Raw genomic sequence first — 115,343 nt, 5'->3', positions numbered from 1 at the left:
AAAACAGCGGGTCATATCCGACGGCCATTCTTTGCTACAATGACGAAATTGCGCTGAAGACGATTAATCTTCTCAGGGAATTAGGGTTAAAGGTGCCTGATGACATATCGGTCATGGGCTATGACGATTCACATTTCGCCCAGATTTCCGAGGTGAAGCTCACCTCTGTCAAGCATCCGAAATCCATTATGGGGAAAGCGGCGGCAAAATACGTCATCGACTGCTTAGAACATAAAAAACCGAAGAAGGATGACGTCGTGTATGAACCGGAACTCATCATCCGGAATTCAGTCAGGCGGATCGGCGAATAAAAAAGCAATGTGCGCGGCACATTGCTTTTTTTGCTCAGCTGTTTTTTAATTCGGCGATGATTTCAAATGATCTCATTCTGTCGGCATGCTCAAAGCTTTCTGAATTCACCATGATTTCATCCGCCTGTGTTGTCCGGATGAAGCTTTCCAGCTTCTCCTTCACACGCTCCGGTCCGCCGACGATCGTTGAACTGAGCTGTTCATTGACCATCGCTTTTTCATACGGCGACCAGATTTGATCCATGTCTTCAACAGGAGGCTTCAGCTGGTTCGGCGTGCCGCGGACGAGGTCTAAAAATCTTTGATAATGCGATGTTGCCAGATGCTCCGCCTTTTCATCCGTATCGGCGGCAATGACGGTGACGCCGACCATCGCGTACGGTTTATCCAGTACATCTGACGGACGGAAGGAGCTGCGGTACAGCTCAAGGGCGGGCACGGTGTTTTTCGGTGAAAAGTGAGCCGCAAAGGCGAACGGAAGCCCGAGCTCTCCCGCAAGACGCGCGCTGAAGCCGCTTGAGCCCAGAAGCCAGATCGGCACGTCCAGCCCTTCGCCCGGAATGGCGCGGACTAGATTGCGCACATTGCCTGACGGTTTGAAGTAATTTCTCAATTCTTCAAGCTGCTCCGGGAAATCCTCCCCGCTGTTTATGTTTCTTCTTAAGGCCCTCGCCGTTAATTGGTCGGTACCCGGCGCACGCCCGAGTCCGAGGTCAATCCGCCCTGGATATAACGTTTCAAGGGTTCCGAATTGCTCCGCGATTATAAGTGACGAATGATTCGGCAGCATAATACCCCCAGAACCGACGCGGATTTTTTTCGTGCCGCCGGCGATGTGGCCGATCAGCACCGCCGTTGCCGAGCTGGCAACGCCTTCTATATTATGATGCTCCGCAAGCCAATAGCGGTTATAGCCCCACTCCTCGGCGCGGCGCGCTAAATCCATGCTGTTGCGGAACGATTCAGCAACCGTTCCTCCCTGTACGACCGGCGATAAATTCAATACGGAAAACGCAGTATCTTTCAATGTATGTTCAGCCATCGTTTTCTCCTTTGCGGTTTAGTGTAAGCAGATCTTAAACAAGGTCTCTCCACACACCTTACCACAGCTTTTCCCGTGAGTTAAACAATTTGATTCGATGATCTTCGAACAATCAGTCAGCGGCGGTTTTCTTACGGATGAACAGCTCCTCGGCGACATCAATAAAAAGCTTGGCGGCAAGTGATGCGTCTTTCATGGAAGGAACCGCCAGCTGCACCTCCCTGAATACATCCGGCGTAAACTCTTTAATCACCACTTCTTCCGGGAGGGGATTGCCGGCCATGGACATATCGGATAAGATTGCCATGCCCAACCCCTCCCGCACCATATTGATGGACGTGCTGACATTAAACACGGTAAAGGCCGCGCAAAGTTCGGCACCGGCTTGTTTAAACAGGCCTGCAAAAGGTGACGTGTAACCGCCTTCGCAAACCACCATCGGTTCACCGTCCAGATCTTTTATCGTTACGGTTGAGCGTGCGGCGAGAGGATGATCTTTATGCATAACCGCTGCCATTTTGTCTTTTTTCAGCAGAAAGGAATCCATATCCTCTGTCGGGAACAGCAGAATGCCCGCGTCAATCATCCGGGATTGCAGCCATTCTTTTACTTCGTCCGCCGTTCCTTCATGAAGCACCAGTTCAAGCTTCGGATACCGTTTTTTAAACACGCTGATCAGCTTTGGAATGAAATAAGCGGAAGCGGCCGGAAATGTGCCGATGTGAATCGTTCCCTGTTCAAGACCTCTTTCCGCGGCCGCCAGCTGCTCGGCTTTTTCTATGCCTTTGAGCACCTCTCTGATATGGACGAGAATTTTTCCGCCCGTGTCCGTGAGCCTTACGCCGTTGCGGCGCTCGCGGATGATCAGCTTGATGCCGAGCTCTGACTCAAGCGCAGAGATGGCATGGCTGACGGCGGGCTGCGTCATATTCAGCGCCTGCCCCGCTTTTGTAAAGCTTCCCGTTTCAGCGATTTGAACAAAAACCCGCAGTTGTGTAATCGTCATAACGTTTTACTTATGCTCCTTATAAAAAAGATTCATTTTATTTATCTTACTGATTACCGTATCATATGATGGAATTGTTCTACAAGGAGTGAACGACGTGAAACAGCTTTCGAAAATACAGACGGCTCTTATGCTGGCGTTTCTAGTCACGGTATGGGGAATTAACTGGCCGCTGACAAAGGCCGCGCTTGCCTATTCGCCGCCTCTTCTGTTTGCCGGAATCCGCACGCTGATCGGCGGACTTCTATTATTAATGGTGGCGCTGCCCCGTTTTAAAAAGCTGCGTTTTAAAGAAACGTGGCCGATCTATCTTATTTCTGCCATTTTAAATATTACTTTATTTTACGGCCTGCAAACGGTCGGCTTGAATTACCTGCCTGCCGGCCTATTTTCAGCCATCGTGTTTTTCCAGCCGGTGTTAATGGGCGTTTTTTCTTGGCTGTGGCTCGGGGAATCGATGTATCCTTTAAAAATAGCCGGTCTTATTCTGGGCTTTGCCGGTGTCGCCGTCATCAGCGCAGCCGGTTTCGGAGGCCATATTTCCATCGCCGGCATTCTTTTGGCCTTAGGCTCTGCGGTCAGCTGGGCGCTCGGCACGGTATATGTGAAAAGAACGGGCGGACGCGCGGATTCTATCTGGATGGTCGCTCTTCAGCTTCTGATCGGCGGCGTGCTGCTTGTCAGCTCCGGCCATTTTTCAGAAAGCTTTTCAGCGATTCAATGGAAAGCTCCGTTCATTCTGAGCCTTCTGTTCATTTCAGTTTTTGTTATCGCGCTCGGCTGGCTCGCCTTTTTTACGCTTGTCGGTTCAGGGGAAGCAAGCAAGGTTGCCTCTTACACCTTCCTGATCCCGCTCATATCCATTGTCGTCAGCTCGATATTCCTGCATGAGCCGCTTACCGTCAGCCTTTTAGCCGGACTGCTTCTGATCGTCACAAGCATTTGTTTTGTGAATATAACACCGAAAAAACTGAAAACACCTGCTCTGGCCGCAGAAAAAAAGGCCGTTCATTAAAAAAACTCTTGCCGCGGGGCAAGAGTTTTTTTATTTATTGACGTCTCCCTTTCACAAGATACGCAGCCGTAATGAGGAGATAGATGGCCGCAGTGATGCATGTGATGACGATGGATGTCGTCGCAATTACGCCGATCAGGATGGCCAAAAGCGCAAGCACCGCGAACCATGTCGTGTACGGGAACCATTTGACGTAATAAGCCGGCTGTTCTGTTGAATGTTTTCTTGATTTCAAATGGGCGAATCCGATAATCAGCCAGATGAACAGCACGGTATAGCCGAGTGAACCCATCAAATAATTAAACGTCCGGCTTCCTGCGAATAAAGAAATCAGGACGCCTACATATAAAAATGACGTACAAGTCAGAATCGCATAGACGGGAACCTTTTTCTTCGATAGTTTTGAAAAAATTTTCGGCAACCGGCCGTCAGAAGCCTGCGTAAACAAGACGCGGGATGATCCGTACAGTCCCGAATTCATAGACGAGATAATCGCAAGAAGAATGACGGCATTCATAATATGGTCGGCACCCGGAATTCCGATCATCTTAAATACTATGACAAACGGGCTTTCCGGAACGCTGTTGACTTGATTCCAAGGAATCAGGCTGACGATGATGAAGAACGGCAGCAAGTAAAAAGCGACAATCCGCGTTAACGTGCTTCGGACAGCTTTCGGGATCACCTTTTCGGGATTTTTTGTCTCCGCCAGCGTGACGCCGATGATTTCCGTTCCGCCGTATGAGTAGATCACGACGAGCATCGCCGTAATGACACCCCCCGCTCCATGCGGGAAAAACCCTCCGTGATCCGTTAAATGAGACAGCCCCGGCGCCGTGTGATTGCCGAATGAGAAAAATAAAAGCAGAATACCGCATAAAATAAAGATGACAATCACTGTAATTTTAATAAGCGCGAGCCAGTACTCCGTCTCGGCAAACAGTTTCACAGAAAGCATGTTTACGACCGTCACCACGATGGAAATGATCAGAGCCAGTATCCATATCGGACATTCCGGCAGCCAATATTGAATGAAAATGGCGGCTACGACCGCCTCCGCGGCAATATTGAGCACCCACATTTTCCAATAGATCCAATCTAAAAAGTATGCAGCGTACGATCCGAGCGACTGCTGAACCAAATCACGGAACGTCCTTGCATGTTTGTTTCTGACTGCCATTTCGGCCAGCCCTTGCATAATAAACAGCAGAATGATTCCGCCGAGGAGGTAGGCCAACAGCACGGACGGCCCCGCTTCATCAATCGCCGTGCTGCTGCCTTTAAAGAGCCCGGCCCCGATTGCGCCTCCAAGCGCCATCATCATAATGTGTCTGGACGACATCGTCCGTTTTAACGTTTGCTTGTCCTTTTCCATCTATCACACGCCCTCTCGCAAAAAGTGTTCATCACATAAAAAAGCACGCCGCCTCTTTAGGAAAAGAGACGGCGTGCCTCAGGCAGCCGCGGTACCACTCTTGTTGATCCCGAAATATCCGGAATCCAGCTTAAAAACCTTTTAACGAAGGTCAGCCGTTAGGACATAGGGAATATTCCGACAATTCCGTTCCGCCCTGCCACTTCCGGGCGAGTTCAAAGAACAATCAGTCCGCGTTGCACCAACCCGCGGCTCTCTTTTTCTGATTGGATTCTTTTACTGCTCCCGTTCACAGTGTTTTATGTTAAATGAATCTCTTGAGTTTTTATTTTCTGAATATAGTATCATAATATACAGTCTTCTATTTTCAAAGTCAATACTAATTTTTGCCGCCTATTGTCCTACCCGGTGATTCGGAAATTTCAGCTGAAATCCGGACACAAGGCTTTGCTTTCCGGGCGCCGCGCTTTCCGCTTTCACCTTTGTGTTTGCGTATAAAAACAGCGCAAGCGCAATGCCGAATGATATGACGAGAATCCATACTTTTTTCATTCAGGTGCCTCCTCACTTTCTATCATCGGCGGCTTTTTCTCTTTTTTTATATACAAAATTGAAAAAACAATTTTAAAATTCTGTTTTCCTTATATTGAAACTTGCTTTATCATAAAAGTATGCGTTTACATTCAAGTAGGGAGGTTATAGCATGACCCCTGTGAATTCAAGCAGCATCGGGAAGATTCAGGCGGCCAGCAAAGGTTTGTCGCCAAAATTGAGAGCGATTGCAGACCATATCGTGAAGGAACCGAAAGACGTGGTTCACCTTTCCATCATTCAGCTGGCGGAAAAAACGAAAAGCTCTGAAGCGACGATTTTCAGGCTGTGCAAACGGCTCGGTTTTTCCGGCTATCAGGATTTAAAAATCGCGCTTGCTCAGGAGATCGTTCAGGAGCCGGTGCAGCACATTCATGAAGAAATGAGCCCCGACGACGATATCGAAGTCATCATCCAGAAAGTTTTCCGCACAAACATTTCCGGTCTGACCGATACCTTTCAATTATTAGATCCGGCCGACGTTGAAAAAGCGGTAGAAATGATCCACCGCGCAGACAGAATTGAATTTTACGGAAACGGCGGTTCCGGACTGATCGCCACAGACGCGTATCATAAATTTATGCGTACGGGTATAAATTGCATCGCGCACACAGATTCTCACTTTCAGGCGATGTCAGCGGGTCTTCTCGGTCCCGAAAGCGCAGTCATCGGCATTTCTCATTCGGGAAGCAATAAGGACGTGCTTGACGCGGTGAAAATGGCCAAATCGCTCGGCGCCGGTACGATCGGCATTACAAGCTACCAAAAGTCGCCGCTCACCCAGATTTCCGACGTGGTGCTGTATACGTCAACAAGGGAGACGGCTTTCAGAACGGAAGCAATGTCCGCAAGGCTTGCCCAGCTGTCGGTCATTGATACACTGTATTTCGCCACGGCCCGGCTGCGGCAGGAGAAAACGCTCGCCAACTTGCAGCAAATCAGAAAAATGATCGCGCACAAACGTTTGTAATCGCTTTCTGAATATTTATTTTTCAAAAGAGAGAATGCCGATACAGCGGGAATTGAGGCAATTTTATGAAAAAAATTTTCTTCTTCATCGTTGATTTATAAAAAAATTATTCCTATAATTGACTTTGTAAGGGCATACATTATCAATCTATCTTATTATTCAATCAGATTAGGCGGGATATATTATGAAAGAAACCCAAGCTGTTATCGGTCTGGATATCGGCACGACCAGTACGAAAGCCGTTCTGTTCGGACCAAGAGGCAAAGTGTTAGCCAAGCATTCGGTTCACTATGATTTAATACAGCCAAAACCGGCATGGGCCGAGCAGGATCCTGAGCACATTTTGGAAGCGGTTATCGGAAGCATCAGGGGCGCCGTCACAAAGGCCGGACTGAGTCCTGACAATCTGCTTGCAATCGGCATCAGCACCGCCATGCACTCATTGATAGCTGTCGATCAAAACGGCGGCCTGCTGACCAAAAGCATCATTTGGGCGGACAACCGCAGCGCCGAGCAATCAAAACGGATTTTAAAAGAGATGAACGGTTTTGATATTTATAAAAGAACGGGTACGCCGATTCACCCGATGTCTCCGCTTTCCAAAATTGTGTGGATGAAAGAACAGGACAAGGAGACATTCGCGAAAACCGCCAAATTCATCAGTATTAAAGAATATATTCTGCACGAGTTTTTCGGAACTTATGTCGTCGATTATTCGATCGCTTCGGCAACGGGGCTGTTCCGTTTAGATACGCTTTCCTGGGATGAAGAAGCGCTCCGGATTGCCGGAATCCGGGAAGATCAGCTGTCGGACATCGTGCCGACCACTCATCAGCTGCGCGGCCTTGCGCCGGAAATCGCTGCACGGATGGGCATTCATGCGGATACACCGTTTATTATCGGCGCAAATGACGGCGTGCTCGCCAACCTTGGAGTCGGCGCGATCGGCAAAGGCGAAGTGGCCGTTACGATCGGAACGAGCGGAGCCGTGCGTTCGGTGACGGATGCGCCGATTACGGATGAAAAAGCGCGGACATTCTGTTACGCGCTGACTGACAAGCATTGGGTCATCGGAGGCCCGACGAATAACGGAGGCATTATGCTGCGCTGGCTTCGAGACGAATTCGCTTCTCCGGAAGTCGAAACGGCGAAGCGGCTCGGCATTGATCCGTACGATTTAATGATTGATATCGCTGATAAAGTGCCCGCAGGCTCTGAGGGATTGCTGTTTCTGCCGTTTTTATCAGGGGAGCGCGCGCCGTTTTGGAATCCGAATGCCCGCGGAACGTTTTTCGGCATCAGCCTCCGCCATAAACGGGAGCATTTTATCAGAGCGGTGCTGGAAGGCGTCATCATGAGCGTCTTTTCAATCGGTGTCGCACTGAGAGATTTGGCGGGCCCCGCAAAAGACGTGCGGGCTTCGGGAGGATTTGCGAGATCACCGCTTTGGAGGCAGATTTTGTCCGATACGATGGGACGGGAAGTCCTCGTTCCGGAAAGTTACGAAGCCTCGGCGCTCGGAGCGGCCGTTCTCGCTTTGCACAGCCTTGGCGAAATGGAACGGATCGAGGATGTTCAGGACTGGATCAGAATTTCTCACCGCCATGAACCGAACGTCAAAAACAGCGAAACATATATTGAGCTGTTTTACTTATACGAGCGGCTGTATGACAAGCTCAAAGATGAATTTGACGTCATCAGTGAATTTCAGCTCAAACAAAGCCGTTAATTCTTCTTTGAAAGGGTGAAAAGGTCATGTTACTGTTTATTGTCATTGCCGCTATTATCGTTTTACTCTTATTGATTACGGTCGCTAAATTAAATCCGTTTATCAGTCTTTTGATTACATCCATCCTTGTCGGTTTCGCAACGGGCATGAATCTGCCGGACATTATCGCTTCGATGAAAACCGGGCTCGGCAATACGCTGTCGCTGCTTGCGATCGTGCTGGCCCTCGGTACGATGCTCGGAAAAATGATGGCTGAATCAGGCGGTGCGGAGCGTATCGCCCACACCCTGATCGGCCGCTTCGGCAAAAAGAAAGTGCATTGGGCGATGATGGCCGTCGCTTTTATCGTCGGCATCCCGGTCTTTTTCCAGGTCGGCTTCGTCCTGCTCGTGCCGCTTTTGTTTACGATTGCGATTGAAACCGGCGTTTCATTAGTGACGATCGGGATTCCGCTCCTTGCGGGACTTTCCGTCGTGCACGGATTGGTTCCGCCCCACCCGGCGGCGATGGCGGCTGTCGGCATTTATCACGCCAATGTCGGAAAAACGATTTTGTTTTCTTTAATCGTCGGCATTCCGACTGCCATCATCGCAGGGCCGCTTTACGGAAAATGGATTGGTAAGCGCATTCATAAACCCGTTCCCGAACTGTTGAAAAAACAATTTATTGAACGGAATGAAAAACGCAAGCTTCCGGGATTCGCAAATACATTGTTTACGATATTGGTACCGGTGATCCTGATGCTTATGGCAACGCTTGCCGAAATTGCGCTTCCGGAAAAAAGCGCGCTCTATGAAACTTTTAAATTTATCGGCGACCCTGTCACGGCGCTTTTGATCGCCACGGTTTACTCCTTTTTCAGCCTTGGTTTTTATCAGGGCTTTGACAGAGAAAGCATTTTAAAATTCAGCAATGACTGTCTCGGACCGATCGCTTCCATTCTGCTTGTGATCGGAGCCGGCGGCGCTTTTAACAACGTCCTGATTGATTCAGGCGTCGGCACGTATATTGCTGACATTGCGAAGCATTCAAGCTTCTCTCCCGTTCTTTTAAGCTGGACGATCGCAGCGGTCATCCGTGTCGCCACAGGTTCAGCGACTGTCGCCATGATGACGGCGGCCGGCATTGTTGCACCGATTGCATCTGTCATGCCGGGCGTCAGCAGTGAGCTTCTCGTTTTGGCAACGGGAGCGGGCTCTTTGATTCTGTCACATGTCAATGACTCCGGTTTCTGGCTCATTAAAGAGTATTTCGGAATGACAGTAAAAGAAACATTCCTGACATGGACGGCGATGGAAACGATTATTTCTGTCAGTGCGATCTGTTTTATCATGATCATTAACGCGTTTATATAAAAACAAACCCCGGCCGAATGAAGTGACCCCTGTCAAGTAGACAGTGTTAAAAAGACACGAAGCAGCCTGAGTCCTGTATTGATATGGGCTCAGGTTGTTTCACTTCTTTTGGAACCGTTGATGGTTGTAAAAATGAATATATTTACATACTGCTTCTTGAACTGCTTCAGCTGTTTTGACCCTTTCATCCCCTCTGTCTGAAAGTGGTTAACCCATCTCCTTACTTGGTTTTTATCAATGTTCATTTCTCTGGTCATTTAGGTGAAGATCAACAACTTTTTTCTTAAAGTGAATATTCATAAGTTTTACGTGTTTTCCCCATAAAAAATCCCCTCCATTGCAGACAGATCAGTATGCTTTCTTTTTTCTGTCTGCTATGAGGGGATCATATCAATATGAGCTGGGCTCCTCTTTCTTTAACGAAACAAAAGAACAGCTAATATCCCTAGATTAATTATTCGTAAAAGGAAGGAAACGACCGCTATCCCTTTGTTTTTCTGCATAAAATAAAGACCGTTTATAACCAAGATACAGCTGATCAAAGCATCAAATAATCGGAGAGCCATACCGTTAAAATCAACTTCCGACTCAAAAAAGCTAAATATCGATACTGCTATTAAAAAGATTACTGATACTGTAATATAAATCAACCAGTCCCTAGATGCATTGCTCTTTTCAGTTTCTTTTTGAATACTGTTCATGAGTTATTCAAAACCACCTTAAAACAATATTTCCTAAATCTTATAATATGCGCCTAATCATTTTCAATGGCGATTGTCTGATAACCCATCCCATCATTTAGGTGAAGATCAACAACCTTTTTCTTAAAGTGAATATCATAAGCTTTACGTGTTTTCCCCATGAAAAATCCCCTCCATTGCAGACAGATCAGTATGCTTTCTTTTTTCTGTCTGCTTTGAGGGGATCATATCAGAAAACCGGGGTTTGTTTTTTTATCGGTCATTCACAAGGATATAAGCGGCTTTAACGGGTCCGTGGACGCCGACAACCAAATCCATTTCGATATCGGCCGAGTTGCTCGGTCCAGTAATATAGTTGATGCAGGAAGGAACGGTGACGCCGTCTCTGATCTGCTGTTTCAGTATATCGCTGGCCTGTGTCATTCTCGGCACAATGGAAGATTTCGGGATGATTGCGATATAGGTGGTCGGAAGCAGGCTGACAGAACGGCCGGCATGCTCTGACGCATACAAAACGACGGTGGCTGATTCTGCAAGCGTAATCTCGCTGAATGTGATGCCCACATTCGCTTGTTCCGCTTTTTCAATATTTTTCGCTCCTTGTTCCGCGTCCCATTCCCAAACTGGAATCCCTTCATCCGGCCACTCTTCTGTCATAAGGGTCTGCAAGCCGTACGTTTCAAACCGGCTGTCCTTCGGAATGATGACAGGCCCTCCTTCAAAGCGGTTCACCTGCGTGCGCAAAGCGTCGTAAAGCCCGGCTGCATCCGTTTCGATCAGTTCGGTATGAATGTTGACGCAGTGGTCTTTCAGCATCGTGACAAGATCGTCTTCCGTACAGTCCGCATGCGTTTGATATTGAGGCTGATACTTCCATTCAGGCAGGGACACGCCTGATTTCCTGCGCTCTCTGCCCAGACTTTCGGCGATCCGGTTTAAAAAGGATTCCTGATGTGTAACCGTCCCTTTCATCATCATTCTTCCCCCTTTTGTTTTTCCCGGTCTTTAAACCAATCTCTGAATCTCGATTTATGCGGCGCCGGGAAATCCCGTATTGCCGTCCATTCTTTTAACGGCCCCGGCCCTTTTGATATTTTGTCATCTTCCGTAAACGGCGTCATGGCGGCAGGCGCCCATTTCGATCCCATTTTATAAAGGGACGGGGATGACGAGCCGAGCCCGAAGGCTTTCATCGCCAGTTTTTCGCTGATCGGCGCTTTGCCCTCTTTTTCCACGATGTTCTGCCGATGCTTGAGCAGCAGCTCGTGCAGCGGAATTTTAACGGGACATGCTTCCGTACAGGCCGCGCATAAGGAAGATGCGTACGGGAGCTCCTTGTATTCGTCATATCCGCCGAGAAGAGGCGATAAGACGGCGCCGATCGGACCCGAATAGATGGACCCGTACGAGTGTCCGCCGACATGCCGGTACACGGGACAGACGTTGATGCAGGCGGCGCAGCGGATACATTGCAGCACCGATTGGAATTCCGTGCCGAGTATGCGGGAACGCCCGTTGTCCACAACCACAAGGTGGAATTCCTCAGGCCCGTCAGCTTCTCCTTGCTGACGAGGTCCCGTCAGCGCCGTAATGTAACTTGTAAGCCGCTGGCCGACCGCGCTTCTCGTCAGCATGCTGACAAGCACTTCAAACTCAGAAAATGACGGAACGATCCGCTCCATTCCCATCACGGTGATCTGCGTCTTCGGCAGCGCGGATACAAGGCGGCCGTTTCCTTCGTTCGTCACGAGACTGACCGATCCGGTATCCGCGATCGCAAAGTTGCAGCCTGTAATGCCGACATCCGCTTCGAGAAATTTTTTCCGGAGAACGCTGCGCGCGTGCATGACGAGCTCTTCCGGTTTTTCCGTCTGTTTGTATTCGAGTCTCTCTTTAAACACGTCACGGATCTGCTCTTTGTTTTTGTGAAGAGCGGGAGCAACGATATGTGACGGCGGATCGTGGTCGTCAATCTGGAGAATGTATTCGCCGAGATCCGTTTCTGTGACTTCACAGCCCTCTTCCTCAAGCACTTCGTTCATATTGATTTCTTCTGTCACCATGGATTTGGATTTTACGATTTTTTTGGCGTTTTTCTGCCGGATGACATCGCGGATATAGGAGGACGCTTCTTCCGCCGTTTCGGCGAAAAAGACGTGTCCGCCTCTGTTGGCGACGTTTTCGGCGAGCTGTTCCAAATAGAAATCAAGATTGTCCAGCACATGCTGTCTGATTTCTTCGGCATGGGAACGCCAATCCTCCCAGTTTCCCAATTCCTCGGCCGCCTGAAGCCTTCTTGTCCTGAGCCGTTCCTGCGCTCCGGAGACGGCTCCTCTCATAAACTCATTATCTATTCCTTCTGATACCCGCTCTTTAAAAGCGGCGGTACCGATTTTCATCGCCATAATTTTCCCCCCTTGTTGTTTCCCGTGTTATCTGCTGTTCAGCACTTCGGCGATGTGCATGACTCTGACGTTTTTATCCTTACGGTCAAGACGCCCGCCGATATTCATCAGACAGCCGCAATCCGCCCCGATCAGCACTTCGGCCTCCGTGTCTTCCACGCAGGCGACCTTCTCATCCACCATTTGTTCAGAGATTTGCGCCATTTTCACAGAAAACGTTCCTCCGAATCCGCAGCATTGGTGCTTTCCGGGAAGCGCGGTCAGCTCGAGCCCCTTGACATGGCGCAAAAGCTTCATCGGCTCCTCCGACACGCCGAGCAGCCTCGTCATGTGGCACGATGTATGGACTGTCGCTTTTTTTTGCAGCACCGCCCCGACATCCTCCACCCCGAGAACGTTGACGATAAAATCTGTTAACTCATATGTTTTGTCCGCAAGCTGCTGCGCTTTTGCCGCCCACTTCGGATCATCCTGAAACAGATGCGGATATTCACGGAACATCGTCGTACAGGAACCTGACGGACTGACGACGTACTCCGCTTCTTCAAACGCGGCAATCATCCGCTTCATCGCTTTTTTCGCATCCGTCACATACCCGCTGTTGTATGCGGGCTGCCCGCAGCAAATCTGCCCCTCGGGAAAATCCACCTCACACCCGAGCCGTTCCAGCACCTCAACCGTCGCCTTTCCGACATTGGTCTGGAACATATCCACAAGGCACGTGACAAATAATGAGACTTTCATGATGAACCCCTCTTTCATCCTCAATATGTGATCCGGTCATCTGATGACCTGTTTTTAGGAAAGCTCTATGAATATCCTACACTATTCTGAATATGGATTGGAAGTTTTTTCTGAAAAATCCTTTCGTCCGATGCGCTGAAGGGGGACAAAAAAAGAGAAGCCCGAAAGCTTCTCATGCTGCTCTACATCCCGTTTTCCAGCAGACGTCCCAGTTTTTGCACACCCTCTTTTATCGCGGCTTTACCGGCATAACTGAACGACAGGCGAAGATATTCGGCACCGTCTTCCTGATGCAGAAAAAAATATTTACCGGGTACATAGGAAACGCCGTGAGAAAGAGCCCTCGCCAGCATTGCGGATGTATCCGCCCCAGGCGCTTTCACCCATACAAAGTAACCGCCTTTAGGCACGTGCCAAGATGCGGATTCCGGAAGATATCGCGCTAATGCGGCGAGCAAAACGTCACGTTTGCTTCGATATGCTTCCCGCAAGGCAGCGAGCCGTTTTTCCACATTCGTTTGTTCCAGATAGACGGCGGTCACCGCTTGGGAAAACGGGTGGCCTAAGTCTTTTTTTAACCATGACAATGCCGTGATGAATGCGGCGTCCCCTGCAATCCAGCCGATCCTCATACCCGGGGCGATGACTTTTGATAATGAACCGGCGTACAGCACCCGGCCGTTTTGATCCATGGCTTTCAAGGGCGGCGGAATATCGGTGAATCCGAGCTCGCCGTATGCATCATCCTCCAAGATGAGAAAATCATACGCTTCGGCAAGCTGAAGCAGGCGGGTTCTCCGCTTCGCTGACATTACGGTTCCCGCAGGATTCTGAAAAGCGGGTATCGTGTAGAGAAGACGGGGAATCAGAAGCCCTTTTCGTTTTCTTTCCTCAAGCATGAACGCTAATGTTTCTGTTTGCAGGCCCTCTTGATCTGTCGGAATGCTCATGATATGCGGTGTGTAATTTTTAAAAATCTCGAGCGCTTCCATATAGACCGGAGCTTCAACGGCAGCGGCGGTTTTTTCATCGAGGAAAACCCGGGCTGCCAGATCTATCGCCTGACAGGCGCCTGACGTCACGAGCAGCTCATCGTCCCGACAGTGAATGCCGCGGGTGGCTAACCGTTCTTGAATCTGCTTTTTTAAAACGGCCGTCCTCGGGCTTCCCATATAATGCAGCGGCAGATCGCGCTCCTCATCCAGAAGGCGGGCGGCGGCTTCTTTCAGCTCCTTATCAGGAACGAGTGCGGGATCGGGATAGCCGGAATGCAGGGGGATGCACGCTTTCGGAACTGCCGGCATCCATTCCCCGGGAGGATCGTTTGTCAGAGCTTTCTTTACATGGTCAGAAAAAAAAGATTCGGCCTGCATGTGATGTTATCCCCTTTCACAAGTCAGCTTCTATACATTTTCTTCAAAATAAGCCCCCAGCACTTCTTCCACATTCGTCAGATGCGCCGTCATCGCGGCTTCCGCTTCATCCGCGTCTTTGGCGGCGACGGCGCTGTAAATGCGTTCATGCTCTTCATACAATCGCTGCACGCTCGTTCGTTTAGAAAACAGCCAAATTTTTCTCGTTTCTCTCATTGTTTCCAAAAGGAGCGCGGAGACATGATTCATGAGATGCTTGAGCAGCCCGTTTTGTGATGCTTCTGCCAGCGCCATGTGAAAGGAGAAATCCGCTTTTTCGCCCAATTCTTCGTCTCCGTCAATGCCTTTCATCTCCAGGAGAGCTTGGCGGATTTTTTGTAAATCGTCTTCAGTGCGTTTTTCAGCGGCCATGGCTGCGACGCCGAGTTCAAGCAGCTTTCTGACTTCGAGCAGCTGTTTGACGTCCTCTTTTTTCATCAAGAGGGCGGAAGAAAGCGGCTGGGAAACATGAGACGGCTCAAATTCTCTTATGTATGTGCCTTCTCCCTGCTTCATGTCGACGAGCCCCATCGCTTTCAAAGCCGACAGCGCTTCTCTGACCGCCGAGCGGCTGACCTGAAAACTCTCAGAAAGCGCCTGAACGGAATCAAGCTTTTCACCCGGCTTAAGCTCGCCCGCTTTTATCTTCTCCAGCAATGCGTCAGCGACTTCCTCGTAGATTTTTTTCGTTTTAATTTGTTTATATTTCAACGCGATCACCCCGTCACTTGTGAATCTTGATGTTTATCGTCTATTATACTTCTTTTTTCGCACCGCCGACAGGTTCAGACAATTTGTTCAAGAAAAGTATTGTACTTTCAAAACTTTCAAAATATAATGCTAATTAACCCGGTCATCAGATGACCTTATCATAAAAAGTAATCGCTTACATGACATAAGGAGGGGTTTTTTAGGGATGCAATGGACACAGGGGTACGCTCCTTTAGGGGGAAATTTGCTTTTATCGGCAGCTTGCGCGCTCGTGCCGATTATCTTCTTTTTTTGGGCGCTTGCGGTGAAACGGATGAAGGGGTACATCGCGGGGCTTTTAACGTTAGCCGTTTCACTTTTAATCGCTGTATTTGTTTACGGCATGCCGGCGGAAAAAGCGGTGATGTCCGCTTCTCAGGGAGCGGTGTACGGGCTGCTTCCGATCGGCTGGATTATCGTCACATCGGTCTTTCTGTATAAAATCACCGTGAAAACGGGACAGTTTGAGATTATCCGGAGTTCGGTGCTCTCAATTACAGATGATCGGCGTTTGCAGGCGCTGCTCATCGCCTTTTCATTCGGGGCGTTTTTAGAAGGCGCCGCCGGTTTCGGCGCTCCCGTCGCGATCTCGGCTGCTTTGCTCGTCGGACTTGGTTTTCAGCCGCTGTATGCGGCGGGGATTTGCCTGATTGCCAATACGGCGCCCGTTGCCTTCGGTGCGATCGGCATTCCGATTACCGCTGTCGAAGGTCCGACCGGGATACCGGCAATGGAAATTTCTCAAATGGTCGGCCGGCAGCTTCCGTTTTTATCCGTCTTTATTCCGCTTTACTTAATCATTTTGATGAGCGGGTTTAAAAAGGCTTTTGAGATATGGCCGGCCATTCTTGTTTCCGGCGTCTCCTTTGCGGCCGTGCAGTACGCAAGCTCGAATTTTTTAGGGCCTGAGCTGCCGGATGTGCTGTCGGCGCTTGTTTCCATGGCCGCGCTCGCTGTGTTTTTGAAATTTTGGAAACCGAAAACGGCCTTTCGTTTCGCGGCAGAACGGGAATCAGCAGCGGCCGCTGACCGGGCGCCGATCAAGTACGGGGGCGCCGCGGTGTTTAAAGCGTGGTCTCCTTTCCTTCTTCTGACGGCCATGATATCCGTCTGGGGGATTCCCGGCGTGAAGGCTGCCTTAACCGGTCATTACGAAGGAACGTCAATGTGGCTTTCCTGGCTGAATGCAGCCGGGCGTGCATTGACCTTCACGCCTCCCGTACCATTTGTAAATCAGCAGATTCTTCAGGCGGACGGCACGCCGATTGAAGCCGTGTACAAACTTGAGCTTTTCGGTTCAGCGGGAACGGCGATTCTGATTGCCGCCGTCATCTCCAAGTTCGCCCTCGGCATGTCGTGGAAGACATGGGGCGAAGCGTTTATAGAGACGGTGAAAGAGTTAACGCTTCCGGTCGTCACCATTGTTTCTGTTGTCGGCTTTGCTTATGTGACGAATGCTTCCGGCATGAGCACGACACTCGGTCTTGCGCTTGCCATGACGGGCGCGATGTTTACCTTTTTTTCGCCGGTGCTCGGCTGGCTCGGCGTATTTATTACCGGCTCTGATACGTCGGCCAACCTATTGTTCGGCGGATTACAAAAGGTGACGGCGCTCTCTGTCGGAATGGACCCGGTTCTCTCCGTCGCTGCCAATTCATCGGGCGGTGTCACCGGAAAAATGATTTCTCCGCAATCCATTGCGGTTGCCTGTGCCGCTGTCGGTCTGGCGGGCAAGGAAGCCGACCTTTTCCGTTTTACGATTAAGCACAGTCTGTTTTTGCTTCTGCTCGTCTGTCTTATTACATTTTTACAGCATCATCTGTTTTCATGGATGATCCCGTAACACGGAGAACCTCCCCGGGGTTTGGCTCGGGGAGGTTTCAGCTGTACCGTTTTCTCGCCGATGACGGCGGAATATTTAATTGGTCACGGTATTTGGCGACGGTGCGCCTTGAGATTCGGATGTCATATTGTTCATGCAGCAGATCGGCAAGCTTTTGGTCTGAAAAAGGTTTCTTTTTATCTTCTTTATGGACCAATGCCTCCAGATGCGCTTTTACGGCATAATTGGAGGCGCCGCCGTCCCCCGATGATTCAGCTTTCGCCGAGAAAAATGTTTTCATTTCATACAGTCCGTACGGCGTCTGAACGTACTTCCCTTTGATGGCCCGGCTGATCGTTGATTCGTGGAGCTCCAGCGTTTCCGCCACCTCTCTTAAGGTCAGCGGCTGCATTCCGCTTTTTCCTGTGAGAAAAAAGGATTCCTGCCGTTCAGTCAGGACGCCGATAATTCTCGTGATCGTTTGTTTTCTTTGCGACAAAGCCCGGTTCAGCCAGCGCCATTCCTGATATTTTGCCGACAGATAATTTTTCGTGTCACGGCACCCGGCAGCTGACAAGAGCGGCTGATAATGGGCATGAAGCTGGATGTCAGGAAACGAACGGCTGTTGAGCCGCGCTTGAATGATGCCGTTTTTCACCGTGATGAAAATATCCGGTTCCACGTAAAAACCCGGCTCCTCATGCGCATAACGGAGCCCCGGCCTCGGATCAAGCGCGCTGATCATGTCAGCGATGTCCTGAATGTCTTTAAGCGGAATGCCCGTTTTCGTTGTAAGCGCTTTCCAGTTCTTTCTTGCAAATAGCTCAAAATAGGCGTCGGCAATCCATTCCGCCTGTTCGTTCCGCTCGGGAAGACGGCGGAGCTGAAGAAGGATGCATTCCTGCAAAGACCGGGCGCCGATTCCCGCGGGCTCAAGGGATTGAAGCTTTTTCAGAACCGCTTCCGTCTCCTCTTGTGAAGCGGATACATGGTCGGCGGCAGCTGGTATGTCCTCTTTTAAATATCCGTTTGAATCCAATGAATGTATCAGATAATTGAAAATCTTTTTCTCATCATCGGACAGCTTCATGTCTAAGGCTTGCTGTTTGAGCGAATCCTGCAGCGTTTTGCGGGTATGTCTGATCTGCTGGCTTCCGTCCCGTTCTTTCATCCTGTTTTTATTTGTTTTATGGTAAGATAGTGGCGGCGTGTCTGTTTCCTTTCGTTCAATCAGAGGGTTTTCCAGTGAGAGCTCATCAATATATCCGGCCAGTTCCGCGGAATTGTATCCGAGTAATGTGATAGCCTGTTTAAGCTCTTGCGTTAATTGAGGCTTTAACATTTGTGTTTGCTGAAGTTTGATATCCATCATGCTCACTCCCCTTTTTTCATTGTACATGATTGGTTTCATACCGTATATACTTATTAAAAGGAGTTGCTTTATAGATGTCAGAACTTTTTTCTGTTCCTTATTTTATTGAAAACTTTACACAGCACATTGAAATGAATCCGAATGAAGACCGAAATCATGCGATGAACAGCTATTACCGCTCCGTCGTCTCAACCCTTGTTCAGGATCAGCTGACGAAAAACTCGGTTGTGCTCAAAAGAATTCAGCATTTGGATGAGGCGTACAACAAAGTAAAACGCGGAGAAACAAAATAAACCTTCCGCTTATTCAAAGCGGAAGGTTTTCCTTCGTGCCGGCGGTTTCCCCGATCAGACGGACGTCCGGCGCTTCGTGCATCCAGGTGTAATAATAGTTGGCGTTTTTCCCGTATGAATTATCAATGACGGTATTCGGTTTCCCGAGAAGCGAGGACAGGATGTGGCCGTGAAGCCTTGACGTTTCCACCGATTCGTACCTGCTGAAAAACAGAACCGCTTTTTTCGTCAAGAAATCGGAATAGCGTTTCCAAAACCGCGCAATCGGCAGCGGGTTTCCCGCTTTTTTATTCAAAACATTCAGTGTTTGGAAAAAAGCGATTCCCCTGCGGTCGCTTGCTGACAGCACATCCTGCCAGTCGCAGCTTTTAACGGAAGGATTGTTTTGCAGCTTCGGATTGATTTCCCCATCCGTGCGGCTAAAATGAAGCCTGCCGCGTGACGGAGCCGCTGACGCCGCGATCGGATACAGCTGATGGGCCATATCAGGCATAAGCCCGATATGATTCGCCGAAAAAAAGCGTTTCGCGGTCTCGTATGACACACGATCTCTCGTAAACAGGTGGAGATCCTTGTGCTCCGCAAAAAGCGCCGCTGTCTTCCCAAGCCGTGTCTCATCCTGATAATAAATGGATTGCGGCAGGATGACGATCCTGTTTTCCGGAAAGGATTGGACGATTTTTTCCCTGAACGTCTGATAGTACGGATAGAGATCCCCGAAATTTCCGCCACCCTGACAGACGATGATCGTCTTTTTGTCCGCCCGGCGCCCGAATGGAAAATTGTCGGGATTCCAGCGCTGTTTCACGCAGATGCCGTGTGCTTTAAAAAACGCCTCCGTCCCTTTCATTATCAATAAATCCCCTACATTTCCGTAGAGGGGATAGTCGGCATATATGATGTCAGATTGCGGCGGTATAACGCTGAGCAGACCCGTCAGCGTTTCTTTTAATCGGCTCATAACATGGCGGCTGTCCATGTTTTCTCCCCTTTCGTTTCAAACAGTTGCGCAAGTGCGTCAATGACACGCTGCTGATCCTCAGAACACAAGTCAGACCCGGACGGCAGACAGATGCCCCGGCTGAAAAGGTTCTCAGAGACACGCTCATGTTCGCTGTGAGGATAAAAGACGGAAGATGAGAAAAGCGGCTGCGTATGCAGCGGTTTCCACAGCGGCCGGGCCTCAATATTCTGTTCCGCAAGACAGGCGACGGCTTCTTCCGGCGTCACGCCGTTATCAAGCGTCAGAGCCGTCAGCCAGCGGTTTGAAACCGTTCCTTCAAGCTCCGGCATCATGCGGATGCCCGGATACGTTTCCAGCGCTTCCCGATACCTGTGAAAAATTTCTCTCCTCGCCCGGACGCGATCTTCAAGCACTTCCAGCTGCGATATCCCCACGCCCGCGAGAATGTTGCTGAGCCTGTAGTTATAACCGAGCTCGCTGTGCTGGTAATGAACGGCGGCATCTCTCGCCTGAGACGCAAGAAACCTCGCTTTTTCAATCGCGGCTTCATCGTCAGACACGAGCATGCCGCCTCCCGATGTTGTAATGATTTTGTTGCCGTTAAAGGAATAAATACCGAAACGGCCGAACGTGCCGCTCTGCCTGCCTTTATATGTTGATCCTAAGGACTCGGCAGCGTCTTCAATCAGACAGACGCCGTATGCGTCACAAAGGCTCATTAATTCATCCATTTTCGCGCTTTGGCCGTAAAGATTGACGGCGATCACCGCTTTCGGGAGTCTGCCGCGCCGCTTTGCATCCCGCAGCGCCCGCTCAAGCGCATCAGGCGACATATTCCACGTCTCCCATTCCGAATCAATAAAAACGGGCTCAGCCTGCTCATACACAATCGGATTCGCCGTGGCGACAAACGTAAAGGAAGGACAAAATACAGCGTCTCCTTTTTTCACACCCGCAAGCCGCAGGGCAAGATGGATGGCCGCCGTTCCCGAGCTTACGGCAGCCGCGCTTTTCACTCCCGCATATTCCGCGAGCCGCGCTTCAAACGAATTGACGAGCGGACCGAGCGGGGCAATCCAATTGGAACGAAAAGCTTCTGCAATGTATTCCTGTTCTTTTCCGCTCATATGAGGCGGAGACAAATAAATCCGTTTGTTTGTTTGCATGAAATCATCCTTTTTCATTATGGATAGGGGAGATGATGCGGGCCGGAACGCCGACCGCCGTCACATGGCCGGGAATTTGGCTGATGACCGCAGCCCCTGCCCCGATAACGGACCAAGGGCCGATGTCAATCTGCGGTATGACGGACGCGCCGATTCCGATGTGCGTTCCTTCCCCGACTTTCACTCCGCCGGCAAGCGCCGCGCGCGGTGAAAGATGGACGTAATCTCCGATTGCATTGTCATGATCGGCAACCGCGCCCGTATTGATGATGCAATGGGCGCCGATGTCAGCGCCCGCCTGAATGACGGCGCCCGCCATCACAACCGTTCCGTGTCCGACGGAAGCCGTTTCACTGACGATCGCCCCGGGGTGAATGAGTGCGGCATAATCGTCATCTTCAAGCCCAAGCGTTTCAGCGAACTGCTTTCTGACGCCGTTGCGGCCGATGCATATCGTGAATACGGCCTCGGGGACGAGTTTCCGAAGCATGGGCACGTCTTTCGTCCGACCCGTATATAAACCGTTCCGAACGGCAAAACCGCTGAATCCGTCATCCAATACGCCCGCAAGCTCCATATCGGAACGGGCCTGCACGATTTCCTTCACGACTTTTCCGTGTCCGCCGTTTCCGATCAGCACGATCTTTTTCACGATGACATATCTCCGCTGCCTGTGAAGCGCTTTGCCGTCACATGGCCGGCTTGGTGTATGCCTTCTGACACGAGAACTTTTTTCACTGTTAAAAGCAGAATCTTTAAGTCGAGAAGAAATGTGCGGTTGTCGACGTACCACACGTCGAGCTTGAATTTTTCCTCCCATGAAATCGCGTTTCTCCCGTTAATCTGCGCCCAGCCCGTAATCCCCGGCTTCACCTCGTGGCGCCGCGCCTGCTCCGCCGTGTAAAGCGGCAGATAATCCATCAGCAAAGGGCGGGGGCCGACCAGACTGATATCTCCTTTGAGCACATTAAAAAGCTGGGGAAGCTCATCGATGCTCAGTTTTCTGATCAGCCTTCCCGTTTTGGTCAGGCGGAGATGATCCGGAAGCAGCACACCGTTTTCATCACGCGCATCCGTCATCGTTCTGAGTTTATACAACGTAAACGGACGCCCGTTATGCCCCGGTCTCGTCTGTTTGAACAATACCGGAGACCCGATGGCGCATCTGACGGCGGCCATGGCGAAGAGAAGGATAACGCTCGCGCCGCACAATAACAACACCGCGGCCGCTATATCAAATACACGTTTCGCCTTCAAATCTGAACAGCTCCTTTCACTTTTCGGCATTTCTGTAAAGCAAGCCGCCTTTCTTCTTTCGTACAAATGAAGAAAAAAGCGAATGCGGCATAGCTTATGCATACGGCAAGCCCCGCGGCGATCAGGCCGGCCCAGCTGTCAAGCGGTGAAAACAGCCGGATACCCCGGCAGACAGCCCAGGCAAATACGGCCGCCGCCAACGGGCCGAACATGCCTTTGTAAAACGCGGTTTTCTGAAAGCCCGTAATATGCGAAACATACAGCGGCGTGAAGACGGCATTTTTCAAAATGAGCGAGACTGCACCGGCGATGGTGATGCCGTACAGCCCGAGATGTGCCGGTCCGCTGAGAACCACGGCCAATATGACATTCAGTCCGCCTAAACATAAAGTAACGACGGCGGGCGTTTTTTGTTTATTAAAAGCCGTCCATACGTAAAAAAGCGGCATGACAGAGAGACTGACCGCCAAATACGCGGCGTGAATGTATAAAAGCGGCGCCGTCTGCACAAACGACGGGCCCAGCCAAATCGCCAGAAACGGTTCGGCGAGCCCTCCTAATAATGCGGCGGGAAGCGCGAGCAGAAGCCCGTTCAGCCGCACGGCCTTATTGGCGTAAGACAGGAGGCCTTCCATATCGCCTTTTGAATAGTAGGAAGTCAAAACCGGCGCAAACAGTGAAGCAAGCGTCCCGGCAAGACTTCTGAGCAGGAGCGGGAATTGAATAATCGCCGCATAGACACCCGCTTCAGACGGCCCCAGCACGAGGTTGGCCGTCATGAGGTCAATCTGCAGAAACAGCAGCACGCCGATCTGGTTGACAGAACTCCAGGCACCGGCCGAAAACAGCACTTTGCTCGTCTGTAATGACAAGGTTTTACGGCTGAAAGAAAACCACGGAATCAATTTCTTAAAAAAGAAAAAAGTCAGCACGGCCGCACAGACGGCTCCCGCTAATGCCGAAAGCTGGATCTGCCAGATTTTCGGCGGCAGGCACGTAAACAGAGCGAGCACACACAGCACCCTGACCAGCATTTGCACGGCCTGAATGGAGCTTGTGATATAAAGCTTGTTGGCGAAAAACGGCCCCGTCGCGAACCCCGCCATAAAAAACGTCAGCATAAACAGCACGCTGCCGATCACGATAGAGAGCCTCACATCCGTTAAGAGCCCGGCCGGTACATTCATAATCTTGTCAATAAAAAAAGCCGTCCCGGCGAGCGGCACAGCGAGCAATAGAGATATCACGACAGACGCGGCTAAATAATTGCTTACATACGCATTGGCCTCGTCCTTGTTCCCCCTGTGGGCGGCGACGGAGAAAAACCTCACAACGACAGAGCTCAGCGCAACGGTAATTATAGAGAAATAGTTAATGATATTCTGTGTCAGATGGACAAACCCAAAAGCCTCCACACCTAATGTTTTCACAATAAAGGGAGTCATCCACACTGATAAAAACACCGATAGTAAAAACGCCGTCACATTGGCGCCGAAATTAATGGCAAATTTCATGCTCCTTCCGCACTGCCTTTCTCTTTCGATTTCCGTTCGAAAAACGCATGCAGAAGAAGAGGAAGGCGCATTTTGCACAGGCCGAGCACCACGCGCTCCCCCGCCAGCAGCTGTTTATGGCGGCACGGCGTCCTGCGCACCGCCGTTTTTACCATGTCATACGTTAAGATTCTGCCGATGTGCGCCGTAATCTGGTGTGACGGCTGCGGCGCGGCGCATGCGTTGGCGATCAGCATCGGAATCTGATGCTTGCACAAATATGTATCGATATCGCTCCGGCAGGCGTCCGTCAGCCCGTTTTCCTCATAAAAAGCCATTTTCGCTTTATATTGCTTTTGCAGTTCTTGATCTAAGTGGGGCTTAAACGGTGTTTCTGTAAGACTTTGCGGATTTTCCCGGTAGATATACAGCCCTTCGTCTATCACTTTGACACGCGCGGCTTGGCGGAACGCTGCCAAGTTAAACGGAGAGTCCTCGGCAAAACGGATATCTTCATGGAACAACAGCCCTTGCAATGCTTCTCGCCGGTATATATAGCGCCACACATACCAAATAAACCGATGTTCGTGCGCGCGTGTCAGCAATGCAGTCATTTCATCCGCTGTGAAGACGCGGCCCGCCGGAATGGACGGCGGCATATATGTTCTTTCTTTAGACGGCGTTTCCTTATAATAACCGCAGCCGGCGATATCCAGCCGGTTCTTCTCCGCTTCTTCATAAAGCCGCTCGAACATCGTTTCCGTCACATAGTCATCGCCGTCCGCAAAACCGATATAACGGCCGCGGGCGGCTTTTATTCCGGCATTGCGGGCCGAGCTGAGGCCGCCGTTTTCTTTATGAATCACCCGGATCCTCGTATCTTCTGCGGCGAATTGTTCGGCAATCCGGCCTGACTGATCCGGTGAACCGTCATTGACAAAAATGATTTCGATGTCTCTCAGCGTCTGTTTTGTTAAAGAAACCGCGCATTCTTTAATAAAAGGCTCTGTCTTATACATCGGCACGATCACGCTCACAAGCGGCGCGGTCATTGGGCATCACCGCTGATTTTCGAGCGCAGCCCGGCAAAATAAACACTTCGCAATGAACCGCCTTCCTCATGCTTGCCGCTGAGCAGCCGGTTTACGGCGGCCGTTACAGCTTCAGGGTCTGGACGTTCAAGCAATGTCATGTTCGGTATGTTTTTCAGCCATTGATAGCCTTCCATCACCTTATGATCAAACGAACGAATGACGACACAAGGCGTTTTCGTCAGCGCACAAAAAATCATCCCGTGAAGCCTGTCAGTGACGACGGCTTCCGCGCCTTTCAGCGTATTCCAAAGCGCTTCCAGCTCCTTTTCACGTGTATGGCGGCTGACCCTCCGGCCGACCGTCGTGGTAAAGGAATGCAGCTCTCCGTACTCTTTTGCCAAAGCTTCTTTTACCGTCGTTCTGTCCTCAGCCGTCAGCGCACTCTCCTTATCCTCCCGTAAACAGAGGTAGATCCCTTCCCGCGGGGTGCGCCGCTCGCTTTTATCCAAATATAAGACCATGTCAGGCTGTTTGAGCACTGTTTTTCCGGGAAAATGACGCTTCATCCATTGATACGTCGTCTCATCTCTCGCCATTAACAAAAGGTCGGGATGCGCATTGTATACTTTTCGGGCGCGCTTCAGTTCCTTCCGTCCCTTTTTTGATTCAGAAAAGTGAGCCGTCGCCGGAAGCTGAACGATCCGATATTGCCGGAATGTTTTTATGATAAAGCGGCGCGTCCATTCCTCATACCGGTACAAATCCCCCATGTTCCCGCCGCCGATGATGAATACCATATCATCGGGGTGGCGCTTTTTGATCAGCGCCTTTGCCGATCTGTATATATCCTTCATATCCACTTCAATGATGTCAAAGTCGGGATACTCCCGTTCAAGAAACGTTTTGCTTGCGTAGGCGATGGCGTGATCACCGAGATTATCGTGGGACGGGAGCAGCGTCAGAATGATCTTTTTTCTTGCCGCTGAAAGCCCCGCCCCATCCGCTGCCGTTCCGAAATGAAATTGGGACGGGTATTTGACCTTAAGCAACAGCCATTCCGCGAGATTGATTTTTAAAGATTGTATCGACATGTCTTCACCCTCTGATTTTCATTTTGTACTCGATTGCCCGCTGATATGCGGCTGATGCCAGCGACACAAACGGAATCAGCTTCAGCTTCGCCAAAAGCAGAAGGCATGAACGTTTGGCGTCAAACGGCGCCGTTCCGGTTTTGGAAAGGCTCAGGCGAAACACGGGATCAGCGCATATCCGGCTGATATTCTTCCATTTCTCAGAAAACCGGCCGCCGTTATTCCGCTTCCATTCATTCAGCAGGCAGACTGTTCCGTGCTGAACGATGAAAAAATCCAGCTCCTGCCGGTATTCCTTTAAGCAGCCGTTTTCACGCAAAAAAGCCTCGTTCAGCCGATAGAGAACGAGACCTGAGTCAAACAGCTTTTTCTGATAGCTTTGCACAATGGAAGTCAAGTGAATCCAATAATGATAGAGCGGCTGATCCACGTACGAGACCGCACCTGCGAAAACATGCGCCCTGAGGCTGAAGTACTGATCCTCCACATGCTCCAGCTCATCACGAAGCGGAAAGCGCAGCTGATGATGCTCGATCATCGTTCTCTTGTACAGCTTGTTCCATGAAAAACCGCTGACTCTTCCTTCAAATAAATCTTTCAGGTACCGTTGTTTCGGGCGGCCCGCGTACGCTGAAGCGATCGTTGAAACGGCGGTTTTCCCCGTATCCGCAAATTCGGCCGCATATTCGCAAATCACGAGATCAGCCTGATCAGCCTTCGCTTTTTTATACATGCTGAGGCAATAATCAGGTTCAACCCAGTCGTCCGCATCAATAAAAGCGATAAATTCGCCGCGCGCCGCCTCGATTCCCCTGTTGCGGACCGCGCCGAGCCCCCGGTTTTGCTGATGAATGACCCTGATTCTCTCATCCCGCTTCTGATAGGTTTCAAGAATCGCCGGGCTTTGATCCGTTGACCCGTCATTAACGGCCACGATTTCGATATTGGCGAGCGACTGATTGAGCAATGAATCTAAGCATCTTTCTAAATAAGTTTCCGTATTATACACAGCAATTAATAAACTGACCGCGGGTGTTTCCATATAAACCTCCAGTGTCCATTACCGGGAAAAAATCGTTCTGTACGGAAGCACAGACGAATCGACCGGCATAAGCAAGTAACTGTAAAGAAAATAACAGACAATAATGGCGATATAAATCAGCGCATTTGATTTTTCATCAAAAATCCTCACAAAATAAGGGATCAAGATCATTTGATACAGGCCGAAATATATATTAAACCGGGCAAAAATAACATCCTTTGTCGCCAAAAGACCGAAGAGCAGGCCGAGCAGACAGAAATTCACGATGACATCAATGTCAGGCCAGAGCTTCCGCAGCCGCTCCCGATAGCAGAAAGCCAAAAACAGCGGCAGAAGCAGCACCGCGATTTTTACGACGTTCATCCCGTTCGTATTGGTCATCAGCCATTTCTCATAATGGCCGTACGAGCTGTTTTCCAGCACGACGACAAACAGCGAAATGAACTTCTGATACAGAAACGTCATAAGAAGAAACAATGCCGACAGTCCGAAAATCGCGGGCGACCAGGCTCTTTTTCTGACGAGAAAATAAACCGGAATCATAATCAGCGCTGAGGAATGAAAAAGCGAACACAGCAGCACGATTGACATATAACGCTTCCAGCTTCCGCTGATCACGTAGCGGACGGCCCAAAACAAAACGGCCGCCACCATATACTGCCTGATCCCGTTAAAGGAAGCATAATAGTGATACGTGCCCAAAAACAAAAACACACTCAGCTCAAACGGACGGCCGAACTCAACGAGCCCCTTTAAAATAAAGCTGCACGTCACGACCGCCACGGTGAAATACATGATTTGCGGATCTTTCGTGATAAAATTCATGAGCCAGATGAGAGCCGTAAACCCCGGATCAACGGCTGCTTTTTTCGCTCCGAACCCGAAGATCTCCCAAATGCTGCCGTAATTTCCCGCCAGCTTGTACATCAGCGCGTACGTCTGAAAATCCGTCCCGACTCTGTAGCGCAAACCGGAGACCAATACGAGCGATAGCAGCGGAACGATCATGACGAGCTGATTCGGCCGGTATCCGGTCGAAAGCGATTGATCACGCCCGCCGCACATTTTCGCGAACCATGACCAAATATACACAATTCCCATATTGACTACGTATACAATCATTCGTTACTGTTCCTTTTTCCAATTCATATTGTAAAGCTTCATAACAGCCCCCGCATTTTCTCCCGCGTCATATCCCTGCCGTCTGAGGGTTTCTTTAATGCGCGCCCCGTCAGGCTTTGCCGCCTCTGCTGCCCGTAAAACCACGGATGCCCATTGTCGGGGCGGTTCTTTAAGGCTGAGCCTTTTGACCAGCCCGAGCCCGGCATCGGCTTCTTCCGTTATGCCGTCTGATATCACGCACGGCACCCCGGAGGCCTGCGCTTCAACGAGCGTGACAGGCAGCCCTTCATAAAGAGACGGCATGACAAATACATCCAGCGTTTTCAGCAGGGCATGAACGCGTTCTTCTATGCCGATAAAACGCACATCATCATCAAGCCCCAGCTTCGCCGCCAGATTTTCCATGTCGGTGCGAAGCGGACCGTCTCCGGCGAGAATCAGCTGTAAACCGATGCCCCGCTCTTTCATATCAGCGGCCAGCCGGAGCAGAAATTCGTGGTTTTTTTCTTCTGTAAAGCGGCCGATATGGCCGATCACCAAACGGCCGTCTGCAATGCCCCGCTTCCTTTTTTCAGCTTCTGTGTCCGCGCACCCGCCGGCAAATAAGTCGAGATCAATGCCGTTCGGCAAAAGATGCACGTCTTTTTCTTTCCCGAATAAGAAACGGCCCGCGTCTTTTCCGCAGGCGCACAGTGCCGTGGCGTTTGCCGTAATCAGCCGTCTGAAAACAAACAGCTGCATCCCGGCAAGCCGCGACGCCCGCCCCCGCCACGACGTACTGTGCGAATGGCAGATCCGCACCGGGACGCCGGCTAAACGAGCGGCAAGCGCGATGAATCCAGACTGAAAATCGGTATGGGCGTGCACGGCGGCAAACGGGCCTTTTTCCTGAATCACCCGCTTGACCTGTTTTACAAATGTAATCGGGTTTGTGCTGCCGATGCTCGGCACATAAAAAAGCCGTCCGCCGAGAGCGAGAATTTCCTCATCATAAGCGCACGGATCGTTCCTATGGGTTAAAAAATCAAACTGCACCTTCGTTCTGTCCATCTTCCGGTACAAATTCATCATCATCGTTTCTGCGCCGCCCCTGTTCATCCCGCTGAAGACGTGCAGCACCCGCATCGGTTTGTCAGTCATGTTCGGCAAGCCCTTCTTTTTGGCGGATGTCCCTGTTTTTATGATAACGGTTCATGACCGCGGGCGGCGTAATGGCGCGAATGAGCGGTTTTGCGATATACGCGTAATGGGAAAGCGGCAGCTTCAGCCGTCTGCACGCCTGAAAAACGAGCACCGCATTATCAATGGAATACGTAAACGATCTCCTTTTAAACGCATCACTGTCTTCTCTTACTTTATACAGCGTTTCTTGGAGATTGTACCCCCGGAAACCCGCTTCAAAAAAGCGCAGCCACAAATCGATATCCTCCATCCGCCGCGTCCGCCTGACTGACCGGTAGCCGCCAAGCGCTTTGTACGCTTCAGCCCGCATCATAATGGTGCCGTGGCAGAACGGTGTGCCTTTCGCCATAATTCCCGGTTTCGGCACGGGCGGCAAAAGCCGGGCGCCCCTTACACCGAATTCGTCAAATACGAGCATGCCCGTGCCTACGACTTGATAGTGGGCGTGCTTGTTTAAGAAAGCGGCCTGTTTTTCCAGTCTCCTCGGGTTGGAGATGTCATCACCGTCCTGCCTGGCGATATAATCCCCCGTTGCGTATGTCAGACAGCGGTTAAGCGAAGCGGCAAGCCGTTGATTTGTCTTATTTTGAATCAGCGTAATCCGGTCGCCGTAATGATCCGCGTAACGGCGCGCAATCTGATACGTTCCGTCAGTTGACGCGTCATCACACATGATCAGTTCCCAATTCTTATACGATTGGCTCAGGATGGATTCAATACTCTCCGCTAAAGTCTCTTCGCAATTATAAATTCCCATGATGACGGAAATTTTCGGTTGTGCTCCTGCATTCATACGCTTTTCTCCTTTTTATCCATATAACCGGCGTAAATGTTCGCCATTTCCTTTACCGTACGTGTTTCTGAAAAACATTCCGCCGTCCTGCGCCCTTCTTGTCCCATTGCTTTTCGCAGCCCCGGGGAGCGGTACAGCTTTTCAATCCGATCGGCAAACGCCGCGCTGTCCCCGGCCGGCACGAGAAAACCGTTCACGCCGTCTTCGATGATCTCGCGGTGCCCCCTGTTGTCCGCGGCAACGGCGGGCTTTTCGGCAGCCATTCCTTCAAGCAGATTCATGCCGAGTCCTTCGCGGATGCTTGAGGCGACAGACAGATCAGCAAGCTGAATCAGTTCATGAATATCGCGGCAAAAACCGTAAAACCGCACCATGTCGGATACACCGAGTGATTCAGCCTTTTTTCTGTACGGCTCTTCCATCGCGCCTTCTCCGGCAAATACGAGTTTCAGCTCCGGGATGCGGTTCTTCAGCAGTGCCGCAGTCTCAATGAGAAGTCCCTGGTTTTTATTGCCGTTTAATTCAGCGGGGTATACGAGAATAAATTCCCCGGCGCCGAAGCCGTGTTTTTCTCTCAGACGTTCACTCTCTTCCCGGCTCACAGGGCGAAACCTGTCTGTATTCACCCCGATGCCGTGTATTTTTTTCGCGCTGCAATCTGTTTTTTTCATTTGCTTGGCCCGTTCGTAATCCTCTTCATTAATCGTAATCAGACAATCCGTATAAGAAGAAAGAAATTTTTCGATCGGGTAATAAAGAAGCCAGTTTTTCAGAGGCGCTCCGTCGCAGAAGTGAAAGCCGTGCGCGGTGTACAGCACCTTTGTCCCTTTTTGGCGCGCTTGTCTCGCCGCAAGGCGTGCAAGCACGCCGCCGACCGGCGTATGACAGTGAATCATGTCGTAGCCGTTGTCCTGTATGAGCCGTTTCAGACGCCTGTAAACAGAAAGATTTTCGGGATGAAACGGCGAGCGCCGGATCGGAATGGAAAACTTTTCATCAACGAACGGAAGATTCATATTGCCGCCTGCCGCGACGTGCACCTCCCAGCCCATATCCTGAAACCATTGAAAATACGGAAGATGAAAGGCTTTAAAATGATAATCGACTGTGGCGCAGAATAATACTTTTTTCGTCATCTTTCTGTCCTCCCATCACACGCCTGCGGCCGCTTCTTCATGTACTGATTCGATCGCCTCAAACAGCCTTTTTCTCAGCTCTTCTTCAGGCAGACGGCTGAATTCCTCCATAAAACGGATGAGCACGGCCCAATTCCCGTCCACCGCTTTCCCGATATGGATTTTCGGAAAAATCTGCTCCGTATGTACTTCATTATGATTCAGCAATTCTTCATACATCTTTTCTCCCGGACGGATGCCGGAGAATTCGATGGGAATCTGTTCTGTCGTATAGCCTGATAAATGAATCAGGTTTTTTGCCAGATCGACAATTTTGACGGGTTCTCCCATATCCAGAACGAAAATCTGCCGCCCTTTTGCAAGCGCCCCCGCCTGAATGACGAGTCTTGACGCTTCGGGAATCGTCATAAAATATCTTGTCATCGCCGGGTGCGTGACGGTGACGGGTCCGCCTTTTTCAATCTGCTTTTTGAAAATCGGAATGACGCTGCCGCGGCTTCCGAGCACATTTCCGAAACGGACGGCGGCGAATTTGGTGCGGCTGATCTTTCCGAGGTTCATGATGACCATTTCCGCAAACCGTTTCGTCGCGCCCATGACATTGGCCGGATTGACCGCTTTGTCAGAAGAAATCAGCACGAATGTTTCCGTTCCGCACATGTCGGCGGCTTCGGCGACATTTTTCGTGCCGATGATGTTGTTTTTAACGGCTTCTTCCGGATTATGTTCCATTAACGGCACATGTTTATGGGCAGCCGCATGATAGACGACGTGCGGCTCGTATTTTTTCATCAAAGTAAAGATTTTATCTCTGTCCTGAATATCGGCGATCTCCGCGTGAAAGAGCACCTCTTTGCCGAAGCGTGCGGACAGCTCGGTATGTACGGAATGAATGCTGTTCTCCCCGTGGCCGAGAAGGACGATTTCCCGCGGAAGAAACGCGCTGATCTGGCGGCAGATCTCAGAACCGATTGAGCCGCCGGCGCCCGTGACCAGAATCGTTTTTCCCTTGATGCTGTCAGAAATTTTGCTCGTATCAAGGGTGACCGGCTTTCTGCCGAGCAGATCTTCGGCTTTTACATCCCTGATGTGTCCGGCAGCCTGCGTTCCGAGCAGGATCTCATCAAATTGCGGCATGATTTTAATATGGGCGCCCGTCTGCACACATTCTTTGTATAACGTCTGAAGCTCATGGGTGCAAAGAGACGGAATGGCAATGATAATATGGTGAATTCTCAGCCTCTGCACCGCAGGCATAATGCTTTCTTTTCCGCCGATGACGGGCAGGCCCATGATTTCGAGCTTATGCTTCGTCTGATCATCATCAATAAAAGCCACAGGCATGATTCCGAGATCGTTTTTCTGGGTAAGCTGACGGACGAGCAGCGTCCCCCCCGCACCTGCACCGATGATCAGCGCCCTGGAAGAGTCATTTTGCTTCCTGCCGATCGTTTCTTTCAGCACCCGTGAAATCATCCGGCTTCCTCCGATGAACAATAGCTGAACCATCCAGCTGACGGCCAACAGCCGGAACAAAATCGTGTGGAACACCCCGTATTGGACGGCGGCTGTCACAGCTGCGGACAGCGTGATCCCCTTCAGCAGATCAAGCAGCTCGCCTATTCCCGTGTACGTCCATACCTGCTTATACTGGTGAAACATAAAAGCGCATACATGATGGCTGATCAGCATGCTCACGGCAGTCAGCAGCAACGCTCCGGAGTCATAAAAGTGATAAGAATCCTCAAAAAATTGATATCCTATAACAACGGAAAGTAAAACGAGATACGTATCCAATGCAAAAATCATTGAAAGTCTTCTCCGGTAAGTCAATCTTTCCCCTCCTCATTTATCGGTTTAGCTGATACGGTTTTCGTAAAAAAACAGACATAACAGCTAAGCCGATAACAATGCATCATCTTAAGATAAATTGGGCATTTAACCCGTCCTCACACCCCGCCACCGACGACCAGCATCTAAGGCAGCGAAAAACGCCGCCCACAGCAGAGCCGAGTGCCTCCGTTGATAAAGGTAAGGAGACATCACCTGCACCGCTCAATACGAGTAGTGCTCCGTTTTTTTGATTTTCTTTTTATTCAGCAGCGCCCCCAAAAGCTTTGCCTTTGACTGCTGGAGCGCGTCTCTCGCCTTTTGGACGGTATCCATTTTCGTTTTTCCGCTCAAGACGACGAGAACGCTTCCATCTGTCTGGTTCGCTAAAATCTGTCCGTCCGCCACCGCCAAAAGCGGAGGTGAATCGAAAATAACCAGACTGTACCGGCTGTACATCTCCTGAATCAGCTCTCCCATCGCCTTTGAAGATAAAAGCTCAGCCGGATTCGGCGGCGTCGGCCCGCTCGTTAAGACATAGAGGTTATCAATCAGCGTTTTTTGCACCGTTTCGCCGAGGGAAGCGTTTCCGACTAACACATTCGTCAGGCCTTGTACATTTTCAAGCTGATAGGTCTCGTGTATCGTCGGTTTTCGTAAATCCGCATCGACGAGCAGCACCTTTTTTTCCTGCTGCGCAAATACCGCGGCAAGGTTGGCGGCGCTGAATGATTTTCCTTCTCCCGGAACGGAAGAAGTGACGAGAATAGAGCGCAAATGGGTCTGAACAGAGGAGAACTCAATATTTGTCCGAATGGTGCGGTATTGTTCAGCCACCAATGATTTGTGATGTAAAACGGATATTTGAGCCAGTCCCCTTCTTGATTTCTTTTTTCTGAATCCCAAACGCCTCACTCCCCGAAATGTTTTTCATCAGACCGTGTCTGCTGATTTTTGATGTCATACACAACCCCTAAAACAGGCAAGTCTGTTTTTTCGCTGAGCTGCCGCTCGCTTTTAACGGTTTCATCAAGAAAATGGAGAAAAAACGCAAGCGTCACACCCGCCATGAGAGCCGCACCGAACGCCATCACGATATTCCGGATGCGCGAAGGCTTGACCATCGGGCTTTCCGATGCTTTTGCCTCAGACAAAACAATGACGCCTTTTATATTCATCCTGTCACGGACTTCTTTTTTAAATGTCTTCATCAGCGTGTTCGCTATAGCGGCGGCCTGTTTCGGGTTCTCGTCCTGCACCGCTACGGTAATGATCTCTGAATCGGTTTCGCTGCTTGTCGTGATCTTTGCTTTTAAAGCGGATGCCGTCTCAGAAAGATGCAGCGTCTGTTTCACTTTCTCAAGCACTACCGGGCTTTTCATTATCGTTTGAAACGTATTGTTGTAATGAAGATTCAGCTGAACGTCGCTGAGATTCGAATTTTTTTCACCGCTTGTTTCATGAATGAGCACTTGGGTCGATGACTGATAAACGGGCGAAATCACCCGGAATTGGATGTATCCCGTCACCAGCGTTACAACTGCTGTCATGATAAAAATCAGTAAAAGTCTGTGTTTAATAATGTCAAATAATTCTTTAAAACTCATATTCTCATTCATGTAATTACAGCCTCATCCTTATTGCATCAGGCTTAAACGCCCCCTTCTGTTAATGATTGGATTATAAAAGAAAAGGTCGAAATTTGAAAATTTCAAATTAAGCCATTTAGTTCTTTTTAGAGAACATTATCATGATTTTCCTCTTATTTACTGCACTTACCTTATAATTTTAAATTTTATAAAGAACGAAAAATTTCTTATAATGAACAAAAAAATGCCAGTATACAGGGGAGAATTCAGCACAATGATTGGAAGAATAATTCGTTTATACCGCAGAAGAAAAGGCTACTCTATTAATCAGCTAGCAGTTGAAGCAGGTGTCTCTAAATCTTATTTAAGCAAGATAGAACGGGGGGTTCACTCAAATCCGTCCATCCAATTTCTGAAAAAAGTATCCGCCACCCTGCAGGTGGATCTGACGGAGCTTTTTGATGCCGAAACGATGCTGCATCACATGGGAGACACGGAAGATGAGTGGCGCATCCACCTTGTGCAGGCCGTGCAGTCAGGCATGCCGAAAGAAGAACTGTTCACCTTTACGAACAAACTGACTGAAAAACGCCCGGAGCCCGCACCCTACCGCAACAGAAAACTGACTGAATCCAACATTGAGGAATGGAAAGCGCTGATGCAGGAAGCCAAAGAACTCGGCTTGTCCGTTCAGGAAGTCAGATCATTTTTAGAACGGAAGCGTTACTAATGATATGCTGATGAAAAGGCTTTTATTCGCTTCATGTCTTCATCTCTGTTTATAATGAAAAGAAAAAAGGGGATGAAATGATGACAAAACTTACCGTTCAAACCCGCTGCGGCGCACTGAAAGGAACTGCCGGCCGCGGCGTCCGCACATGGAAGGGCATACCGTACGCGAAGCCGCCCGTCGGAGAGCTCAGATTTAAAGCGCCGGAGCCGCCCGCACCTTGGGACGGCGTAAAACATGCCGACTCGTTCGGGCCGATTTGTCCGCAGCCGGATGATATGCTGTCTATATCGTTTTCCGGAGATATACCGGCTCAATCTGAAGATTGCCTTTACCTCAATGTTTTCGCCCCCGATTCAGAGGGCGAAAAAAAGCCTGTCATGGTATGGATACACGGCGGGGCATTTTATTTAGGTGCCGGAAGCGAACCGCTTTACGACGGATCTGCCCTTGCCGCTGACGGAGATGTCATTGTAGTGACACTCAATTACAGGCTCGGACCGTTAGGCTTTTTACATTTGTCTTCTATTCATGACGCGTATTCCTCCAATATCGGGCTGCTCGATCAGATCGCCGCCCTGCGCTGGGTGAAGGACAATATCTCCGAATTCGGAGGAGACCCGGATAACGTCACGATATTTGGTGAATCGGCAGGCGGCATGAGTATCGCCTCCCTTATGGCAATGCCTGACGCAAAAGGCCTGTTTCATAAAGCCATTTTAGAAAGCGGCGCCTCTCATACGATCCCGGCGGACATGGCAAAAGACATCGCGGCGGCATTTATTCATGAAGCCGGCACTGATCAATTGCAGGAGCTTTCCGTTAATGACCTGCTTAAGACTGCGGATAAAGTGCGGCGCTCACTAGATCAAAACATTTTCCAGCTTTTGTTTCAGCCCGCCATCGATCCGGCCACATTGCCTGCGGAACCGGTGAAAGCCATAGCAGACGGGGCCGCAGAAGGCATACCTATGATCATCGGAACCAATCGTGATGAAGCATATTTGTTTTTCACCCCTGATACAGATATTCATTCCGAGAAAAAGCAGCAAGATTATTTGCATTATCACCTCGGAGAAAACTGCACCGAGCAAGCGGCAGATTTATATCCGCATTCATTAAAGGGACAAATCGATATGATGACGGATCTGATTTTCTGGCGGCCGGCTGTCGCTTTCGCACAAGGACAGTCGCAGCACGCACCGGTCTGGATGTACCGCTTTGATTGGCATGGCGAAACACCGCCGTTTCATAAAGCCGTTCACGCTCTGGAATTGCCGTTTGTGTTCGGAAACTTTGATTCTTTGAGAAAGACGCTGCAAGAACCGCTCGGTGACGACGCAGAACAGCTTTCCAAACAAATCCAATCCGCATGGCTCGCTTTTGCAAAAACCGGAAACCCGAACACCTCTCACTTCAATTGGCCTGAATATGAAACCGATTCACGCGATACTTTGCTTCTCAACACGGATACCGCTGTCGAAAGTGATCCCGATGCAGCAAAACGCCGCATCCTGTTTCAAGCATAAAAAACGCCAAGGGAGCCGGCTCCCTTGGCGTTTCGTTTTCATCTTACTTCAGACATCGCAGAATATCCATTTCCATATTACCCCTGATATGTTATATTCTAACCCAATAAGTTAAACAAACATTCATAAAGGAGTTTTATATGGAGAAATCAAGTATTATCGGCACAGCTGCCGTTATAATCGGGGCGCTTATGACCTTAGTTTCATTTATCTTCCTGCGCGACACTGATTTCTATGCCGTGAGGTGGATAGGGGTTGTTATCATGGTTGCAGGGTTTTCATGCGGGCCGGCCCACACCATTTCAAAACATAAAAACAAACATGAAAAAGAAACCCGGTAACCTTCTTGGGTTTCTTTCATACACTTCATTTTATCTCACTTCATAATGCAACTCCGCAAATTGCTTATAGCGCCTGACATCAGTCAGCTTCAGCCCTGTCTCCCGGTCTCCGGGTTTGAACAAAGAAATTCCGCGGCCGAGCAGAACGGGGGCGATCTGAATGATAAACTCATCGACAAGTTTTTCCTCCAAAACCGGGTGCAGCAGATCACTCCCGCCGACAATCCAAATCCGCTTGCCTTCTTGGCGTTTCAATGCTTTTATAAAATCGGCAGGCTCTTCATGAATAAACCGCACATGTTCAGTGCACCCGGTCAATGTCCGCGAAAACACATAGCATTCTTTACCTTTGTACGGAAATTCCTCAGGCAATAAAACCAATATGTCCTCGTATGTTTTTCTGCCCATGATAATCGTATCGACAGATTCATAGAAAGCTTCATAATCGGTGCCGTCTTCACCTTCAGTTCCGATTAACCAATCTAAAGAGTGATTTTCCCGCGCAAGATAGCCATCTGCGCTGACAGCTCCGTAAAAAACGAGCTTTCTTTGACCGCTCATAAAAATCCCTCCCCCTTTTTTATTATACCTTGAACATGCGGATGAAATGAAAAATGATAGAACCGGATAAAAACCCCTGCTACCGGGTTTTCGTTTCTTCCTGCTTTGGAGATGCTGTTAATATGCCGTCTATCCATCTTCCGGTAATCGGCATAAAGAAATGAAGGATGATCCCGCCTAAACAAACGGTTAATAACGTTCCGATGCCTACCGGACCTTTTAGCATCACGGCCAGTATGAAAAATATGAAGTAAATGACCGTTCTTGAAAAAAAGATGCTTCTCCCGGTTAAATCGCGGACAATTAGCGTTAACCGATCAACCGGGATCGGGGCGAAATTCGTGTGCAGATAGGTTGCGGTTCCTATCCCTATCACAACTAAACCGATTGCAAAACAGCCCGCTTTTCCGTACCATAGTTCAGGCGTTATGACTCGATGCAGAAAAAAAAGCCACATATCAATCCCGATTCCCGTTATAAACGCCGTAATCATCCCTGAAAATTCCGGCCTTTGCCTTTTTAACATTGAATTACAGCAAATTAACAGGAAAGCGATGATGATTTCCCAGCTTCCCACGGTAAGCCCTGCATGGACGGACAATCCCACAATAAGCGCATCAAAAGGCGACGTTCCAAGATCTGATTGAATCGTGACAGAAATACCAAAGGTCAAGATCATGATTCCTAAAACATAAAAAACATATTTCACTTTATCGTCCTCATTTTCTTATTTTATGTTGCAAATACAACAAAATTACGGTATGTTTACTATACGGTATTTTCATTGCAAATACAACAAAAAATCAGCTGATATGATAAATGAAGAAAGGAGCTGTATGACCATGAGTATTCAATTAAAAAAGTGCAGCCTTAACGATATTACAGAGCTCCGGGAGATAAGCATTGAAACATTCAATGATACATTTAAGGATCAAAATTCACCTGAAAATATGAAAGCTTATTTGGAAAATGCATTCCGCTCTGAACAGCTGAAAAAGGAATTATCCAATCTGTCTTCTCAATTCTATTTTGTTTATTATCATGATGACCTTGCGGGGTATATAAAAGTCAACATGAACGAAGCACAGTCAGAAAAAATGGGGGAAGATTCTCTTGAGATTGAGAGAATTTATATAAGAAAAAACCACCAGAAACACGGACTCGGCAAATATCTGCTGAATGAAGCTGTGAAAATCGCAACAGCACACAATAAAAAGAACATCTGGCTGGGCGTATGGGAAAAAAACGAAAATGCAATCGCCTTTTATCAAAAAATGGGGTTTGTCCAAACCGGAGAACACTCTTTTTATATGGGGGATGATAAACAAGTCGACTTTATCATGACCAAAACCCTCTCGTAAAAGGATACAAAAAAACCCGGACAAGGCCGGGTTTTTTCTCTTATTTTAATTTTCCCGCGCGGATATCATCGGTCATTCCTTCGTACGGCGCTTCTGAAATCAGTGCTTCGTTATTGATTCCCGCATTGTTGAGATACGTAATATCCGCAAACTCGGGAACGACATATTTCGGGTACGTTTCATATTTCTCACGTGACTCTTTCATCACGTCAATGTAATCATTTTGGTAGCACACCGTGATTTCCGGATGTTCATGCACCCATTTCGGGAAGAAAATAATCCCGTGCATCCGTTTTTCATTCGGCATAAAGTTTAAGGAAACGTCTGTGCCTGTCGGTTCAGTCCATGACACTTTGTATACGCCTTCTGTCAGCTTGACGATATTCACTTCCTGGTCGCGCACCCAGCGGCCGCCTACCATTCCGCTATGAATCCGATAGTCGATCGTATGATCATTTTTAATATAGATTTCATACTCCCAGCCGTTTTCATACGTGTAAATCATATGGCTTCCGATAAAGTTTTCCATGTTGACTCACTCTCCATATTATTATTGAACTTCATAAATATCTAACCGAATGTCATCCGGCAATCTGACCGCAGCCCCGATAAACAGCCGGTCCTGCAGATGCTGATATGCCTCACTGCTTGTTTCAAACACAGGCACAGTGCGGAAATACACGTGCTCGGGATCAATGATGCGCCCCTCTGCAGCCTGTTGGCGGAACGGTTCACTGACTTGGCGGATGCCGTTGTTCTCTACATAGATGACTTCATGCTCCTCCGTCTCCAGCGCATATCTGGCAGAAAGATCAACCCGGCCGTTCGGACGGATGATCTGGGCATCTGCTCCGCCCGGAAGAACACGTCCCTTTACGGCGCCGCTGACCGTTCCGCCCCGTATCGGAATCAACTGCCTTTTCCCTAATCCAGTCTGCCCCGCAACGATCGGTTCATCCACTTCAATCTGCAGAGACATCACTTTTTTTAAAGAAGGTTCCTTCAAGACGTATCACCTCCCGAGTTATTATGTTTACTTAAACATGTAACTATTTACATGTTTAATTGTAACGCTGTTAAAACGGACTGTCAAATAATGAGCTGTTTCCGGTTATGTTTTACAGTGTTCAATAAAAAAAGACAAGGGCGGCACATGCCGAAACCCTTGTCTTTTTCATTATGCTCATATATAAAAAATGCCAGACGAGCGTCTTTATTAATAATCGCAATCTTTATCTCTGCATTCTTTCTTTCTTACAGCGTCTATTGAGTGCCCCATGATCTTGTCATTTGCCTTATCGTAAATACCATCGAATTTATTCGATGTATCACCGTTGTAATAGCCAAATACCTCTATCCCGCCCATTGGATCTATCTCGTATTTATCTTTAAATGTAACGTTATGTATGCCTTCATAATTCGCTTTGATAAATTTCTCCATTCGTTCTTGCACAATCTTTATCTCTTCAGCCTGAACATTTTTATCATTCATACTCTTCATTATAAAGCCTCCGGCTGCTATAAAAATAACCATGAAGATAATAATGTTTTTTTTCACAGAATCATCCTTTCCATGAGTTATGATGAAGCTCGCGGACTGGAAAAAAATGACCGGTGACATCCGGTGCATTTAGGCGTCTTAAGATTTTTCTTCAGTGTCCACAGAGGATCATATAAGCGGCATTCCAGAGTACTTCTTTATTCCAGCGTCTTTTTTAGTATTCACATTCTTTTTCCTGACATTCGGGTTTCTCTTCCGCATCGACTGACGAAACTCCTATTTCATCATTCGTTTTGTCATAAAGTCCCAAAAATTCTTTTTCCTTATTACCATTCAAGTACCCTCCAATGGAAATTCCTCCCATAGGGTCTATTTTGTAATCGTTATCGTATGTAATGTGCTTTATATTTTTGTAATTAGCTTTTATATAGCTTTCCATTTTATCTTTCGCTTGGATAAAAAGTTCTTGTTCTGCTTCTTTTTTATCATGTTGGTACTTCATGTAGATACTTCCTGACGCTATAGTTATTACAAATATCAGGACAACCATGTATTTCTTCACAGACTCATCCTTTCTTAGATTAAATTTACATCAACCTCAGAGTGTTGTACATGTCTAAAAAACATCAATGTATCAAATATCAGTGATCGAGAATACTTTTATATAAGCATTAGTTAGACTAGCCTAAAGGGTGTGTGAATTTCTAAAAAGTTTATAGTCAGATCTAGATTTAATGAAGTTATGAAGGAGAAGAGAATTCAAAGCCAGAAGGAATTGGCTGATTTAGTTGGTTCAACTGAGGTTATGATAAGCAGATTTAAAACAAATACAAGATATGATATCACAACACTATTCATTATTAACAGAGGATTAAAAAATGTACCTATGAAAAATTTGTTTTATGTCCAGGAGATTAGAGGAAGAGCAATACAACAAAATTAGCCCAGCTCGATTGAGCGGGCTAATTTATCTTGTACAAAGCTTATCTTTACATTCTTCTTTTGGTTCGGCATCAACCGTATATGACAATATTTCTTTATTGCCTGGGTCATATAGACCTTCAAACTCTTTTTTTCCATTAGTATAACCCTTAACACTAATACCGCCCATTGGGTTAATATAGTAATCCTCAGAAAAATGGATATCTTTCACATTTTTATAGTTCGTTGTTAAAAACTTTTTCATATGATTCTGGGCTTCTTCGAATAACGCAATCTCTTTTTCCTTTCGATCATACTGATGCTTCTTAAAAAGTCCCCCAACTGCTATAATTATTAAAATAAGGATAATTATGTACTTTTTCTTTTTCATTTGGAAATCAACCCTTTCCTATAAATAACTGTCGTTCTTAAGTAAACGAAATGAGCGAAAACTTGATATGAATATACTTTCAGCATGTCAAAAGCAAAGCTAACCAATTCAGAATTCATCGCGATTGTTGCTGACAAGTTAAGATTGGAACTTAAAGCGAGTGAAATGCTGATCTGACGTTTTTCCTATCGTTGAGTTATCATGATATTTGTACCGTTAATATCGGAGATACCTCGACAAATGAGACGGTAGAGGCGATTGGTCTCAGGAATAGGTTTGAACTGTATGAGAAACATATCACGAATTTTGTAAGATAATTAAACAAAATAAATACCCACTCATCCCTGATGTGGGTATTTTACCTTTCTTCGGCATTGACCACTGAAATACCTATCTCCTTGTTCGTTGGATCATATATACCGGAAAATTCTTTTTCTTTATTATTATTTATGTAGCCTGAAACTTCAACTCCGCCTGTCGGATCGATATTGTAGTCTTTTGAAAAATGAACTTCCTTTACATTTTTATAGTCTTTTTTTAAGTAATTCTTCATGTGCTCTTGCGCCTCAATCACAAGTTTTTCTTCGTTTTTATGTTTATCATATTGACGCTTCACGAAAAACCCTCCCACTGCTATAATTATAACAATTAGGATAATAATGTATTTTCTCATGCGTATCATCCTTTCGGAACTATTTTACAATATAAGAAAGGTGATGTATATATGCCAAAAGGAAAAGAAATAACCGTCTCTAATGTCACAGATAAAGAATATTACCGTTTGAGTCAAGCAGCTTACCATTATAAAATGTTAGCCCTGCATATGAAATATAAAACTCCTTATAAAATAAGTAAGACGTCATATTGGTACGTTGAGAAAGTGAAGCAGGATTCTGATACGGGTCTTGATGCCTTTGTATTCTCAAAAGGCATCAAGTCCAAAAACGGTAAATGGATAAAATCAAAAAGCCCCGAAAACGTGGTCGTCGCCTTTGCGGGAACCGATATCGGAAAAGACCCGATCAATGACGGCGTAAAAGCGGACGGCGGCAATATTGTTTTCGGAAATAATCCGAAAAAAGAAGTACATTATATTGTAAAAAAAGACGCAAAGGATACATCAAAAACACTCGGGACCTATCACGGAACGCCCTCTCAAGACGCCATGCTCACAACCGGAAAGTATAAGCTGATGACGAAAACATCGCAAATCGATCAAGCTGATCAGCTGGTACGCAGCGTAAAGAAAAAGTATGCCGGAACGTCAACGATTATTTCAACAACCGGCCATTCACTCGGCGGTGCTGAGGCGGAATACAGCGCGGTGAATAATGATGTGTATGCCGTCGCGTTTAACAGTCCTTCCGTCGTGAAGCTGCACGATGAAGAAACACAGAAAGAGATCAACAGCGGCATATATGATCCTTACATCCGGTCAATTATCAATCCGGACGACATGGTCGGGGCAGGTTATTGGAACGAATATGACCGCCACAACGGGACAACGATTTACACGAAAAACCCCTCTCTCTCACAGTTCAGCCGAAAGCAGCGGCTTGATGGGAAATTGAGCGAGCAGATCGGAAAAAATCTCGCTTATTTCTTCACTACCGTCATTCTGAGAAATCCGGATACACACGGCTTAAACGAAGCAAATTTCGTGTTCGACAGAAACGGAAATATCGCAAATCCGAACGGAGATGAATTAGTCTTTGATAAAAACCTCGGCGCTCTTCTGCCGGCCGGTGCAATCGGAAGCGCAGATACAATAAAAGTAACGCCGACAAACGCAAAGAAGCTGGCTGAAAAGGTGCAGGCAATGACTGAGGATTTGCGGACGATGAAAAAAGAAGCGCAAAACGCCTATCAGGAGCACGATGAAAAAATTGCCGAACTGAAAACAGAATTCTACGGTCAAGTCGGACACGGCTTGTATGATCAGCTTCAAGCACAGGACGTGACCAATACCATTGAAGATATTGCGCTATCTTACGATAAAGGCCCGATTTTTTATGACACTCAGGCTGAGCAGGCGTTTATTGATTCTTTGCAGGCGGCGATCACAGACCTTGAAGAGATCGGCGGATTCTTACATAAAATAGCAGACGAATTTCAGGAAAAAGACCAGATGCTCGCAAACTGGTTAAGATGATAGAGGTGGATACATAATGCCGACATTAGACGAACTTTTAGAACACAAGGACGATCCAATGAAGAAAATGCTGCAGCGGCAGATGCTGAAAACAGGGATGACGCAGGCAGCGGGGACAAAACTGGAAACAGTGCGCCGAACGCTGAAACCGACATTCGAAATGGATACGTTGAAAGATGAATTATATGAAGTGTATTCAGCACTATTGAACAGCTTTGAAGGCAAGGCGCAAAAAGCTCTCGCGCAGCGGATCAGTGAAAGTGCGCGGCTGATTGCCGGCACCGAACATAACAGAGACACATTCGTTAACAGTTTCAAAACAAGATAAAATAAAAAAACCTCGCAGATTTATCATCTGCGAGGTTTTTCCTATCGTCTTAACTGAGACGCGCTCGGAGGGATTCGAACCCCCGACAGACGTGGTACCGGAAACCACCGCTCTATCCAACTGAGCTACGAGCGCACGTTTTTTCAATCAGATACCTTTATATTATAATAAAGAAACGCACAGAAAGCAACTCTTTTTTGATAATGCACAACAGGATTATGCAGCGTCCTCATGCAGCATAATCCTGCATCGTATAACGGCATTGATTTTCACAAAAAAACCATTTCAGGCGGACTGCCCCCGGATCGGTACATTTCCAGCCACTTCAGAAAAAGCACGTTTCAGCTTTTTTTCCAAATGTCCTTTAACGTCCAATAGGTGAATTCCTCAACTTTTACGGCGCCTTTCTCAGAAAACAGCTCAATCCCCAATCTGCCTTCATTCGGATAGATACGGCTTGTCATCGTTGTTTCTCCATGATTGGCGAATACTTCAATCGAGGATCTGTCAATAAAGATACGCAGCGCCAGCTTGCCGTTTGTATCCGTCTGCACCCTTCTCACACCGCCTTTCGCTTTCCCCATCTTGGTGCAATCAAGTGTCAGCTTTTTATCCGTCAGATTGTATGTCAGCACAAGTTCTTCTTCGTCAAGGCCGCGAATCTTAAAACCTGCCGTTTCGGCATCAGAATCGTTTATATCAAACACGACTCGGACTTCAAGCAGTTCTTCGGACGTCTTTGCCAAGTAACTCCCTGAAACCGATCGTCCGGCACATTCCCGATATTCCATTTTCCGCAGCTGCTTGGTTTCTTCCACGGGATTCATCAAAAGTTTATGATCATCACGCAAAGTCAGTTCTCGCGGCAAAGTCAGTGCACCGCACCATCCGTCCGCTTTTGTCGGCATCTCAGATTCCCACATATCCATCCAGCCGATGGCAATTCTGCGTCCTTTATCATCTAATAATGTTTGCACGGCGTAAAAGTCATGGCCGTGATCCAGTTCTTTAAAAGCGCCGTGTGTAAATTTGTTTGTTTCATCATGATAGTCACCGATTAAATAACCGGTTTGATGTAAATTTTGATAGGAATCACCGTCCGCCTCGATCCCCTGGGGCGAAATCAGCAGGACATGTTTGCCGCCTAATTCAAAGAAATCAGGACATTCCCACATATAGCCGAGATTACCGTCACTTTGGGCGAGAACCCCCGCGTATTCCCAATCACGCAAATCAGGTGAACGGTATAAAACGACCCGTCCGACGTTTTCTTTTGAGGAGTTGCCGATGACCATATACCAAACATCGCGATGCTTCCATACTTTCGGATCACGGAAATGACGGGCGCTGTCTTCCGGCGGTTCCGCAATAACAGGGTTTTCCTGAAGCTTTTCAAACACGGTTCCATCTTGGCTGACAGCGATATTTTGAGTTTGATAGAATAGGTCTTTCTCTTGATCAATTATATTATGTCCTGTATAGATGAGGGCCAATCTTCCATGATCATCGACCGCGCTTCCCGAAAAACAGCCGCTTTGGTCGAATTCATCCCCCGGAGCTAAGGCAACCGGCAGGTGCTCCCAATGAATGAGATCTTTACTTTTTACATGTCCCCAATGCATCGGCCCCCAATGCTCATCATACGGATGATGCTGAAAAAAGACGTGGTATTCTCCTTTAAACTGAATAAGCCCGTTCGGATCATTGATCCAATTCGCCCGGGGCATAATATGGTACCCCAATCGATATCTTTGTTTCACTTTACCTTCGGCTTCCTTCAAAGCTTCTTCCGCCTGCTGAATTCTATCCATTTGTAACATCCTCTCTATCCGATTTTTTGCAGACGCTGGACACGCCTGCTGTTTTGTTTCGGGCCCAATAAAGTAAATATGGAAATGACGGTAAAACCGAAGACGACGATTCCCATGATGAGATAGGTTTGACGGAACCCCGCACTGTCATATAATCCTCCCGCAAGCGGCGACAGAATCGACGCGCCTGCCTGAGATGCGAATTGAAAACCGACGAGATAAAGGACGGACGACAGACGCGTATCAAAATTGGCAGCCAAATATTTAAAAACAGCGATCAGCATAATCGGCAATTCCAGTGCGTGGATGAGTTTCATTGATGAAATGCCTACAGGCTCAACTGCAATTCCCGACCCGACGATGCGGAAAGCCATTAAAAACCCCGCTAAAATCAAACTGTTTTTCGCCCCGAACTTATTGACGATAAAAGGCGCAAGAAACATCATGCCGGCCTCCAAAAACACTTGGAATGAATTAAGATAGCCGAATACTTGGTTACCCGTCGACACTGAAGGAAACAAAGACGCATAGTAGATCGGGAACTGCTGATCATATACGCCGTAAATGCAAGTCACCCCGATAATGTACATCATAAAAAACCAGAAATCTCTTAGTAAAAAGAGCCGCCCCACATCTTTTAACCGGACCGAATCCGCTCTGTTTTTCTCATGATCGGTCATTTCTATTTTTACAGACATGATGATGGCCGTTAATATGACGGCTGAAACAGACGCGATCCAGAAGTTGATATTGGGATTGATATTGAAAAGCTGACCTGCAAAAAATGCAGCCGCCGCCCAGCCCAGCGAGCCCCACATTCTAGATTTTCCATACTCGAAATCATATTTACGGCTGACCTTTTCAATGTACGTTTCAATCGCGCCTATCCCCGCCAAAAAAGCGGCTCCCAAATATAAGCCTCCGACAACGGCGCCAAGAAAGACGTTATATTGTAAAAGCGGCCCATAGACGAAGATATAAAACGGACCCGTGAATATGAGAAGACAGCTGATCATAAACAATATCTTTTTCTTCAGCCCCAATTTGTCAGAGATAAAACCGTAAAGAGGCTGCATGCACAGGGCAAATACGGCGTTTACAGAAAAGATAATGCCTGTCGCTGATCCGTTTAAATTGATTTCCTGCCCTAACCAAATCGCAAATAAAGAATAGCTGGAAGACCAAGTAAAAAAGAAAAAGAAGAAATAAGCACTCAGTTTCCAATACAGACTTTTTGAGCTTTTCATTTGCACCGCTCCTTTAATAGGGCCTTTTAATAGCCGTTTTAGAGCCGCATACTTCCTTCTTCATTTTCATCACATACATGCGAGCTCCGAGTAAGCGCTTACTTTACATCGCTGCTTGATTCTTTCACTTCATTGCCGCCAGCCATCTCTCCATACCCGTCACTTCCCCTCACTCCATAAATAAAGCGCTTTCAAAGAGAATTGTATGTCAACCGGTTTCATATGTCAATCGGTTGACATAAAATTTTCTGATTATTTACCAAACAAAACGCACCCTCTTTGTATGAAAACAGAAACATGGAATGTCCTTGCACATGTCAGCCTGATTCTCTAAAATAAGTGCGTGACGGAAATTGTAAGCCATTTCAGTAAGCAGGAGGGCACGGGAATGAAGCCTAACATTCATGATGTTGCGAAAATAGCGGGAGTTTCATCTACAACCGTTTCGCGGGTATTAAATAACCGCGGCTATATCAGCGAAAAAACAAAAGAAAAAGTGTACAAGGCGATGGAAGAAATCAATTACTTTCCAAACGATCTGGCCCGCTCTTTATTCCGAAAACGAACCAATTTAATAGGACTTATCATCCCAAACTCCAGCAACCCGTTTTTCGGCGAACTCGCCTTTCATATTGAAAGCATTTGTACGTCCATGGGCTACAAACTGCTGCTTTGCAACAGTTTACATCGAAAGGATAAGGAAGAAAAATATTTGGAGATGCTGATAAGAAACCAAGTGGACGGCGTGATCGCCGTGACTTACAACCGGGGAATTCTCAATTATCACAAGCAAAATCTGCCGATTGTCGCCATTGATCATTACTTATCGGACACGATCCCCGTCGTCGGCTCAGACAACTATGACGGCGGAAAAAAGGCGGCAGAACTGCTGATTGAAAAAGGGTGCCGGCACATCGTCCATATCAACGGCCCGCTTGAACTCGAGACACCGGCAAACCTCAGAAGAAAAGCATACGAAGACGTCATGCACGAACACGGACGGAAGCCTATTACATATGAAGTACCCTTTTATCAGCATTACCATGACATTATTTCAACATTATTCGATGAACAGCCTGACACCGACGGAATTTTTGCCAGCGATGATATCATGGCGGCTGCCGTGATGACTGAGGCCAAAAAACGGGGAATAGACATCCCGAATCAATTAAAAGTGATCGGTTATGACGGCACTGAAACCGTTCAATCGGTTCTGCCGGACTTGGCAACCATCCAGCAGCCGATTGAATTGATTTCCAAAACAGCCATCGAGATTTTAGCAAAAGAAATTGAAGGCGAATTTGATGATTTGCCGCTGGAAACGTATTTGCCGGTACGGCTTTTGGAAGGGCGGACAACGTAGTCAGACCCTTCAGCCGTACGTAGCGACGCGATTGCGGTCTATTTTGAGCGCTCCGGCCATATCATTTTCTCAAGCGCCGGTGCTGATCATCCTCATTTCCACTTTGCTGTTTGAACTTTTTGTTTTATGGGAAAAATGGTGTTAGAAGAAAAGGTTGGCATTTTGGTCAGCGTTTTGTTTGACCTTTATTGACCAAAAATGTATCATGTAAATACATACTTACCTAAAAGGTGAAGGAGGAGCATTATGAATTTAATACCTACAGTCATTGAACAAACGAACCGCGGAGAAAGAGCTTATGACATTTACTCCCGTCTTTTGAAGGACCGTATTATCATGCTTGGATCTGCGATTGATGACAACGTTGCGAACTCCATCGTGTCACAGCTTTTATTCCTTGAAGCGGAAGACCCTGAAAAAGATATTTCCATTTACATTAACAGCCCTGGCGGATCAATCACTGCCGGTATGGCAATCTATGATACAATGCAGTTCATTAAACCGAAAGTATCCACGATCTGCATCGGTATGGCCGCTTCTATGGGAGCATTTTTACTTGCAGCCGGAGAAAAAGGCAAACGTTACGCGCTTCCTAACAGTGAAGTTATGATTCACCAGCCGCTTGGCGGAGCGCAAGGACAGGCGACAGAAATTGAAATCGCGGCAAAACGCATTCTCTTGCTTCGCGACAAATTAAACAAAGTGCTTGCTGAACGTACCGGCCAGCCGCTTGAAGTCATTGAGCGCGATACAGACCGCGACAACTTCAAATCAGCTGATGAAGCCTTAGAATACGGCTTAATCGATAAAGTGCTGACACGCAATACAGAAGACCAGAAGTAATGCCCAAAAAACCTGCAAGAGATGATGTCTCTTGCAGGTTTTTTTCACTCTCTGATGCTTTTTAAAACCTTTCCCCTATACTGCTTCCATTCTTCCTTCAACAGCTCAAACGACAATTCACCGGTTTGCCTCACAACCAGATCAGCACCAAGCATCGACTGTTCACGCCCGACACCGACCGCGAACATCCCGGCAGATTTAATTGCAGATATTCCTGCTTCAGCATCTTCTATTGCCGCGCAATCAGCCGTGGAAACACCGAGCAGCGCTGCAGCTGTTAAAAAGATTTCGGGATCAGGCTTCCCCTTCGCAAGAGCCGCCGGGTCAACAATGGCTTGAAAATCATCGATAATCGCCAAACGTTTTAAGATCGCGCGGGCATTGCGGCTTGAAGATGCTAACCCGATTTTTATATGTTCATTTTTTAATTCACAAAGAAGCCTGCCGATTCCCGGCAAGAGATCTTCCGGCGTCAATCTGCTGATCAACGTTTGATAATATTGGTTTTTTTGATGCAGCAGTTCTTGTTTCTCCGCATGTGTAAACCTTTTTTCCGCTCCGCCAAAGATCAGTATGCTTTCCAGTGACTCTTCCCGGCTGATTCCTTTTAGGCCTTCATTCACATTCCTGTCAAAGGGAATATCAATTTGTTCTGCGATGTGCTTCCAAGCAAGAAAATGATATTCCGCAGTATCTGTTATCACTCCGTCTAAATCAAAAATAACCGCTTTCATATGCTGATGCCCATCACAGCTTCATAAGGTTTGAGGCTGATACTCTTCAAGTCAGCCGGCTCCTGCGGATAGTTCGAAATCAGGATTTTCCAACGCTCATGGATCAGTTCCGGAGGCGCTTCGAACTGGGCCTTGTCTTCCGACAAATTCACAACGACGAGAAGCTTTTTCCCTTGATATTTACGGATATAACAATAGATTTGCGGATCATCTTCCAGCAGCAGCTGATAATCTCCGTATACCATGATCTTATGTTGCTTTCGTAATTGAATGAGCTTCTGATAGTAATAGAAAATTGAATCTTGATCTTCCAAGGATTCTTTCACATTGATTTCTTGATAGCGGGAATTGACCGCTAACCAAGGGTCTCCGGCTGTGAATCCCGCATGTTTTCCGGCATCCCACTGCATCGGTGTTCTCGCGTGATCCCTTCCTTTTATCATCACGGCTTTGACAAACTCTTTTTCTGTCATCGTCTTGTTTTCGATGACTAGTTCACGGTATGCATTTTTTATTTCAAGATCGTCATACATCTCCAGCGGCATATCACTGTTGACCATGCCGATTTCTTCTCCCTGGTAAATAAACGGTGTGCCTTTCATCCCGTGGAGAACCGTTGCGAATGCTTTCGCACACTGTTTTCGCAGCTCACCGTCATTGCCCCAGCGGGAAATCACCCGCGGCTGATCGTGGTTCTCAAAATACAAGGTATTCCAGCCGCTATTCATCAACCCGGTCTGCCACCTTGTCATCGTTTGTTTTAAAGCAATCACATCAAACGGCTTGATCTGCCATTTCCCATTTGGCGAGTTTTGTTCTGTATCGATATCCATATGTTCAAATGTAAAGATCATATTCAGCTCTTGCCTGCCTGCATCCGTATATTTTTTCGCCTCTTCAATATCAGAACCGTTTGCCTCTCCGACTGTCATGCAGTCGTAATGAGAAAGCACTTCCCTGTTCATCTCTTGAATAAATTCATGCAGGCGGGGGCCGTTAGAGTGATAACGGCCGACAATAAAGTTTTTGCTGTTATCTGTTTCATAGTCCGGAAAATCGGTGTGCTTGGAAATGGAGCCGATCACATCCATCCGCCAGCCGTCAACGCCTTTATCCATCCAGAACTTCATCAGATCATACACTTCCCGGCGAACGGCTTCATTTTCCCAATTTAAATCAGGCTGTTTTTTCGAAAAGTAGTGCAAATAATACTGTCCTGTCCCTTCATCGAACGTCCACGCCGAGCCTGAAAAAATCGATCCCCAATTATTCGGCTCAGAACCGTCCGATTTCGGGTCTTTCCAAAAATAATAATCCCGGTAAGGATTGTCCTTCGACTTGCGGCTTTCAGCAAACCAGGTATGTTCATCCGACGTGTGGTTCACGACCAGATCCATGATGATTTTCATTCCGCGCTGATGCACTTCATCAATTAACTGAAACATATCTTCATTTGTTCCGAATTTTTCGTACATGTTTCTGTAGTCACTGATGTCATAACCGTTGTCATCCTGCGGAGAATCAAACACGGGCGACAGCCAGATCACATCCGCGCCAAGTCTTTTGATATAATCAAGCTTTTTGATAATGCCTTGTAAATCCCCAAATCCATCTCCATTGGAATCATAAAAACTGCGCGGGTAAATTTGATACACTACAGCTTCTTTCCACCATTCACTCATCAGGCATTCTCCTTTCACATCGTTCATTCAGCACCATCGGTTCTCCATAAACTGTGATGGACACCGGTTCTCCTTTGACAAGCTCAAAAATGGCGCGCCTTTCTTCGACCGTCACCTTGATCAAGCGGTTTCGATAATTGATATGGAACGAGTAACCGTCCCATTCATTCGGCAAAAATGGGGTGAATGAGAGCGTTCCTTTTAAAGTACGCATGCCGGCAAACCCTTGGACGATCGCCAGCCAGCTTCCCGTCATTGAAGTAATGTGAAGGCCTTCCTCCGTATCGCGATTGTAATTGTCGAGATCAAGCCTTGCTGTACGCTTATATAATTCAAGCGCCTTCTTTTCCATCCTCAATTCGGCAGCGAGCACCGCGTGAATGGAGGGCGATAAGCTTGATTCATGAACCGTCATCGGTTCATAAAATTCATAGTTGCGGCGTTTTTCGTCTATAGAGAAACGGTCAGGAAATAAATAAATGCCTTGCAGCACATCGGCTTGTTTAATAAAGCCGGAGCGGAGGATTTTGTCCCATGACCAATTTTGATAAAGAGGCCGTTCAGCTGGATCTAATTCGTCAACTGATTGCAGGTCTTTGTCCAAAAATGTGTCATGCTGAACGAAAATTTCCAGTTCTTCACTATACGGATAGTACATGTGCCGGATGATTTCTCTCCAGACTTTCAATTCTTCTTCCTGCACATCCAGAAGGCGGCGTTTCTCCGCTGAGATCCTTTCGAGACTTTGCAGAGTATAATCCAACGTCCAAGCCGCAATGACATTCGTATACCAATTGTTGTTAACGTTGTTTTCGTATTCATTCGGCCCTGTGACGCCATGGATCATATATTTGTTTTTCCGTTTTGAAAAATGGACACGGCCGGCCCAAAACCTGCTGATCTCAACAAGAACATCTATACCGTATTCCTCCATATAGGCGCGATCGCCTGTATATTGGACATAATTGCAGATCGCATAGCAAATCGCGCCGTTGCGGTGGATTTCTTCAAACGTAATCTCCCACTCATTGTGGCATTCATCTCCGATAAACGTCACCATCGGATAAAGCGCCCCCTTCATCCCCAGCTTGGCGGCGTTCCGTTTGGCAGCCTCCAAATGATGATAGCGGTACAAAAGCAGGTTTTTCGTGACTTCCGGCTCGGCTGTCGCCAAATACATCGGAACGGCATACGCCTCGGTATCCCAATAGGCGGCACCGCCGTATTTTTCGCCTGTAAATCCTTTCGGTCCGATGTTCAAACGGGCGTCTGCCCCGTAATATGTCGAGAATAACTGAAAGATATTGTAGCGGATGCCTTGCTGAAGTTCCTCATCTCCCTTTATCTCTATATCCGCTTTTGCCCATCTTTCCTTCCACTTGGCAATATGCTGCTGTCTCGCTTCTTCATAACCTTGCTTAAGAATAGCCGCCAAAAGCTCCTCCCCTTTCGAAGTAAGCTCTGCTTCTTGAACATCGCGTGAAGTCGTGACAACAATAAACTTTTTCAATGAAGCTTTGTTTTGGTAGCTGAAGCGATTTTCAGCATACATGCCGGAAGTTTGAAAGCTTTGACTGACACAGCCTTCTGTCAAATTTCCCATTAAGGCGGAGACGGTGAAACGCGGCGTTCCGAACGGATTGTCGAGCGTTTTTGCCGTTATGTGCCCGCGGCGGTAATCCGCTCCTGTCTCTTTTTCCTGCCAAAACCGCTCTTGATAGTTTGAATCTTCGTTTACAACATTGCCATCAAGATAAGGAACAAGCGTAATAACGGCGTCCCCTGTCAGACACTCCGCTTCATAATGAATCGCACATAGCTCTTTTGCGGCCAGGCTAAGAAATCGTTCTGATTTGATTCGCACGGTTTTATCCTGAATACGGACAACAGCGCTCCTCCTCAGAATTCCTTCTTTCATATGAAGCTCTAACTCAAATGATTCGAGTCGGTTTTGATAGAGATCGACTTTTTCACCGTCAACATACACATCTATACCAATAAAATTCATCGCATTGATCACTTTTCCGAAATAGTCCGGATACCCGTTTTTCCACCAGCCTACCCGCGTTTTGTCAGGGAACCACACGCCCGCAATATATGTGCCTTGATGGCTGCCGCCTGAATACCCCTCTTCAAAATTCCCCCTGATGCCCATATAGCCGTTGGCAAGAGAAGTCAGGCTTTCCTGCAGCCGTATATACTCTTTTTGAAATGTATTGGTTTTGATTTTCCATTCATCAATCTCAAACAACCGCTGATTTATCATGTCTTCCTCCCGAATGAACATTTTCATTATGACGGCGGGTTTTGGCCATATATCTGAATAAAAAAGCAATCATCAACGTGACGCCGCATGTATGAACCATTAATACAGTAATCAAATCAAAGCGGATCAGCCCGATAGCAGCTGCCGCGAATGCAGGCAGAGCCGATGCGCATATCGCTGCAGAAGCAGCTTCCTTACATGACGCGATATCGATCATTTTTGATAATTTTGCCATCCAGATGCCTCCCGCAAGCACAGCTGTAAAAAATAGCTGGATCAAAAAAATTACTGCGCACCCCAGCATCATGATCATCGGCTTATACTGTGCCAGCCACAATTGACCGATAACAGCCTCCGTTTCATATACGCCCGGGTCCGTAAGCCTGGCGTCCGCTTTCCCATAGCGAACTGAAAACCCCATTCCGTTTTGGTCGGTAATAATCAGCCGGTCAGGCTGGAATATGACCGCGTTGTCATATCCTTTTACACGCAAACGCCCATTTTCACCGTTTGGTTTCCATTCATGCTCCATATCGACTGCCAGCAGATGGTTGCCCTCTTCAATTTGATCAAAACGCTGTCCGCCTGTCAGTTTTCCGTTCCTGATTTGAATACCGTTTAATTGTTCGGCAAAACGATCATTCACTGCAGAAAGCGCCGCAGGCATAACCAATTTGAGGCTGAAGCGGTCCATTTTCAAAAACGACATCGTAAACGGCGCCATAAGGCAGGACGTCAAAAACATAAAGAGAAAGGAGAGCTGAAGCCAGCTGAATGTTTTCCCGTAACGGCAAATACCTGACGGAGACACCGACGCTTTAAGACTGCGGATCATAAAGCTTTCATTTTGCACATTCTTCATTGAACTACCCCTTTGTTCCGCCCGCCGCCAGCCCGGATACAAAGTTCTTTTGGAGAAAAAAGAACAAGATGCATATCGGCAGTGCGGCAAGTATAGCCCCCGCCGCAAACAGGGCGACTTTTTGCTGCTGCGGATTTGAAATGAACGACTGCAATCCTACTGCAATGGTCAGCCTTTCCGGCGAGCGAAGCAAAAACTTCGCCAGCAAATAGTCCCCGAACGGCGCCATAAACGCCCAAAGCGCTTGAACGGCAAGCATCGGCTTCACAAGCGGCAGCACAATGGAGGCAAATATTCTGAAGTGCCCCGCTCCATCCATTCGCGCAGCCTCATCAATTTCTCTCGGAACTGTATCAAAATAACCTTTCATCAGCCACGTGTTCATCGGAATTCCGCCGCCGATATAGATCGCTGTCAAAAACCAGTATTGATCAAGAGCGCCTATCAGCATGGCCAATACATAAAAAGCAGTCAGCGCTGCCATTGTGGGCACCATTTGAATGATTAAAAAGAAGACAAGACTCTTTTTTCGCCCCGCAAACCGATAGCGGCTGTACGTATACCCGGCAAGCGTGACAATCGTGACCTGCAATACCATGACTGACAGCGCGATAATCAGCGTATTGCTGTACCAATGAAGATAGAGCGTCTCTTCAAACAGCCGCTTAAAATGATCAAAAGTCCAGGAACCTGAGAAATCGAGCTGAAAAGCCGTCACATTTCCCGCACGGAAAGCGGAGGAAGCCGTAATCAGCAGCGGATATAAAATGACAATGCTTAAAACCAGCAAAAATAAATAGGTACAGATTTTCGTAAGCATTCCGGCCGTTCTGGAACCCATCTACATCACCTCCTCATTGCCGAAAGCATTTGACTTTTTAAAAGCAATCAGTGAAATTCCAATGACGACGAAAGATATTAACAGTGTCACGGCCGCTGCCACAGCATATTGCGGAGAAGTGCCGGTTGTCAGTTTATAGATCCAAGAAATTAAAATATCGGTCGACCCGGCACCGGCTCCCGCGCTTCCCGGACCGCCTTCATTAAACAAATAGATGATCGAAAAATTATTAAAGTTAAATGTGTACTGTGTAATCATCACCGGTGCCGTCGCAAATAAAATCATCGGTAATGTAATATTGCGAAAACGCTGCATAAAAGAAGCCCCGTCAATCTTTGCGGCTTCATACAATTCACCCGGAATCGACTGCAAGACCCCCGTTACCATGACATAAATATAAGGAAAGCCAAGCCAGGTCTGAATCATAATCAGAGCGGTCTTCGTCCAGAAAGCATCAGTCTTCCACGCGATCGCCGGCAGTTCCACAAACGGCAGGTGGTTAATTAATGGAATCACCTGCGTGTTCATCGCCCCAATACTGTCATTAAAAATATTGGAAAAGCTCATAATTGTGATAAAGGCCGGAACAGCCCATGGAAATAAGAAAATCATTCGGAATATCCGTCTGCCTTTAATAAAATCTTGATTCACAAAAAGTGCCGTCACGATCCCCAAAATGATTTGCAGCGTTGTTGCACAGATTGTCCATATCATGGTCCAGCCCAGCACATTCACAAATGTTTCCCGGTAGGAACCGACAAAAAAGATATTCAAGAAATTTTTAAAGCCGACCCAGTCAATCAGACTGTTAGGCGGTATATGATAAAAATCATAGTTTGTTAAGGCAATAAACAGAGTCACCAAAACAGGAAAAATAATCACAAACACCATCATGAGATATGCCGGCAGTGTAAATAAATAAGGAAACCCTTTATCTCCCGCATGGCGGATGATATCCTTGGCCGCTGTATTCACCTTCAAACCCGCCGCTTTCATAGCGGCGGTATGACGGAAATCATAAACTGAAAAGATATAGAACATGAGAAAAATCAACGTTAAGATCAATTGCAGCGTGCCTTCAATCAGCATAAATAATGAGTGATCTTCACCGGGAACACTTCCCAAGGTAACCAATCCGGTCAGCGCCTCAATACCGAAAACGCATAATTCAACAGCAAACAAACTCGTAATGACCAGAAATAAGATCCCCTTTGATATCTGCTGATTCGCGATCTGTCCAATTCCCGGAATGATCGATAAAAACCATGACGCCTTCCGTTTTTGGTGTAAAAGTGTATCATCTTTATTCATTTTTCGCCCTCTATTCTTACGGACACTTCCCCTCCGATTTTATTTCACATACTTTTCTTTGATGTTTTCTTTTATGACGTTTACCGCATCATCCGCCGATTTTTTTGCTGTTTTTTTCCCCGAAGCCGCATCAAACATTAAACTTTCAGCGCCGGTCCATACCTCGGCCATTTCAGGAATATTCGGCGCAGGTGCCGCTGACTCATATTGTTTAATAACAGCTGACGCCAGCTCATTTTTTTGCTCCCCCGCTTTCTTCCTTGCGGCTGTGTTGGCCGGAACTTCATTTGTCTTCTCATAAAAGGCGTAAGCATTGGCATCATTTGTTGCATACTCAAGCCATTTTTCAGCCAGCTCGGGTTCCTTTGTATATTTTGAAGCAACCCAGCCTTTGCCGCCCGCAAACGGAGCATATTCTTTTCCGTTTGGCAATGTCGGAATAGGAGCGGCGCCATAGTTCAGGCCGGCCTCTTGAAAATTGGCAGCCGACCAAGGCCCGCCGATGATTGCAGCCGCTTTCTTATCCAAAAACATTTGCTGAATAAAATCGTCTGCGCTTGAGTTATCCTGCATGCCTTTTGGCCAATATGTTTTAAACCATTTCTCCGCATATTTCACCGCTTCTGCAGCCCCTTTATTGTTCAGGCCGATATCCCCGGGATCTGTGCCGTTTTTCCCGAATACATATCCGCCGTAACCGGACAGCAAACCGTACGACATATAAAAGTCAGTCCACTTTGCTAAAAATCCCGTTGACTTTCCTTTTTCAGAAGCAAATGAAAAGCGGGGATCTTCTGTTAATGTTTCAAGGTCTTTAAATGTTGCCGGCGCTTTTTTTATAAGATCTTTGTTGTAATACAGAACAAGCGTCTCAATCACCAGCGGCATTCCATACACCTTTCCGTTAACCGTTACCTGCTGCATCTCTTTATCTCCAAAGCTTTTTGTATCAGCAGGTTTTAGATCAAGCAAATGGCCTTGCTGCGCCAAACTGCCGATCCGGTCATATGCGGCAAGCATAACGTCAGGCGCATTGCCGGCCGGGCCGTCCAAAGGAAGCGCCTCCAGCTGATCGAACATTTGCTTTTCTGCAATGTTGATTGTGACGTGATTCTCTTTTTCAAACTCTCCTTTAATGCTTTCAATATATTTTTTATAGGTTTCTTCAACGGACACGGTCAGTACCTTTTTGCCGTCAGAGCCGGCCGATTCTTTTGAATTTGAACAGGCCCCGAGACAGAATGCCAAAACTGATGCCGTCAATAAAGCCAATCCCATTTTGACGAACCCCGCCATATCTTTTCCCCCTTTTATTATGAATCTATTACAATTCTACTCTGTTAGAGAAAGCGGTTTCAAAGCCTTTCAGCCTGTTACCGATAACAGAATTCAGACAGGGGCATCAGCGCTTAAAATCAAAAATTCTCCCGGCTGAACAGCAATAGCGGCATCATGTTGAAGGATCTGATCCGTCCACGCATCGTAAACTTTTCTGCTTCTCTCCATATTAAAATCTTGCAAACGGATTTCCCCGGCCCGGTTCCCCTGATTAAAATAGAAAATCAATTGCCTGCCATTGAAAACCCTCGAAAAACTGATACAATCGTTTTGATCATCAAGCAGATGCCACTCAAGACTTCCGTACGTCAATAAAGCGTTTTCTTTTTTGCGTAAGGTGATTAAGCGTTTCATAAAGCTGAGCATTTCCCGGTTTTGCTTTTCCTTTTCCCAAACCATACACTTCCGGCATAATGGATCTCTCCCGCCGTCCAGACCGATTTCCGTTCCGTAGTAGATGCAGGGCGCTCCTGTCTGGGCAAACATAAAGGCCAGCAGAGCGCGGGCTGTTTTCTCATCATTTCCGCACCTTGTCAGAAGACGTTCTGTATCATGGCTGTCCAGTAAATTGAACGTCACCTCGTTGGCCTGCCGCATCCCATTCATCAAGTGCGCGTTTAATCGATAGGCCATGGATGAAGCAGAAATCTCCCGGTCAGCAAAATAAGCAATCATCGGCTCTGTGAAAGGATAATTCATCACAGCGTGAAACTCATCTCCTCTGAGCCAAGGTTCGGAGGAATGCCATATCTCTCCCAAAATATAAAGATCGGGCTTCTCTGCCGTTACCGCCTGCCTGAATGCCTTCCAAAAAGCGTGATCCACTTCATTTGCCACATCTAAACGCCAGCCGTCAATGTCAAATTCACGAATCCAGTACAAAGCAATCTCAAACAAATACCTCTGTACTTCCGGATTAGCCGTATTCAGCTTCGGCATATCAGGCGTAAACGCAAACCTGTCATAATTGTCTTCTTTCACAGGAAAAGAGTGAATATGGAACCAGTCTTTGTAGCGGGACCGGGCCCCGTGTTTTACAACATCCTGCCATTGCGGAGAAGCGCTGCCTATATGATTAAAAACAGCATCAAGCATAATTTTCATTCCCCGCTCATGAAGCCGGCTGACCAATGTCCGGAAAAGCTCCCGATCCCCAAAATGCGGATCGATGGAATAGTAATCCAGCGTGTCATATTTATGGTTGGATGGAGAGGAGAAGATCGGAGTTAAATAAATTCCGTTCACCCCTAATTCTTCTAAATAATCGAGCTTGTCGATAATCCCCTGCAAATCTCCGCCAAAAAAATCATTAACGTCCGGGTCCTTGCTCCCCCAAGGCAGTGCAGCTTCCGGTGACAGGTCTTCTCTTCCATTCGCAAAACGTTCCGGAAAAATTTGATACCAAACCGTTGATTTCGCCCATTCAGGCGCTTGAAATGTATCCGCCTCATGTACAAACGGAAGCTTAAAATAATAATGAATCGTTTCCAGCGTTTTTTTATTTACAGGACAGACCCCTGACGCTCCGAAAAAGATGTTTTCATACTGGTCTGAGACAATAAATGCATATTGCAAACGCCTGAATGGCGGCGACACTTCAGCAAACCAATAATCATGATTTTGGGTTGCGGCTGTTTTTCTCATTGGCTGCTCGGCTGCCGACCATCTGCCGCCGCTGTATTCATAAGGATCGCCCCAAACCAATCGAATCTGATCAGCATCACCTTTTTTCGTCCGGATTTTGATATGCACCGTCCGCCCGTCATAAGAATAAGCATCAGCACTGAACGGCTGATGATGTATTGCGGCATATTCCATCATGTTTCCCCCTTTTTATAGGCTGGCTTATGCTTTGAAGGTAGCATGATGAAATCGGGAGAAGCAATCGTTTTTCTCTTGTTACCGATAACAGAATCAAGCTTTCACAAAGTTGATTCCCGCACAATTAACTCCGGTTCAAAAAACAAATGACCTTGAGCTGCGCCGCCTTCATTCATTTTTTTCAGCAGCATTTTCGCACAGGCCTCTCCCATTTCCACAACCGGCTGTCTGACCGTAGTCAGCCGCGGGGAGGAAATGCGGTCAAGAAAAACACCGTCATTTCCAGTAACGGCCACATCTTCGGGAATTCGTTTTCCGAGTGACTGCACCGCACGAATGACCCCGAGCGCGATTCGGTCGGTGGCGCAGACAAACGCGGCTTGCCGGCCGAGCGTTTTCAAAACTTCTCTTGCCAGGCTTTCGCTTTTTTTTGAACTGTTAGCGATCCGAAACAGCTTCGTTTCTCTGCAGCTCTCTTTCATCGCCCGAATATACCCCTGTTCTCTTGAGCGTTCGAATGGCTCATCCAAATCAATACCGAAAAAGACAACCTCACGCTCCCCCAGCCCCATGACATGGCGGGTTGCCATAAAAGTCCCTTTTTCGTTATTCACATCGACGAAATCATAGCCCATTTCATTTTCTCCAAATACGACTAACGGCTTTTCAAAAGCTTTGATGACAAATTCAAAATCGGCCTTTCTCAAGCCGGTGGCAATAATGCCGTCGCATTGCCCGATATTGAGTGAATTTCTTGTCACAAGCTGCAAAGCATAATGATGGCGATCCAGCTCCCGGCTGATTCCGGTCAGCAAGTTCATGTAATAGGGTTCGGTCGTATCCATTTCCTCAAGAATCAGCAATTTGACAACCTGTGTTCTGTTTTGCACAAGCGCTCTTGCCGCATAATTAGGGATGTAATTCAGCTCTTTCATTGCGGAATGAACGAGCTTTTTCAGTTCATCTGTTACCGTATCAGGGTGATTAATCACACGTGACACCGTCATTTTCGAAACATTCGCTCTCTTAGCCACATCTGACAACGTCGCCATTTTCCGTCTCCTTCCGCTTTTGCTTAGATAGCCAATCCGAATTAGTTAAATTATACTACGATGGTAATCCGGACATAAAAAAAGATTTCCCTAAGGAAATCTCACATTGTCAAATAAACTCGATTTTCATGAAGTCCGCCCGGGACTCACACACATGCCAGATGGCTCTTTTTTTATATTTCCGTCCATTTTTTCTGAAGGATCGGGTACGAGTAATTGTTCATCTGCTCAATCAGCTCATCCGGCCGGGAGGAACTGTGTATCAGCTTCAAATGAGACTCATTCGAAAATCCTTCCTGAATGCTGTACTTGACCATCTTCATCATCGGCTCAAAATACCCGTTCACATTGTACAGCCCGATCGGTTTTTGATGAATGCCGATTTGCGCCCAGCACAGCACTTCAAATAACTCTTCATATGTTCCGAAACCGCCGGGCATGGCAATGTACCCATCGGCAAGTTCACTCATTTTCGCTTTCCGCTCATGCATGCCGCTGACTTCAATCAGCTCCGTCAGATTCTGATGAACAACCTCTCCGCTGAACAGCCCGCTCGGCATGACGCCGACAGCTTTTCCGCCGCCTGCCATTAACGCATCGGCGACGGTTCCCATCAGACCGACCCGTGAACCGCCGTAAACAAGGCCGATTCCCTGCTCCGCCATATATTCACCCAGTTCGGCCGCTTTGCGTTTGTACTCTTCATTTACCCCCGGGTTTGACCCCGCAAATACACAAATGGTTTTCATTTTTTCATCTCCACATCTATATATGTACATCAATAAATCAAAATACACTATATATTGTCCCATCTCTATATGATAATATCAATAAGAATCATACAGGACATAAGGAGTGTTTCACATGCAGATGGCTGAAGCAGAACGATGGACGAAAGATTTTTACGAAAAACGAGGATGGACGGCGTACGGGCCATTTATCAGAATCGGCTTTTTAATGGAAGAGGCGGGTGAGCTCGCCCGGGCGGTAAGAGCATATGAAATCGGCAGAGACCGGCCGGATGAAAAGGACGCGACCCAGGCTGAACGCAGGCAGGAGCTGATTGAAGAAATGGGTGACGTCCTCGGAAATCTGGCCATCCTTGCCGATAAGTACGGAATCACGTTAGAAGATGCGATGAAAGCCCATCAGGAAAAACTGATCAAGCGCTTTGAAACCGAATAAAAACACGGCCTGTCCGCTTTTTCATGGACAGGCCGTATCTGAATTTATCCCGTTATCTCGTCCTGATGCTCAAAGAAATGCTGTTTCCCGATTTTATGAAACAGCCCTGTCTTCCGGATCAGCTCTCTCGGCTGTGATTGCAATCCGACGATCATTAATCTCCCGTTATGCCGTTTGATCCGGTTCATCACATTCCCCAGCACCGCTTCTGCGGAGGTATCCATGTAATGTACATTATTCATCAGCAGAATAAGCGTCTTCGGCTTTTCCTGAAGCCTCTCCAGCAGCGATGATTCCAGTGAATCAATTGAACCGAAAAACAGCGGCCCCTCAATGGAATATGTGCTGACGGACGAATCATTTTTAACCGATTTGACAGCGGCATGCGGTGTTTTGATGCTTGTTGATTCGCTCATTTTTCTGATAAAGAAAACAAAAGCGAGCACGAGACCGGCAGAAACGCCGATGATTAAATCAAACAGAACCGTCAGCAAAAAGGTTGCCGCCAGTACGAATGAATCAGTGTTTTTCAGCCGCATCATATTGGCGACTTCCCTCCGCTCACTCATGTTCCAAGCCACAACCATCAACACCGGCGCCATGCTTGCCAGCGGTACATGAACGGCAAGCGGGGCGAAGACGAGCAGGACGAGAAGGACGGTGACTCCGTGGACAACACCGGAAATCGGAGAAACTGCGCCGTTTTTAATATTTGTTGCGGTCCGCGCAATCGCTCCCGTTGCCGGTATGCCGCCGAAAAGCGGCGCTGCCATATTGGCGATGCCCTGCCCGACAAGCTCCCTATTGCTGTCATGCCGTGATCCTTTCATATTGTCCGCGACCATCGCCGATAATATGGATTCAAGACCGCCGAGAAGCGCAATGATCAAAGCAGACGGGAACATCATCACCATGTTATCGATTGAGAAATCCGGAAGCTGAAAAGCCGGGAGCTGCCGCGGAATCTCCCCGTAAGCAGAACCGATTGTCGCCATTTTGTCAGGAAAAAACATGACCGCTGCGGCTGTAGAGACAAGCAGCGCCACAAGCGCGCCCGGAATCTTCGGCATCAGCCTGGCTGATAACAGCAAAATGGCCAAAGCAATTCCCGCGATGAGGATGCTGTACAAATTAAAGGTTCCGATCTTCTTGCCGATTTCCGCAATGTTGAGGATAAAGCTTTCATGCTTTTGAATATCGCGCAGACCGAGAAAATGGGCAATCTGCTCCGAGAAAATCAGCACCGCGATTCCGGCCGTAAATCCGACGATCACCGGCTTCGGCACGAATTTCATAATCTTTCCGAGCTTAAATACGCCAAACAGGACGAGCATGACGCCTGCCATAAAACCGGCTACAAGTAAATTCTCAAAACCATACTGCATCACAATGGCAAATAAAATGGGAACAAACGCCCCCGTAGGCCCGCCGATCTGATATTTAGAGCCGCCCAACAGCGAAATCAGAATTCCGGCCACAATAACGGTGTAAAGCCCGTATTCCGGACCGACCCCCGAGGCGATGGCAAAGGCCATTCCCAGTGGAATCGCTACAATTCCGACCACAATTCCCGCGATTAGGTCTTTCTGAAATTTCTGCAAATTGTATCCCTGATATCTGCCGGTAAATTGCATTGTCAGCTGCATCCTCCTTTGACTGTTTCATAACCGTCAACGACTACATCCAGCGTCCCCGTCCCCGGATCGATCACCAGCCCGTGCACCGGCACCTCTTCAGGCAAGAGCGGATGATGCCTGACCATATTCACGCTGTGGGCCACGCTTTCTTCGACGCTGTGAAAACCGGTCAGCCATGTTTCCAAATCGACTCCCGCATGCTGCAGAAGGCTGAGACATTTGTCCTCCACGCCGCGCTCTTTCGCTTTATTTAATATGGAAGCCGCATTTAATCCCGACATTCCGCACTCGCGGTGACCTATGATGCAGACTTCCTCTGCCTGCAGTTCATAAACGGCAACCAAAATGCTCCGCATGACACTTCCAAATGGGTGAGAAACAATGGCTCCCGCGTTTTTTATGATTTTGGCATCGCCGTTTCTGAGTCCCATCGCCTGCGGCAGAAGCTCCGTCAGCCTTGTATCCATACAGGATACGATGACAAGCTTTTTTTTCGGGAATTTTGTCGTTTGGTAAGGTTCATATTTCCTTTCTTGGACAAACTGCTGGTTGTGCTCCAAAATGCTTGATAAAGAAACCATTTTTCTATTCATCTCCCATCCGATTGTATTGCAAGCCTTCTTACCCAGCTTACAGTAAGGAATTATAGCACAGAAAAAGGCCTCAAAAGCGCTTTCAAAAAAAGACACGATAATTTGACTGTAAATTCAGATTATGTTCATTTATATCTTTCAAAAATAATAAAATTTATCTTTACACCAACCTATAAAGCTTTTAAAAACAGCGGTTCCGCTCATTTTGCCTTCAGAAATATAGGCGGATTCTGTTATTGTTTGGAGAAATCAAGCATGTACGTTTCTTTTTCTTTCATTTTAAGTTCAAAAGAACCAGAAATTTATCGTAATGCGTTTGAATATTTCTCACGTTACCGCTTCTCTTATATAATAAAATAGAGAAGAAAGACAAAGGAGGAGAAGCCCGTTGAAACCCTATGTATTCATCGCGAAACCGATACCGCCGGAAGTCGAACAAATGATAGGCGAGCATTGCCGCTATGACATCTGGAAAGAAGATACCATTCCAAAAGAGGAACTGTACGAAAAAATGAAAGATGCTGAAGGGCTGCTGACATCCGGAACGGCGATTGACAGTGATTTACTGGATCACGCGCCGAAGCTGAAGGTCGTCAGCAATAATTCAGTCGGCTATGATAATTTTCATATTGAAGAAATGAAAAGACGCGGGGTTGTCGGCACTCATACACCGTACACCTTAGATGACACTGTCGCTGATCTGGCTTTTTCATTAATTCTGTCTTCCGCCAGACGGGTTGCCGAATTGGATCGATTCGTCCGCGCCGGCAAATGGGGAACCGTTGAGGAAGAATCTCTTTTCGGTATGGATGTCCACCATCAGACATTAGGAATTATCGGCATGGGCAGAATCGGTGAACAAGCTGCCAAACGGGCAAAATTCGGCTTCGACATGGACGTGCTGTATTATAACCGCAGCAGAAAACCGGACGCTGAGAAGGAACTCGGGGTTACATATGCCGACTTAGATACACTGCTGAAAACATCAGACTTTGTGCTGTTAATTACGCCGCTTACTGACGAAACGTATCATATGATGGGAGAGCGGGAATTTAAATTGATGAAAGATACGGCATGTTTCGTCAATATTTCCCGGGGAAAGACGGTTGATGAGAAAGCGCTCATCCGCGCATTGCAGGAGGGCTGGATAAAAGGCGCCGGTTTAGATGTGTTTGAAAAAGAGCCGATCGCCGAAGACAATCCGCTCCTGCAGCTGGAAAACGTCACATTGCTTCCGCATATCGGGTCAGCAACGGCAAAAATCCGCTTGAATATGTTCAAGCAAGCCGCACAAAACATGATTGACGCCGTATACGGAAAAACGCCGAAAAACCTCACGAAGGAATTTCAATGAGATGAAAAATCCCGGCCGTTCAGCCGGGGTTTATTTTTTGCTAGATCAAAAGTACTATTTTTAAATTCTTTCTATTCCTTTCTCTCGATGCTGATACAATGAAAAGGAATCAGCTTCACATGATAAAAATGGGAGGTATTGCTTTGAAAAAACGATTATCGTGGATTTCCGTTTGTTTGCTGGTGCTGTTCTCCGCGGCGGGGATGCTGTTTTCCACGGCTGCCAAGACGGATACATCTTCTCACAAGGCGCACACTGAAGCACAGGTTATCAACACGTTTGACGGGGTTGCGGATTATCTTCAGACCTATCATAAGCTTCCTGATAATTACATTACAAAGTCAGAAGCACAGGCCCTCGGCTGGGTTGCATCAAAGGGGAATCTTGCAGACGTCGCTCCGGGGAAAAGCATCGGCGGAGACATCTTCTCAAACAGGGAAGGCAAACTCCCTGCCAAAAGCGGACGGACGTGGCGTGAAGCGGATATTAACTATACATCAGGCTTCAGAAATTCAGACAGGATTCTTTACTCAAGCGACTGGCTGATTTATAAGACGACAGATCATTATAAAACCTTTACAAAAATGAGATAAACACATACAAAAAACGGCTTCCCTGCGGAGGCCGTTTTTTTTGCAGAGAACCTGCGAGCTTCATATAAAATGAGCAGTAAATTTTTCTTCAAACTCTGACCGGTCTATTCTGCTGTTTTCCGCCGTGCCATCGTGTTTTTTTATTGTTATATTGCGTTCAGACAGAACCATGTGCCCTTCCGGTGTCCGCTTTGAAGCAAGCAGGCGTTTGTTGAAAGGAGAGCGTTCATGTTCAAAGATTGTTTGTTTCATAGACTTGAGGTCCTTTTCATCGATTTCTTCAAGCGAAAATGCGTAACCTGTCTGCCAGCCGTCCCCTTTGTTCATTTCAAGCAGGTATGTCCCGAATTCCGTCTCTTCTATCCTCACGCGGAACGCTCCGGCCGCTGATACCGTCTCGTCTCCCGACATCGGCACAGGCTGCATGGCGAGATTGAGGCCGAAGCCTGCATCAGCGATGTACTCATTCCCTCCGGCGGAAAGAAGTACGGCCGCATGTGTGCCGGGCAGCGCCCAGCCGTTTTTCCAGACCGTTCCGCGGATCAATTTGACATCAAATCCGGCATCTTTCAGGATGAAATAAAGCAGTCCGTTCAAGTCATAACAAAGGCCGCCATGAGGTTCCTTCACCATGTGCCGCCACAGTCCTTCTTTCGTGACGTCATATTCTTTTTTGGACAAAACCGCGCGATTTTCAAACGGAAACCGATACGCGAGCGCCTTTAAAAACTCCGGCAGGTTGCTGAAATCGAGGGAATCCTTTTCCCAGCCTATCGTTTGATAACAATCTTTCAGAAACTCATTCATCTTTCCGTCCCCCTTACAAAGTGTTTACACTTCTTCCTGCACATAAGCGGACAACTTTTCCAGCGCTTCCTTTTCATCATCGCCTTCAGCGATCAGAGTGACTTCCGTCCCCGTGCTGACCGCCAGGCTCATTAATCCCATAATGCTTTTGGCATTCACTTTCTTGCCGTTTTTCTCAAGAAACACATCTGATGCAAAGCGATTTGCCTCCTGTACAAACAATGCAGCGGGACGCGCCTGCAAACCCGTCTTTAAACGCACTTCCACTTTCTCCTGAACCATAAGATCTCCCCTTTTCTGTACGGTTATTTCAAAGTGATGCTTTGTCCTGTACGCAGCTGTTCTGCGATTTCATCGAGCTTTCTCAGCCTGTGATTGATGCCGGATTTGCTGATTCTCCCGCTTGCAACCATTTCCCCCAGTTCTTTCAGCGTGACCTCCTGATAATCAATCCGCAGCTGCGCAATTTCGCGAAGCTTTTCCGGCAGCGCTTCAAGACCGATCCGTTCATCAATGTATTTAATATTTTCCACCTGTCTGAGCGAAGCACCGATGGTTTTGTTTAAGTTTGCTGTTTCACAATTGACGAGGCGGTTCACTGAGTTTCTCATATCTCTGACAATCCGCACATCTTCAAAACGCAGCAGTGAATTGTGAGCGCCGATGACATTCAGAAATTCAGTGATTTTTTCCGCCTCTTTTAAATACGTAATATAGCCTTTTTTCCGTTCAAGCGTTTTGCTGTTCAGATGAAATTCATTCAGCAGCGCGCATAATGAATCGTTATGTTCCTTATAAAGCGAGAAGATTTCCAAGTGGTACGACGAGGTTTCGGGATTATTCACAGATCCCCCCGCCAAAAACGCCCCTCTCATATAAGAACGTTTGCAGCAGCGTTTCGCCACCAGTTCCTCAGAAATATTCCGTTCAAATACAAAGTTCTCTCCGAGGATTTTCAATTCCTCTAAAATCAGCTTTGCATTTTCAGAAAAGCGCACAATATAAACATTATTTTTTTTCAGCCGCATTTTTTTTCTGACTAACAGTTCGACCGATACATCATATTGTTTCTTCAGCAATGTATAAATGCGGCGGGCAATCGCCGCATTTTCGGTTTGAACGTCAAGCACGAGATGGCGGTTTGAAAATGACAGGGAACCGTTCATCCGAATCAGCGCGGACAGCTCCGCCTTGGCGCAGCAGTCCTTCACTTCCAGATTCGTCAGTTCTTTTTTTGTTTCCGATGCAAATGACATATTAGCCACCTCATTTCAAAAGGCCTCTAGTCCCTTAATAAATCGACAAGAAGAGAAGCCACTTTATGTGTATCGTGACGGATTACGCCATTTTTATACGTGATAATCTGATCCCTGATGACCTCAAGCCCCATGGATTTCAGCTTTTCAATATTGAAGTCGACGGGCCGGGCCAGCTCTTTCGCATATTTGCTTTTGATTTCGTCAGGGATCTCCTCATTGTTGATTAAGATCGTGTCGATAAACGGCTGCTCCATATGATCGTTCAGCGCCTTGACATGGTCGGCCGCGCTGTATTGCAGCGTCTCGCCGGGCTGTGTCATGACGTTGCATATATATACTTTTTTGGCCGCAGCCTTGACGACTTCTTCTCCGATTTTCGGCACGAGCAGATTCGGAAGAATGCTTGTGTACAGGCTTCCCGGACCGATAATGATTAAATCGGCCTGACGGATGACGTCAATCGTTTCCGGGAGCGGATCAATTTTTTCAGGCGTAAGAAACACCCGTTTAATCCGCTGGCCGTAAGAAGGGATTGTCGATTCTCCGGAGACGACCTGCCCGTCCTCCATTTCAGCGTGAAGAACGACACTGGTGTTGGCAGCCGGCAGCACTCTGCCGCGCACATTCAGCACCTTGCTCATTTCGGTGACAGCGTGAAAGAAATCACCGGTTATATTTGTCATCGCTGCCAAAATCAAATTGCCGAGCGAATGTCCGGTTAAGTCGCTTCCTTTGTTGAAACGGTGCTGAAACAGATTTTCAACGAGCGGCTCAACATCTGACAAAGCGGCCAGTACGTTACGGATGTCACCCGGCGGCGGAATTTGAAGTTCATCCCGCAGACGGCCTGAACTTCCGCCGTCATCAGCAACTGTCACAATCGCCGTAATATCAACGGGCTTATGCTTTAACCCCCGAAGCAGCACGGACAGACCCGTTCCGCCGCCGAAGATTGCGATTTTCGGCTTCTTATTCATTTCCGGCTTCTCTTTTCAATGTCCCGGTGAGTGACATGAGTATAGAAATCTTTTTTAAAATAGTCAGCCAAATACTCAGCGAGCGTGACGGAGCGGTGCTGGCCGCCCGTACAGCCGATCGCGATGACAAGCTGGCTTTTACCTTCCCGCTTATAAGACGGAAGCATAAAGCCGAGCAGATCAACAAGCTTTTCAATAAACTTTTGTGTTTCGTTCCACTTCATCACATAGGACGACACTTCCTCATCTTTCCCCGTAAGCGGCCTCATGCTTTCAATGTAGAACGGATTCGGCAGAAACCTTACATCAAACACGAGGTCGGCATCTATCGGAAGCCCGTATTTGAACCCGAATGACATTACGTTCACTGTAAATGTTTCACCTTGGTTCGTGGCGAAATGCGCCACGATTTTTTCACGCAGATCACGCGGTTTCATATCCGATGTGTCATAGATCAGCTGAGAGCGCCCTTTCAATTCTTCAAGCAGCTGGCGTTCCAGCGCGATTCCTTCAAGAGGAAGCCCGGTAGCGGCCAGCGGGTGAGAACGCCTCGTTTCTTTGTATCTCGTCACAAGAATGGAATCCTTAGCGTCTAAAAAGAGAATACGCGGTGTAATCCACGGATTTTCCGCCATTTCATCCAGCGCCTCAATCAGCCTGTCAAAAAATTCGCGTCCCCGCAGATCCATGACAAGCGCGACCTTGCTCATTTTTGAACTTGATTCTTTCATCAGCTCCAAAAATTTCGGCAGCAAGGAAGGCGGCAGATTGTCGACGCAAAAATAGCCGAGATCCTCAAAGCTTTGAATGGCGACGGTTTTCCCCGCTCCGGACATTCCCGTAATGATGACGAGCTGAATATCATGGTTTTCATTCATACTCATCTTTCTCCCCCCTGCGGTCTTTCTTTTATTTGATAAGCTGCGGATCTAAACGATAACTGAGCAGCTCGAAGTCCGGCGTATACGTAAAGGTGCCGTGCAAAAGCCCTTGGCCCTTGATCATAAAATCAAGGATATGCCCGTCTCCGGGGGCCATCGGAAGGCTGTGGATATCTTTTACGTCATGCCACTTCAGAACGCCTTCCTCTGATTCAGCGACATTCCGCCCCGTGTACGAGTCGGCGACGAAAGTAAACATCATCCACTCTGACACGATTTGTTCCTGTTCCTTAATAATAAAGGTAAACACGCCTTTTAACTGCGGATTTAGTATATAAATGCCCGTCTCTTCTCTGTACTCTCTGATGACGGAATCTCTGACGGATTCGCCGCTTTCCATCTTCCCGCCGGGCGCGACCCACCAGCCCCGTCTCGGCTTTTGGAGAAGGAGAACCTGATCATCTGTCTGCAGCACACAATTTGTCACTCTTTGCACAAGTACGTCACCTAACCTTCTCAACAAATCATCGTCTCTTCATTATACCGTTTCGGCATGTCTCTCACAATGCAGAGACACCGACATCCTTTTCTTTTATTTGACAGAAAACAGAAAATCGCAAAAAAAGGGCACGGATATTGGAATCCGTGCCAAAGTGTATTCATTAAAAAGGGGGTCAATTACTACATTCATCTTAAAACATCAGTATTTCACCCGTGTTACAGCGTAATTAAAACACAGTAACGATTCAAAAACTGAACATTACAGTGATTATTTAACGGTTTTGAGCGTTTCCTCAAGCTCTTCCACATAATGCTGAACGCTTTGAGCCGCAATACTTCCGTCGCCTGTCGCCGTTACGATCTGGCGGAGCGTTTTTTCACGGATGTCTCCCGCGGCGAAAATGCCCGGAACTTTTGTCTCCATTTGAGCATTTGTTTCAATGTAGCCTTCTTCATTTGTGATGCCCAAGTTTTCGAACGGTTTAGAAAGCGGAAGCATACCGATATAAATAAAGACACCGTCAGCTTTGAATTCTTCTTCTTCTCCCGTCACGGTATCCACAAGAGTAAGTCTGCCGACTTTTCCGTTTTCCTCATGGATTTCTTTTACGGTTTTGTTCCATTTGAAGTCAATTTTCTCATTGTCAAAAGCACGCGCCTGAAGAATGCTTTGCGCCCGCAATTTGTCACGTCTGTGAACGATGGTGACTTTTGAAGCGAAGCGTGTCAGATAGACGCCTTCTTCAACGGCGGAGTCTCCGCCGCCGACAACGACAAGCTCTTTATTCTTAAAGAACGCGCCGTCACAAACCGCGCAGTACGATACGCCGCGGCCGCCCAGTTCTTTTTCGCCGGGAACGCCGATCTTTTTGTATTCCGCTCCGGCAGAAATGACGATGGCGCGCGCTTTATATTCTTTTGAACCGGCTTTGACCGTTTTATATTCTTTGCCGTCAACGATTTCTTTAATATCGCCGTACGCATATTCCGCACCGAATTTTTTCGCATGTTCAAACATTTTATTAGAAAGTTCAGGGCCGAGAATGCTTTCAAAACCCGGATAGTTTTCAACATCCTCCGTGTTGGCCATCTGGCCGCCCGGAATTCCTCTTTCGATCATTAATGTGGATAAGTTCGCTCGTGATGTGTAAACAGCAGCGGTCATCCCCGCCGGACCCGCGCCGATAATGATCACATCATAAATTTTTTCTTCTGACACCATGATTCACTCCTTTTCGAAATGGGGCGCACCCTATATGACTAAGAATCCCCATCAATCGTATTCCTTACCCATATCCTATTAAATCTGAGGGCAATTCGCTATTTTTTTGCTCATTTTTCTGAAAAACCGTGATTAGACAGCTCCTGAGCGGGTATACAAATAAAGAAAGAGCCTTCCGGGATAGAAGGCCCTTGTCTTATTCATTATTGCACGACACGTCTTACATTGCCGTTGAATGCTTTCTTCCAGTAAGGATTGCTCATAGAATCAATGGATACACCGTGTGATGTATTATCGTTCAGGAACGTTCCGTTACCTAAGTAGATGCCGACGTGGCCGTTTGTTTTATACGTATTGAAGAATACTAAGTCTCCGCGTTTCATGTCAGACGCGCTTACTGCTTTACCTCTTCCGATTAATGTATCTGTGTTTGTGCCGCTTGCAGGTCCGAGGTTAACGCCTGCGTTAGCATAAGCCCAGCGTACGAATGAAGAGCAGTCAAAAATACGGTTGTTAATATCAGATTGAGTGCGTCCGCCGCCGAATTTGTACGGGGATTGACCCACAAGGCTTGAACCTACGCTGATCGCGCCTTCAATACCGCCTGAATTTGAAATAACAGATCCGCCGTCAGAATCATCTGAACCGCCGCTGTTATGAGATGATCCGCCTGAAGTGCTCTTCGGTTTGCTTGAGCTGTCAGATGAATCAGATGATGTTGAAACAGCCGCTTTTTTCACAGTTTTAACCGCCGGTGCCGGCTGGCTGTCATCTTTTTGGTTTTGGTCTTCAGAAGCTTTTTGCGCTTCTTCCTGTTTTTTGATCAGGGCAGCCGCTGCAGCCTGCTCAGCTTTAATGCGCTTCTGTTCTTTTTCAGTGTCAGCTTTTTCGTTTGCAAGCTTTGATGCTTCTTTTTTCAGATCAGAGATAGCGGAAGCCGCTTTTTTCTGTCCGTTTTTCGCTTCGTCAAAAAGCTTGTCTTTCTGATCAAGCTGTTTGTTCAGGTCTTTTTGCATAGACTCGAGTTTCGCAAGATCATCTTGAACTTTTTTCAGCTTCACGTTAAGTTCAGCTTCTGCGTCTTCGAGTTTCGCTTTATCCTGCTCCTGCTGTTTGATCAGCTCTTTATCCGCATCAACGATAGAAGATACCGCAGTCGCACGGGAAATGAAGTCTCCGAAGCTTGTCGCCCCTAAAAGAACATCTATGTATCCTTGAGAACCGCCGTTTTCCTGTAAAGAACGAACGCGTTTTTTCAGGATTTCATTGCGTTTTTCAATACGCGCTTCTGTTTCTTTGATTTCTTTTTTCAAATCAGCGATCTGCTTTTTCGTTTTTTCGTTTTCAGCTTTTTTATCTTCGATTTTATTGCTTGTATCCAACGCTTTAGCGTTAATGTCTTTCAGTTCTTTTTCAATCTTAGCCTGCTTGTCCTGAAGCTTAGACAATTCTCTTTCTTTTGCTTCAAGGCTTGAAGCCACCTCAGATTGCTTGCTTTCAATTTTCGCTTTTTTGCTGTCTAATGTTTCCGCCGATGCAGTTTTTGTAAACGGGATCAAAAAACTGCTTGTCCCGATGACGGAAGCCAAACCAAGTGTTAATAAACTCTTTTTCACTTTTTCTTTCCTCCCTTTTACTTTAAACCTGTTCTCATTTGGAATTCTATTATGAACATCAAAGTTACGCTCCCTCACATACCCGTGAGGCTGATGATTTTTATGTATGAATCTTTAAATCTTTTAAATTGGTATAGATTATACAGCACATGTAAAATAAACTAATCTCTTATGTACGAGACTCATTATACCATCATGTTTCGACAATTTTTATTACAGTTATATTTCAATGTGATTGCAAATCTCATATTTTGCAAAATAAACGGTGATTACAGCCCGATTTCGATTCAAAAAGCAAAAAAATACGTATGAATACCTCTTTTTTCGGCGGTAAAGTTCTGTTTGCCCCTTTCTGATAAAAAAAGAACCGACTCTTTATATAGAAAGAATCGGTTTTATTCTAATATATCATCTATTTGTCTGATGTATTTCGAAAGTGTTGCCGGCGTTATACCGTAAACGGCGGCCGTTTCTTTTTTCGTCGTTTTTTCGCCGTTTGCTTCTTTCCATACATATGCGATGGCTGCGGCCCACGCCCGCTCATTCTGTACGGCAGCGGCGGCGCGGATGTGCTGAATGACGTGAAAAACCCAGCAGCTCATGACGTCAGTTTTTAAACTGTCGGCTTCCGCTTTCTCCAGAAGCTTGACCGTCCGATACGTGAACAGCGCATCACCGGAAACGTCTGAAGCGCCTTTTTCACCGGAAAGCAGCAATCTGACGAAATCTTGTTCAAACGGTGAAACGGCGCGTTTTGCCGTCAGAACTTTTTCAAGCTGGTTCCGCTCTCCTTCAGCGCTGCTGATATAATAGGCGGCAAGCCGCTGTTCAAGTGAAGCAGGCAGCGGTTCCTGCCGCTCCGCCCAAGGCGCGGGCCGGTCTGATTCGGGAAATTCGGCTTCGGCCTTTTTCCAAATGGTTTCCGCAAATTCTGTGCGGCCTGTCCCGTAGGCTGAGGCGGCAAGCCAGTAATAAAACGTTTCGTCGCCTTCGAACCCGCTTTTGTAAAGAGAACGGAGCCATTTATAACCGAGATCATGTCTGCCGACAAGCGCAAGCGTCGCCCCCAGCTTATAGCGCTGTTCGAATAAAATCGGATACACATTAGCGAGCCTTTCGCTCAATTCTCCGACTTTTTCATCTTCCCTCTCGTAATAGCAGAATACAAGGAGGTTGCACAGGGCATGGAGATTGCCTTCATTTTTCTCAAGCACTTCGAATACCGTTTGTTTCGCTTTTGTGACATTGCCTGAGTAAAAGTAAGCGAGCGCCAGGTTGTTGTATGCAGACCAAAGCTCGGGATAATCGGCCGTAATCTCTTCAAGCATGACAACCGCTTCATGAAGCTGGCCGCTCTCAAGAAGCGTTTTTGCCCGGTCCTGCCTGATCAGCAGCTCATCCTGGTCATAGAGCGATTCGTCTTCACCCGCTTCACCGAAATCCAAAAGCTCCATCAGATTTTCAATCTCTTCGCTGAATTCACCGTCCGGATCGGCATCTGAATAAGCCGCCGCTTCTTTGTATGCTTCCTGAAAGAGTCCCAAATGCGCGAAATTATTCGCTTTAAAGTAATGACACTCGGGCATTTCTTCTTTCAGGTTCACCAAAATAAAGTCGAACAGCTCATTTGACTGCTGGTAGTGGCCCATTTCAGAATAAATGACGGCCAGCCGGGACAGCATTTCGGAATCATTCGGCTCGAGGTGGACGGCCCGCTGAATCAGTTTGCTGGCCCGTTTTAAATTCCGCTCTTTATATGCTTTTAAGCCTTTATGAAAAAAATATTGTCCATCCTGAAGCAGCTGGACAATTTGCGCGTGCTTTTTCTGTTCAGAAGTGTGTTTTCCCACAAATATCCTCCGTTTTATACGTATTACCGTCAGTAGTATACCATAAAACGGTTTCGCCTCAATAGTTCAAAAGACAGGATCGGCTTCGTTTTTTACTGGCTGGTTCGACCAGATTTTAGCTGTTTTTTTCACGAGGCTCGGCTGGAAGAATGACGCGGAAAAGGGTTCCTTCGCCGCGCTTGCTCTCAACCTCTATCGAACCGCCGTGCAGCTCTGCGATTTTTTGGGCGATAGACAGGCCGAGCCCGCTTCCCCCTGCGTTTCTCGCCTTGTCCGCTTTATAAAACCGTTCAAATACACGCTCCGCCTGTTCAGGCTCCATTCCGATTCCGTCGTCGGCGATTTCGACAGCCGCCGCTCCCGGCAGATCTGCAATTTTAACGGAAATGCGGCCGCCTTCACCGGTAAATTTTACGGCATTGTGAATCAGATTCATCCATACTTGGCTGAGCAGCGCTTCATCTCCGTACACATACGACTCCTGTAAATCAATGAGAAACTCAATCTGTTTGGCGGACCATTCAGGCTCACAGGTCAATATGGTGCGCCGCAGCTGTTTGTCAATGCGGAACGGTTTTTTTTGTATCGGTTCGGTTTGGCGTTCAAGCGCAGTGAGCTTCAGCAGATTTTCACTGATTTTTGATAATCGTTCTGTTTCTGTTTCGATGATGTGTAAGTAGCGCCCCCGCTCCTCATATGATAAATCCGGTTTTTTCAGAAGATGCGCGTAGCCCTTTAATGAAGTGAGCGGGGTTTGGATTTCATGGGAAACGTTCGAAATAAATTCTTGTTTCAGTTTTTCCATTTCACTCAGTTCCGCGGCGAGTGTCGACAGTTCATCAGCCAATTTCGTCACGGGGTGGTTCCGCTCAATCTTCTCCATTTTCCGGGAAGCGGCCGCTGTGAAGTTGCCGCTCGACATTTGCTTGATCGTGGCGGTCAGCGAATCCCAGATCGCATGATGTCTTTCACGTGCTGACTTTGAAAAAATAAACATCGTTACAAACAGCAGGCCGAAAACAAGCCAAAGCGTCACAATCTGCTCGGCGTACGGCACAAGCAAAATCGGCCATATGAGACCGAATCCCTGAACGATCAGGTGAGCCGCCAGCCATAAGAATGCGGTGACGGTGAGAAGGATGATGATTTTCCCAGCCGTTCTGAAGATCCGTTTCATCCTGTCACCACAAACCGATACCCGAGCCCCCGCACCGTATGGATGGCAAACGGATAGTCTTTTTCCGGAAACCGTTCTCTCAGCCTTTTAATATGCACATCAACGGTCCGCTCGTCACCTTCATAATCAAAGCCCCAAATATCTTCTATTAATTGTTCTCTTGAAAACGTCTTATTCGGATAACCGGCGAGCTTAAATAAAAGCTCAAATTCACGCCGGGGCAATGTCAATCCCACTCCGCCGCCGCGCGTTACGGTGCGGGATTGCTTATCTAATGTGACCGTTCCGATGGTCAGCAGTTTTTCAGCGGTGATCCGGTACCGTTTCAGCAATGCTTTGACCCTTGCTTCCAGCTCAAGCGGCTCAAACGGTTTGACGAGATAATCATCCGCTCCGGAAGTAAAACCTTGCACTTTGTCCAGCGTTTCGCCTTTTGCCGTCAGCATCAAAATCGGAATGTCCGTAAAGCTGCGGACGGCTTCACTGACTTCAAACCCGTCCATTTTCGGCATCATCACATCCAGTATGATGAGATCTATAGGTGCGGATTCGATCAGCCGCACCGCCGCTTCCCCGTCTTCCGCTTCTGCGACGTCAAAACCGCTCTGCTCCATCATAAGGCGGACAAGCTCACGGATATGGCGGTCGTCATCCGCAACCAATATGACAGCCATGAAAATCCCTCCTTCTGCTTTTTTGCCTGTCTTCTTTTAATGAATCGACATGATGTCTATTAACCGTCTTATTTTTTCATTGTCTCCTGTATCAACAGACACTTTTTTTGTATGGCGGATCATCTCTTCCGTCACTTCTTTCATTACGCCTTGATCAGTATCTTCACGAGACTCCCAGCGCAAAGGAACATTGTATACCTGAATGGTGCCGTCGCCGTTGCTGCTGTAAGTGACTGACCCATCGATTAACCGGGAGCCTGCTAACTGCGTAACATCTTCCGGATAGCGGGCGCTCGTGTGATCGTCAGGGTTGACGAGTGCTCCGGCCGGAATGCGGCGAACGTTCAATTCATCTATCTGCTGATTTTCCCCAAGCTGCAGCCAGATGCGGGCATATTCAATTTGCAGAGGAGAATAATCTGCCGACATGTTATCCGGTTCGCTTTTGTCCGCAGAGACGTGATGTGAATCTTTGTTTACGGGTTCGTTTTTTTCTGCCGCTGATGCTGTTTCAGCCTTGTTGATGCTGCTTCCCCCGGCCGGACTTGAAGAATGGCCTGGCTCATCATCGTTACCGCCCGTACACCCGGCAGTCATGAATACGAGCAGTACGGCCGCGTGACAATAAAAAATCTTTGTGCGTTTTTTCATGATTTAACCTCCGCTTTCTATGAACAGAACTCCGTCTACAAAATAAAAAGCAGCTTTTTCAGCTGCTTTTTATTCATAAAGTCTTGCTTTACACAGCTTTGTTTTCTAAGTCGGCATTCAGCTTCAGCTGCTGTTCCGCAAAATCGCGGTACAGCGAATGGGATGCCATTAATTCATGGTGTGTGCCCCGTCCTGTGATTTCACCCTGTTCGACAAAGAGAAGCTGATCTGCATCCACAACCGTGGATAAACGGTGGGCGATCACAATCGTGGTGCGGCCTTCCATTAGAACTTCCAGCGCCTGCTGCACCCATTTTTCAGATTGGCTGTCCAGACTTGATGTCGCTTCATCAAGCATCAGAATGCTCGGGTTGCGAAGGAGCGCTCTGGCAATAGCGATGCGCTGGCGCTGTCCGCCTGACAGCATAATTCCCCGCTCACCGACCTCGGTTTCAAATTTCTTCGGTAAGTCTTCAATAAATTGCAGGGCGTAGGCCATGTCAGCCGCTTGCCTCAGTTCCTCATCAGTCACCTCGCGTTTTAATCCGTAGCAGATATTGTCGCGGATGGTGCCTGACATTAACGGGCTTTCTTGCGACACGTAGCCGATATGCTCCCGCCATGACTCAAGGGAATACGTATCAATCGGTTCATTTCCGAGCAGGATGCTGCCCGCAGTCGGATTGTAGAATCGTTCAAGCAGCTTAAATAACGTTGTTTTTCCGCCGCCGCTCGGTCCGACGATCGCGGTGACTTTGCCGGCCTCAATCGTAGCCGTAATGTCTTTTAAGATGGTTTGATCTGTTTTGTAGCCGAATGAGACTTGTTCAAGCTTAATCGGCTGATCCGCGTTTTCAATGGCTTTTCCGGTTTGGATATCTTCTTCTTTTTCTGCAAGAATATGAATCATCCGTTCCGTTGCGCCGACGGATTTTTGAAGCTGTGTGAAAAATGAAGTGATCTGGCCCATCGGCATAATGATCTGAAACAAATACAGGATAAAGGCAACGAGTGCGCCGGCTGTCAATTCACCGGATGACACCTGCATCCCGCCGTACCCGATGACAGCGACCAGCGCCGCCATTAATACAAGTGTAATAAGCGGGCCTACGAGCGACTGCACCTTCGCTTCACGCAGCCCGAGTTTAAAGAGCGCCATGATGCCTGCTTTTCCGCGTCCGTATTCCGCTTCTTCAGCGTTTGACGCTTTTACAAGCCTGATTTCCGGGAGGATGTGGTTTAATAATCCGGTGAATCTCGCCGTTTCATCCTGTGTTTCCCGAGAAATTTTAAACATTTTCCGGCCGATCGGCACTAAAATCACCGCAGCCAGCGGCACGACGATCAGCACGAGCAATGTCAGCTTCCAGTTCATGAAAAATAAGATCGTCAGTGACCCGATAACGGAAATGATTCCGGTAATAAATCCGCTGATATTGTTTGTGATCAGCTCTTTTACCACCATTGTGTCATTGGTGACACGGCTGATCGTTTCTCCTGTGGCGTTTTTGTCAAAATAAGAGACGGGCAGTTTAATTAATTTCTGCCACAACAAATCACGCAGTCCCGAGATGATTTTCTGGCCGCTGTAGTTCAGGGCGTAGGTGGCGTAGGCGCTTAATGCGGCCTGTACGATAAACACGGCTGCGATGATTCCGATTTGCACGCCTGACAGCGACGACATGGAAAAGCCGTCAACGAGCTGCTTTGTCAATAGTGGAATCAGCAGGCTGACGAGCGTTGTCACAATACTGAGAGACAGCGCGAAGGCCAGCATACCGTATGATGGTTTTGTTTTTTTGACTAATGAAAAAAATGAGCTGAATTTCCCTTTAGGTTTTGGTTGTTTATTCGGCATATGTTTTCCTCCTATATCACTGTTTATACTATAACGGATGTGCATGAACGGAATATGAACAAAACGTACATTTTTGATAAAAACCAAAATAAACTCTATTAGTCAATATTATCAAATTCATCTGCCTCCGGTTGCGGAAATAAGGAATATTTAATTGAATGTTTAAGTTTGACAGATTAAAAACCTCACGGATCTCTCCGTGAGGTTTGTTTTACTCAGATGCTGAATGGCGTTTTGCAAGGACGTCAAGCACGTCGTCCAAAGGAAGCGACTGCTCACGCAGAAGAACGAGCAAATGATACAGCAAATCCGCCGCTTCCCATTTTAATTCTTCATGGTCGCGATTTTTGGCGGCGATAATAACCTCTGCGGCTTCTTCGCCGACTTTTTTGAGGATTTTATCGACGCCTTCCCGAAACAGATACGTTGTGTAGGCTCCGTCAGGCATCTCCGCCTGCCGTTTGGCGATTACGCTTTCCAGTTCGTTTAAGATGCCGAAACGATCCTGCGCGTCCGCTTTTTCCGAGGAAAAGCAGCTGTAACTTCCTTTATGGCAGGCGGGTCCTGAGGGCTCCGCAAGCACGACGAGGGCATCTTGATCGCAGTCATAACGGATGGCTTTCACCTTTTGGGTATTCCCTGATGTCGCTCCTTTATGCCACAGCTCCTGCCGTGAACGGCTGTAAAACCAGGTTTCTTTCGTTTCTATCGTTTTTTCGTAGGATTCACGATTCATATAAGCCAGTGTCAGCACTTCTTTGCTTGCCGCATCCTGTACGATGGCGGGAATCAGTCCGGCCTCGTCAAACCGCAGTTCATCTGCCCGTTTCATCTCACATTCACCCCGTGTTTCTTCATATAATCTTTCACTTCTTTTATAGATGTCTCTTTATAATGGAAAATGGAAGCTGCAAGCGCGGCGTCCGCTTCACCGATCGTGAAGGCTTCAAGCATATGGCGCGCGCTGCCGGCTCCCCCTGACGCAATGACGGGCACCGGGACGGCACGTGTGACAAGCTGTGTGAGCGTATGATTAAAGCCTGTTTTCTCACCGTCTGCGTCCATGCTTGTCAGCAGGATTTCGCCCGCTCCCCGGCTGACGGCTTCTTTTGCCCAGGCCGTGACTTCCCAGTCGGTTTTCTGTCTGCCGCCGTGTGTGTACACTTTATAGCAATCCGAATCTTCATCATACTTTGCGTCAATCGCCGCTACGATGCATTGCGAGCCGAAAAAATCCGCTCCTTCCGTAATCAGCTCGGGGCGGAGAACGGCCGCTGTATTAACGGATACTTTATCAGCGCCGGCGCGAAGCATTCGTTTCATATCGCTTAATTGATTAATTCCGCCGCCGACCGTAAACGGAATCGCCAGTTTTGCCGCAACCTGTTCTACGACGTCTGTCATCGTCTTGCGGCCTTCGTGAGAGGCGGAAATGTCGAGAAAAACAAGTTCGTCAGCGCCCTCCCTGTCGTAAGCTTCGGCCAGCTCGACAGGATCGCCCGCATCTTTCAGCCCGAGAAATTGTATGCCTTTGACGACGCGTCCTTCTTTCACATCGAGACACGGAATGATTCGTTTCGTGATCATGCGTCCTTCACCCCGCTGAGCGCTTCAGCCAATGTAAATTGTTTTGTATACAGCGCTTTTCCGATAATCGCTCCCGATACGCCGGCGTCTTTGAAGCGGGCCAGTGCTTTGAGGTCGGCGACTGAGCTGACTCCGCCTGAAGCGATGACGGTTTTTCCTGTTGCTTTTGCGAGCTGAACGGTGCTTTCGATGTTCGGTCCTGACAGCATGCCGTCAGTTGCAATATCCGTGAAAATGAAGGTTTCCGCTCCTTCCTTCGCCAATTCATGGCCTAGATCGGCCGCTCTTACCGAGGATGTTTCCAGCCAGCCTTCCGTCGAGACATATCCGTTCCTTGCATCAAGGCCAATCGCGATTTTGCCGCCGTATTGTTTCAGCATGCTCTTCACAAATGCCGGATCGGATACGGCCGAGCTGCCGAGAATGACGCGATCAACGCCTTGTGATAAATAACCGTACACATCCGCTTCAGAACGGATCCCGCCGCCGATCTCGACTTTGACATCAAGCTGCCGCGCAATGTCAAGAACATGCCTGTCGTTTACTTTCCTGCCTGCTTTCGCGCCGTCAAGATCCACGAGATGAATCCATTCGGCACCTTCTTGTGCAAATTGCGCCGCCATATCTAAAGGAGAGTCACCGTATATCGTTTCCTTGCCGTAATCGCCTTGGATGAGGCGGACGCATTTGCCGTTTCTCATATCGATTGCCGGATATAATGTAAAAGCGTTCATTTCTTCACCTCCTGTTCCGCTGCCATTTTTGTAAATTGCGTTAAGATCGCCATTCCGGCCGTACCGCTTTTTTCCGGGTGAAACTGGGCACCGAAGACATTGCGTTTACCGACGATGGCCGGAACACGAACGCCGTACTCAGCGCTTGCCAGAAGATCGCCGTCTTCCATCCCGTCTATATAATAGGAATGGACAAAGTAAACGAAGCCTTCTTCCGCTTCCGAAAGCAAAGGAGACGTTTGGTGAAACGTCAGCCGGTTCCAGCCCATATGCGGCACCTTCAGCTTTTTTCCTTCGGCATCTCTGTCTTTGAGTCTCACAGCTTTTCCGGCTAATAAACCAAGTCCTTTTGCAGAGCCGTTTTCGGTGCTTTCTTCGAAAATGAGCTGCATGCCGAGGCAGATGCCGAGGAGCAGCTTCCCCTCGTCAACCATACGGTGTATGAATTGATCAAGCTTCGTGCTGCGTAAATTGTCCATGGCGTCACTGAATGATCCGACACCGGGAAGAATAAAAGCATCCGCTTTTTCAAGCTCTTCCGGCCGGTCTGATACGACATACGGGACGCCGACGCGTTCCAGCGCCTTCGACACGCTGAATAAATTGCCCATACCGTAATCAATTACACCGATCATTTACAGCATTCCTTTCGTAGACGGCACACCCTTGACGCGCGGATCAATGGATGACGCTTCATCAAGCGCTCTGCCAAGCGCCTTAAACACGGCTTCTATCATATGATGGGTATTCGTGCCGTAATGAACGATGACGTGCAGATTCATTCTCGCTTCCAGCGCCAGTTTCCATAGGAATTCATGTACCAGCTCGGTATCAAACGTTCCGACTTTCGCTTGTGGAAATGCAGCGCGCATCTCAAGGTGCGGCCGGTTGCTCAGGTCTACGGCGACTTGGGCGAGCGCTTCGTCCATCGGCACAAGCGCTGATCCGTACCGTTTGATCCCTTTTTTATCACCGAGCGCCTCCAAAAAAGCCTGCCCTAAACAGATGCCGATATCTTCAGTCGTATGGTGATCATCTATCTCCGTATCGCCTTTTGCGTCAACAGTTAAATCGAATTGCCCATGCTTTGTGAACAAATCAAGCATATGAGTCATAAACGGCACATCCGTGCTGATGTCGGCTTTTCCTTCTCCGTCTATTTCGAAAGCCAGCTTAATATCGGTCTCATTTGTTGTTCTGGCGCGTTCCGCTTTTCTCATCGGTCATTCCTCCGTTTCTCGCTTCAATCGATCTTGCGTGCGCTTCAAGCCCTTCCAGTCTCGCGAAGGCGGAAATGCTGTCTGCGTGCGTTTCAAATGCCTTCCGGCTGTAAGAGATGATGCTCGATTTCTTTTGAAAATCTGTTACATTCAACGGGCTTGAAAACCGCGCCGTTCCGTTTGTCGGCAAAACGTGATTCGGTCCGGCAAAATAATCGCCGACCGGTTCAGCGCTGTATCGTCCTAAGAAAATCGCTCCCGCGTGTCTGATGCTTCCAAGCAAAGCCTCCGGCGAATGCGTCATGATTTCTAAATGCTCGGGCGCCAGCGCATTCACCGTGTCCACCGCATCTTCCATCGATTCCGTAATATAAATGCGGCCGTGATCCTTGATCGACGCTTCGGCGATTTCTTTACGCGGCAGTGTCTGAAGCTGTTTATTCACCTCATCTGATACGGCTTCGGCAAGCTTCCGTGAGTCGGTGACAAGCACGCTTGAGCTGAGCGTATCGTGTTCGGCCTGTGAAAGCAGGTCAGCAGCGACTTCTTTGGGCACCGCCGTATCGTCTGCCAGGACCACGATTTCACTGGGCCCGGCAATCATGTCAATATCCACAACGCCGAAGACTTCGCGCTTCGCGAGCGCTACAAATATATTGCCGGGGCCCGTGATTTTATCAACAGGCTGTATCGTTTCGGTTCCGTGAGCGAGCGCGGCAATCGCCTGCGCGCCTCCCGCTTTGTAAATTTCCTTTATGCCGAGCTCAGACGCCGCCGCCAGAACGCCCGGCGAAAGGCGGCCGTCTTTCCCCGGAGGACTGACGAGAACGATCCGTTCCACTCCCGCAGCGAGAGCGGGGATGACATTCATTAAAACGGAAGACGGATAAGCGGCCGTCCCGCCCGGCACGTATACGCCCGCGGAATCGAGCGCCGTTATTTTCTGCCCGAGCATCGTGCCGTCTTTGCGATGGTAAAACCAAGAAGATTGCAGCTGGCGTTCGTGATATTCTTTAATATTGGCAATCGCCTGTCTGATCACTTCCAGCAGCTGATCATCAAGCAGACGGTACGCCTCGGTGACTTCCTCAGCACTCACGGCCATTTGGTTCAGGCTGATGCCGTCAAATGTTTTTGTATAGGCCAAAACGGCTTTGTCACCGTTTTGTCTGACGTCTTCAATAATCCCCCTGACGGTTTTCCGCTGCTCTTCGGTTCCGCTGTCGATGGAACGCTTCAGTGAAAACCGCTCGCTTCTTTTTACTGCGGTTATTTTCATTGTGCCGTTTCTCCTTCCACAACCCTGGCCAGCCTGGCCGCCATTTCGTCGATTACATCATCCTTCATGCGGTAGCTGACCGGATTGACGATAAAACGCGATGTGATGTCACAAATATGTTCTGATTCAACGAGACCGTTTTCCTTTAATGTCCGCCCGGTTGATACGATATCTACGATTCTGTCAGCAAGCCCGATTAAAGGCGCCAATTCAATGGAACCGTTCAGCTTAATGATTTCCACCTGTTCGCCCTGCTCTCTGAAATAACTCGACGCAACATTCGGATATTTCGTCGCAATCCTCGGGGCGACTCCGTTCCAATCCGCTCCGGGAAGCCCCGCAACGGCGAGATGGCATTTGCTGATTTTCAGATCGAGCACCTCATACACGTCACGCTCTTCCTCAAGCATGACATCCTTTCCGGCAATACCGGCATCAGCGACGCCATGCTCGACATAGGTCGTCACATCCATCGGCTTTGCCAGAATAAAGCGGAGATTTTCTTCAGGAACGTCAATGATCAGCTTTCTCGATTCTTCAAACTCCTCGGGCAGCCTGTATCCGGCCTGCCGCAGCAACCCGGCCGCTTCTTCGAATATCCGTCCTTTTGGCATTGCCATTGTGAGTACCTTACCCATTCTGCTCTTCCTTTCTGGCACCGATAAAGTATGTGACGTTTGCGAATGATTTTGTCATATGATCGATATTTTCAATGCCCGCCAGATCCTGCAGGACGACTTTTCTGCCTCTCGCCCTTTCTTCCTCCGCGAATAAAATGGCCTGCGCCCGCTGCTCCTTGCTGAAAATCACGGCGTCCGCTTCACTAGTTTCTTCCTGGATGCCGAGCGCTTCAATCAGCCTGTCGATACGGAGCCCGAAACCCGTGGCGGGAGCGGGACTGCCGAAATGGCCGAGAAGATTGTTATAGCGTCCGCCGCTTCCGATGACGAAACCAACATTTGCCGCATATACTTCGAATAAAATTCCCGTGTAATAACTCATATGGCTGACCATATTCAGATCAAGGCGAATATGCTCGGCACACCCGTAATCCTCAAGAATGTCCCACAGGTCTTCCAGCTCCTGAATCAAGCTTTGTCCGGAGATGCCGATGATCTCCTCCGCCTTGGCGCAGATTTCTTTCCCGCCTCGCAATTCCAGAAGTGCGAGCAGCCGGCTTTTGTCTATTGAAGAAAGCGGAAGAGATTTGACATGTTCCCTGTATCCCACGTAATTCTTTTCAAAGAGAAAGCGCCGCAGAACATCCGCCCGCTCGGCATTGCCCAAAACCTCGACAAACAGCTCATCAGCGAGTCCGGCATGGCCGATCGCGATTTTAAACCGGTGCAATCCCGCGTTTTTCAAAGCGCCTGCCGCCAGCGCAATCACCTCGGCGTCCGCGCTTGTTGATCCGTCGCCGATCAGCTCCGCGCCGACCTGTTCGAATTCGGCCGGACGTCCGCCTTCCCGCTCCTGAGCGCGATAGACGCTTGCCGCGTACCCCGCTCTGAGCGGATGATTGTGTTTGTGCAGCTTAGACGCCGCCACCCTGGCAATCGGTCCGGTCATGTCAGGCCGAAGCACAAGCGTTTTTCCGTCCTGATCGAGAAGCTTAAACAGCTGCTGTTCTTCAATAGCTGACTGGACGCCTACTGTTTCATAAAATTCAAGGGTCGGCGTCTCCATAAACTGATAACCCCATTTATCAATTAAATCCGTCAGTGTGGAACGGACTTTTTTCTTGGCTTCGTATAAACCGGGCAGCGTATCTCTCATGCCATGCGGTTTCTCAAACATAAACATTTGCCTTTTGCACCTCCGCTTTATCTGAAGGAAAATTCCGAATCCTTTAGTTCGCTAATATAATAATATGTTAGCAGATAAAAGAATGAATTGCAACGCCCAATGTCCGCCTATTCTTTTCCATAAACATGGCTAAAGAATGAACAAACCTGTAAACATACCGGAACGATCGAATCATATTGAGCAGAAGTGCTATAATACATAGAATAGCTTCATCAGAAACAAGGGAGAGTAATAATGAAGACGCTTGGAACATTATGTGTGCTGATTCTGACAGCCATCCTTGTCTATCTCGGGTATAACATCTATACAAACGATATTCATTTGAATTTTTTTAATCAGCAGTCCGACGAGCCTGATGAGAAAACACCGTTAAAAGGGAGCGCGTCACCGCTGAATGTCGTTCTGTACAGACAGATGGATTCTCCCAGACTGTACAATGGCTGTGAGGTGACAAGCCTTGCCATGATTTTGAACAATGCCGGATATCATGTGTCAAAAAATACATTGGCGGATAAAATCAATAAAGTTCCGCTCACATACAGCAGCGGGCTGAAGGGAGATCCGAGTGAAGGATTTGCCGGAGACATGGAAAACGGCCCGGGTTTAGGCGTTTATCATGAGCCGATTGATAAACTTGCCAAAGAATATGCGGGAAACAAAGTATATGACCTGACGGGAAAAGACATTTCTTCAGTGTACCGCCAGCTTGAAAAGGGACGGCCGGTCTGGGTGATTACCACCACATCCTTTAAGCCGGTTGATCATATGCAGACTTGGAATACGCCGAACGGAAAGATCGACATTACGTTCAGCATGCATAGCGTAGCCGTCACCGGTTATGATCACGATTATGTATACGTTAATGATCCTTACGGCTATAAAAACAGAAAAACAGACCGGTCTGACTTTGAAAAAGCCTGGAAGCAGATGGGCAGCCAGGCCATTGTGATCAAGTCATAAAAAAACCCCGCTGACGTTAATCAGCGGGGTTTTCCATTCGTTTTTTCATTTCTTCGTCCGTATAGATCACCTGCATCGGATTTCCTCCGACAAACGCCCCGGCCGGGACATCTTTGTGCACCAGGGTGCCGGCTGATACAACGGCTCCGCTCCCGATGGTGACGCCGGGCAGAATGGTTGTGTTTGCACCGATCATCACCTTGTCACCGATTGTGACAAAACCGGTCCGGTACTCATGTATTAAGTATTCATGAGCCAAAATCGTCGTATTGTAGCCGATGATGCTGTTTTTTCCGACAGTGATTTTTTCGGGAAACATGATATCCGGCATCACCATCAGCGCGAATGACGTCTGTTTTCCGACATTCATTTTCAAAAAGGTTCGGTACAGCCAGTTTTTCACGCTTAAAAACGGCGTATACCTTGCGATCTGAATGATGATGAAATTTTTCATCACCTTCAGAAAGGGAACCGTCTGATAAACATGCCACAATGAATTTGCACCTGCAACCGGATGGCGGTCTGTTTTTCTCACGGATTACTTCACTCCGGTGATGTGCAATAAATCACTCATTTTCTCGAGCATATAATCGGGTTCATAGGCGGAAAGCGTCTGTGCGCCTTTAATCGTCCACGCGACGCCGGCTGTTTTCGTGCCGGCGTTTTTTCCCGCCATGACATCGTGATAATTGTCACCGACCATTAGGGCTTCCGACGGATCGCACCCCAGCCGGCTGAGAGCAAGCCGCACAGGCTCGGGGTCAGGCTTCGGATGCTTAACATCATCAAGCGTGACGACAGTATCGAAAAACGCCCCGATGCCTGTCAGCTTCAATCCCATATTCACTGTATCCCTCAGCTTTGTGGTGACAATCCCGAGCTGATAGCCCGCTTTTTTCAATTCATCAAGCGTTTCATAAACCGTTTCGTACTCCGTGACGAGCTCATCGTGCTTTTCATGGTTGAATGCTCTGTACATGCTGATCATCTCATCGCACTTTTCAGCATTAATGCCTGAAAACGTTTCATACAGAGGCGGGCCGATAAACGGAAGTACATCTTCCCTTTTGAACTGCCCCGGGCAATAATGATCAAGCGTATGAAGGTAAGAAGCGATAATCAGTTCATTCGTGTCAATCAGCGTGCCGTCGAGATCGAATAAAATGGCGGTTACACGTTTATCAGTCATCTTATGTCCTTTCCGATTTCAGGCGTCAGTCCGTGTCGGCATACCGCTTATCGGCATACCCCTTCATGCGTCTGAAAATCATTAAAATAATCGCAAGTACAATCAGCACAATGGAAATGACCTGCGCGATCCGAAGCTGGCTCGTAAGCATCAGGCTGTCCGTCCGCATTCCCTCAATAAAGTATCTGCCGATCGAATACCAGATCACATACGTCAAAAACAGATCGCCCCTGCGCAGGTTCACGCGGCGGAGCAGAAGCAGAATCACGACGCCCGCAAAACTCCACAGCGATTCATACAAAAACGTCGGGTGGTAATATTGTCCGTCTATGTACATCTGATTAATGATGAAATCCGGAAGATGCAGACTTTCCAAAAATGACCGGCTGACCGCTTCACCGTGAGCCTCCTGGTTGATAAAGTTCCCCCAGCGCCCGATGGCCTGGCCGAGCAGAATACTCGGCGCGGCAATATCCGCCAGCTTCCAGAATGAGATGCCTCTTACTTTTGAAAAGACAATTCCCGTTGCGATCGCGCCGATTAATCCGCCGTGAATCGCAATGCCGCCTTTCCAAGTTTTAATGATTACCCCGGGGTGTTCCGAGTAATAGCTCCACTCGAAAAGCACATAATATGCCCTTGCGCAAATGATTGCGATCGGGATGGCGAAAAGAACAAGATCAATAAAAATGTCCTTATTCAGCCCCCGCTTTTCACTCTCCCTCATGGCCATCCAAAGCCCTAATAACGCGCCCGCGCCGATAATGATTCCGTACCAGTGCACGGATAAAGGCCCGAGCTGAAAGGCAATCGGATTGATTGGTGTTCCTGCTTCATTCATATCATTGCCAACTCCTATTCGTCTTGTTCGCCGTCCTCAATGACATCCGCCAGCTTATTCGTGAATTGCTCGGCAGCATTCAAGCCCATCCGCTTCAATCTGAAGTTCATCGCCGCAACTTCGATAATAACGGCGAGATTCCGCCCCGGGCGAACGGGAATGGTCAGTTTTGTAATTTCCGTATCAATGATTTTCATTTTTTCTTCTTCAAGTCCGAGACGGTCGTATTGTTTCCCTTGCTCCCAAAGCTCAAGGTCCATGACGATTGTAATTCTTTTATTGCTTCTGACGGCGCCCGCTCCGAACAGCGTCATGACATTTATAATGCCGAGCCCCCTGATTTCGAGCAGATGCTCAATCAGATCAGGCGCGTTCCCGACAAGGGTATCCTGATCCTCCTGCCGGATTTCAACGCAGTCATCCGCGACAAGACGATGGCCTCGTTTGACAAGCTCCAGCGCCGTTTCACTTTTACCGACTCCGCTTTTTCCCGTAATGAGCACGCCGACGCCGTATATATCCACAAGCACGCCGTGAATGGCCGTTGTCGGCGCGAGACGGCTCTCAAGAAAATTCGTCAGCCTGCTTGACAGCCTGGTTGTTTTCAGAGGGGATCTGAGCACAGGCACACCGTTTTGCTCGGAAGCTTCTACAAGCTCCGGCGGGATCGGCATATCTCTGGAAAGTATGATAGCCGGCGTCACATCGGTGCACAGCGATTTCATCCGCTGTTTCTTATCTTCCTCGGGAAGCTGATCAAAAAATGACAGCTCCGTTTTTCCTAAAAGCTGCACCCGTTCTCTCGGGTAATATGTAAAATAACCGGCGATTTCAATACCGGGCCGTGATAAATCACTCATCGTAATCGGGCGGTTAATCCCTTCTTCTCCGCTGATCAATTCTAAATGGAACTGCTCCATTACGTCTTTGGTCCGAACCTTTGCCAAGATATGTTCCTCCTGTTCTGGGATGTTCCGAGCTTTGAACAGTTATATTTTATCACTTTACCGTCTGAACCAAAACAGATTTATACAATTCCGGCATAACTGGTCTAGATAACTAGTCTGAAAAAGAGTAAAATAAAACTAACAACTAACCAGAAAGGCGTGTTTTAAAGTGGCTGAAAGCTTGTTAATCAGCGGTGCGGACATCGTAACAGAAGAAGAAATCATCCGAAACGGATTTCTCGGTATAAAGAACGGCATCATTTCTTACGCGGGGAAAACAAGACCGCAAGAAACGTATGAGAAGGAATGGAAGGCGCCCGAGGGTTCGTATGCACTTCCCGGAATGATTGATATCCATATTCACGGCGGATACGGCGCGGATACGATGGATGCTGATGTTGCAGCTCTTGATACAATGTCCGCCCGGCTGCCCGAAGAAGGAACAACCTCTTTTTTAGCGACAACGATCACACAGCAGCACGAAAACATTGAAAAAGCGCTCGTCAACGCCAGAAAATGGGCGTCTTCCTCACCGCAGGCCCAAAAAGGCGCTGAGTTGATCGGCATTCATTTAGAAGGACCGTTTGTCTCTCCGAAAAAGGCGGGAGCACAGCCGAAACAATGGATTACTCCTGCTGATGCCGGGCTCTTTCAGAAATGGGAGCGGCTCTCGGGAGGGCTGATCAAAATTGTGACGCTTGCGCCGGAAGAAGATCCTGATTTCAGCCTGATCCGTTATTTAAAAAAACAAAACATCATCCCGTCAATGGGACACACAGACGCGGGAGCCGAGCTTTTACAAAAAGCGGCGGATGCCGGGGCGGTGCATATGACGCACCTCTTCAACGCCATGAGCTCCTTTCATCACCGTGAGCCGGGGGGCATCGGTACGGCTCTCGCCTGCGGCCGCATCACGGCGGAGCTGATCACTGACGGCATTCATTCCCATCCTCTGGCTGTAAAGCTTGCCTATTTGGCGAAAGGAAGCCAAAACCTGATCATGATTACAGACTCCATGCGGGCAAAAGGGCTTAAGGACGGAGAATACGAGTTCGGCGGACAAAAAGTCACCGTTCGCGGGGACACGGCGCTTCTCTCTGACGGGACGCTGGCCGGTTCCATTTTAAAAATGAATGAAGGCGCAGCGCTCATGCGCAGGTTTACAAACTGCTCATGGCCGGATATAGCAAATATGACATCGGCAAATGCGGCCCGCCGCCTCGGCATATTCGACCGTAAAGGAAGCATCGCCGAAGGAAAAGACGCCGACGTTGTTCTGACGGACGGACAGTGCGGTTTGCTGGCAACGATTTGCCGCGGAAACACCGCATATATCTCAAGGGAGGCTGATTGGACATGAACGTTATCACATGCAGACATTATGAAGAATTAAGTGAAAAAGCCGCAGCGATTATCGCTGAAACAGTGAAACAAAAGCCGGATGCCGTTCTCGGCCTTGCGACGGGGGGCACTCCTGAAGGCGTATACAAAGAACTTGTGCGGATGCACCGCTCAGAGGGCTTGTCATTCCGAAATGTCACGACGATCAACCTTGATGAATACGCCGGGCTTTCTCCCGAGGACAAAAACAGCTATCATTATTATATGAATACACATTTTTTTGCACATATCGACAGCCGAAAGGACCGCCACTTTCTCCCTGACGGACGGGCAGACGATCTTGATGCCGAATGCGGACGCTATGACCGATTGATTCAAACACTCGGCGGAGCGGATATACAGCTTTTAGGCATCGGACACAACGGCCATATCGGCTTTAATGAACCCGGGACGCCATTTGAATCCCGAACCCATGTTGTTGAGCTGAATGAAGAGACAAGACAGGCGAATGCGCGGTACTTTCCGTCAATTGATCAAGTCCCTGTAAAAGCCCTGACAATGGGGATCGGGACGATTTTGTCCGGCAAACGGATTTTGATCATGGCATCCGGAAAAAGCAAGGCCCACGCGGTGAAGCAGCTTCTGGACGGGCGCATCAGCGAAGCATTCCCCGCCTCCGCCCTGCACGCGCATCCGGATGTGACGGTCTTGATTGATGAAAAGGCTGCGGGCGGCGATTGAAAGGATTTGACCTATGCAGATTGATAAACAATCTCCGATTCCGATTTACTTTCAGATTATGGAACAATTAAAAACACAAATCAAAAACGGCGAGCTGAAAGCGGATGCGCTGCTTCCGTCGGAGCGGGAATACGCCGAACAATTCGGCATCAGCCGAATGACGGTGCGCCAGGCGCTTTCCAATCTGGTGAATGAGGGATTTTTATACAGACAGAAAGGCCGGGGAACGTTCGTCAGCAAACTGAAGATGGAACAGCCGCTTCAAGGGCTGACAAGCTTTACGGAAGATATGAGAAGCCGGGGCATGAAGCCGGGGAGCAGACTTGCCGAATACCAGCTGATTCAGGCGACGGAAGAATTATCTTCTATCCTGGGATGCGGCTATCCGGCAACGCTTCATAAAATTATCCGCGTCCGGCTGGCAAATGATATCCCGATGGCGATTGAGGCATCGTACATCCCGTTTGACAAGGCGGGAAAACTGGACGCCTCCCATTTTCAATCATCCATGTATGAGCATATTGAAGCGTACAATCAGATGCCGATCTCACGGGCAAAACAAGAGCTTGAACCGGGAGCCGCTTCCGAGGAAGAAGCTGAGCTGCTCGGTATCCAGCCCGGCGCCCCCGTCCTCTATATCAAGCGGACCACTTATCTTCAGGACGGCACTGCCTTTGAGCACGTCAAATCCGCCTACAGAGGCGACCGCTACACATTCGTGCATTATATGGACAGGGTGTAATGAAACATCTCCAACCGTTACGGGTTGGAGATGTTTTTTTGATCTGCCATTTTCAAATCAAGCCGGTGAATGTTCTCTATGACTCTGTCAAAACAAAGAGGCCGGGGTTCTGGTAGCTATTTTTATAAAGAAAAGAGTCATAAAATGCTACCCTCTGTTTTGGACAATATACGGAACCTGTTTTGAAATCAGCAGCAGCGGTTCTTTGTTTTTATGAGCCAGTGAAAACATGATTGCGCCTTCAATCATCGAGTTGATTGTCACCCCGAGCTTCTCCGCTTCCTCTTGTTCAAACCCATGCTCAAGAAATTTTGCCGCAAACACATCCGTCCACTTCTTGAACACCTCAACACATGTGCATCTTAACGTTTCATTGATCAGAGCGGTCTCGCCCGCCAGCAATCCAACCGGCACGCCCTCAATATTCTGCGGATCATTAAACTGTTCAGCCGTTACATGAATAAAGTGCTGAATCGCTTCTATAGGGTCCGCGAATTGAGACATACTATTCTGTATTTGCTTTTCAACGCATCTTCCCGTATATTTGATCGCCGCAATGGCGAGTTCTGCTTTTCCGTTTGGAAAGTGATGATACACAGACCCTCTGGGTGCTCCGCTCTCTTTTATAATTTGGTTCAAACCAGTCGCATGGTATCCCTGAATCTGAAAAAGATATGCAGAGGTTTGAATAATTCTTTCTTTTGTCCCGGTTTTACTGTTCATTATGTTTCCTCCTGCATATTACGAAAACCAATCGATTTTAGTATAGAAAAGGGACATAAAAAAGTCAAAAGCACTTATTACAGCAGGGCGCCGCCATTTACGTACAGAAAAAATCCTGCTGACCGTCAGATTTTCTTCTGAGCGATCAGCAGGCTGTATTTTTTTCGTTATGGGTTTGAGGCATGCCTGAAATCAAACTGATCCGGAGCCGGGCGATACGGCGTATTTCCCGTTTTGAACATCCACAGCGGTGATATTGTTTTGCCGTTGTACGGGTCCTTAACGACGGTGTACCAGTAATAAACGGAATCAGACTGCAGGCCGTCCCAGATCCAATTTGCGGTTTTTCCGCTTTTTACGTGTTTTTTATGACCGAGCAGTTCGTTCGTATAGACGTTGCATTCAAAATAATCGGTCGCCACCCTTTTCCTCTTCGGCTGTAAATCCATTTCTGCTGAGAATTCGTCTTTATCAGCGAACAGATCGGTGTCATAGTAATTGATGTCATCCGTGTACGGCGAGTAGGAGAACATGTGAACCTGATTGGCAGCCTGATCGAATTGCATCATGCGCATAAAGCCCTGCCCCCCTTCCGGACCGTCCTGGTAGTCGGTCAGAATTTGGTGGACGAGGCGGTCCGGTTTTCCGTCCCCGTCATCGTCAAGCGCATCGGTTTTTTTCATGGCATTATGGTAATGGCCGCTTAATACCATCGCCACATTGCGATTCGGCTTGACGACTTTTCGATAGATCGTTTCCCCGATCGGGCTTCGATTCCCGCTCACAAGCAAGTACTCATGAAAGCATAAGATGGCGGTTCGGTCCGGATACCTCTTCAGCACTTGATTGATCCAGTCAATCTCTTGTTCCGTAATGCCCCAGCCCATATAAATCATAATAAAATCGTTCCCGCTTGCCGACAGCAGATCATAATGCCCGCGGTTATTTTTGTATGATCCGCCGTAATGCATGTTCTGTTCAAACCGGCGGCTCCCGAAGAAATCCCCGAAGGTTCGGTATGTGCCGTCTTTATGGCCGACGTCGTGATTGCCGGCAAGCACTCCGTACGGAATCCCCGCCTTATCAAGCGTCCGCATGGAGTGATCGGCGTTTTTCCACTGTTTCATCACCATTGAATCATCGACGATATCACCAGTATGAAAGACATATTTAATATTGTGCTTTTCCTTATTTTCTTTGATCCACTCCGTCATTTTGTCAAAAATGTGCGGGTGCCCTTGTGCGTAATACTGTGTATCCGACATCCAGACAAACGTATAATTGCCTTTCGCAGGTATTTGATCCTGCACGATGACATTCATTTTTGAGTTCTTCACCACATCCGCTGCGGAAACGGCGGCTTTTAATGTAAACGGCTTTTTATCTTTGGCAAGGACGCTGTCCGCCTCCTGCCAGCGGCTTGTCCGGTAATTCCAAATATACATGGTTACCTTTCGGCCGGGCAGAGAGCTTCCTTTCCAGACCGCCTCGGCCAGATCCGTTTCGTCGATAGACGGGTCAACGGAGACTTCGAATCGGTGATAAGGAAAACGCTCCATACTTTCCGTCGAAACGGTTTTTCCGTCATTTGCCGAGATGCGGTTCATTTCCGGCAGGGTAAACGGCATTTCATTTTCTTTTATGCCCCTCGGCGGTTCCGTTAATGAGGCGTGTTTATACACTTTCACGCTGCCCGGATTCCGCGCGGTATAACGGAAGCCCCGGTAAAATGATACATTCATGTCATCCTTCGTCGGGTCTTTTACCCGGACGGACAGCTTTGCTTTGTGGGCGCCGATTTTTTGATCGGCAAGCTCCGGCTGGTTCGGCTCCTCCCGTTTGATATGGAAGGTGCGGACGGAGGTTGTTTCATTTCCGGCAAGGTCTGCCGCAATGATGGTAAGGGTATGTTTTCCGGGCTTAAGATCGGCTGATGACGTGTGATGCGGGAGCGTAATGCTTTCTCCGTCCAAAAACGCTTTGACCTCTTCTACTTTGCTCCATTTGTCACGGATATCCGCATTCAGCTCAACATTACCTTTCAGCGCCGCGCCTTCTTTAATATTCGGGACAATCTTCGGCCCCGTATTGTCCACCCGCACAGACTGGCTCAGCTGCTCCTCACCGTCGCTAACAAAAATGTGGTGATAGCCTTCCGAAAGCTTCGCCGTGTTCCACGGCAGCAGCCGTGACGTAAACAAATGATCCGGCAGGCTGAATGAGAAGGTCTTCTGCTGATTCGCCCGCCTGCCGTCACCGATAAACAGCTGCTCAGCCGGGTCCGTCTTCCCATCTTTGATCACCGTTCCGTCGGAAAGCACCAGACGGGCATGTTTCACGACAAAATCATCCCGATTCTCTCCCGTGTCATATGGAGAAACCTTTGAGCCCGAACGGATGGATACTTTCTGTGTTTTGCCCCCTTTTTGCAGCAGACGTTCCGGAAGGAGAACCGAGTGTGTTCTGTAGCGGTGAGACGGATCGTCAAAAATGTGCAGCACCTCGTTTTCCATCATGACGGTGTTTTGAAAATAAAGATTCGTTTTCCGGGCATCGAAGGCGAAATAGACTTCTTTTTCCAAGGCCGGCCGGGTCTCCTGCCGTTTGCCGTCAATCCACAGCTTGATCTTATCGGGGCTGACGTCGGAAGTCGCTTTGAGCAGATAGGTGCCGGATATCGTATCTTCGGGTTCAACATTCATTCTGAGTCCGTGTGATTTGCTCGTCTGTTCAATGTCAATCATCTTGACGGGCGTTTTTGCTTCATTTTCTCCATCACTGGCTGCGATATAATACTCAAGCTGATCCTGGCCGAGCAGTTCCGGGGAATAAAGAATGTGATGGTATAAGCTGTCGTTGCGGTCTTTTTCGGCCAGAATTCGTTTGAATGGTTTTTTCTCATTGGTCCGGTAATAAAACGCGGCTGTTTTGACAAGGTTTTTGTCTTTTATGTCAGCCTTTAATTCAATGCTTTCAGCGGGCCGGACGGGCTTTCTGTCTGTAAGGTCTTCGATGACCGGTTTTTCCTTGTCGGGTTTTATCACCCTTTTCTGCTGCGGGATCTGCGCCTGAAAAACGGAGCCCGGTGACGGCTTATGCTCGCTCGTGGAGATCTTCAGCAATTCTCCCGTTCCGTTCAGCGGATATTTGTACAGTAAAGAAGTCAGCCGGCGGAAAGCGTGTTTACGGTAATGCGCTGAGGCGATACCCTTTCCGGTATTTGCCGACAGCACCACCGTACGCGGGCGGCCGTTGGACATTCCGTCCGTCCCTTCGATGACGGCGAGATGTTTTCCCTCCTTCAGGCGTGTCCCGTAATAGCGGTTGAAATCATCTATCGTCAGTTCTGATGCGGCGCGTCTCAGCCAAAACACGTAAGTCCCGCCTGACGGAATGACGGTATCTTCTTTCGGCCTCCATATCATATCTGATTCCGGCCCTTCCTTCGGATAGCGGTAGCGGATATGATAGTCTTTAAAATGAATGGGCCTGTCCGTCGTGTTATACACCTCGATAAATTCATAGGCATCAGCGCCGTCTTCATTTTTCGTATCAACCGCAAGTTCCGTAATCATCAGCTCGGGAATATGATTCAAATCGGCTTGATAGCCGTCCAGCTTCAGCCGCTTTTTCTCCGATTCCGCCCGCTGTCTGCCATTGGTGAAAACGAGGTAATATTCCAATTCTCCATTCCAGATATCCCGTTTTGAAACCTGGGCCGTAAACAGCCGGATTGCGCCTGGCGCGGGCTCCATCGGCACCATTTTAAACCCCAGCTCATTGCTTTGTTTATAAAAAAGAAACGCCGAAAACGCTTGATAGTCAGCATTCCGTACATGAGCCTGTATGAACAGGTTTCTTTTCATTTCCGCCTTTACTTCGATTTGGGGAGGGTTCTCCAGAAGCGGTATGTAATGAGGCGGCTGTCCGAATTCCTGCTGATTCACGGGGATTGCCGATTCTTTGCGCGCCGCATCCGCAGAAGGACTCACACAAAGCAAACCAATCAGAAAAAAGAGCGTCATCACAAGTTTCATCTCATTACCTCCCTATGCATTATGTTGCGTCAGGAGGCCGCCGCTTATGTAAAACGCACATAAAAAAGCTGCCCTCTCGGGACAGCTCGTTTTTTACCCTTTTCTAAGCGGCTCCAATATGCCTTTTTGGATCAGCAAGTGGAAAACGGACAGCACGACGGATGCCCAAATGGCGGTGCCGAACCCATCAATCTGAAAGCTGTCTCCCATCAAGGCTGCGGTCATCATTAACGTAATGGCGTTGATGACAAACAGAAAGAGGCCGAGGGTCACAACCGTGACAGGCAATGTCAATATGACGATGATCGGTTTGATCAGCACATTTAACACAGAAAGAATCACACTGGCGATGACAGCCGCTCCGATACTGCTGATATGGACGGAATCAAAATATCCCGCGATAACGATTAATAATAACGCATTTACTAAAATGCTGACTGCCCATTTGATCATTTATTTCAAATCTCCTTCTAAAGGTACAACAAAACACCAGATAATATATACAATCGGCACGATTCCCGGCATGACAAGCGCTAATACAACGGTGATAATGCGCAAAAGCGACGCATCCATATTGATGTACTCCGCCAAACCGCCGACGACGCCGGCAATTTTACGATTTTTTTCTGAACGGTAAAGTCTTTTCATCCAATCACCTCTGAGTATGCTTGAGCTTAATGGCTCCTGTTAACGATTCTGAGAAAATCGAGAGATGCTGATCATGGCCTTGATTTGATGCCAGCATCAGTTCTTTTTGAATGGTATCATTCTTTTCCTTTAAAATTTCCGCATCAATCAGCTCATGGCTGAGAGAGCCGAGATTGCTTTTCAGCTCCGCTTTCACCGCCGAATCATCAGGCAGAGCGATCTCCACGTTTCCGGTCGTCGTTTTCGTGTAGATGGAGCGGCAGTGCGGCGCTGTCACGGTAAGCATGATATTGCCGTTAAAGCTTTGAACGTCAATGGATTCACTCGATCCGCGCAAATCAATCAAGCCGTTGATCGTTTCCGCTTCAATCGCTCCGCATTGATGTCCGGCCAGTTTGATTTGTCCGTTAGCTGTTTCCGCCGACGCTTTATCAGCCGTCAAATGAGAAAATGACAGAACGCCGTTTGTCGTTTTCGCCGAGAATTCTTTTACATGTAAATGTTCCCCTCTGATCGGTCCGTTAAACAGCTTCACTCTTATCTTATCGTACTCTTTCTGGGGAACATAAAGCGTGAGATTGGTTTTCATCGTTTTCTTTTCCGTGCGGACAAAAAACTTATTGCCCTTCACTTCACACTCAATGTGCTGAAGAAATGCGGTGCGCGCCGCCTCCTGACTGTCCGCCCGGTACACTTTCGCCTGGCACTCCGCTCTGATATCTTCATCCGCCCACGGCACGATATTGACGCTGCCGTTTGCGATCTGCATATCAATGGCCGAGAATTCACTGTCTTTAAATTGAAAAATATGCTGCACTTCGTGTGCGTGGCCGAAATTCAGATCAAGATCCGCTTCCTTCACTTTTTTGACGGCAGAATCAATCCAGTCGAACAGCTTCGCCCCGAGCGACGGCTTTTGGCTTCCTTTTGCCCCGCTTTCGAAATCTTCCGCAGGTTCCTGGACCTCCGCAGATAATGCGGTGATCTGCTCTTCTTTTTCTTTATATTCATGATCCAGTTTTTCAATGAGCGTCAGTGCTTCCTGCGCCGTCAGCATGCCGTTTTCCACAAGCTTTAAAATCCGTTCTTTCTCCTGTTTCATACAAAACTCCTCCCCCGACTTTTCTTACACCTGGCGTAACACCTTAATTCCCTGCACGATATTCCAAATGACCATTCCGATGAGGATCAGAAAATAAACAGCTGCTCCTGTTATCATAACAAAAACGGGCACCATACTCTCCCCTTGAGCCGTAATCAATCCGCCGACAACACCCGCGGTCACAATCAGCAATCCCGCAAACGGAATGATATGGGAAATCAGAGCGCGCATGGCATGCCGCTTCGTCTCTTTTTCATCGACGACAAAGTAAGCCACAATCGGAAGAATGAGCGGCGCGAGAAACACGCTGAAATAACAGATTGATGCGATAATCGCTTGATTTCGGTTCAATAAAAACACTCCCTGTGCCGTAATGTAAAAACCCTTCCTTATACATACGTATGACGAATGGGCGGGTTTCATTTTCATGCTAAGGACATGCTTCGTTATACGTAATTTTTGATTTCAGAGATTTCACTATAGAATCTTTTCCCCGAACCGATTACAATATGTAACAAAGCCTGACCGTATGCAAGGAGGACATACAAATGGAGAAAGATCCCGAAAACGCCCAAGTAACGGAAGAGAGTCTTCGAAATTTAATTCGCGAACAGAAAAGAATGAACAGCGAAATGCTGGCTGAATTGGAACAGATCAAAGCAGCCCCTCTTCCCATTTCCCATGATATCCAATATATAAAAGTGCTGCTGGACAGCAGCAGCACCCATATTCTGCAGGACTTAATGCATTTAAGCAGACAGCTTCCCCAACAGAAAAAAAGCCTGTAACAACAACAGCCCAAAACGCGATGAGTTTTGGGCTGTTTTTATTGATCTATTACGTGGCTGCCGTTTCTTTTTCGGCCAGCAATGTTTTCATTCGTTTTCTATCACGTTCCATTACCGGTTTCAGATAGCGGCCCGTATATGATTCTTTCACTTCGACAACTTCTTCAGGCGTCCCGGAGGCTACGATCATGCCGCCGCCCGCTCCGCCTTCAGGTCCCAGATCGACGATGTAGTCCGCCGTTTTAATGATATCGAGATTATGTTCAATGACCAAAACGGTATCTCCGTTATCGACGAGTCTTTGAAGCACAACCAAAAGCCTTGCGATATCATCAACGTGGAGGCCTGTCGTCGGTTCGTCCAAAATATACAGCGTCCGGCCGGTGGAACGCTTATGCAGTTCGGAAGCAAGCTTGACGCGCTGCGCTTCTCCGCCTGACAGCGTCGTCGCCGGCTGGCCGAGCGTCACATACCCGAGTCCGACATCGGCAAGCGTTTGAAGCTTGCGTTTGATTTTCGGGATATTTTCAAAGAAAGACAGAGCATCTTCCACCGTCATATCCAGAACGTCAGAAATGCTTTTTCCTTTGTATGTGACCTCCAGCGTCTCCCGGTTGTAACGTTTGCCGTGGCACACTTCACACGGAACGTACACGTCAGGAAGGAAGTGCATCTCAATTTTGATGATGCCGTCGCCGCGGCAGGCCTCACAGCGCCCGCCTTTTACATTAAAACTGAACCGGCCTTTTTTATAGCCGCGCACCTTTGCTTCATTTGTCTGCGCGAAGACATCGCGGATATCATCAAACACGCCCGTGTAAGTTGCCGGGTTTGATCTCGGTGTCCGGCCGATCGGCGCCTGGTCGATGTCGATCACCTTATCAAGGTGGTCAAGGCCTTTGATTTCTTTATGGCTTCCCGGTTTCGCTTTGGCTTTATGAAGCTTTTGCGCAAGCGCCTTATGCAGAATTTCATTCACAAGCGTGCTTTTTCCGGAACCGGACACACCTGTCACCGCCGTAAAAGTGCCGAGCGGGAATTTGGCGTTCGCTTTTTTCAGGTTGTTTTCTGAAGCGCCTTTGATTTCAATGAACCGGCCGTCAGGCTTTCTTCTCTCCGGAGGCATAGGGATGAATTGAGCCCCTGACAAATAACGTCCGGTCAGAGAGTCCGCATCATTCATCACTTCTTCAGGCGTCCCCGCCGATATGACGCGGCCGCCGTGAATGCCGGCGCCGGGACCGATATCTATCAAATAATCGGCAGCCATCATCGTATCTTCATCATGCTCCACGACAATCAGTGTGTTGCCGAGATCCCTCATGTTTTTCAGCGCGCTGATCAGACGGTCATTGTCACGCTGGTGAAGGCCGATGGACGGCTCATCAAGAATGTACAGGACGCCTGACAAACGGGAGCCGATCTGCGTCGCAAGCCTGATGCGCTGGGCTTCTCCGCCTGACAGCGTTCCCGCCGCCCGGCTCAGCGTCAGGTAATCAAGACCGACTTTATCTAAGAAGCTGAGCCGCTCCACAATCTCTCTTAAAATTAAATCGGCAATCTGCATATCTTTCTCAGACAGCGTCAGGTTTTTGAAAAATTCCAGCGCATCGCCGACGGAAAGCTCGGTAATGGTGCCGATATGGCGCCCGTTTACCAAAACGGCAAGCGCTTCTTTCTTCAGCCGGTAGCCTTTGCACGTCGGGCACGGCTTCTGTGACATGTACTGCTCCATCTGTTCACGGATATAATCGGAGCTTGTCTCTTTATACCGTCTCTCAATATTGCGCAGCACGCCTTCAAATTCAATTTCATTTTCGCGCACTTGTCCGAAATCATTCTCGTATTTAAAGTAGATCCGTTCATCGCCGCTGCCGTACAGCACTTTATCAAGCTGATGCTTCGGCAGGTCTTTGACCGGAGTCTCCATATCAATGCCGTAATGGCGGCAGACCGCCTGAAGCAGCTGCGGATAATATTGTGAACTGATCGGCGTCCACGGCGCGATGGCGTGTTCTTTTAATGACAGCTCAGGATTGGGAATGACGAGCTCAGGGTCCACTTCCAGCTTCAAGCCGAGACCGTCACAAGTCGGGCAGGCGCCGAACGGGCTGTTAAACGAAAACAGCCGGGGTTCAAGCTCTCCGATAGAAAAACCGCACAGCGGACAGGCGTGATGCTCGCTGAACATCAGCTCCTCCTGACCGATGATATCTATCATGACACGGCCTTCCCCTAAGCGGAGCGCGGTTTCCAGTGAGTCGGAAAGCCGGGCGGCAACCCCTTCCTTGACGACAATCCGGTCAATGACTACTTCAATGGAATGCTTTTTGTTTTTTTCAAGTTCAATCTCGTCGGAAAGCTCGGCCATTTCTCCGTCAATCCGCACCCTTACGTAACCTTGCTTTCTGATTTGGTCAAGCGCTTTGACATGGGCGCCTTTTCTGCCTGAGATGATCGGCGCAAGCACTTGAAGCTTCGTCCGCTCCGGATATTCAAGAATCCGGTCAACCATCTGTTCAATCGTTTGCGACGTAATTTCAATGCCGTGCTCCGGGCAGTGCGGCTTCCCGACTCTCGCGTACAGCAGCCGGAGATAATCATAAATCTCCGTTACCGTTCCGACGGTTGACCGCGGATTGCGGCTCGTCGTTTTCTGGTCAATGCTGATCGCCGGAGAAAGCCCTTCGATCGCATCAACGTCCGGCTTATCCATCTGCCCTAAAAATTGGCGCGCATAGGCAGAAAGCGATTCAACATACCGCCTCTGTCCTTCCGCGTAAATGGTGTCAAAGGCAAGGGATGATTTTCCCGATCCGGACAGCCCCGTCACGACGACGAGCTGATCCCGCGGAATCGTTACATCAATGTTTTTTAAATTGTGCGCCCTTGCGCCTTTCACCTCGATCCGGTCAATTGCCATGTGTTCATCATCCTTCCGCTTTAAGCTCTAACAGTAAATCACGAAGCTCTGCCGCCCGCTCGAAATCAAGCGCTCTGGCCGCTTCTTTCATTTCGTGCTCCATTTGCTCAACGACTTTCTGGCGTTCTTTCTTCGTCATCTTCGCCAGTTTAGGCGCGGCTTTTGTTTTATATTCTTCTTTATCCTCAGCGGCCTGCGTCGCGCGGATCACATCGCGGATTTCCTTATTGATCGTTTGCGGCGTAATGCCGTGAATTTCGTTAAAGCGCTCCTGCTGTTCCCGGCGGCGCTTCGTTTCATTAATCGCGATTTCCATCGAATTCGTGATTTTATCGGCATACATGATAACGCGGCCTTCCGCGTTTCGTGCCGCCCGTCCGATCGTCTGAATCAGCGAACGCTCAGAACGGAGGAAGCCTTCTTTATCCGCATCGAGGATGGCGACAAGTGACACTTCCGGAATATCAAGCCCTTCCCTCAGCAGGTTGATGCCGATTAACACATCATGTTTTCCGAGGCGGAGGTCACGGATGATTTCAATCCGTTCAAGCGTCTTAATCTCGGAATGCAGATAATTGACCTTGATGCCGATTTCCTTGAGATAATCGGTCAGATCCTCTGACATTTTTTTCGTTAAAGTCGTCACGAGAACGCGTTCATTCCGTTCAATCCTCGCCTGTATCTCGCCGATCAGATCATCAATCTGTCCTTCGATCGGCCGGACGTCAATGAGGGGATCGAGGAGTCCCGTCGGTCTGATGATCTGCTCGATCATTTCCGGCGTATGCTCAATTTCATACGGTCCCGGAGTCGCCGACACGTACACGATATTGTGCATGTGTTTCTCAAATTCCTCGAATCGGAGCGGACGGTTGTCAAGCGCTGACGGGAGGCGGAACCCGTGATCGACAAGCACCTGTTTTCTCGCCTGGTCACCGTTGAACATGCCGCGCACCTGCGGAATCGTCACATGTGATTCATCAACGACAATCATAAAATCATCCGGAAAATAATCAAGCAGCGTATACGGCGTAGAGCCCGGCGGACGGAGTGTCAAATGTCTTGAATAGTTCTCGATCCCTGAGCAAAAACCCATTTCCCGCATCATTTCAAGATCATATCTCGTCCGCTGCTCAAGCCGCTGCGCTTCAAGGAGCTTGCCGTTTTCGTGCATCACTTTCAAGCGCTCCTCAAGCTCCTGTTCAATATTCAGAATCGCTTTTTCCATCTTTTCCGCACGGGTGACGAAGTGGGAAGCCGGGAAAATCGCGACATGGTCACGGTCGCCGAGAATTTCTCCGGTCAAAGCGTCGACCTCTCTGATCCGCTCAATTTCATCTCCGAAAAATTCCACTCTGATACAATGTTCGTCACGGGAAGCCGGGAAGATTTCCACAACGTCTCCGCGCACGCGGAACGTACCGCGCTGAAAGTCGATATCATTGCGGGCATACTGGATATCCACAAGCTTTCTCAGCAGCTCGTTCCGCTCAATCTCCATTTCCGGCCTGAGCGACACAACCATTTCCCGGTATTCTTCAGGCGAACCGAGACCGTATATGCATGACACACTCGCGATAATAATGACATCTCTCCGTTCAAACAGAGAGGACGTCGCGGAGTGTCTCAGTTTATCAATTTCATCATTAATGCTTGCGTCTTTCTCTATAAAAGTATCCGTTTGAGGCACGTACGCCTCCGGCTGATAGTAATCGTAATAGCTGACAAAATATTCGACAGCATTGTTCGGGAAAAACTCCTTAAACTCGCTGTACAGCTGTCCGGCAAGGGTTTTGTTATGGGCAATGACCAGTGTCGGTTTATTCACTTCTTTAATCAGATTGGACACGGTAAAGGTTTTGCCCGTCCCTGTCGCACCCAGGAGAGTCTGGTGTTTTCTGCCTTCCTGTATGCCTTTGACAAGCTTCTCAATCGCTTGCGGCTGATCTCCCTGGGGCTGATATTTCGAGACTAACTCAAAACGATCTTTCACAAAAAAGCCTCCGTTTCTTTACGAAATCTTCCTATTGATATAGTAACACAATGACGGGCAAAATCACTAAAAATACGAACTAAAGTTCGATGGTTTGTTTTTACCAAGTCAATTTTTGTATAAAAAACCTGCTTTTATGGCGTAAAAGCAGGCATTCTATTTCATATTCACCATGTCAGGCATTGTCTTTCTTTTTGTCTGCTTCTTTTTTGGCCATGTACAGCCCTCCGGCCACCAGCGATACGACATCCAATCCAACGATAAAATACGTTTCGGTGTAACCCTTTAAATAGGATGCGAAAAGCAGTGCGGCTGTGAGAGCGATCGCCACATAGTGGTTAAACGTGACGCGCGTAAAAAGGACGACCAGCATAAAAGGGAAACATAATGCAAAAACGGCTTTTGTAATCACAAAAACCCTCCTCGGGAATTCTTCATCTCATCTGATTATAGTAAAAAATGAAGAATCGGACAATCGTTCCCCTGCTATCACAATACCCTTTTTCAGCAGTCTTCAATCATCTGTCAAAAAAATTGTGAATATAAATCCATTGAACCATTAACCAGATGAATCGAATTACCTTTCTTCAGCCGAAAGGATGAGAAGGTTTAGGTCTTTGTATCTTTGACAGTTTCTTCCTACCTCTTTACAATGTAATGATAGTGTTTACTATCATTTTCTTGGATGAGGAAAAAAAAGGGGGTCATACCGCATGTATTCAGTGCGATTTCAAAAAGCGGAAGAATCGAGCCGCTCTGCAGGAGCAAAAGGAATGAACCTGATTAAACTGACGAAAAACGGACTGCCCGTTCCCGGCGGTTTTATCATTCAGACGAATGCCCTGACACGTTTTATGGAAGACAACGGGCTTCAAGCAGATCAGGAACAGATGGAGCGCGCCATTATGAACGGCACGTTTTCAAAAGAGCTTCGGGAGGAACTGACCGCGTCGTTTTATGAATTGAGAGAATCATACGCCTCTGTCGCCGTACGTTCCTCCTCCGCGTCCGAAGATCTTGAAGGCGCTTCTTTCGCTGGTCAGTACGAAACCTATTTAAATATCAAAACAGAAGAAGAGTTTCTCGGAAAAGTGAAAGAATGCTGGGCTTCCTTCTTCTCGGCGCGGGTCAGCGGTTATAAAGAGAAAATGAACAATGACACCGCAGAACCGTTAATGGGCGTTGTCGTGCAAGGGCTTATCAATTCCGAGGTTTCAGGGGTCATTTTCAGCCGCAACCCCGTCACACACGATGACGGAGAACTGATGATCAGCGCGAGCTACGGTCTCGGAGAAGCAATCGTCTCCGGCAGCGTGACGCCCGACACATTTATCGTCAATAAAGACACATTTCAGATTGAAAAAGAAATCGGCTTAAAAGAAATGTATATCGTTTCTAAAGACGAAGGCGTGACGGAAAAAGAGACGACCGCTGACATGAGAAACCGCTTCTGCCTTGATGACGAGAGCGTCAAAGAGCTTGCCATGCTGACGATAAAGACGGAAGAACTGTACGGTTATCCCGTGGATCTCGAATTCGGATTTGCCGAAAATAAGCTGTATCTGCTTCAGGCCAGGCCGATTACAACGATCGTGCAGGATCAGAAGGCGGCAGACGAAGAACGGGAATTTATCATGACGCCCCGGGATCAGAAAGATTTTTGGCTCAATATGGAGGCCAATATTGAAGGCCCCGTCAGCCCGTTATTCGCCTCACTCATTGTGCCGGCTTTGGAATACGGCCTCAAAGAGAGCACGAAGGCATTCCCTGTAATGGGCATCGAAATCGAGCGTGTCAAACTTCATCAGGGCCGTGTTTTTTCCAGACAGCATAAGACGGACGACAAGCTGCCCGCAGAACAGTTAGAAGCGCTTTTCCCCGTCTTGGCTGACCGCATGTACGATATTATTCAGGAAACCTTTCTGCCTTTTTATCAAAAGCTGGACGAACTGGCGCATACAGACCATACGCCGGAGACTGCCCTTGATGCGTTCCGAAACCTGCAAGACTTCTATTTAAAAGGATACGCAGAACATTTCAATATTGTCTTTCCGCAGGTTGCGTTAAACATGATACTGGAATCCATGTACGGACAGGTTGAGAAAGAAAACACCTCCCTTCTGTATGAAATGCTGGCTGGCGTCATGAATAAGTCATTGGAGACCGACAGACAGCTCTGGCTGCTTTCCGGACAAGTAAAAGACAGCCCTGAGCTGCGGCGCGTCTTTACGGTTTCTCATGCCGATGAGCTGCATCAGACGCTTCTGCAATCAAATGAGGGAAAACGCTTTCTCGAACAAGTCGGTCAATTTTTACAGGAATACGGCTGGAGATCCGTGAAAAGTCATGATCTCATTGAAGAAACTTGGGCGGAAAACCCTTATTTCGCTTTGGCCAACATTCAGAACTATGTCCGGAACGGATACGATTTTGACAGTGAGTTTCATAAAACGATAGAAAAACGAAAACAGCTCTACGCCGACTTTATGGATAGAATTGAAGATGACGGCTTTCGGGAGACGTTTGACCGCTATTATCAGTGGACATTGTCTTCATCCGTCATCAAAGATGATCACCATTTTTATATTGATGCGATGCTGGACGCCAAAGCGCGCCTTTGCCTTCTGAAAATCGGCGAGCTGCTTCAAAAACAAGGCGTAATCGATGATCGGGAGGATATGTGGTACTTATACAGCGATGAAGTCGAGAAAGCGCTCGTGTCGCCGGTTCCGATGCAGGAAAAAGCCGCTGAACGAAAACAGCTCTTCCAGCAATATCAATTGCTTGAAGCCCCCGCTTATCTCGGGACTCCGACTTCGGAACAGCTGAAAACGGCTGAACAGATTACCGGCTCCATCACAGAAGATGAAAAAAACACTGAACATCAAATTTACGGACTTGCGGCGTCAAGCGGAATCGCAAGCGGCCCGGTGAAAGTCATTCGTGACGCAAGTGAATTTTCCCGTTTTTCAACAGGAGACGTGCTTGTCTGCAAAATGACGACACCGCTGTGGACCAGTCTGTTCCAGGATGCAAAGGCCGTCATTACGGACACGGGCGGCATCCTGTCACATGCGGCGATCATCGCGAGAGAATACGGGCTCCCGGCCGTTCTCGGCACACGTGCCGCGACTGACAGGCTCAACGACGGAGATATCGTCACGGTGGACGGGACAAACGGCAAGATTACGATTGTCAAACGCGCTTCATGCTAGGTTTCCCTCTTTATTGATGGGCAGGGCGGGTGTATACTTGTCCTGCCAGTATTTACGCGAGGTGAAACATGTTGAGAACGACGAACAAGAGAATTATTGACGCCGCGATGAATCTGATCATCCAAAAAGGATACCGCGCAGCGACAACAAAAGAAATCGCAGAAAAAGCAAAAGTAAGCGAAGCAACGATTTTCCGTAATTTTAAAAACAAACAAGGATTAATGAAAGCCATGATTGAACAGCAGACGCCGGCTCCGGAAAGCATGATCACCAAGGCGGAAGGCGATCTGTATGAGGATCTTCTTCATTTCGCCGCGACCCTTCTGCAGCAATTGGAACAAAAAAAAGAAGTGTTCCGCATCTGCCTGCGCGAACCGGAACTGTTCGAAGACGTCCTGCAGGATATTGTCGTATATCCGCAATCCGTGAAAAAGCATTTAATCGTTTACTTTAAGGAGCTGACAAAGAAAAATATGATAAGCCCCGGCAGCGAAGAAGCTAATGCAGACGTCTTTATGACGATGATTTTCGGTTATTTTATACACCGGCTGCAGCTGGGGAAAAGAGTCATTACTCTCTCTGAGGAAACGATGCTGAAACACAGCACTGAGATTTTCATGAAAGGCATTACCGGCCGGTCATTTTCCGGCTCCAAGGAGGATGAAGGATGGGGTCAAAGAAAGAATGGGCGCTGATCGTTTCGCTTTTGCTGGGAGCCATACTCGTTCCCATCAATTCTACGATGATCGCAGTCGCCCTTTCATCCATTTCCCGCTCATTCAGCGAATCAATTGCCAGCATCACATGGGTAGTGACCGTGTATTTAATCGTGATGGCTGTGACACAGCCCATTGCCGGCAAACTCGGTGATATGTACGGAAACAAAAAAATGTATTTATGGGGCGTCGGCCTTTTTCTCATCGCATCATTGGGGTGCGCCCTCTCGCCAAGTCTTTTCTTATTGATTTTCTTCCGGGCGCTTCAGGCTGCCGGCGGAGCTTTGCTTACGCCAAACAGCATCGCCATCATCCGCCATGTCGTGTCTGAAAAACGGCTTCCGAAAGTATTCGGCTTTTTCGGCCTCGGTGCCGGGCTGGGCGCGGCTCTCGGTCCGTTTATCGGCTCTCTTTTAATTGAGAGCTTCAGCTGGCATTCGATCTTTTGGGTCAACATTCCGTTTCTTGCGATCGCACTCGTGACGGCATTAGTGATGTTTCCTAAATATAAAGAAGAAACGTCTGACGCTCCGCTTGATATCATCGGGTCCGTTTTGCTTGCCGGAAGCATTGTATCTATAATTCTTCTGACGAAAAATGAAAGCTCTTTGGGCTATTGGGTGTACGCGCTGCTCATTCTCATATTTGTTCCGCTATTTTTCAGGCGGGAGCTGCGCACGAAACATCCGATTATTGATTTTGACCTGTTTAAAAACACGACCTTTACGAGCGCCAATCTGTCGGTTCTGTTAAGCAATTTAATGATGTACGCCGTGTTATTGATTATGCCGCTCTTTATGACCGGCCACTTCAGCATGAATACGTCGCACAGCGGCATGGCGCTGTCAGTCTTTTCTGTTTTCATGTCCGCCAGCAACTGGGGCGGAGCTCAGCTGCATCAGAAATGGGGCGCGCGAAGAATGATTTTTCTGTCCTTCGGGCTGATGGCCGTAGCCAATCTCTTATTTCTGCTTTTGGTTTATTCCCATTCCGTTCCGTTTCTTATGGCATCGCTTATTGTAGGAGGCATCGCGTCAGGTGCGGGGCTGACGAGCATGCAGGTATCTTCTCTTGCGACGGTAGAACCGGGCATGTCCGGCATCGCATCCGGGATTTTTTCCACCTTCCGTTATTTCGGAAGCATTATTTCTTCAGCACTGATCGGTTTAATCTCCGGATTTCACATTCTGTTTATGATATTGATCGGCGTATCTGTGATCGGCTTGTTCGTATCACTTGGTATCAAGTCCAGGGAAACCGTTCAGACGAAAAAAAGCCATTCGGCATAACGAAAAAGGTTCCGTAAGCATCTGCTTTCCGGAACCTTTTCTAGTTTTAGAATCTTTTTATTTACAAGAGAAAAGGGGAATGTAAATGGCTGAGAGTTCCGATCAAGTTCGGCGCTGACATCGTAATCCGGCCGTGAAAAAAGCCCGGCCGCCGTGTTGTTAGCGGCACCGGGCTTAAAACTGAAAGCTTATTATTTCCAATGTTTTTTCTTAATTTTTTTCATAATTCTCCTTACTAAAACCTACCTAAAACAATTATTGAATATTACTTTTATAATTAAGCAAAATTAAGTAACAATCATTGAAGGATTCTCAGACTGATAAAATTTATTTTAAATATAATATTTCAAAACACATTCAAACTGTACAAAGAAAAGAAAGTCTAAACCAAAATCTTTTTAGATTTATATAATAACACGTCTGTCGATTATCTAAATTCTACCAAAAAATGAATGCGAAAGAGAGATTCCTCTTGTACAATGTAAGTTACCACACCAACATTGACGAAACGAGGAATCTCTCATGAACAAGAATAAGTCTCTGTATCTTTAACAATAGTATTTACAATATCATTAGGATACCGATTCAAAAAAAAATGTTCTCCTTTAAACTTATGAAATTTCACATTCCCTTCAACAACTTCACTCCATTTATGCATTTCATTGATATGAGTCGAAAAATCGCTATCCGCATAAAAAACGCTTACTCCACAACTTATTTTTTCTGCTTTGGGCTGAAACTTATAATTGTCCAAAATTATAAAATCTGCTCGCAAAATCGGAAGAAACATATCCATAATCTCTTTTGTATAAAACTCCTCTGGTATTCCCCCATATTGTTCCACCTTTGTCAAGAAAGTTTCATTAGTCATATTTTCAATGTCTTCTCTCTTTTCAAAAATATGTGGAGCATCTCGCCCAGAAAAAAACAGATGCCTTGGTTCCTTAGTTCCCATTTGCTTAAGTTTATAATATATCTCATAAGTCAATAAGGCTCCCATGCTGTGTCCAAATATAACATATTCATCGTCATATTCTAATTGTTCACTTATTCTTTTGGCGATATCTTCACTTGCTTCACCAACAGACTGGTAACAAGGCTCTGTGAATCGAGTTCCTCTTCCAGCCAATTCACATATACACAATTCATATCTATCCGGCAGTAGTTTTTTCCATTCATAATATGCATTTACCGACGCTCCAGCATATGGAATAGGAAATACTTTTATTTTATTTATTTCACTCACTCCTATGTTCAACTTGAGCCCACTATCATTACTATATAAACCTATAAGTATTCAAGATACATTTAATTGTACTTCTCTATCTCTCGCTGCTCTGCCAGCAATAAATTCACCATATCACTATAGCTATTCAAACCGTCTGTCTGATTATTTGCCTTCAGATATACGTCATTTACATTTCTTGAAATACTTGAAATAACACCCTCATACTTATCCCGGTACTGCTCATTTTGTTCTATATCATGCCGCACCGCTTTGGACAGACTGGACATTATATCAGACGCCTTATCTGGATCCACTTTCTTTAGCTCAGATATAGAATAATCAAATGCCAGAAATAAACCACTGTATAGTATCATTGGATCATCCTGCTGCTTACATGCCAGATAAGCTATAAAATTAGCCTCATCCTCATGCATGAAACCACTCTGATGTGCCAATTCATGCGCCATAGTAGCAGGCACCAAAAAAACTGGCACATTAACATTGATATTGGATTCATAAGTAAAAGGGACAAAAATACCATGTATCCCTGCATGCGACATTAGTTTTGACATCACCACTGGTTTTGGTGTTGAATATGAATGCTCCAAAACAGGATATTTCTTTGATAACATTTGCATCGAGAACACTGCGTGTTGTGCATAATAATCAAAAACCTCTGGTACATGAGCCAAAAGATCAGTATCCGCTAACTTTTCCCTTGCCAATTCCATTTCAACGGCAAGCGACTTACTCAATTTGACCAGTTCCTCCTTGCTGTAGTTCTCTTCTTTATATTCGGTATAAGACAAAAAAGAATATCTGTAATAGTTTATTCCACCCAAAATAGTATAACAAAAATATATCACGCTACAGATCGTAACGATTCCTAGAGCACCACGATAAACTACCATCCTACGTGCACCTTTACTCATGATAACCTTGCGCACAAAATAAACGATATAAAATAGAAAAAGTAACACAACCAACACGACGAGCCATTCACTAACAGAAAATGTGACCCAAGAAGGTACAAATCCTACTATTTTTGACAATAACGGATATACAGACCTACTGTATTTTTCCGCCCAATCCTGATGGTTCTGCGCGTATTTTGTCAGTATGTAAGCTATAACTCCAAGTGAAATCAACGGTAATCTCTTAAGTAAAAGCTTTTTTATAATGTACTCCCCCCTATCCAATAAATATCAGATGTACGCCATGTAACCTAGTCATATCATTTCTTTATTTCAACATACTTTTCCTCATAAAAATCATGCTTATTAGAAAAAACATATTGATTCATAAAATCTATAGGAAGCACTTCATAAGCCCAGTAGGTACCATTAGGTCTATTACTCGAAACAGCTTGTCGGGCGATTTCGGCAGCCACTGTACCCGTTAACTCTGAACTCGTTTCCATTTGTAAATTCAATCTGCACCTAACATTCTTTCCATCTTTCACTCCTGTAGCATCAATGACTAAAGCTATCCATTCCTCTTTAGGTTGCTCCTCTAAGCTAATGTCTAGTTTTTTCATTGCTTCTTCAACCGAAGACTCAAGTTGCATTTGATAAAATTGCATTGCCAAACGGAAAATATAATCATTTGCCGCTATATTGTACCAGTGAAGTTCTTGTACCGAACTAACTTCCAGAATATCAATGATCTCTTGACTTAAATACGGTTTCTTATAGACAGGAACATCCACTTCAGGTACAAATTCTTTCTGCATCATATTTATATTTTCCGTTTTAACACAATGATCACTCCAATAAGAGTCTGTTTTTCCAATTACACTATGGCCACTCATTAATATATCTGAGATAGAAGTTTTCGTATAATGTTCCGCACCACCAATATAACAATTCACATGCTTAGTTTCGTCTAATAAATGATTTATCACTCGTTTTAATAGCAGACCTGTAATTCCAGGACAAAAACCAGCTCCTATGTAATTTACACCGTTAGCTTTAAGCTCTAGCTTTTGCTCCTGATTCAATAATAAAGCATTGGAAGCATCAACATATTTTGCTCCTACTTTCATGGCTGCCTGAGCAACTCTATCTTTAATTACAAATTCAGGCCCTGCACAATTAATGACAACCGTACAATCAGTACAGAACGCAATCAAGTTCTCCCAGTCAGAAACATCCAGGAATTGGTAGTTAAAATTATTAAGGTTCATTAATGCTGTAGGTTCACGCCGCTGTCCGCCCTTAACAATAAAGTCTTTACATAAGTTCTTACAGATGACTTCACCGATCATTCCGCCACACCCAACAACTGCGATTTGCTCCATCCGTACGACACCCCTTTCATCTTATACAAGCATCAAAACTGTCCAAAAACTTATTTCATACAACCATTGAGATTTAAAATACAAGACTAGTTATACCTTTCTCTATTAAAAGATCATTATTATGTCTACTCAACATACTCAATGCATAAAATCTTTGTTTGGCTTCCATTAATTTATGATACGTGCCGTGTTCTTCAATTTTCCCATTATTCAATAAGACAATTTCATCATATCCACTAAGAATTGATTCATCCAGCCTATGAGTAATGGAAATTCTCGTAATGCCCTGCATTTCACTTAACATACACTCAAGGTCACTAGCTGTTTGATTGTCCAACGCTGAAGTCGCCTCGTCCATAAGTAATATAGGTGATTTTCTCAGGAGTGCTCTTGCTATAGAAATTCTCTGTTTTTCCCCACCTGAAAAATGGATTCCATTTTCTCCACATAATACATCAAAGCCGCCTCTGTCATGAATCAATTTCTGTAACATACTCTTCTTTATGACTTGCTCAAACTCATCTGTGTCACATTCACGAAACAATTTAATATTTTGTTCAATCGTATCATCAAAGATAAAAC

The 115,343-nt window shown here is 47.5% G+C and carries 112 protein-coding genes, 1 tRNA gene, 2 pseudogenes and 1 other annotated feature (2 of these 116 running past the window's edge); of the genes and pseudogenes, 27 read left to right on the top strand and 88 right to left on the bottom strand.

The window, feature by feature from the left end; genetic code table 11:
• Positions 1 to 311, top strand: partial view of an arabinose utilization transcriptional regulator AraR gene (locus CXL14_RS06970; RefSeq protein WP_014418912.1) — the end only. It extends 778 nt beyond the left edge of the window; only the last 311 of its 1,089 coding nucleotides appear in the window; its start codon lies off the left edge, out of view; its stop codon occupies positions 309 to 311.
• Between the two features lie 34 nt (positions 312 to 345).
• Here the strand turns inward: CXL14_RS06970 and CXL14_RS06965 are convergent, their stop codons facing one another.
• Both CXL14_RS06965 and CXL14_RS06960 read right to left on the bottom strand, forming a co-directional pair.
• Complete coding sequence (locus CXL14_RS06965; protein ID WP_014418913.1) at positions 346 to 1,353, bottom strand: LLM class flavin-dependent oxidoreductase; 1,008 nt, start codon at positions 1,351 to 1,353, stop codon at positions 346 to 348.
• Positions 1,354 to 1,465: 112 nt separating this feature from the next.
• Complete coding sequence (locus tag CXL14_RS06960) at positions 1,466 to 2,359, bottom strand: LysR family transcriptional regulator (protein ID WP_014418914.1); 894 nt, start codon at positions 2,357 to 2,359, stop codon at positions 1,466 to 1,468.
• A gap of 97 nt (positions 2,360 to 2,456) precedes the next feature.
• On the opposite strand from CXL14_RS06960, the gene CXL14_RS06955 reads away from it, so the two are divergent.
• Entirely contained in the window at positions 2,457 to 3,374 is a 918-nt protein-coding gene (locus CXL14_RS06955) for a DMT family transporter (RefSeq protein WP_003151595.1), read from the top strand.
• Between the two features lie 34 nt (positions 3,375 to 3,408).
• Here CXL14_RS06955 and CXL14_RS06950 read toward each other — a convergent pair whose 3' ends face one another.
• Together CXL14_RS06950 and CXL14_RS20155 are read right to left on the bottom strand one after the other, a co-directional pair.
• Positions 3,409 to 4,749, bottom strand: coding sequence for an amino acid permease (locus CXL14_RS06950; RefSeq protein ID WP_014418915.1), 1,341 nt, complete (start codon positions 4,747 to 4,749; stop codon positions 3,409 to 3,411).
• 61 nt (positions 4,750 to 4,810) lie between these two features.
• Positions 4,811 to 5,051: a binding site (T-box leader), on the bottom strand.
• A 91-nt stretch (positions 5,052 to 5,142) separates the two neighbouring features.
• Entirely contained in the window at positions 5,143 to 5,301 is a 159-nt protein-coding gene (locus CXL14_RS20155) for a hypothetical protein (protein ID WP_014418916.1), read from the bottom strand.
• A gap of 151 nt (positions 5,302 to 5,452) precedes the next feature.
• Here CXL14_RS20155 and CXL14_RS06945 point away from each other — a divergent pair, with 151 nt between their 5' ends.
• From CXL14_RS06945 to CXL14_RS06935, 3 genes are all read left to right on the top strand, one after another.
• Positions 5,453 to 6,310, top strand: a complete 858-nt coding sequence (locus CXL14_RS06945; protein ID WP_014418917.1) for a MurR/RpiR family transcriptional regulator — start codon at positions 5,453 to 5,455, stop codon at positions 6,308 to 6,310.
• 184 nt (positions 6,311 to 6,494) lie between these two features.
• Complete coding sequence (gene gntK / locus CXL14_RS06940; protein WP_007407372.1) at positions 6,495 to 8,039, top strand: gluconokinase; 1,545 nt, start codon at positions 6,495 to 6,497, stop codon at positions 8,037 to 8,039.
• Between the two features lie 26 nt (positions 8,040 to 8,065).
• Entirely contained in the window at positions 8,066 to 9,394 is a 1,329-nt protein-coding gene (locus CXL14_RS06935) for a GntP family permease (RefSeq protein ID WP_014418918.1), read from the top strand.
• A gap of 99 nt (positions 9,395 to 9,493) precedes the next feature.
• Here CXL14_RS06935 and CXL14_RS20625 read toward each other — a convergent pair.
• The 7 genes and pseudogenes from CXL14_RS20625 to CXL14_RS06900 form a co-directional block, all read right to left on the bottom strand.
• Positions 9,494 to 9,541, bottom strand: a pseudogene (locus CXL14_RS20625) (hypothetical protein); the annotation flags it as partial.
• A 269-nt stretch (positions 9,542 to 9,810) separates the two neighbouring features.
• Positions 9,811 to 10,095, bottom strand: a complete 285-nt coding sequence (locus CXL14_RS06930) for a hypothetical protein (protein WP_032863900.1) — start codon at positions 10,093 to 10,095, stop codon at positions 9,811 to 9,813.
• Positions 10,096 to 10,347: 252 nt separating this feature from the next.
• Complete coding sequence (locus tag CXL14_RS06920) at positions 10,348 to 11,070, bottom strand: LutC/YkgG family protein (RefSeq protein WP_025649302.1); 723 nt, start codon at positions 11,068 to 11,070, stop codon at positions 10,348 to 10,350.
• On the bottom strand, positions 11,070 to 12,500 hold the full coding sequence (locus tag CXL14_RS06915) for a LutB/LldF family L-lactate oxidation iron-sulfur protein (RefSeq protein ID WP_007407375.1): 1,431 nt from the start codon (positions 12,498 to 12,500) through the stop codon (positions 11,070 to 11,072). The genes CXL14_RS06920 and CXL14_RS06915 overlap by 1 nt, the downstream gene beginning before the upstream one ends.
• Positions 12,501 to 12,527: 27 nt before the next feature.
• Entirely contained in the window at positions 12,528 to 13,244 is a 717-nt protein-coding gene (locus tag CXL14_RS06910; RefSeq protein ID WP_014418920.1) for a (Fe-S)-binding protein, read from the bottom strand.
• Positions 13,245 to 13,426: 182 nt separating this feature from the next.
• Positions 13,427 to 14,617 carry an aminotransferase-like domain-containing protein gene (locus CXL14_RS06905; protein ID WP_014721825.1) on the bottom strand — a complete coding sequence of 397 codons (1,191 nt, stop codon included), beginning with the start codon at positions 14,615 to 14,617 and terminating at the stop codon, positions 13,427 to 13,429.
• A 30-nt stretch (positions 14,618 to 14,647) separates the two neighbouring features.
• A complete protein-coding gene (locus CXL14_RS06900; protein ID WP_014418922.1) occupies positions 14,648 to 15,367 on the bottom strand; it encodes an L-lactate utilization/bacilysin biosynthesis transcriptional regulator LutR in 720 nt (239 codons plus the stop codon).
• 205 nt (positions 15,368 to 15,572) lie between these two features.
• Between CXL14_RS06900 and lutP the strand changes: the two genes are divergently transcribed.
• Positions 15,573 to 17,249 (top strand): L-lactate permease LutP, encoded by a 1,677-nt coding sequence (gene lutP, locus CXL14_RS06895; protein ID WP_007613900.1) that lies wholly within the window; start codon positions 15,573 to 15,575, stop codon positions 17,247 to 17,249.
• Positions 17,250 to 17,286: 37 nt separating this feature from the next.
• Here the strand turns inward: lutP and rpoN are convergent, their stop codons facing one another.
• Complete coding sequence (rpoN, locus tag CXL14_RS06890) at positions 17,287 to 18,597, bottom strand: RNA polymerase factor sigma-54 (protein WP_032863924.1); 1,311 nt, start codon at positions 18,595 to 18,597, stop codon at positions 17,287 to 17,289.
• A gap of 77 nt (positions 18,598 to 18,674) precedes the next feature.
• Between rpoN and yvfG the strand changes: the two genes are divergently transcribed.
• A complete protein-coding gene (gene yvfG, locus CXL14_RS06885) occupies positions 18,675 to 18,893 on the top strand; it encodes a protein YvfG (RefSeq protein WP_014418924.1) in 219 nt (72 codons plus the stop codon).
• Positions 18,894 to 18,906: 13 nt separating this feature from the next.
• Here yvfG and CXL14_RS06880 read toward each other — a convergent pair whose 3' ends face one another.
• The 15 genes from CXL14_RS06880 to CXL14_RS06810 all read right to left on the bottom strand — a co-directional run bounded on the left by CXL14_RS06880 (position 18,907) and on the right by CXL14_RS06810 (position 34,622).
• Positions 18,907 to 19,872, bottom strand: a complete 966-nt coding sequence (locus CXL14_RS06880; protein WP_022553815.1) for a polysaccharide pyruvyl transferase family protein — start codon at positions 19,870 to 19,872, stop codon at positions 18,907 to 18,909.
• Entirely contained in the window at positions 19,851 to 21,023 is a 1,173-nt protein-coding gene (locus tag CXL14_RS06875) for an aminotransferase class I/II-fold pyridoxal phosphate-dependent enzyme (RefSeq protein ID WP_014418926.1), read from the bottom strand. Before CXL14_RS06875 ends, CXL14_RS06880 begins: the two co-directional genes overlap by 22 nt.
• Before the next feature lie 4 nt (positions 21,024 to 21,027).
• Positions 21,028 to 21,675 (bottom strand): acetyltransferase, encoded by a 648-nt coding sequence (locus CXL14_RS06870; RefSeq protein ID WP_014418927.1) that lies wholly within the window; start codon positions 21,673 to 21,675, stop codon positions 21,028 to 21,030.
• Positions 21,672 to 22,280 carry a sugar transferase gene (locus CXL14_RS06865; protein ID WP_007407383.1) on the bottom strand — a complete coding sequence of 203 codons (609 nt, stop codon included), beginning with the start codon at positions 22,278 to 22,280 and terminating at the stop codon, positions 21,672 to 21,674. The genes CXL14_RS06870 and CXL14_RS06865 overlap by 4 nt, the downstream gene beginning before the upstream one ends.
• Entirely contained in the window at positions 22,277 to 23,794 is a 1,518-nt protein-coding gene (locus CXL14_RS06860) for an MATE family efflux transporter (RefSeq protein WP_014721830.1), read from the bottom strand. Before CXL14_RS06860 ends, CXL14_RS06865 begins: the two co-directional genes overlap by 4 nt.
• Complete coding sequence (locus CXL14_RS06855; RefSeq protein WP_014418930.1) at positions 23,791 to 24,825, bottom strand: glycosyltransferase; 1,035 nt, start codon at positions 24,823 to 24,825, stop codon at positions 23,791 to 23,793. The genes CXL14_RS06860 and CXL14_RS06855 overlap by 4 nt, the downstream gene beginning before the upstream one ends.
• Complete coding sequence (locus tag CXL14_RS06850; RefSeq protein ID WP_014418931.1) at positions 24,822 to 25,898, bottom strand: polysaccharide pyruvyl transferase family protein; 1,077 nt, start codon at positions 25,896 to 25,898, stop codon at positions 24,822 to 24,824. The genes CXL14_RS06855 and CXL14_RS06850 overlap by 4 nt, the downstream gene beginning before the upstream one ends.
• Positions 25,899 to 25,902: 4 nt before the next feature.
• Entirely contained in the window at positions 25,903 to 26,940 is a 1,038-nt protein-coding gene (locus CXL14_RS06845) for a glycosyltransferase family 2 protein (protein ID WP_014418932.1), read from the bottom strand.
• 18 nt (positions 26,941 to 26,958) lie between these two features.
• Entirely contained in the window at positions 26,959 to 28,062 is a 1,104-nt protein-coding gene (locus tag CXL14_RS06840) for a biofilm exopolysaccharide biosynthesis protein EpsG (protein ID WP_007613926.1), read from the bottom strand.
• A gap of 3 nt (positions 28,063 to 28,065) precedes the next feature.
• The gene (locus CXL14_RS06835) at positions 28,066 to 29,202 is read right to left on the bottom strand and encodes a glycosyltransferase family 1 protein (RefSeq protein WP_014418933.1); all 1,137 of its coding nucleotides are present in this window, start codon (positions 29,200 to 29,202) and stop codon (positions 28,066 to 28,068) included.
• Complete coding sequence (locus tag CXL14_RS06830; protein WP_012118512.1) at positions 29,195 to 30,037, bottom strand: glycosyltransferase EpsE; 843 nt, start codon at positions 30,035 to 30,037, stop codon at positions 29,195 to 29,197. The genes CXL14_RS06835 and CXL14_RS06830 overlap by 8 nt, the downstream gene beginning before the upstream one ends.
• Positions 30,034 to 31,173, bottom strand: a complete 1,140-nt coding sequence (locus CXL14_RS06825) for a glycosyltransferase family 4 protein (RefSeq protein WP_014418934.1) — start codon at positions 31,171 to 31,173, stop codon at positions 30,034 to 30,036. Before CXL14_RS06825 ends, CXL14_RS06830 begins: the two co-directional genes overlap by 4 nt.
• A 15-nt stretch (positions 31,174 to 31,188) precedes the next feature.
• Positions 31,189 to 33,006 (bottom strand): polysaccharide biosynthesis protein, encoded by a 1,818-nt coding sequence (locus CXL14_RS06820; protein ID WP_021495233.1) that lies wholly within the window; start codon positions 33,004 to 33,006, stop codon positions 31,189 to 31,191.
• A gap of 222 nt (positions 33,007 to 33,228) precedes the next feature.
• Positions 33,229 to 33,909, bottom strand: a complete 681-nt coding sequence (locus CXL14_RS06815) for a protein tyrosine kinase EpsB (protein ID WP_007407393.1) — start codon at positions 33,907 to 33,909, stop codon at positions 33,229 to 33,231.
• 5 nt (positions 33,910 to 33,914) lie between these two features.
• Entirely contained in the window at positions 33,915 to 34,622 is a 708-nt protein-coding gene (locus CXL14_RS06810; RefSeq protein ID WP_014418936.1) for a YveK family protein, read from the bottom strand.
• Between the two features lie 244 nt (positions 34,623 to 34,866).
• Between CXL14_RS06810 and slrR the strand changes: the two genes are divergently transcribed.
• The 3 genes from slrR to CXL14_RS06795 all read left to right on the top strand — a co-directional run bounded on the left by slrR (position 34,867) and on the right by CXL14_RS06795 (position 37,192).
• Positions 34,867 to 35,322, top strand: coding sequence for an HTH-type transcriptional regulator SlrR (gene slrR, locus CXL14_RS06805; protein WP_007407395.1), 456 nt, complete (start codon positions 34,867 to 34,869; stop codon positions 35,320 to 35,322).
• 80 nt (positions 35,323 to 35,402) lie between these two features.
• Positions 35,403 to 36,851: a carboxylesterase/lipase family protein gene (locus CXL14_RS06800; RefSeq protein WP_032863899.1), complete on the top strand. Its 1,449-nt coding sequence runs from the start codon at positions 35,403 to 35,405 to the stop codon at positions 36,849 to 36,851.
• A 140-nt stretch (positions 36,852 to 36,991) separates the two neighbouring features.
• Complete coding sequence (locus CXL14_RS06795; RefSeq protein WP_014418938.1) at positions 36,992 to 37,192, top strand: hypothetical protein; 201 nt, start codon at positions 36,992 to 36,994, stop codon at positions 37,190 to 37,192.
• 30 nt (positions 37,193 to 37,222) lie between these two features.
• Here the strand turns inward: CXL14_RS06795 and CXL14_RS06790 are convergent, their stop codons facing one another.
• Together CXL14_RS06790 and CXL14_RS06785 are read right to left on the bottom strand one after the other, a co-directional pair.
• Positions 37,223 to 37,753, bottom strand: a complete 531-nt coding sequence (locus CXL14_RS06790; protein ID WP_014418939.1) for a dihydrofolate reductase family protein — start codon at positions 37,751 to 37,753, stop codon at positions 37,223 to 37,225.
• Between the two features lie 79 nt (positions 37,754 to 37,832).
• A complete protein-coding gene (locus CXL14_RS06785; protein WP_014305880.1) occupies positions 37,833 to 38,462 on the bottom strand; it encodes a YczE/YyaS/YitT family protein in 630 nt (209 codons plus the stop codon).
• A gap of 133 nt (positions 38,463 to 38,595) precedes the next feature.
• On the opposite strand from CXL14_RS06785, the gene CXL14_RS06780 reads away from it, so the two are divergent.
• On the top strand, positions 38,596 to 39,114 hold the full coding sequence (locus CXL14_RS06780) for a spermidine/spermine N(1)-acetyltransferase (protein ID WP_021495236.1): 519 nt from the start codon (positions 38,596 to 38,598) through the stop codon (positions 39,112 to 39,114).
• Between the two features lie 40 nt (positions 39,115 to 39,154).
• Here the strand turns inward: CXL14_RS06780 and CXL14_RS06775 are convergent, their stop codons facing one another.
• The 5 genes from CXL14_RS06775 to CXL14_RS06750 form a co-directional block, all read right to left on the bottom strand.
• On the bottom strand, positions 39,155 to 39,643 hold the full coding sequence (locus CXL14_RS06775) for a phenolic acid decarboxylase (protein WP_007407400.1): 489 nt from the start codon (positions 39,641 to 39,643) through the stop codon (positions 39,155 to 39,157).
• Positions 39,644 to 39,664: 21 nt separating this feature from the next.
• Positions 39,665 to 40,120, bottom strand: a complete 456-nt coding sequence (locus CXL14_RS06770) for a DUF3237 domain-containing protein (protein WP_014418941.1) — start codon at positions 40,118 to 40,120, stop codon at positions 39,665 to 39,667.
• A gap of 210 nt (positions 40,121 to 40,330) precedes the next feature.
• Positions 40,331 to 40,615, bottom strand: coding sequence for a DUF1433 domain-containing protein (locus CXL14_RS06765; RefSeq protein ID WP_014418942.1), 285 nt, complete (start codon positions 40,613 to 40,615; stop codon positions 40,331 to 40,333).
• A gap of 214 nt (positions 40,616 to 40,829) precedes the next feature.
• Entirely contained in the window at positions 40,830 to 41,117 is a 288-nt protein-coding gene (locus CXL14_RS06760; RefSeq protein WP_014418943.1) for a DUF1433 domain-containing protein, read from the bottom strand.
• A 465-nt stretch (positions 41,118 to 41,582) separates the two neighbouring features.
• Positions 41,583 to 41,927, bottom strand: coding sequence for a DUF1433 domain-containing protein (locus CXL14_RS06750; protein WP_014418944.1), 345 nt, complete (start codon positions 41,925 to 41,927; stop codon positions 41,583 to 41,585).
• Between the two features lie 66 nt (positions 41,928 to 41,993).
• On the opposite strand from CXL14_RS06750, the pseudogene CXL14_RS20150 reads away from it, so the two are divergent.
• Positions 41,994 to 42,104: pseudogene (locus tag CXL14_RS20150) on the top strand (sporulation transcription factor Spo0A); the annotation flags it as partial.
• A gap of 181 nt (positions 42,105 to 42,285) precedes the next feature.
• On the opposite strand, the gene CXL14_RS06745 reads toward CXL14_RS20150, so the two are convergent.
• On the bottom strand, positions 42,286 to 42,600 hold the full coding sequence (locus tag CXL14_RS06745; RefSeq protein WP_014418946.1) for a DUF1433 domain-containing protein: 315 nt from the start codon (positions 42,598 to 42,600) through the stop codon (positions 42,286 to 42,288).
• Between the two features lie 51 nt (positions 42,601 to 42,651).
• On the opposite strand from CXL14_RS06745, the gene CXL14_RS06740 reads away from it, so the two are divergent.
• Both CXL14_RS06740 and CXL14_RS06735 read left to right on the top strand, forming a co-directional pair.
• On the top strand, positions 42,652 to 44,079 hold the full coding sequence (locus tag CXL14_RS06740) for a lipase (RefSeq protein WP_089072463.1): 1,428 nt from the start codon (positions 42,652 to 42,654) through the stop codon (positions 44,077 to 44,079).
• Positions 44,080 to 44,095: 16 nt separating this feature from the next.
• Positions 44,096 to 44,407: a hypothetical protein gene (locus CXL14_RS06735; RefSeq protein WP_007407407.1), complete on the top strand. Its 312-nt coding sequence runs from the start codon at positions 44,096 to 44,098 to the stop codon at positions 44,405 to 44,407.
• Between the two features lie 59 nt (positions 44,408 to 44,466).
• Here the strand turns inward: CXL14_RS06735 and CXL14_RS06730 are convergent.
• The 3 genes from CXL14_RS06730 to CXL14_RS06720 form a co-directional block, all read right to left on the bottom strand.
• A tRNA-Arg gene (locus tag CXL14_RS06730) sits at positions 44,467 to 44,542 on the bottom strand.
• 206 nt (positions 44,543 to 44,748) lie between these two features.
• Positions 44,749 to 46,218: a glycoside hydrolase family 32 protein gene (locus CXL14_RS06725; RefSeq protein ID WP_088056409.1), complete on the bottom strand. Its 1,470-nt coding sequence runs from the start codon at positions 46,216 to 46,218 to the stop codon at positions 44,749 to 44,751.
• 14 nt (positions 46,219 to 46,232) lie between these two features.
• Entirely contained in the window at positions 46,233 to 47,465 is a 1,233-nt protein-coding gene (locus CXL14_RS06720; protein WP_007613980.1) for an MFS transporter, read from the bottom strand.
• A 388-nt stretch (positions 47,466 to 47,853) separates the two neighbouring features.
• Here CXL14_RS06720 and CXL14_RS06715 point away from each other — a divergent pair, with 388 nt between their 5' ends.
• Both CXL14_RS06715 and clpP read left to right on the top strand, forming a co-directional pair.
• Positions 47,854 to 48,828, top strand: a complete 975-nt coding sequence (locus tag CXL14_RS06715; protein WP_029325818.1) for a LacI family DNA-binding transcriptional regulator — start codon at positions 47,854 to 47,856, stop codon at positions 48,826 to 48,828.
• A 246-nt stretch (positions 48,829 to 49,074) separates the two neighbouring features.
• Positions 49,075 to 49,671, top strand: coding sequence for an ATP-dependent Clp endopeptidase proteolytic subunit ClpP (gene clpP, locus CXL14_RS06710; RefSeq protein WP_003151513.1), 597 nt, complete (start codon positions 49,075 to 49,077; stop codon positions 49,669 to 49,671).
• Between the two features lie 44 nt (positions 49,672 to 49,715).
• Here clpP and pgmB read toward each other — a convergent pair whose 3' ends face one another.
• The 10 genes from pgmB to CXL14_RS06660 all read right to left on the bottom strand — a co-directional run bounded on the left by pgmB (position 49,716) and on the right by CXL14_RS06660 (position 62,327).
• On the bottom strand, positions 49,716 to 50,405 hold the full coding sequence (gene pgmB / locus CXL14_RS06705) for a beta-phosphoglucomutase (protein ID WP_022553835.1): 690 nt from the start codon (positions 50,403 to 50,405) through the stop codon (positions 49,716 to 49,718).
• On the bottom strand, positions 50,402 to 52,087 hold the full coding sequence (locus CXL14_RS06700) for a glycoside hydrolase family 13 protein (RefSeq protein ID WP_088056408.1): 1,686 nt from the start codon (positions 52,085 to 52,087) through the stop codon (positions 50,402 to 50,404). The genes pgmB and CXL14_RS06700 overlap by 4 nt, the downstream gene beginning before the upstream one ends.
• On the bottom strand, positions 52,080 to 54,353 hold the full coding sequence (locus CXL14_RS06695) for a glycoside hydrolase family 65 protein (RefSeq protein WP_088056407.1): 2,274 nt from the start codon (positions 54,351 to 54,353) through the stop codon (positions 52,080 to 52,082). Before CXL14_RS06695 ends, CXL14_RS06700 begins: the two co-directional genes overlap by 8 nt.
• Complete coding sequence (locus CXL14_RS06690; RefSeq protein ID WP_014418953.1) at positions 54,331 to 55,215, bottom strand: DUF1189 family protein; 885 nt, start codon at positions 55,213 to 55,215, stop codon at positions 54,331 to 54,333. The genes CXL14_RS06695 and CXL14_RS06690 overlap by 23 nt, the downstream gene beginning before the upstream one ends.
• 4 nt (positions 55,216 to 55,219) lie before the next feature.
• The gene (locus CXL14_RS06685; RefSeq protein ID WP_014418954.1) at positions 55,220 to 56,056 is read right to left on the bottom strand and encodes a sugar ABC transporter permease; all 837 of its coding nucleotides are present in this window, start codon (positions 56,054 to 56,056) and stop codon (positions 55,220 to 55,222) included.
• On the bottom strand, positions 56,057 to 57,367 hold the full coding sequence (locus CXL14_RS06680; protein WP_014418955.1) for a carbohydrate ABC transporter permease: 1,311 nt from the start codon (positions 57,365 to 57,367) through the stop codon (positions 56,057 to 56,059). It lies immediately after the preceding gene.
• A gap of 39 nt (positions 57,368 to 57,406) precedes the next feature.
• Entirely contained in the window at positions 57,407 to 58,663 is a 1,257-nt protein-coding gene (locus tag CXL14_RS06675; protein ID WP_014418956.1) for an extracellular solute-binding protein, read from the bottom strand.
• 93 nt (positions 58,664 to 58,756) lie between these two features.
• Positions 58,757 to 60,526 carry a glycoside hydrolase family 13 protein gene (locus CXL14_RS06670; RefSeq protein ID WP_014418957.1) on the bottom strand — a complete coding sequence of 590 codons (1,770 nt, stop codon included), beginning with the start codon at positions 60,524 to 60,526 and terminating at the stop codon, positions 58,757 to 58,759.
• Between the two features lie 101 nt (positions 60,527 to 60,627).
• Entirely contained in the window at positions 60,628 to 61,578 is a 951-nt protein-coding gene (locus tag CXL14_RS06665; protein ID WP_014418958.1) for a LacI family DNA-binding transcriptional regulator, read from the bottom strand.
• Positions 61,579 to 61,751: 173 nt separating this feature from the next.
• Positions 61,752 to 62,327 carry an LOG family protein gene (locus CXL14_RS06660; protein ID WP_014418959.1) on the bottom strand — a complete coding sequence of 192 codons (576 nt, stop codon included), beginning with the start codon at positions 62,325 to 62,327 and terminating at the stop codon, positions 61,752 to 61,754.
• 115 nt (positions 62,328 to 62,442) lie between these two features.
• Between CXL14_RS06660 and CXL14_RS06655 the strand changes: the two genes are divergently transcribed.
• Entirely contained in the window at positions 62,443 to 62,763 is a 321-nt protein-coding gene (locus CXL14_RS06655; RefSeq protein WP_014418960.1) for a MazG nucleotide pyrophosphohydrolase domain-containing protein, read from the top strand.
• Positions 62,764 to 62,807: 44 nt separating this feature from the next.
• Here the strand turns inward: CXL14_RS06655 and CXL14_RS06650 are convergent, their stop codons facing one another.
• Positions 62,808 to 64,397: a SulP family inorganic anion transporter gene (locus CXL14_RS06650; protein WP_014418961.1), complete on the bottom strand. Its 1,590-nt coding sequence runs from the start codon at positions 64,395 to 64,397 to the stop codon at positions 62,808 to 62,810.
• A gap of 2 nt (positions 64,398 to 64,399) precedes the next feature.
• Entirely contained in the window at positions 64,400 to 64,981 is a 582-nt protein-coding gene (locus CXL14_RS06645) for a beta-class carbonic anhydrase (RefSeq protein WP_003151503.1), read from the bottom strand.
• A gap of 451 nt (positions 64,982 to 65,432) precedes the next feature.
• On the opposite strand from CXL14_RS06645, the gene CXL14_RS06635 reads away from it, so the two are divergent.
• Positions 65,433 to 66,347, top strand: a complete 915-nt coding sequence (locus CXL14_RS06635) for a 2-hydroxyacid dehydrogenase (protein WP_228842260.1) — start codon at positions 65,433 to 65,435, stop codon at positions 66,345 to 66,347.
• Positions 66,348 to 66,550: 203 nt separating this feature from the next.
• Entirely contained in the window at positions 66,551 to 66,940 is a 390-nt protein-coding gene (locus tag CXL14_RS06630; RefSeq protein ID WP_223204413.1) for a ribonuclease, read from the top strand.
• A 60-nt stretch (positions 66,941 to 67,000) separates the two neighbouring features.
• Here the strand turns inward: CXL14_RS06630 and CXL14_RS06625 are convergent, their stop codons facing one another.
• The 21 genes from CXL14_RS06625 to CXL14_RS06525 all read right to left on the bottom strand — a co-directional run bounded on the left by CXL14_RS06625 (position 67,001) and on the right by CXL14_RS06525 (position 87,036).
• Positions 67,001 to 67,747: an arylamine N-acetyltransferase family protein gene (locus CXL14_RS06625; RefSeq protein ID WP_007407420.1), complete on the bottom strand. Its 747-nt coding sequence runs from the start codon at positions 67,745 to 67,747 to the stop codon at positions 67,001 to 67,003.
• A 24-nt stretch (positions 67,748 to 67,771) separates the two neighbouring features.
• Complete coding sequence (locus tag CXL14_RS06620) at positions 67,772 to 68,029, bottom strand: HPr family phosphocarrier protein (RefSeq protein ID WP_012118534.1); 258 nt, start codon at positions 68,027 to 68,029, stop codon at positions 67,772 to 67,774.
• A 23-nt stretch (positions 68,030 to 68,052) separates the two neighbouring features.
• Positions 68,053 to 69,003 (bottom strand): DNA-binding protein WhiA, encoded by a 951-nt coding sequence (whiA, locus tag CXL14_RS06615; protein WP_014418963.1) that lies wholly within the window; start codon positions 69,001 to 69,003, stop codon positions 68,053 to 68,055.
• Between the two features lie 26 nt (positions 69,004 to 69,029).
• Complete coding sequence (locus CXL14_RS06610) at positions 69,030 to 69,983, bottom strand: gluconeogenesis factor YvcK family protein (protein WP_014418964.1); 954 nt, start codon at positions 69,981 to 69,983, stop codon at positions 69,030 to 69,032.
• Positions 69,980 to 70,867, bottom strand: coding sequence for an RNase adapter RapZ (rapZ, locus tag CXL14_RS06605; RefSeq protein WP_012118535.1), 888 nt, complete (start codon positions 70,865 to 70,867; stop codon positions 69,980 to 69,982). Before rapZ ends, CXL14_RS06610 begins: the two co-directional genes overlap by 4 nt.
• Positions 70,868 to 70,892: 25 nt before the next feature.
• Positions 70,893 to 71,360, bottom strand: a complete 468-nt coding sequence (locus CXL14_RS06600) for an 8-oxo-dGTP diphosphatase (RefSeq protein WP_003151491.1) — start codon at positions 71,358 to 71,360, stop codon at positions 70,893 to 70,895.
• A gap of 273 nt (positions 71,361 to 71,633) precedes the next feature.
• Complete coding sequence (gene trxB / locus CXL14_RS06595; protein ID WP_007407423.1) at positions 71,634 to 72,584, bottom strand: thioredoxin-disulfide reductase; 951 nt, start codon at positions 72,582 to 72,584, stop codon at positions 71,634 to 71,636.
• A 206-nt stretch (positions 72,585 to 72,790) separates the two neighbouring features.
• On the bottom strand, positions 72,791 to 74,203 hold the full coding sequence (locus CXL14_RS06590) for a peptidoglycan DL-endopeptidase CwlO (protein ID WP_007407424.1): 1,413 nt from the start codon (positions 74,201 to 74,203) through the stop codon (positions 72,791 to 72,793).
• A gap of 395 nt (positions 74,204 to 74,598) precedes the next feature.
• The gene (locus CXL14_RS06585) at positions 74,599 to 76,053 is read right to left on the bottom strand and encodes a tetratricopeptide repeat protein (protein WP_014418965.1); all 1,455 of its coding nucleotides are present in this window, start codon (positions 76,051 to 76,053) and stop codon (positions 74,599 to 74,601) included.
• A gap of 115 nt (positions 76,054 to 76,168) precedes the next feature.
• Positions 76,169 to 77,230, bottom strand: coding sequence for a sensor histidine kinase (locus CXL14_RS06580; protein ID WP_014418966.1), 1,062 nt, complete (start codon positions 77,228 to 77,230; stop codon positions 76,169 to 76,171).
• Positions 77,227 to 77,904, bottom strand: coding sequence for a response regulator transcription factor (locus tag CXL14_RS06575; RefSeq protein ID WP_014418967.1), 678 nt, complete (start codon positions 77,902 to 77,904; stop codon positions 77,227 to 77,229). The genes CXL14_RS06580 and CXL14_RS06575 overlap by 4 nt, the downstream gene beginning before the upstream one ends.
• 36 nt (positions 77,905 to 77,940) lie before the next feature.
• Entirely contained in the window at positions 77,941 to 78,555 is a 615-nt protein-coding gene (locus CXL14_RS06570; protein ID WP_014418968.1) for a hypothetical protein, read from the bottom strand.
• A gap of 88 nt (positions 78,556 to 78,643) precedes the next feature.
• A complete protein-coding gene (locus CXL14_RS06565) occupies positions 78,644 to 80,413 on the bottom strand; it encodes an ABC transporter ATP-binding protein (protein ID WP_014418969.1) in 1,770 nt (589 codons plus the stop codon).
• 211 nt (positions 80,414 to 80,624) lie between these two features.
• On the bottom strand, positions 80,625 to 81,245 hold the full coding sequence (hisIE, locus tag CXL14_RS06560; RefSeq protein ID WP_014418970.1) for a bifunctional phosphoribosyl-AMP cyclohydrolase/phosphoribosyl-ATP diphosphatase HisIE: 621 nt from the start codon (positions 81,243 to 81,245) through the stop codon (positions 80,625 to 80,627).
• Positions 81,242 to 82,000, bottom strand: a complete 759-nt coding sequence (gene hisF, locus CXL14_RS06555) for an imidazole glycerol phosphate synthase subunit HisF (RefSeq protein ID WP_014418971.1) — start codon at positions 81,998 to 82,000, stop codon at positions 81,242 to 81,244. Before hisF ends, hisIE begins: the two co-directional genes overlap by 4 nt.
• Positions 81,997 to 82,734 (bottom strand): 1-(5-phosphoribosyl)-5-[(5-phosphoribosylamino)methylideneamino]imidazole-4-carboxamide isomerase, encoded by a 738-nt coding sequence (gene hisA / locus CXL14_RS06550; protein ID WP_014418972.1) that lies wholly within the window; start codon positions 82,732 to 82,734, stop codon positions 81,997 to 81,999. Before hisA ends, hisF begins: the two co-directional genes overlap by 4 nt.
• The gene (gene hisH, locus CXL14_RS06545) at positions 82,731 to 83,369 is read right to left on the bottom strand and encodes an imidazole glycerol phosphate synthase subunit HisH (RefSeq protein WP_014418973.1); all 639 of its coding nucleotides are present in this window, start codon (positions 83,367 to 83,369) and stop codon (positions 82,731 to 82,733) included. The genes hisA and hisH overlap by 4 nt, the downstream gene beginning before the upstream one ends.
• On the bottom strand, positions 83,370 to 83,954 hold the full coding sequence (gene hisB / locus CXL14_RS06540) for an imidazoleglycerol-phosphate dehydratase HisB (protein WP_014418974.1): 585 nt from the start codon (positions 83,952 to 83,954) through the stop codon (positions 83,370 to 83,372). It abuts the gene before it with no gap.
• Positions 83,920 to 85,233 (bottom strand): histidinol dehydrogenase, encoded by a 1,314-nt coding sequence (gene hisD, locus CXL14_RS06535; protein ID WP_014418975.1) that lies wholly within the window; start codon positions 85,231 to 85,233, stop codon positions 83,920 to 83,922. Before hisD ends, hisB begins: the two co-directional genes overlap by 35 nt.
• Positions 85,230 to 85,871, bottom strand: coding sequence for an ATP phosphoribosyltransferase (hisG, locus tag CXL14_RS06530; RefSeq protein WP_012118547.1), 642 nt, complete (start codon positions 85,869 to 85,871; stop codon positions 85,230 to 85,232). The genes hisD and hisG overlap by 4 nt, the downstream gene beginning before the upstream one ends.
• Positions 85,864 to 87,036: an ATP phosphoribosyltransferase regulatory subunit gene (locus CXL14_RS06525; RefSeq protein WP_007407436.1), complete on the bottom strand. Its 1,173-nt coding sequence runs from the start codon at positions 87,034 to 87,036 to the stop codon at positions 85,864 to 85,866. Before CXL14_RS06525 ends, hisG begins: the two co-directional genes overlap by 8 nt.
• Positions 87,037 to 87,273: 237 nt before the next feature.
• Between CXL14_RS06525 and CXL14_RS06520 the strand changes: the two genes are divergently transcribed.
• On the top strand, positions 87,274 to 87,999 hold the full coding sequence (locus CXL14_RS06520) for a C39 family peptidase (RefSeq protein ID WP_014418976.1): 726 nt from the start codon (positions 87,274 to 87,276) through the stop codon (positions 87,997 to 87,999).
• A gap of 16 nt (positions 88,000 to 88,015) precedes the next feature.
• Here the strand turns inward: CXL14_RS06520 and CXL14_RS06515 are convergent, their stop codons facing one another.
• From CXL14_RS06515 to hprK, 4 genes are read right to left on the bottom strand one after another with little or no spacing between them, the layout of a single operon-like run.
• A complete protein-coding gene (locus CXL14_RS06515; protein ID WP_014418977.1) occupies positions 88,016 to 88,534 on the bottom strand; it encodes an acyltransferase in 519 nt (172 codons plus the stop codon).
• Between the two features lie 3 nt (positions 88,535 to 88,537).
• On the bottom strand, positions 88,538 to 89,188 hold the full coding sequence (ppaX, locus tag CXL14_RS06510) for a pyrophosphatase PpaX (protein WP_014418978.1): 651 nt from the start codon (positions 89,186 to 89,188) through the stop codon (positions 88,538 to 88,540).
• 25 nt (positions 89,189 to 89,213) lie between these two features.
• The gene (gene lgt / locus CXL14_RS06505; RefSeq protein ID WP_014418979.1) at positions 89,214 to 90,029 is read right to left on the bottom strand and encodes a prolipoprotein diacylglyceryl transferase; all 816 of its coding nucleotides are present in this window, start codon (positions 90,027 to 90,029) and stop codon (positions 89,214 to 89,216) included.
• 14 nt (positions 90,030 to 90,043) lie between these two features.
• Positions 90,044 to 90,976: an HPr(Ser) kinase/phosphatase gene (gene hprK, locus CXL14_RS06500; RefSeq protein WP_003151456.1), complete on the bottom strand. Its 933-nt coding sequence runs from the start codon at positions 90,974 to 90,976 to the stop codon at positions 90,044 to 90,046.
• A gap of 169 nt (positions 90,977 to 91,145) precedes the next feature.
• On the opposite strand from hprK, the gene nagA reads away from it, so the two are divergent.
• The 3 genes from nagA to CXL14_RS06485 are packed head-to-tail and all read left to right on the top strand — an operon-like array spanning position 91,146 to position 93,800.
• Positions 91,146 to 92,336, top strand: a complete 1,191-nt coding sequence (gene nagA, locus CXL14_RS06495) for an N-acetylglucosamine-6-phosphate deacetylase (RefSeq protein ID WP_014418980.1) — start codon at positions 91,146 to 91,148, stop codon at positions 92,334 to 92,336.
• Entirely contained in the window at positions 92,333 to 93,058 is a 726-nt protein-coding gene (gene nagB / locus CXL14_RS06490; RefSeq protein ID WP_014418981.1) for a glucosamine-6-phosphate deaminase, read from the top strand. Before nagA ends, nagB begins: the two co-directional genes overlap by 4 nt.
• 13 nt (positions 93,059 to 93,071) lie before the next feature.
• Positions 93,072 to 93,800, top strand: coding sequence for a GntR family transcriptional regulator (locus CXL14_RS06485; protein ID WP_014418982.1), 729 nt, complete (start codon positions 93,072 to 93,074; stop codon positions 93,798 to 93,800).
• A gap of 147 nt (positions 93,801 to 93,947) precedes the next feature.
• Here CXL14_RS06485 and CXL14_RS06480 read toward each other — a convergent pair whose 3' ends face one another.
• The 6 genes from CXL14_RS06480 to CXL14_RS06455 form a co-directional block, all read right to left on the bottom strand.
• Positions 93,948 to 94,523 (bottom strand): TetR/AcrR family transcriptional regulator, encoded by a 576-nt coding sequence (locus CXL14_RS06480; protein WP_007614041.1) that lies wholly within the window; start codon positions 94,521 to 94,523, stop codon positions 93,948 to 93,950.
• A 167-nt stretch (positions 94,524 to 94,690) separates the two neighbouring features.
• Positions 94,691 to 98,560, bottom strand: coding sequence for a metallophosphoesterase (locus CXL14_RS06475; protein WP_014418983.1), 3,870 nt, complete (start codon positions 98,558 to 98,560; stop codon positions 94,691 to 94,693).
• A gap of 93 nt (positions 98,561 to 98,653) precedes the next feature.
• Positions 98,654 to 99,013, bottom strand: coding sequence for a phage holin family protein (locus tag CXL14_RS06470; RefSeq protein ID WP_014418984.1), 360 nt, complete (start codon positions 99,011 to 99,013; stop codon positions 98,654 to 98,656).
• Entirely contained in the window at positions 99,014 to 99,208 is a 195-nt protein-coding gene (locus CXL14_RS06465; RefSeq protein ID WP_014418985.1) for a PspC domain-containing protein, read from the bottom strand.
• 4 nt (positions 99,209 to 99,212) lie between these two features.
• Positions 99,213 to 100,310, bottom strand: a complete 1,098-nt coding sequence (locus tag CXL14_RS06460; RefSeq protein ID WP_014418986.1) for a DUF4097 family beta strand repeat-containing protein — start codon at positions 100,308 to 100,310, stop codon at positions 99,213 to 99,215.
• Between the two features lie 24 nt (positions 100,311 to 100,334).
• Positions 100,335 to 100,661: a hypothetical protein gene (locus CXL14_RS06455; RefSeq protein ID WP_003151444.1), complete on the bottom strand. Its 327-nt coding sequence runs from the start codon at positions 100,659 to 100,661 to the stop codon at positions 100,335 to 100,337.
• 197 nt (positions 100,662 to 100,858) lie between these two features.
• On the opposite strand from CXL14_RS06455, the gene CXL14_RS06450 reads away from it, so the two are divergent.
• Entirely contained in the window at positions 100,859 to 101,098 is a 240-nt protein-coding gene (locus CXL14_RS06450) for a hypothetical protein (protein WP_003151443.1), read from the top strand.
• 49 nt (positions 101,099 to 101,147) lie between these two features.
• On the opposite strand, the gene uvrA is transcribed toward CXL14_RS06450, so the two are convergent.
• From uvrA to CXL14_RS06435, 3 genes are all read right to left on the bottom strand, one after another.
• Complete coding sequence (gene uvrA, locus CXL14_RS06445) at positions 101,148 to 104,021, bottom strand: excinuclease ABC subunit UvrA (protein ID WP_014418987.1); 2,874 nt, start codon at positions 104,019 to 104,021, stop codon at positions 101,148 to 101,150.
• A 7-nt stretch (positions 104,022 to 104,028) separates the two neighbouring features.
• On the bottom strand, positions 104,029 to 106,014 hold the full coding sequence (gene uvrB / locus CXL14_RS06440; protein WP_003151439.1) for an excinuclease ABC subunit UvrB: 1,986 nt from the start codon (positions 106,012 to 106,014) through the stop codon (positions 104,029 to 104,031).
• A gap of 175 nt (positions 106,015 to 106,189) precedes the next feature.
• Complete coding sequence (locus CXL14_RS06435) at positions 106,190 to 106,426, bottom strand: CsbA family protein (protein ID WP_003151438.1); 237 nt, start codon at positions 106,424 to 106,426, stop codon at positions 106,190 to 106,192.
• Between the two features lie 301 nt (positions 106,427 to 106,727).
• Between CXL14_RS06435 and CXL14_RS06430 the strand changes: the two genes are divergently transcribed.
• The 3 genes from CXL14_RS06430 (at position 106,728) to CXL14_RS06420 (ending at position 111,234) form a co-directional block, all read left to right on the top strand.
• The gene (locus CXL14_RS06430; protein ID WP_014418988.1) at positions 106,728 to 109,229 is read left to right on the top strand and encodes a PEP/pyruvate-binding domain-containing protein; all 2,502 of its coding nucleotides are present in this window, start codon (positions 106,728 to 106,730) and stop codon (positions 109,227 to 109,229) included.
• 71 nt (positions 109,230 to 109,300) lie between these two features.
• Positions 109,301 to 109,924: a TetR/AcrR family transcriptional regulator gene (locus CXL14_RS06425; RefSeq protein WP_014418989.1), complete on the top strand. Its 624-nt coding sequence runs from the start codon at positions 109,301 to 109,303 to the stop codon at positions 109,922 to 109,924.
• Entirely contained in the window at positions 109,897 to 111,234 is a 1,338-nt protein-coding gene (locus CXL14_RS06420) for an MFS transporter (RefSeq protein ID WP_014418990.1), read from the top strand. Before CXL14_RS06425 ends, CXL14_RS06420 begins: the two co-directional genes overlap by 28 nt.
• 520 nt (positions 111,235 to 111,754) lie before the next feature.
• Here CXL14_RS06420 and CXL14_RS06415 read toward each other — a convergent pair.
• From CXL14_RS06415 to CXL14_RS06400, 4 genes are all read right to left on the bottom strand, one after another.
• Positions 111,755 to 112,492: a thioesterase II family protein gene (locus CXL14_RS06415; protein ID WP_014418991.1), complete on the bottom strand. Its 738-nt coding sequence runs from the start codon at positions 112,490 to 112,492 to the stop codon at positions 111,755 to 111,757.
• A 50-nt stretch (positions 112,493 to 112,542) separates the two neighbouring features.
• Positions 112,543 to 113,610, bottom strand: coding sequence for a DUF3810 domain-containing protein (locus CXL14_RS06410; RefSeq protein ID WP_032863891.1), 1,068 nt, complete (start codon positions 113,608 to 113,610; stop codon positions 112,543 to 112,545).
• Between the two features lie 86 nt (positions 113,611 to 113,696).
• Complete coding sequence (locus tag CXL14_RS06405; RefSeq protein ID WP_014418993.1) at positions 113,697 to 114,761, bottom strand: saccharopine dehydrogenase NADP-binding domain-containing protein; 1,065 nt, start codon at positions 114,759 to 114,761, stop codon at positions 113,697 to 113,699.
• A 73-nt stretch (positions 114,762 to 114,834) separates the two neighbouring features.
• Positions 114,835 to 115,343, bottom strand: the final stretch of a protein-coding gene (locus tag CXL14_RS06400; protein WP_014418994.1) for an ABC transporter ATP-binding protein. It continues 1,234 nt past the right edge of the window; 509 of the gene's 1,743 nt are visible here — the last part of the coding sequence; the start codon falls outside the window, past its right edge; it ends in the stop codon at positions 114,835 to 114,837.

It is taken from the genome of Bacillus sp. SJ-10 (assembly GCF_002843505.1).
GTDB classification, from domain to species: Bacteria; Bacillota; Bacilli; order Bacillales; family Bacillaceae; genus Bacillus; species Bacillus velezensis.
This window is presented reverse-complemented; position numbering and strand designations above follow the sequence as displayed.

What these genes read in the sequence shown, in the direction of transcription:
- CXL14_RS06965 (WP_014418913.1), bottom strand. Translation starts at nt 1,353, where the DNA reads ATGGCTGAACATACATTGAAAGATACTGCGTTTTCCGTATTGAATTTA.
- CXL14_RS06960 (WP_014418914.1), bottom strand. Translation starts at nt 2,359, where the DNA reads ATGACGATTACACAACTGCGGGTTTTTGTTCAAATCGCTGAAACGGGA.
- CXL14_RS06950 (WP_014418915.1), bottom strand. Translation starts at nt 4,749, where the DNA reads ATGGAAAAGGACAAGCAAACGTTAAAACGGACGATGTCGTCCAGACAC.
- CXL14_RS20155 (WP_014418916.1), bottom strand. Translation starts at nt 5,301, where the DNA reads ATGAAAAAAGTATGGATTCTCGTCATATCATTCGGCATTGCGCTTGCG.
- CXL14_RS06945 (WP_014418917.1), top strand. Translation starts at nt 5,453, where the DNA reads ATGACCCCTGTGAATTCAAGCAGCATCGGGAAGATTCAGGCGGCCAGC.
- gntK (WP_007407372.1), top strand. Translation starts at nt 6,495, where the DNA reads ATGAAAGAAACCCAAGCTGTTATCGGTCTGGATATCGGCACGACCAGT.
- CXL14_RS06935 (WP_014418918.1), top strand. Translation starts at nt 8,066, where the DNA reads ATGTTACTGTTTATTGTCATTGCCGCTATTATCGTTTTACTCTTATTG.
- CXL14_RS06930 (WP_032863900.1), bottom strand. Translation starts at nt 10,095, where the DNA reads ATGAACAGTATTCAAAAAGAAACTGAAAAGAGCAATGCATCTAGGGAC.
- CXL14_RS06920 (WP_025649302.1), bottom strand. Translation starts at nt 11,070, where the DNA reads ATGATGAAAGGGACGGTTACACATCAGGAATCCTTTTTAAACCGGATC.
- CXL14_RS06915 (WP_007407375.1), bottom strand. Translation starts at nt 12,500, where the DNA reads ATGGCGATGAAAATCGGTACCGCCGCTTTTAAAGAGCGGGTATCAGAA.
- CXL14_RS06910 (WP_014418920.1), bottom strand. Translation starts at nt 13,244, where the DNA reads ATGAAAGTCTCATTATTTGTCACGTGCCTTGTGGATATGTTCCAGACC.
- CXL14_RS06905 (WP_014721825.1), bottom strand. Translation starts at nt 14,617, where the DNA reads ATGCAGGCCGAATCTTTTTTTTCTGACCATGTAAAGAAAGCTCTGACA.
- lutP (WP_007613900.1), top strand. Translation starts at nt 15,573, where the DNA reads ATGCAATGGACACAGGGGTACGCTCCTTTAGGGGGAAATTTGCTTTTA.
- rpoN (WP_032863924.1), bottom strand. Translation starts at nt 18,597, where the DNA reads ATGGATATCAAACTTCAGCAAACACAAATGTTAAAGCCTCAATTAACG.
- yvfG (WP_014418924.1), top strand. Translation starts at nt 18,675, where the DNA reads ATGTCAGAACTTTTTTCTGTTCCTTATTTTATTGAAAACTTTACACAG.
- CXL14_RS06880 (WP_022553815.1), bottom strand. Translation starts at nt 19,872, where the DNA reads ATGGACAGCCGCCATGTTATGAGCCGATTAAAAGAAACGCTGACGGGT.
- CXL14_RS06875 (WP_014418926.1), bottom strand. Translation starts at nt 21,023, where the DNA reads ATGCAAACAAACAAACGGATTTATTTGTCTCCGCCTCATATGAGCGGA.
- CXL14_RS06860 (WP_014721830.1), bottom strand. Translation starts at nt 23,794, where the DNA reads ATGAAATTTGCCATTAATTTCGGCGCCAATGTGACGGCGTTTTTACTA.
- CXL14_RS06855 (WP_014418930.1), bottom strand. Translation starts at nt 24,825, where the DNA reads ATGACCGCGCCGCTTGTGAGCGTGATCGTGCCGATGTATAAGACAGAG.
- CXL14_RS06850 (WP_014418931.1), bottom strand. Translation starts at nt 25,898, where the DNA reads ATGTCGATACAATCTTTAAAAATCAATCTCGCGGAATGGCTGTTGCTT.
- CXL14_RS06845 (WP_014418932.1), bottom strand. Translation starts at nt 26,940, where the DNA reads ATGGAAACACCCGCGGTCAGTTTATTAATTGCTGTGTATAATACGGAA.
- CXL14_RS06840 (WP_007613926.1), bottom strand. Translation starts at nt 28,062, where the DNA reads ATGATTGTATACGTAGTCAATATGGGAATTGTGTATATTTGGTCATGG.
- CXL14_RS06835 (WP_014418933.1), bottom strand. Translation starts at nt 29,202, where the DNA reads ATGACTGACAAACCGATGCGGGTGCTGCACGTCTTCAGCGGGATGAAC.
- CXL14_RS06830 (WP_012118512.1), bottom strand. Translation starts at nt 30,037, where the DNA reads ATGAATGCAGGAGCACAACCGAAAATTTCCGTCATCATGGGAATTTAT.
- CXL14_RS06825 (WP_014418934.1), bottom strand. Translation starts at nt 31,173, where the DNA reads ATGACGAAAAAAGTATTATTCTGCGCCACAGTCGATTATCATTTTAAA.
- CXL14_RS06810 (WP_014418936.1), bottom strand. Translation starts at nt 34,622, where the DNA reads ATGAATGAGAATATGAGTTTTAAAGAATTATTTGACATTATTAAACAC.
- slrR (WP_007407395.1), top strand. Translation starts at nt 34,867, where the DNA reads ATGATTGGAAGAATAATTCGTTTATACCGCAGAAGAAAAGGCTACTCT.
- CXL14_RS06800 (WP_032863899.1), top strand. Translation starts at nt 35,403, where the DNA reads ATGACAAAACTTACCGTTCAAACCCGCTGCGGCGCACTGAAAGGAACT.
- CXL14_RS06795 (WP_014418938.1), top strand. Translation starts at nt 36,992, where the DNA reads ATGGAGAAATCAAGTATTATCGGCACAGCTGCCGTTATAATCGGGGCG.
- CXL14_RS06790 (WP_014418939.1), bottom strand. Translation starts at nt 37,753, where the DNA reads ATGAGCGGTCAAAGAAAGCTCGTTTTTTACGGAGCTGTCAGCGCAGAT.
- CXL14_RS06780 (WP_021495236.1), top strand. Translation starts at nt 38,596, where the DNA reads ATGAGTATTCAATTAAAAAAGTGCAGCCTTAACGATATTACAGAGCTC.
- CXL14_RS06775 (WP_007407400.1), bottom strand. Translation starts at nt 39,643, where the DNA reads ATGGAAAACTTTATCGGAAGCCATATGATTTACACGTATGAAAACGGC.
- CXL14_RS06765 (WP_014418942.1), bottom strand. Translation starts at nt 40,615, where the DNA reads ATGAAGAGTATGAATGATAAAAATGTTCAGGCTGAAGAGATAAAGATT.
- CXL14_RS06760 (WP_014418943.1), bottom strand. Translation starts at nt 41,117, where the DNA reads ATGAAGTACCAACATGATAAAAAAGAAGCAGAACAAGAACTTTTTATC.
- CXL14_RS06750 (WP_014418944.1), bottom strand. Translation starts at nt 41,927, where the DNA reads ATGAAAAAGAAAAAGTACATAATTATCCTTATTTTAATAATTATAGCA.
- CXL14_RS06745 (WP_014418946.1), bottom strand. Translation starts at nt 42,600, where the DNA reads ATGAGAAAATACATTATTATCCTAATTGTTATAATTATAGCAGTGGGA.
- CXL14_RS06740 (WP_089072463.1), top strand. Translation starts at nt 42,652, where the DNA reads ATGCCAAAAGGAAAAGAAATAACCGTCTCTAATGTCACAGATAAAGAA.
- CXL14_RS06735 (WP_007407407.1), top strand. Translation starts at nt 44,096, where the DNA reads ATGCCGACATTAGACGAACTTTTAGAACACAAGGACGATCCAATGAAG.
- CXL14_RS06725 (WP_088056409.1), bottom strand. Translation starts at nt 46,218, where the DNA reads ATGGATAGAATTCAGCAGGCGGAAGAAGCTTTGAAGGAAGCCGAAGGT.
- CXL14_RS06720 (WP_007613980.1), bottom strand. Translation starts at nt 47,465, where the DNA reads ATGAAAAGCTCAAAAAGTCTGTATTGGAAACTGAGTGCTTATTTCTTC.
- CXL14_RS06715 (WP_029325818.1), top strand. Translation starts at nt 47,854, where the DNA reads ATGAAGCCTAACATTCATGATGTTGCGAAAATAGCGGGAGTTTCATCT.
- clpP (WP_003151513.1), top strand. Translation starts at nt 49,075, where the DNA reads ATGAATTTAATACCTACAGTCATTGAACAAACGAACCGCGGAGAAAGA.
- pgmB (WP_022553835.1), bottom strand. Translation starts at nt 50,405, where the DNA reads ATGAAAGCGGTTATTTTTGATTTAGACGGAGTGATAACAGATACTGCG.
- CXL14_RS06700 (WP_088056408.1), bottom strand. Translation starts at nt 52,087, where the DNA reads ATGAGTGAATGGTGGAAAGAAGCTGTAGTGTATCAAATTTACCCGCGC.
- CXL14_RS06695 (WP_088056407.1), bottom strand. Translation starts at nt 54,353, where the DNA reads ATGATAAATCAGCGGTTGTTTGAGATTGATGAATGGAAAATCAAAACC.
- CXL14_RS06690 (WP_014418953.1), bottom strand. Translation starts at nt 55,215, where the DNA reads ATGAAGAATGTGCAAAATGAAAGCTTTATGATCCGCAGTCTTAAAGCG.
- CXL14_RS06685 (WP_014418954.1), bottom strand. Translation starts at nt 56,056, where the DNA reads ATGGGTTCCAGAACGGCCGGAATGCTTACGAAAATCTGTACCTATTTA.
- CXL14_RS06680 (WP_014418955.1), bottom strand. Translation starts at nt 57,367, where the DNA reads ATGAATAAAGATGATACACTTTTACACCAAAAACGGAAGGCGTCATGG.
- CXL14_RS06675 (WP_014418956.1), bottom strand. Translation starts at nt 58,663, where the DNA reads ATGGCGGGGTTCGTCAAAATGGGATTGGCTTTATTGACGGCATCAGTT.
- CXL14_RS06670 (WP_014418957.1), bottom strand. Translation starts at nt 60,526, where the DNA reads ATGATGGAATATGCCGCAATACATCATCAGCCGTTCAGTGCTGATGCT.
- CXL14_RS06665 (WP_014418958.1), bottom strand. Translation starts at nt 61,578, where the DNA reads ATGGCGACGTTGTCAGATGTGGCTAAGAGAGCGAATGTTTCGAAAATG.
- CXL14_RS06660 (WP_014418959.1), bottom strand. Translation starts at nt 62,327, where the DNA reads ATGAAAACCATTTGTGTATTTGCGGGGTCAAACCCGGGGGTAAATGAA.
- CXL14_RS06655 (WP_014418960.1), top strand. Translation starts at nt 62,443, where the DNA reads ATGCAGATGGCTGAAGCAGAACGATGGACGAAAGATTTTTACGAAAAA.
- CXL14_RS06650 (WP_014418961.1), bottom strand. Translation starts at nt 64,397, where the DNA reads ATGCAATTTACCGGCAGATATCAGGGATACAATTTGCAGAAATTTCAG.
- CXL14_RS06645 (WP_003151503.1), bottom strand. Translation starts at nt 64,981, where the DNA reads ATGGTTTCTTTATCAAGCATTTTGGAGCACAACCAGCAGTTTGTCCAA.
- CXL14_RS06635 (WP_228842260.1), top strand. Translation starts at nt 65,433, where the DNA reads ATGATAGGCGAGCATTGCCGCTATGACATCTGGAAAGAAGATACCATT.
- CXL14_RS06630 (WP_223204413.1), top strand. Translation starts at nt 66,551, where the DNA reads ATGCTGTTTTCCACGGCTGCCAAGACGGATACATCTTCTCACAAGGCG.
- CXL14_RS06625 (WP_007407420.1), bottom strand. Translation starts at nt 67,747, where the DNA reads ATGAATGAGTTTCTGAAAGATTGTTATCAAACGATAGGCTGGGAAAAG.
- CXL14_RS06620 (WP_012118534.1), bottom strand. Translation starts at nt 68,029, where the DNA reads ATGGTTCAGGAGAAAGTGGAAGTGCGTTTAAAGACGGGTTTGCAGGCG.
- whiA (WP_014418963.1), bottom strand. Translation starts at nt 69,003, where the DNA reads ATGTCATTTGCATCGGAAACAAAAAAAGAACTGACGAATCTGGAAGTG.
- CXL14_RS06610 (WP_014418964.1), bottom strand. Translation starts at nt 69,983, where the DNA reads ATGAATAAGAAGCCGAAAATCGCAATCTTCGGCGGCGGAACGGGTCTG.
- rapZ (WP_012118535.1), bottom strand. Translation starts at nt 70,867, where the DNA reads ATGAGTATGAATGAAAACCATGATATTCAGCTCGTCATCATTACGGGA.
- CXL14_RS06580 (WP_014418966.1), bottom strand. Translation starts at nt 77,230, where the DNA reads ATGAAACGGATCTTCAGAACGGCTGGGAAAATCATCATCCTTCTCACC.
- CXL14_RS06575 (WP_014418967.1), bottom strand. Translation starts at nt 77,904, where the DNA reads ATGGCTGTCATATTGGTTGCGGATGACGACCGCCATATCCGTGAGCTT.
- CXL14_RS06570 (WP_014418968.1), bottom strand. Translation starts at nt 78,555, where the DNA reads ATGAAAAAACGCACAAAGATTTTTTATTGTCACGCGGCCGTACTGCTC.
- CXL14_RS06565 (WP_014418969.1), bottom strand. Translation starts at nt 80,413, where the DNA reads ATGCCGAATAAACAACCAAAACCTAAAGGGAAATTCAGCTCATTTTTT.
- hisIE (WP_014418970.1), bottom strand. Translation starts at nt 81,245, where the DNA reads ATGAAACGGGCAGATGAACTGCGGTTTGACGAGGCCGGACTGATTCCC.
- hisF (WP_014418971.1), bottom strand. Translation starts at nt 82,000, where the DNA reads ATGATCACGAAACGAATCATTCCGTGTCTCGATGTGAAAGAAGGACGC.
- hisA (WP_014418972.1), bottom strand. Translation starts at nt 82,734, where the DNA reads ATGAACGCTTTTACATTATATCCGGCAATCGATATGAGAAACGGCAAA.
- hisH (WP_014418973.1), bottom strand. Translation starts at nt 83,369, where the DNA reads ATGATCGGTGTAATTGATTACGGTATGGGCAATTTATTCAGCGTGTCG.
- hisB (WP_014418974.1), bottom strand. Translation starts at nt 83,954, where the DNA reads ATGAGAAAAGCGGAACGCGCCAGAACAACAAATGAGACCGATATTAAG.
- hisD (WP_014418975.1), bottom strand. Translation starts at nt 85,233, where the DNA reads ATGAAAATAACCGCAGTAAAAAGAAGCGAGCGGTTTTCACTGAAGCGT.
- hisG (WP_012118547.1), bottom strand. Translation starts at nt 85,871, where the DNA reads ATGGGTAAGGTACTCACAATGGCAATGCCAAAAGGACGGATATTCGAA.
- CXL14_RS06525 (WP_007407436.1), bottom strand. Translation starts at nt 87,036, where the DNA reads ATGTTTATGTTTGAGAAACCGCATGGCATGAGAGATACGCTGCCCGGT.
- CXL14_RS06520 (WP_014418976.1), top strand. Translation starts at nt 87,274, where the DNA reads ATGAAGACGCTTGGAACATTATGTGTGCTGATTCTGACAGCCATCCTT.
- ppaX (WP_014418978.1), bottom strand. Translation starts at nt 89,188, where the DNA reads ATGACTGATAAACGTGTAACCGCCATTTTATTCGATCTCGACGGCACG.
- lgt (WP_014418979.1), bottom strand. Translation starts at nt 90,029, where the DNA reads ATGAATGAAGCAGGAACACCAATCAATCCGATTGCCTTTCAGCTCGGG.
- nagB (WP_014418981.1), top strand. Translation starts at nt 92,333, where the DNA reads ATGAACGTTATCACATGCAGACATTATGAAGAATTAAGTGAAAAAGCC.
- CXL14_RS06485 (WP_014418982.1), top strand. Translation starts at nt 93,072, where the DNA reads ATGCAGATTGATAAACAATCTCCGATTCCGATTTACTTTCAGATTATG.
- CXL14_RS06480 (WP_007614041.1), bottom strand. Translation starts at nt 94,523, where the DNA reads ATGAACAGTAAAACCGGGACAAAAGAAAGAATTATTCAAACCTCTGCA.
- CXL14_RS06475 (WP_014418983.1), bottom strand. Translation starts at nt 98,560, where the DNA reads ATGAAACTTGTGATGACGCTCTTTTTTCTGATTGGTTTGCTTTGTGTG.
- CXL14_RS06470 (WP_014418984.1), bottom strand. Translation starts at nt 99,013, where the DNA reads ATGATCAAATGGGCAGTCAGCATTTTAGTAAATGCGTTATTATTAATC.
- CXL14_RS06465 (WP_014418985.1), bottom strand. Translation starts at nt 99,208, where the DNA reads ATGAAAAGACTTTACCGTTCAGAAAAAAATCGTAAAATTGCCGGCGTC.
- CXL14_RS06460 (WP_014418986.1), bottom strand. Translation starts at nt 100,310, where the DNA reads ATGAAACAGGAGAAAGAACGGATTTTAAAGCTTGTGGAAAACGGCATG.
- CXL14_RS06450 (WP_003151443.1), top strand. Translation starts at nt 100,859, where the DNA reads ATGGAGAAAGATCCCGAAAACGCCCAAGTAACGGAAGAGAGTCTTCGA.
- uvrA (WP_014418987.1), bottom strand. Translation starts at nt 104,021, where the DNA reads ATGGCAATTGACCGGATCGAGGTGAAAGGCGCAAGGGCGCACAATTTA.
- CXL14_RS06430 (WP_014418988.1), top strand. Translation starts at nt 106,728, where the DNA reads ATGTATTCAGTGCGATTTCAAAAAGCGGAAGAATCGAGCCGCTCTGCA.
- CXL14_RS06420 (WP_014418990.1), top strand. Translation starts at nt 109,897, where the DNA reads ATGGGGTCAAAGAAAGAATGGGCGCTGATCGTTTCGCTTTTGCTGGGA.
- CXL14_RS06405 (WP_014418993.1), bottom strand. Translation starts at nt 114,761, where the DNA reads ATGGAGCAAATCGCAGTTGTTGGGTGTGGCGGAATGATCGGTGAAGTC.